Origin of the sequence: Pseudarthrobacter sp. NCCP-2145, from assembly GCF_023708005.1 — a bacterium.
Classification (GTDB): domain Bacteria; phylum Actinomycetota; class Actinomycetes; order Actinomycetales; family Micrococcaceae; genus Arthrobacter; species Arthrobacter oxydans.
On record NZ_BRCG01000001.1, the window covers coordinates 228,487 to 338,602 of the forward strand.

The following is a 110,116-nucleotide window of genomic DNA, read 5'->3' on the forward strand; positions in this document are numbered from 1 at the left end:
ACGTACCCGCGATCCTTCGGATGATCCACGAACTGGCGCACTACGAGAAGGAGCCGGACGCCGTCCGGAACACACCGGAAATGCTCCAGGAAGTGCTGTTCGGCGAGAACCCGCGCGTGTTCGCAGCCATGGCGGAAAACCAGGCAGGGGAAATCCAGGGTTTCGCACTCTGGTTCCTGAACTATTCCACCTGGGAAGGCGTGCACGGCATCTACCTGGAGGACCTCTACGTCAGCCCGGAGGCCCGCGGCGAAGGGCACGGAAAGGCGCTGCTCCAGCACCTTGCAGCCACCGCAGTAGAGAACGGATACGCCAGGGTGGAATGGAGCGTCCTGGACTGGAACGAGCCCTCCATCAACTTCTACCGCAGCCTGGGCGCCAGGCCCATGGACGGCTGGTCCACGTTCCGGCTCACCGGCCAGGCGCTCGAACAGTTCGGCAGTGCCGTCCCGGCCCGCGCCAATGGCTGACGCACGGATGCCGGCTCCGGCCGGCCCGACGGTCCGGGTCCAGCACGAGGTAAGGGCACGGCACGAGTTCCGTGGCATGCGCACCGCTGAACACTTCTTCAGGGTGCCGCTGGACCACTTCGGCGGCTCCCCCGGCGGCGAAACCATCACCGTTTTTGCCCGGGAGTACGTCTCGGCCGCGCACTCCGAGGAACAGGCTGCGGAGCTTCCGTGGCTGCTTTTCCTCCAGGGCGGCCCGGGCGGGCGGGGCAACAGGTTCGGATCCCTGGGCGGCTGGAGCAAGGCGGCCGCCAGGGACTTCCGGATCCTGATGCTGGACCAGCGGGGCACCGGCCTCTCCTCGCCCATTGACCGCACCACGCTTCCGCTGCGCGGACCGGCCGCGACCCAGGCAGCGTACCTGGAACACTTCCGGGCCGATTCCATCGTGGCCGACGCCGAGCTGGTCCGCGAAGCCCTGGGGGCGGACCCGTGGACGGTGTACGGGCAGAGCTACGGCGGCTTTTGTGCCCTGACCTACCTGTCCTTTGCCCCGCAGGGACTTCGGGAAGTACTGGTCACCGGCGGCCTTGCGCCCCTGGCCGGCCCGGCCGACGACGTCTACCGCGCCACGTTCCAGCGCGTGGCCGCCCGGAACGCCGAGTACTTTGCCTGGTACCCGGAGGACCGTGCCGCGGTTGAGCGGATTGCCCGCCACCTGCGGCACACCACGGAATACCTGCCGGACGGCGGTCCGCTCACCGTGGAGCGCTTCCAGATGGTGGGGGCATTCCTCGGCGGCAACACCAGGGTGGACAGCCTGCACCACCTGCTGGAGGATGCGTTCACGGAAACCGCCGCAGGCCCACGGCTTTCCGACGCCTTCCTGGACCAGGTGCAGGGCATCGTGTCCCGCCGCTCCAATCCCCTCTACGCGCTGATGCACGAGTCCATCTACGGCCAGGGCCAGGCCACCGGCTGGGCGGCCTGGCGCGTCCTGGACGAGTATCCGGAGTTCAAGCCTGACGCGGAGCCGCTGCTCCTGACCGGCGAAATGGTCTATCCCTGGTATTTCGAGCAGGACCCGGCCCTTCAGCCCCTCCGGGAGGTGGCGGAACTGCTGGCCGCCAAAGATGACTGGAAACAGCTCTACGATCGCGGGCAGCTGGCAGCCAACACGGTTCCGGTGGCCGCCGCCGTCTACTCGGACGATATCTATGTGGACCGGAAACTGTCCCTGGAAACGGCGTCCGCCGTCCGCGGGCTGCAGGTGTGGGAGTCGGGGGACTTCCACCATGACGGCATCGCCGACGACGGGGAAGGGATCTTCGCCCGGCTCCTGGGCATGGCACGGTCAGGCGGCCGCTGACTGCCGCCGCCCGGCCATGACGGTCATGAACGCGGCGGCCAGGACAGCTGCGCCCACGGCACCTCCCAGGAGGTTGAGCCCCAGGTAGCCCGTCCAGCTGAGGACCAGGCCGGACACTGCCCCGCCCACGGCGCCGGCAGCACCCATCAGCATGTCGGAAACGCCCTGGACCGCAACCCGCGACTCCTGCGCCACGCTTTCGGCCAGCAGCGTGGAGCCGGACACGGTGGCCGCGGACCAGCCCAGGCCCAGCAGGACCAGGCCCACGGCCACGGCCGCCGTGGATGCCTGGCCGAACCCGGCAACAGCAACGGCCGCAATCAGCAGGGTGAAACCGATCATGATGGTCTGGGCCCTGCCTGCCTTGTCCGTCAGCCAGCCCATTACCGGTGACAGGGCGAACATTCCGGCGATGTGCAGCGAGATGGTGAACCCGATGATCACCAGTACATCACCGGACGCCGTGTGGCCTGCGTGGCTGGCGCCCGGCCCCTCCACCAGTTCCTGCAGGTGCAGGGGCGTCATGGACATCACGCCCACCATCACGGCGTGGGCTCCGACGACGGCGGCCACGGCAAGGAGCGCGGTCCGGGAACCCCGGATGGCGCGCAGTCCCCGGGCCAGTGTCCCGCCGTCGTGCGCGCCCTCTCCGGCAGGGCCGGTGCCTGGACGGCCTGCCAGCCGCGGCGCCGGCGCCTGCTCCACAGCCTGCGCGTCCTGCAAGCCCGTACGGGCCTGCTGCGCGGCCAGTTCTCTGGCGAGCAGCAGCGGGTCCGGCCGAAGCCCAACAAAGAGCAGGGCAGCTGCCAGGAGCAGGCCCGCACCGGAAATCACGAAGGGCCCGGCGACCGGCGGAAGACCCAGGGCCTGGCCCACCACGGTGCCGGGCTGGATCAGATTGGGTCCGGTGACGGCGCCGATGGTGACGGCCCAGACCACCGTTGACAGGGCCAGGCCACGGTGTTCGGGGTCGGCAAGGTCCAGTGCCGCGAACCGCGCCTGCAGGCTGGCGGCGCTGCCCACTCCGATGCCGGCGGCCCCCAGCACCAGCAGGACGAAGAGGCCGGACACCACCGCGAGCACCATCAGCACCGCACCCGCCAGGGCCGCGGACAGCCCGGCTACCTGACCGATCCGGCGTCCCCGGCGGTCTGCCAGGGCGGCCAGAGGCAGTGCTGCCAGCGCCGCTCCCAGCGTCATGACCGTGGCCACGGCACCTGCCCAGGCACTGGACCCTGACAGCTCGACGGCGAGGATCGACCCGATGGACACCGTGGCGCCGGTACCAATGCCGCCAAAAACTTGGGCCGTGCCCAGCAGCGCCACGGTGCGCCGCTGCACCTTGCGCACGCCTTGCTCGGTTATCAGGATTGGACCCATGCACCGAGCATAGTCCCCGCCGCGCGGCATGGCGGGGACGGTTTAAAGCAGTCAATCCCGGCCGCACGGCGGCCGGGATTGACTGCTGGTACTGAGAGGAAAGCGCTACTCGGCGTCGCTGTGGCTCTTCCGGATGTCCTCTTCAAGGCGCGGGTCCAGGTGCGCTTCCTTGGCCTTGGAGCTGACCAGGCTGGCGATCACGGCGATCACGATGGTGCCAACGATCACTGCCAGGGACACGAACGTGGGGATTTCGGGAGCCCATTCAATGTGCTGGCCGCCGTTGATGAACGGCAGTTCGTTCACGTGCATTGCATGGAGGACCAGCTTGACCCCGATGAAGGCCAGGATGAAGGACAGCGCGTGCTTCAGGTAGATCAGGCGGTTCATCAGGCCGCCGAGCAGGAAGTACAGCTGGCGCAGGCCCATCAGGGCAAACAGGTTGGCCGTGAACACGATGAACGGGCTCTGGGTGAGGCCGAAGATCGCGGGGATGGAGTCGACAGCGAAGAGCAGGTCCGTGAGGCCGATGGTGATGAACACGATCAGCATCGGGGTGAAGACCTTCTTGCCGTCCACGGTGGTGCGCAGCTTGCCGCCGTCGAACTTCTCCGACATGGGGATGACCTTGCGGATCTTGGCGATGAGCGGGTTTTCCCGGTCTTCTTCGTCTTCGCCCTCGTCCTGGGCCTGCTTCCAGGCAGTCCACAGCAGGAACGCGCCGAAGATGTAGAACACCCAGCTGAACTGCTCAATCACGATGGCGCCGAGCAGGATGAAGATTCCGCGCAGGATCAGGGCGATGATGATGCCCACCATCAGCACTTCCTGCTGGTACTTCCGGGGCACGGAGAAGCGGGCCATGATGATGATGAAGACAAACAGGTTGTCGATGCTGAGGCTGTATTCAGTCACCCAGCCGGCGACGAACTGGCCGCCGTATTCCGGGCCGGTGAAGGCAAACATGGCCCCGGCGAACACCAGGGCGAGGCTGACGTAAAACGCTACCCACAGTCCGGCTTCCTTCATGGAAGGTTCATGGGGACGCCGGACCACCAAAAGAAGGTCGATCAGGAGAATCAGGCCGAGGACGACAAGTGAGCCGACTTCGAACCACACGGGCAATTCGAGCACAGGGTAGCCTTTCGCAGGGTACAGAGATGCGGTGTAAGTCTCTCCGGCCTGCCTGTGCACTTGGTGCTGAATTGGCGGCCCGCTACGCCCGGCCGGGCAACTATGCCCTGCGTGTTGACGATCGTAGCGCTCGGGATACTCCCCTACGTGACCTTAACTGTACCGCAGTCCCCCGGGCTCCCCGTCCCCGTTACCTTTGTGTCAGGCGTGCCCGGCGGCCTGCATCTGCCGCAGCTCCTTCTTCAGCTCGCTCACTTCGTCCCTGATCCTGGCTGCCACCTCGAACTGCAGTTCGGCGGCAGCGCCGTGCATCTGCTCCGTCAGCTGTTCGATCAGCCCCACCAGGTCCTCCGCCGGTGCTGCTGCGAGGCCGTCGGAGCGCACCTGCGCGGCACCCTTGGCCGCGGACTTCCGCTTGCCGCCCTTGGCCAGCCGGCTGTTGTTGAGAAGCTCCTGGGTGTCGGCGTCTTCCTTGGCCAGTTGGTCGGTGATATCGGCAATCTTCTTCCGCAGCGGCTGCGGGTCCACCCCGTGCTCGGTGTTGTAGGCCACCTGGATGGCGCGGCGCCGGTTCGTCTCGTCGATGGCGTGTGCCATGGAGTCCGTGATGCGGTCGGCGTACATGTGCACCTGGCCCGAGACGTTCCGGGCCGCGCGGCCGATGGTCTGGATCAGTGAGGTTGAGGAGCGCAGGAAGCCTTCCTTGTCCGCGTCCAGGATGCTGACCAGGGACACTTCCGGGAGGTCCAGGCCTTCACGCAGCAGGTTGATGCCCACCAGGACGTCGAACTTGCCCATCCGGAGTTCGCGCAGCAGTTCAACGCGCCGGAGGGTGTCCACATCGGAGTGGAGGTACTCCACCTTGATGCCGTGGCCCAGGAGGTAGTCGGTGAGGTCCTCGGCCATCCGTTTGGTCAGGGTGGTCACCAGGATCCGCTCGTCCTTGGCGGTACGGGTTTTGATCTCCCCCAGCAGGTCATCGATCTGGCCCTTGGTGGGCTTGACCACCACCTCGGGATCGATGAGCCCGGTGGGCCGGATGATCTGCTGGACGAACCCGTCGGACTTGCCGAGCTCGTACTTGCCGGGGGTGGCCGACAGGTAGACGGTCTGGCCGACGCGCTGTAGGAATTCATCCCATTTCAGCGGCCTGTTGTCCATGGCTGACGGCAGCCGGAAGCCAAAGTCCACCAGGTTGCGCTTGCGGGACATGTCGCCCTCGTACATCGCTCCGATCTGCGGGATGGTCACGTGGGATTCGTCCACCACCAGCAGGAAGTCGTCCGGGAAGTAGTCGAGGAGGCAGTGCGGCGCCGTGCCGGGGGCGCGGCCGTCAATGTGCGAGGAATAGTTTTCGATGCCGTTGCAGAAGCCCATCTGCTGCATCATTTCGAGGTCGTAGTTGGTCCGCATGCGGAGCCGCTGCGCCTCCACCAGCTTGTTCTGGCCCTCCAGCACCTTCAGCCTGTCCGCCAGCTCGTCCTCAATCCGCTTGATGGCCCTGGACATGCGCTCGGGCCCGGCCACGTAATGGGAGGCGGGGAAGACGTACATTTCCTCTTCGTCCCGGATCACCTCGCCGGTGAGCGGGTGGAGCGTGTGGATGTTCTCGATCTCGTCACCGAAGAACTCGATCCGGATAGCCAGTTCCTCGTACATCGGGATGATCTCCACGGTGTCTCCCCGGACCCGGAACGTGCCCCGGTGGAAGTCCATGTCATTGCGGGCGTACTGCATGGACACGAACTTCCGGAGGAGGTCGTCCCGGTTCATTTCCGCGCCCTTGCGGAGCGTGACCATGCCGGCGATGTATTCCTCCGGCGTGCCCAGGCCGTAAATGCAGGACACCGTGGCCACGACGATCACGTCCCGCCGGGTCAGAAGGGCGTTGGTGGCGGAGTGGCGGAGCCTCTCAACTTCCTCGTTGATGGAGGAGTCCTTCTCGATGAAGGTGTCCGTCTGCGCCACATACGCCTCGGGCTGGTAGTAGTCGTAGTAGGAGACGAAGTATTCCACCGCGTTGTTGGGCAGCAGTTCGCGGAATTCGTTGGCCAGCTGTGCCGCGAGGGTCTTGTTCTGGACCATCACCAGGGTGGGGCGCTGGACCTGTTCGATCAGCCAGGCCGTGGTGGCGCTCTTACCGGTACCTGTGGCGCCGAGAAGCACCACGTCCTTCTCGCCGTTCTTGATGCGCTCCGTCAGTTCGGCAATGGCGGCGGGTTGATCGCCCGCGGGCTTGAATTCGCTGATGACCTCAAAGGGCGCCACAACACGGTTGATATCCTGCGCAAGGCTCATGGATCTAATCTACAACCGGGCACCGACACTAAGAGCGCGCGTCCGTTACGGGCGAACAGCTCCGGTCCGCGGCACGGCTTTCAGGACGCGTACGACGGCGGCGCCCACCCGGTCGCGTCGGCCCAGGCGGTCATCAGGGGCCATGCAACGTCCGTGAACCACGGTTCCTTGGCCTCCGCATATGCCCTTGTACCCGCCTGGCCGGCGAAGCGTGCCGCAAGGTCTGCCTTGTGCCCTGCGTAAAGGGTGCGCGCGGAAGGGTTGGCCCGCAGCCAGTCCCGGAACATCAGGGCATAGCGCCATCCGGGTGAGCCGGCAACGCGGACGTGGATGTTGACCGGACGCGCGGGGTCCGCGTTGGCGTGGAACCGTTTCTGCCACTGCCCGGGATCCGGTGCGCCCGGTTTGGGCGTGTCGGACCCGGCACCGGGCACCCGGGGAAACCCGGCTGCCGCCAGCCGGGGTGCGGCAGTGTCTGCTGCGTCCAATCCCGAAACGGCGACCTGCAGGTCTATGACGTCCTTGGCGGCCAGGCCGGGGACGGACGTGGAGCCAATGTGGTCCACCGCCAGGATGAGCCCGTGGGCAGCGGTCTTCAGCCTTGCCGAGATCCGGGCTGCGTCCCTGGCCCATTCCTCCCGATACGGTTCCAGGACAGGTCCGCAGTTCCTCACAGCGCGCGTGCCTGCGGCGAGGTTGCGGGCGAAGGGCACCAGCCGGTCGTCCCAGAGCCCGTCCACCTGGTCCAGCAGGTGCTGCACGCTGCCGGAATTGTCCAGGACGACGTCGGCCGCAGCCAGCCGTTCGTTCCGGGTTGCCTGCGCGGCCATCCGCTGCAGTGCGGCCTCGCGCGTCATCCCGCGGTGCTCCAGCATCCGCCGGAGCCGCACGTCGTCTGGCGCGTCCACTACCACCACCAGATGGAAGTCGCTCCCCTGCCGGGTTTCCACCAGCAAGGGGATGTCCTGCACCACAACGGCATCTTCTGCCGCAGCCGCCACAATGTCGGCGGCCCGTGCACGGACCAATGGGTGGACAATCCCGTTGAGGGCCGCGAGCCGCTCTGGGCTGCCGAACACCAGCGCACCGAGTTTGGGGCGGTCCAACCGGCCGTCGGGGCCAAGGACATCTCCGCCAAACTCCGCCACAACGCGGTCCAGGCCTTCGGTGCCGGGCTCCACCACTTCACGGGCCAACGCATCAGCATCCACAAGCACCGCGCCACGTTCTTCCAGGCGTGCGGCAACCACTGACTTTCCGGAGGCGATGCCGCCCGTCAACCCGATCTTGAGCATCACACCACCCTAATCCCCCAGGCCCGGGTCCAGGCGCGTGTCCTGAAGCTGCCAGCCACCTGGCGGCTGCCTTGGGAAGGGTTTTCGGGGTGCAACACCAGCACCAACGCCCTGCCCGGGGCGACCAGCTGGCTAATTGCCTGGTATCCCTGAACAGGGCGCGGATTTCTGTTACCGGCCCGGCGCGTCAGCAGCCACTCACATCAGCCCTCCTTTCCGCAGACCTAACGGTCGGCTGCCGAGCGGCTTGGGATCTGCGAATTCATTCTCCTAATACATGTGGCCCAGGGCATATTGATTGGCCGTGATCCGTGAGCTTGCGCCAAGAAAATCGCCACGCTCCTGCAGGCTGCGGATTTCCTCTTCACTGTAAGGCGCGCCTGCCGGGCCCATTTGCAGTTCGTTTCCGCCATTCGCCGTCGACACAGACGCGTGTGCGGGCGCGGCAATCACTGCTCCTGAAAAACCGGCTGCGGCAACGGTTGCGATGGAAAGGAACACCCTTGTCTTTTTGGCTCCGCCAGAATGCTTGCCATTCCCGGACTCAAGCGCGGCCAGGTGGTTTGTCGTAAATGTGAACAATGTACTGCCCCTTTCTTGCGGTGCCACCCATGATGAATGGCAGGGTTTTCCTGACCGTATTCGGTGCAGGCTTGCGCCGGCTGCGGCGAAGAATCCATTCAGATAAACCAGCGTTGGGTTGCTACTACGTTTCTAAGAAGTGCTTCCGGGCTGGAGTTCCCTGCTGGTCCCGTGTCCTGGTTTTCCAAGAATCCTGCAGACGCCTTAATTGACTCTTAATGCCTTGGCCACGCCGGGGACGCGTTGGCAACCCCTGGCTTGCCGGGCCATGGGACCCTGGGCCTAGACTTGGGCGGGTGCAAGGGGAAGAGAGCAGGGCCACCAGCTACACCACACTGGCCGCGGGCTCCGATTTCCGCCATGAGCTGGAGATCAAGCGTTCCCGGTTCATCACGGTGCTGCGCCGGGCAGACAGCGAGGACGCTGCCCGGGACTTGGTGGCAGGCCTCCGCCGCGAGTTCCACGACGCCCGGCACCACTGCTCGGCGTTCATCATCGGACCCGACCGGGACATCCAGCGCTCCAACGACGACGGCGAACCGTCCGGAACAGCAGGCATTCCCATGCTGGAAGCTTTGGCCAAGAGGGAGACGGCGCCGGGGGCGGCCGACCTCAGCGACGTAAGCGCCGTCGTCGTCCGTTACTTCGGCGGTGTCCTTCTCGGGGCGGGCGGACTGGTGCGGGCATACTCCGAGTCCGTGTCCTCGGCCCTGAACCTCGTGCCGCTGGTCCGCCGCAGCCGCCTGCGGATCTGCTCGGTGGAAGTGCCGCACGCCGCAGCCGGGAAGCTCGAAAACGACCTGCGGACCGCAAACCTGGTGATGGCCGGAACCAGCTACGGAGCCCGGTACACCGTCCTGCAGGTGGCGGTGCCGGACAACGCCGGCGCCATAGCGGACGCCGCGGAGCGGGTGCAGTTGCTGACTGCCGGCAGTGCCTTGCTGGAGGCGAAGGGAACGGAGTGGGTGGATGTCCCCTTCCCCTGAGGTGTCCCTGGTGGACGTGGATGAGGATGTGCTGGACAGGCTCCTTGCTTTGGCTAAACGCGATGCCTCCCCCGATGAGGTGGCTCCCCCGCTGGGCGGACCCGGCTGGAATCCCGAGCGGACGGCCTGGTTCTTCGGGCTTCACCGCGCCGCCGCCTACGGTTTGGACGGCCTCGCCGGGGAGAAGACGTGGGGTATTCTCGCCGATGGCAGCCTCGCCGGATCCATCCGGCTGCGCCGCATCCCGTCCGGCACCGCGGAATCCGGACCCGCCGGAGCGGTGGCCGATACGGGTATCTGGCTTGGCCGGAGCTTTCGGTCCCGGGGCGTTGGCGCCGCCGCGTTGCGCCTGGTGCTGGAGGAGGCGCGAAGGGCGGGACTTTCCCGGGTCACTGCCCGCACCCTTGCGGGAAACGTCGGCGCCCAGCGCATTCTGGCCTCAGCCGGGGCCGTCCTGACGCACGACGACGACGGGACGGTCCGCGCCGTCGTCGAACTTTAAGGCGCGCTGGGTGACGCCCCACGCGCGGTGGCCGGCGTTTGCTTAAAACAACAGACCCCCTGCCTTGTGGCAGGGGGTCTGTTGCTGTGGCCCGGAAAAGCCGGGCCGGGGGGCAATTAGTTGCCGGTCAGCTTCTCGCGCAGAGCGGCGAGAGCCTCGTCGGATGCAAGCGTGCCTGCACCGGCGTTGGACTCAGCAGCCGGCTCCGAGGAGTAGCTGGTGGTGCCGGAATCGCTGTCACCGGACGTTGCAGCAGCAGCGTCGTCGGCAGCGTGCTGGGCAACCTGCTTCTTGTGGGCTTCCCAGCGGGTCTGGGCGTCAGCGTACTGCTGCTCCCAGGCGGCGCGCTGGTTCTCGTAGCCTTCAAGCCACTCGTTGGACTCGGGATCGAAGCCCTCGGGGTACTTGTAGTTGCCCTCTTCGTCGTACTCTGCGGCCATGCCGTACAGAGCCGGATCGAATTCGGTGCTGTCGGCGTCGACGCCCTCGTTGGCCTGCTTGAGGGACAGCGAGATGCGGCGGCGTTCCAGGTCGATGTCGATGACCTTGACGAACAGCTCGTCGCCAACGGAGACAACCTGCTCGGCCAGCTCCACGTGGCGGACAGCCAGCTCGGAGATGTGGACCAGGCCTTCGATGCCGTCTTCGACGCGGACGAACGCACCGAACGGAACCAGCTTGGTGACCTTACCCGGAACAACCTGGCCGAGGGCGTGGGTGCGGGCGAAGGTCTGCCACGGATCTTCCTGCGTAGCCTTGAGCGACAGGGAAACGCGCTCGCGGTCCAGGTCGACCTCAAGAACCTCGACGGTGACTTCCTGGCCAACTTCGACGACCTCGGACGGGTGGTCGATGTGCTTCCAGGACAGCTCGGAAACGTGAACCAGGCCGTCTACGCCGCCCAGGTCCACGAAGGCACCGAAGTTAACGATGGAGGAAACGACGCCGGGACGGACCTGGCCCTTTTCCAGCTTGTTGAGGAACGTGGAGCGGACCTCGGACTGGGTCTGCTCGAGCCATGCACGGCGGGACAGAACAACGTTGTTGCGGTTCTTGTCCAGCTCGATGATCTTGGCTTCGATCTGCTGGCCGATGTACGGAGCCAGGTCGCGCACACGGCGCATCTCGACGAGGGATGCGGGCAGGAAGCCGCGCAGGCCGATGTCGAGGATAAGACCACCCTTGACGACCTCGATGACGGTACCGGTGACAACACCGTCTTCTTCCTTGACCTTCTCGATGTCGCCCCAGGCACGCTCGTACTGAGCGCGCTTCTTGGAGAGGATCAGGCGGCCTTCTTTGTCTTCCTTGGTGAGCACCAGGGCTTCGACCTGATCGCCAACGGAGACGACGTCTCCGGGATCAACGTCGTGCTTGATGGACAGCTCGCGGGAGGGGATGACACCTTCGGTCTTGTAACCGATGTCGAGCAGGACTTCATCGCGGTCGACCTTGACGACGGTACCTTCGACGAGGTCTCCGTCGTTGAAGTACTTAATGGTGGCGTCGACTGCTGCGAGGAAGTCCTCAGCGGTACCGATGTCGTTAATGGCGACTACGGGGGTACCGGGCTTCTCGGTGGAGGTGATGGTCATGTAGTAGGGGCTCCGTTGTGGATAGTTAGTCGGTCAGGCAAACCGGCGCGCCCGCGTTATGGAACGCAGGCGCGATTCGCGGTGAATCCGACGGATCCTCCGGGTCATCCTGATTTTTTGTGGATTACTGTGGCATGGACTGCAAAGGCACACGCAGTACACGCCCGTTTATTCTAGTCGCTGCCCGTAACAGGGGTCAAAGCGGCGCCCCTGCGTGAGCCCGTCCCTGCGGCTCAGAAGTGGGTGAGGCAGTGCGTTGCCCGTTCCACCGCGAACATCTGCCGTGCTTTCAGGGTGGCGCCGGGGGTGTTTTCGGTGATCCGCCCTGCCGCGGCCAGCGTGACAGGACACACCCCGCCCAGGTAGATCGAGGACAGGGCGGAGACATCCAGAGCCAGGTCCGCCTGGGCGGTGTCCGGCAGGCGCTCGACGGCGGCCTGGCCGCCGTCGACGTCCAGGGCGTACTTCCCTGCCGTCAGGCCGAGCGGGTCCGCAATGCCGAAAACAAGCCGGCCATCCGCCGGGTAGTGCCGGGCTACCAGCGCCTTGCGGGCGTCGAGGATGCGGAGCCACAGCATGTCCCGGCTGTCCGACGAATCGATGCAGCGAGGATCGTCGAGTGCCCATGCCAGGGGGTCGTCAACCGGCGCCTCGTCCCATGAAACGCGTTCCACGAGGTCGATGGCGCCAAGGAACTGCCACAGTTCCAGGTAGGCGTCATGGCCCGCCGCCACGAGGTCCACGACCTCCACGGTGTAGGGCTCCGTGTCCCAGCCCAGGAACTTGTAGGAGACGTAGCCGTCAATGTCGCCGCCCGGGCCGTAGTGGAGCGCGACTTTGATTGCCGGGTCCTCCTTGCCGTCACGGCCCAGGGACCCTGAGGCCAACTGTCGGTACCAGTCCTGCCTCCCCATGGACCCGGGGGTAAGCCGGTGCACCCGCTCGAAGACCTCCGGGCCAGGCGCAGCAGCGCTTTGGGATCGGCAACCTCGACGCTTCCGGCAGGCAGGTGGCGGAGGTTGAAGCGCGCAGTGGTGTCCACCTTGACGGAGCGCTCAAAGCTGGCCACGCCGTACCCGAAGCGGCCGTAGATGGTGCCTTCCGAGGCGGTAAGGGCGGCCATGGCGATGCCGTCATCCTTGGCGAGGCGCAGGTCCTCGCTCATCATCGCCCGCAGGAGGCCCCGCCGCCGGTGCGACGTGCGCACCGTCACCGATGTGACCATCTGGGATTCGAGCATCCGGCCAAATCCGATATTGAGGGTCTTGCGGAAGGTGGCGAAGGTGGCCACCGGCACCGTTGCCGGCAGGGAGGACGGCGCCACCGCCCCAGTCTGGTAGACGCCGGTGAGCACCCGGCGGTCGGCTTCGTACGTGGCGAGCGATTTTGCCACGTGCTCCGGAGTCCTGGTGGATTCATGGAATCCGAAGGACACAGCACGGGACCAGGCTTCCGCCTCCGCGTACCCGTCCTTGCCCTCGGAGACTGCGCCAAAGCGCCGGATTTCATAGTTGCCACTCAGTTCTGCCACGGATACGAGCCTAGTCATGGCCGGCGGCCTTCACCAGTCACCCACGCGCCACGGCCGCGCGCCGCTGCAGGCACCCGCCATCGGGATCCTGTTCAACTTCGGCCGCAGCATCCTGGGCCAATGTGCAGTGCGCTGCCAGCCCAGTGGGTCTAAGTTGGAGCAGGACGTGACGTGCTTCACATGCGTGGGACACGCGGTCTGGACCCACGTGACATTTCTGCCCGCAGTACCTGACCCTAGCGAGGACACATGCAAGTTTCTCAAGCAGAACAAACACCGGACGCATCCCTGCTGAAAGTCCTGGGCAACTGGGATGCCCTGGCGCTCGGATTCGGAGCCATGATCGGCTTCGGCTGGGTGGTCCTCACCGGCGGCTGGATCGCGTCAGCCGGGACCATGGGGGCCGTCCTGGCCATGATCACCGGTGGCGCCATCATGGGCGTGGTGGGTCTCACCTACGCCGAGCTGACCGCGGCCATGCCGAAGGCGGGTGGTGAACACAACTTCCTGCTCCGCGGAATGGGCCCACGGTGGTCCTTCATCGGCTCCTGGGCCATCACCGGCGGGTACATCACCATCGTTGCCTTTGAGGCCGTGGCGCTGCCCCGGACTGCGCAATACCTCTTCCCGAACCTCAGCCAGATCCCCCTGTGGGAAGTGGCCGGCTATCAGGTGCACCTGACCTGGGCGCTGGTGGGGGCTGTCGCAGCGGTCGTGATCACCGGAATCAACATCCTCGGGGTGAAGCTTGCCGGTGTTGCCCAGACGTTCGTAGTGGTTTTCCTGCTGGTCATTGGCCTGATGCTGGTGTTCGGTTCCTTCGTTGGAGGTTCGGCGAAGAACATGGAGCCCTTCTTCACGGGCGGCCTGAACGGCTACTTCGCCGTCCTGGTGGTGGTTCCGTTCCTGTTCGTGGGCTTCGACGTCATCCCGCAGTCAGCCGAAGAAGTGGACATTCCGGCACGGCAGATAGGCAGGCTCGTCGTCGTCGCCGTCATCCTCGCAACGATCTGGTACGTCATGACGGTCCTGACCACGTCCTCGGCGATGCCCGCGGGCGAGATAGCACAGGCGGACATTGCAACAGCCGATGCCATGGGTGCGCTGTTCGGCAGTGACGTGATGGCCAAGATCCTGATTGCCGGTGGAATCGCGGGAATCCTGACCTCCTGGAACTCGCTGCTCCTGGGTGCCTCGCGCCTGATGTTCTCGATGGCACGGTCCGGGATGCTGCCCGGGTGGTTCGCCAAACTGCATCCGAAGTACCGCACGCCGGTCAACGCGCTCCTGTTCATCGGCGTGCTGTCCTTTGTTGCGCCGTTCTTCGGCGTATCGATGCTCGGCTGGCTTGTGGATTCGGGAGCGCCCAGCATCGTTATCGCCTACATCCTGGTCTCTGTGGTGTTCGTGATCCTGCGCCGGCGCGAGCCCGGGATGGACCGCCCGCTCCGCGTGGGCGGCCAGGGCAACGGCGGCATCATGATCGGCGTTGCCGCGGTGGTTCTCTGCCTGGGACTGCTTAGCCTCTACATGCCGGGCATGCCCGCAGCCCTCACCCCGCCGCCGTGGATCCTGTTCGGCCTCTGGTGGATGCTCGGGGCGGTCCTGCTGTTCCGCATCCCGTCCGGCATCGCTCCCGGCGAGGACGCTGAGCACGACCTGCTGGAGCGGCTGAGGCAGCGGCGGGAGGCAACAAGGAACAGCTGACGGCAGGCCCTGCCCTGCGGCAGGGCCTTGCTGACAACGTGAAAGAGGTGGGACGGTTGTCCGTCCCACCTCTTTTTGCCTTGCGCGTGGGCTTAGTGCCCGGCGTCGTACCAGCTGGGTCCGACGCCGATCTGGACCTCAAGCGGAACGCTCAGGTCCGCCGCGGCAGCCATCTGCTCGGTGACCAGTTTCTCCACGGCGGCGCGTTCGCCGGTGGCGACTTCCAGGACGAGTTCGTCATGGACCTGCAGCAGCATCCGTGACTTCAGCCCCTGGGCCTTCAATTCAGCGTGGACACCGAGCATGGCACGCTTGATGATGTCCGCCGCCGAGCCCTGGATGGGGCTGTTCAGTGCGATGCGTTCGGCGTTTTCGCGCAGCTGCCTGTCCGTGCTGGTCAGGTCCGGCAGGTACCGCCGGCGTCCCTCGATGGTGGCCGTGTAGCCGTCCACGCGGGCCTGGTCGACGACGCCGCGAAGGTAGTCGCGGACGGCGCCGAACCGGTCGAAGTAGTCCTTCATGAGGGTCCGTGCTTCATCGACGGAGATCTCCAGCTGCTTGGACAGGCCGAAGGACGTCAGGCCGTAGGCCAGGCCATAGGACATGGCCTTCACCTTCGAGCGCATGGCGCTGGTGACCTCTTCGGTGGGCACGTGGAAGATGTTCGAGCCGACGAACCGGTGCAGGTCCTCGCCGTCCTTGTAGGCCTGGATGAGGCCCTGGTCGCCGGACAGGTGCGCCATGATGCGCATCTCAATCTGCGAGTAGTCCGCGGACAGCAGGCATTCGTAACCCTCCCCCACCACGAAGATGCCCCGGACGCGCCGGCCTTCCTCGCTGCGGATGGGGATGTTCTGCAGGTTGGGGTTGTTGGAGGAGATCCGGCCCGTTGCTGCCACGTTCTGCGCGTACGTGGTGTGGATGCGGCCGTCCTCTGCCACCGATTTCTTCAGGGATTCAAGCATCTGGCGCAGCTTGGCGGCCTCGCGGTGGGCCATCAGCTGCACCAGGAACTCGTGCCCGGTCTTTTCCAGCAGGTTCTTCAGCGAGGCCGCGTCCGTGGTGTAGCCCGACTTGATCTTCTTGGTCTTGGGCAGCTGGAGTTCCTCGAACAGGACAGTCTGGAGCTGCTTGGGCGAGCCCAGGTTGACCTCGTGGCCGATCGCCGCAAAGGCCTGCTCCTGCGCCTGGTCGATGACCCTGGCAAGGTCGGCGAGCTGGTCGTCCATGCGTGCCATGTCGATGCCGATGCCGGCGAGTTCCATGTCCGCAAGGACCCGGCTGACGGGCAGCTCCAGCGTGGACAGGAGTTCCTCGGCCCGGCGCTCCTTCAGTTCCGATTCGAAGTAGCTGCTGAGGGCAAGGACGACGGCGGCGGCCTGGACCAGCGCGTCGGCGGCGGCATCGTCCTCGCCGTCGAAGGAGAGCTCCAGCTGCCCTGCCTTGGCTGTTGCGCCAGGGATACCCACGTTCAGGTGGTGCTGGGCCAGCTCGGCGAGTTCATAGGTGCGCCGGTCGGGCTGGATGAGGTAGCCGGAGATGGAGGTATCGTCCACGACGCCGTCCAGCTCCAGCCCACGGGAACTCAGGGCTTTGAGAGCGGCCTTGAAGCCGTGCATGACCTTCGGAGCGCCGGGGTCGCGCAGCCAGGCAGCCAGGACGTTCTCCGTCTCGGCATCCTGTCCGGTCAGGTCAATGTAGGCGGCGGCGCCGTTCCGTACGATGGCCAGCGCTGCGGCGTCCTCGCCGATGCGGCCGGGGATGAGGTCTACCGCGAGGGCGGAGCGTTGTCCGGCGCCCGCGGCCAGGAACGCGGACAGTTCCGCGGCGTCACCCGGGGTGACGTACTCGGGAGTGTCGATGCTCTCCCGCTCGGCGGCCGGCTTGTCCTCATCGCCGTACAGCGCGAAGAGCCTGTTGCGGATGGTCTTGAATTCAAGTTTGTCGAAGAGGTCCTCGAGTGCTGCCTGGTCAGGGCGCGGCTGGTACAGGTCATCGAGTGTGACGGGGAGTTCAAGGTCCGTGTGGAGCTGGTTCAGCCGGCGGTTCCGCTTCACGGCGTCGACGTTCTCGCGCAGCGCGTCGCCCACCTTGCCGCCAATGGAATCCAGGTGTTCCAGGACGCCCTCGAGTCCCCCGTAGAGGTTGATCCACTTGGCTGCGGTCTTCGGTCCGACGCCGGGCACGCCCGGGAGGTTGTCCGCGGTTTCGCCCACCAGTGCGGCGAGGTCGGAGTACCTGCCGGGGCTGACGAAGTACTTTGCCTCGATGGCGGCGGCATCCATCCGCGGAATATCGCTGACGCCCTTTTTGGGGTACAGCACAAAGACGTTGTCCGTGATGAGCTGGAATGCGTCCCGGTCCCCCGACACCAGCAGTACCTCGTACCCGGCCTTTTCACCCATGGCGGCGAGGGTGGCCAGGATGTCATCAGCCTCATAACCGGGCATTTTGATGGTCTTGATGCCCCAGGCCTCCATGACCTGCCCAATGAGGTCAATCTGGTTGTTCATCTCCCGGGGGGTTTCGTTCCGGCCACCCTTGTATTCGCTGTACTCGGTCTTGCGGTGGGTGGACTCGTCGGAGACGTCGAAGGCCACGGCGATGTGGGTTGGCTGCTGCTCCTTGATGAGGTTGATCAGCATGGAGGTGAATCCGTGGATGGCGTTAGTGTGCTGCCCGTTGGTGGTTGAGAACTTGTCCGCAGGCAGCGCGAAAAAAGCGCGGAAGGCCATGGAGTGGCCGTCCAGGACGAGCAGCCGCGGCTGGCCGGTCATGGGGACTACGGGGGCGGCGGTCGCTGAAACGGACCCGCCGGCCGGGACCCCAACGTTGTCCTGACCTGCACCTTCCCCGACTGCAGCGTCCTGGAGGGCGATTGAGCCCTGCGGGGCGTTGTCCTCCTGCAGGGTTTGGGACGGGAAAGGGGCCGGTTTGGTTGTTTCACTCACAGGTGCCAGCCTAGTTGCCATGATGGACAATTTCACGCCCGGCCCCTTCGCCGAAGAGCTTTCCGCCGCCGGCATCCCTGAGCACCTGCATGCCTGGCTTGGGCAGTTCGGGATCGGCGCCCTGGTGGTAAAAATGGGGATCCGGTTCCAGGAGATGAGCCCCGGGCGCAGCGTTGCCACCATGCCGGTGGAGGGCAACACGCAGGTCGCGGGAATCCTGCACGGCGGGGCGCACGTGGTGCTCGCCGAAACACTGGGATCCTTCGCCGCCGGGATGCATGCCGGGCCGGGCCGCCATGCGGTGGGCATCGAGGTCAACGCCACCCATCACCGCTCCATCTCCACCGGAACCGTGACGGGAACGTGCACAGCCATCCATCTGGGCCGGACCCTGGCCACCCATGAGATCGTGATGACCGACGAGCAGGGCAGGCGGCTGTCCACGGCACGCATCACCAATATGATCCGGGACAACATCCCCGAGCCCCGTCCAAAAGCGGCGGGTCAGTCCGTTGCAGGGGACGACTAACGACGGCTGACAGTGACGATGCACAAGGCGGCCCCTTAACCCGAACGCATGCGCAGGATCAGCGGAACCTGGATTGCCGGTGTCTCGTTGCTGCTGACCGCGTGTTCCGCTGCACCTGCGTCAGTTGCTGAATCTGAGCACGCGGGCGGGCTCCCAGCTCAAGCAATCACTGCCAAGCCAGACTCCTCCGGCCGGGATCTTGCATACCCTTTTCCGACGGCAGGCTGGCTGGACGACGGCGCCAGGTTCGCCATTGTGCTGGCCGGCAGTTCGAGCTGCCCTGCGTTTCCGTCCTCCATCGACGTTGCCGATCCTCACACCATTAAACTGGGCCTCGACACCCGCGGCGGACCCAACTGCATAGCCGACATGGCGCCGCGCACCTACATCATCAGGACTCCAACCGGGATAGACAGTTCGGGTCAGGTAACACTCCTGTTTGGCGAAACTACCGTGGCGCTGCCGCCGCTATAGAGCCCACCGGCTCCCGACCCCTGGCTCCCGGCTCCCGGCTCAATCAGGGTCCGCCAGGGTCACCTGGGCGCCAGCAGGCGGGGCAGGATTGGCGATTTCCGGTGGCAAAGCCGCTGAGGAAATCTCCGCCGTGGGCTGTCCGCCTCATTGTCGGACCCCCTTGGCAGGATGGGTTTATGGGCAGGGAAGCGGTGGCGAGGGCGTTTGCGGAGATCAGGGCCGCCCTTGCCGTGCTCGATGCGGAGGTGGACGGGCGCGGTTCGGAGCCGTTCTCCGCTGCCGATCCGTTGGCCGGGCTGGCAGACGGGAGCCTGGACATCCTCGCCGGTGCGGCGGCGGTGGAAGCCGGCGTGGCGGGGCTGAAGGCCCGCGCTGCCATGAAATACGCCGACACCGCCCACGCCCTGGCCCCTCCCGGAATGCCGGTGCCGGCACAGGAAATGGCCGTGGCCGCCGAAATCGGGTGCGTGCTGGCCCTCGGGCCACGGGCCGCCAGCACGTTCCTGTCCGCATCCCACGCACTGACCACCACCCTGCCCCTGACCCTCGCGGCCCTCCACACCGGCACGATCTCGTGGCAACACGCCCGGGCCATGGCGGACGAGGCAGCCACCCTCGACCCCGCCGGCGCCACCGCCCTGGAAGCCCACTTCCTGGACCCGGACACACCACGACCAGCCACCGCAGCAACGATCGGGGAGATGCCCGCTCACCGGTTCAAACACAAAGCCCGCACCTGGCGCGAACGCCACCATCCCGAATCGCTGGAGAAGCGCCATACCAAGGCCGCGGCGGACCGGCGGGTCGAATACCGGCCTGACCAGGACGGGATGGCCTGGCTCTCGGCCTGCCTCCCCGCCGACCAGGCCATGGCAGGCTGGAACCGGCTCAACGCCCTCTCCCGCGCCGCACAAGGACCCACCGAACCCCGCACCCTCACCCAACTCCGCGCCGATACCTTCGCCGAAGCCATCCTCACCAGCGGCACCAACAGTGGCAGCAACCACGGGAGAGCCGACAGTCCCGGCATTCCTGCAGATACCAGCGTCGCGGCAGACACCAGCGCCGCGGCAGGCACCAGCGCCGCGGCAGATACCAGCAGCGGGGCAGATGCAGGAACGGATCCCGCCCCGTCGTCGTCGATCCGGGCCCAGGTCCTCGTCACCGTCCCGGTCTTCGCCCTCATGGGCCTGACCGACGAACCAGCAATGCTCGACGGGTACGGACACATCCCAGCCTCCATGGCGAGGGACCTGGTCGCCAACGGCGCCGATTCGTTCCACCGCGTCCTGATTGACCCGCGGGACGGCGCCCCGCTGGAAATCGGGCGCACCAGCTACCGGGTCACCAAAGCCATGCGGAACTGGCTCCGGCTGCGCGACGGCAAATGCCCCTTCCCCGGCTGCAGCAACAGCTCTTTGGATAACGAGGCAGATCACCTCCTCGCCTGGCACGACGGCGACACCACCGGAATCAGCAACCTCGGACAACCCTGCCCAAAACACCACAAACTCCGGCACACCAGCGGCTGGACCCCAACACCAGCCACCAAAAACCAACCTCCCGGCTGGACATCACCCACCGGCCGCCAGTACAAAAGCGAACACCAGGACTGGGAACCACCCCACTGGCCGGAGTCTGCCCTGTCCGCCATGCCCGCGCACCTGAAACCCGGTGAGCAGCGCCGGGAACGTCACAGAGGGCAGGCACACCGCCCCGCGGATCTGCTTCATCGCGGGCTATCCCAGGCAGAAGTCGAGCTGGAGGAGTTCTTCTATGGCAGCGGCTGACCGGGCGGCTGCGCGGTCATTGATCTGCATGCCGACCGTTTTACTCCGTTGACCTATGTGCCGCTGGCCACGCTGCCATCCAAAAGGTACCGCAGCTCAACGATGCCCCTGCCCATGGTGCGGGAGGCAACCAGCTCGAGCGGCGGCGTCGGCCCTTCCAAAGGGAGCAGCCGCTTGCCGCTTCCCAATACGACGGGTATCACGGACAGGATAATTTCGTGGAGCAGGCCGGCGGCGGCGAACTGCGCGGCCAGGTTGCCGCCGCCCACCACCCAGATGTTCCTGCCGCCCGCGTCCCGTTCGAAGTCCGCTGCGAACTCGGTGACATCCCCGCGGACGAACGTGATGTCAGCGCCTGCCGGGACCGGGTACTCATGATGGGTGAACACGTAGGACGGCGTGCCGGGGTAAGGCCAGTTGTCCGGTTCGTGCTCCAAAAGCCAGGAGTAGGTTTCTCCGCCCATGACGATGCAGCCCACATCCGCCATGAACGACTCGTAGCTTTCCTTGCCGCCTTCGAACCCGTCGAACTGCAGGAGCCAGTCCAGGTCATCAGTGGGGGTGGCAATGAAGCCGTCCAGGGAGGCGGCGACGTAGTACTGGATGCGAGGCATGGGCCAAGCCTAGCCAACCACGCCAGAGCCTGCCAGAGACTGGCTGGACCAGAAACGGGTGGGCAGAAACCGGCTCACGCCAGACCGATTACGGCACTGCCGGCGTCGACCTGGGGAAGGAAAGGGGCCTGGTCAGCCGGAGAAGTACGGAATGATCAGGTACAGGCCGAAAAGAACCGCCAGGCTGCACAGGCCGAAGCAAATGTAGGCAAGCGACCGCTTGATACCCGGGGACGTCTGCTGGACGTCAGCGGCGATGGCGGTGAGCCGAACGCCGAGCGAGTAGAGGACCACAACTGTAACCGCGGCGGCCAGGGTGGCGCCGGCAACGGTCAGGAGTTCCAACCACTTCATCGCTGAGTCTCCTTCTGGTTGTTGGCGTCAGCGTCAGCCTTTGCCTGGGCCTTGGCTTTGGCGTGGGCGCGCGCACGCGCCATGGCCTTCTTTTTGGCGAAGCGCACGGCCTGGCCGGCTTCCTCCACCTCGATGGCGTTGTGGTGGCCGACTGCGGACTTGCGAGAGTAAAAGAACATAAAGAGGACAGCTGCCGTGCCGGCAACGGCGGCGATCAGGACGCCGATCACACCGGTCTTGACCAGCAGGGCGGTCAGGGCCCCCACAATGCCTGCGGCAGGAAGAGTGAACAGCCAGCCAAGGGCGATCTTGCCCACCATGCTCCAGCGGACGCTGGTTCCCTTCCGGCCCATGCCGGATCCGATCACGGAACCGGACGCCACCTGGGTAGTGGAGAGCGCAAAGCCGAGGTGCGAGGACGCAAGGATCGCGGACGCGGTGCTGGTCTCGGCCGCGAAACCCTGGGCGGGCTTCACTTCGGTGAGGCCGGCACCCATGGTGCGGATGATGCGCCATCCGCCGGCGTAGGTGCCCACGGCGATGGCGAGGGCGCACGCGGCAATCACCCAGAACTGGGGACCGGATCCGGGTTCCTGGGTGCCGGCGGCGATCAGCACCAGGGTGATGATGCCCATGGTCTTCTGGGCATCGTTGGTGCCGTGGGCCAGGGCTACCAGGCTTGAGGTGAAGATCTGTCCCGTACGGAAACCGCCGCGCTTCTGGGTGAGCTTGCTGCCGGTCTCCGGATCATGCCGGGACGTCAGGGCGTATGCCAGCCGCGTGCAGATGTAGGCGACAATGCCGGCGATCAGCGGAGCGAAGATGGCGGGGAGGATGACCTTTTGCATCAGGCCCTCGAGGTTGATCGAGTTGAAGCCGATGCCGGCGATCGCGGCGCCGATCAGACCGCCGAACAGCGCGTGCGAGGAACTCGACGGCAGGCCCTTGAGCCACGTGATCATGTTCCAGAGGATGGCGCCCATGAGGCCGGCGAAAATGATGTCCGGGGTGATCTGGATCCCGTCCGACCCTTCCCGGATGATTCCGCCGGAGACCGTCTTGGCCACCTCGGTGGACAGGAACGCGCCCACGAGGTTCAGGATGGCCGCCAGGGTCACCGCGGTCTTCGGCTTGATGGCACCGGTCGCAATGGGCGTGGCCATGGCATTCGCGGTGTCATGGAAGCCGTTCGTGAAGTCGAAAAATAGTGCCAGTGCGATGACCAGCGCCACCATGAAGGTGATATCCACCTGTTGCCCAATCTGCAGAGTCGACGTTCAGCAGTTTCATCTCCCCCGGCTGCCTTGCACAGCATAATTCACCAGCTGTTCGCTTGGAATGACCTGTGGCGTTAACACAACCGGCGTGAAACCTTATCGATCGTACGCGTCCCCGGCATCAGGTCAAAACAACGGCCGCACCAGAAATGACTGCACCCGCTGCAGTTCGGCGGGCGAGATTCCGCGCCGCGGGTCCGGGGACAGGGCCAGGATCCGGCGGCCCAGGAGCCTGGCCCAGGACTGCGCTTCTGCCTCGAATGCGAGCTGGTCGTCAATCCACGCCACGGCTTCCGGGCCGGTCTCCTCCACATCGTCCTGAATGGCCGCAAGCTTCCACCAGCCGTCGCCCGTACCCGCTCCATCCGCCGTCAGGTAGGGCCACCGTGCCCCGTCCAGGCCGATGGCCGGGCACAGGTACTGCGGGGCGAGTTCTTCCCAGCTGGTGAGCCAGACGCACCGCACCCCTGGCGTGGCGGCGATCCTGTTGAACGCGTCCACCAGTTCCGGCGCGTAGGCCACGGGCAGGAGCCCCGCGGTGGAATTTTTCCAGCCGGTTCCCCAGCCGCTGGCGCCTTCCGGTCCGAAAGGACAGATAACGCCGTCGACGTCGATATAGAGCGTGCGGGTCACGGCCGGTGGTCCAGGGAACCTAGCGGTGGCGGAAATCGGACGGTTCCCGGCCGGCGTCAAGCCCTGGCGCTGCCTGCCGTTCCAGGGCGGCAAGGGTGGCATCGGGCAGGACGATGAGGCCATCGAGTTCGCGGCGGGCGCGCTTATAGGCTGCCTGCCGCTCGGCTGGCGTTGCGGCATGGTCCCCGGCGATCCTCAGCAACTGCCGGGCAGTGGCAAGGCGTTCGCGTTCCGGGCCGGTGAACTTGCTGTCCCTGATCCGGAGGGCTTCACGTTCGGCCACGTCCAGCGCCACCGCGAAGCTGTTGACCGCCTTCCGGTAGGCTTCCAGCCGCGAGGGCGAGGTCATGTCCTCCGGGGAATCCGGGCGCTGGCCGTCCGCCTCCCTCTTCGCCCGGAGGAAGGCGACAGTGAGCGGTTCGCGGACATCGGTCATGAGCGGAAAATCGATGAGCTTCCCCACGTCCAGCTCATAATCCAGCCAGCGCTTATTGATGGCGTCGTGGGTGGCAACAAGCGCTTCAACGTCCGCTGCCGAGGCCCTTTCGAGTTCGCGGGACTGGTTCCTGAGCTTGTACAGCTCCACTTTTCGCCGGTGCCGCCGTTCGCCGGCCTTGCGCAGCGAGTTGGTCCAATGCCCGGCAAAGGCCATCGCGGGGAAGACCAGCCACCATTTATCGTCAAGGAACTCAAAGAGGGATTCCACGCGTCAATCCTCGCACCGCCCGGCACCCTCCTCAAGAACCCGCCTCCACCCCAGGAAACGGCACACGCCGGACGGCGGATCAGCCCTGGGGAGTTCCCGCGGCGCCCTGGGCGCTGTTGACGTTGACCAGCCAGGCCACGCCAAAGCGGTCCGTGCACATGCCGAAAATGTCACCCCACGGCGACTGCTCCATGGGCACGGTCACCGTTCCGCCGTCGCCGCTGAGCTTCTCGTAGTAGCCGCGGAGTTCTGCTTCATCGTCTCCGCTGAGGGAGATGGAAATGGACGCCCCGGGCGTATACCCCATGCTGTTCGGCGTGTCGGCGCCCATCAGCACCATCCCTTTGCTGGTGGTGAGCATGCCGTGCATGATCTTCTCCGACTCCGCAGGATCGTCGCTGGCCTGGAACTCCCCGAAGGTGCTCAGGGTCAACTCCCCGCCGAAGACGGACTGGTAGAAGTTCATCGCTTCGCGGGCGTTGTCGCGGAAGCTGAGGTAGGGATTGAGGGTGGTCGGCATGATGGATCTCCTTGGCGTGGGGACGGGACATGGTGGAACCAGTCACCATCCTGCCTCAAAGCAGGTGCCGGTGGTAGGGGAAAAGGGACGGGTGGTGCACAAGAGTCCGGCTGGGCCGTAGGCTCTGGGGCATGGCCAGATACTTTGACGTTCACCCCCAGGACCCCCAGCCGCGCGCCATCACCCAGGCGGTCAAGATAGTGCTCGACGGCGGCCTGATCGCCTACCCCACGGATTCCTGCTATGCGCTGGGCGCCCAGGTGGGCAACCGGGACGCCCTCGACCGGATCAGGAGCATCCGCCGGCTGGACGACAAGCACCACTTCACGCTGGTCTGCCGGGACTTTGCCCAGCTGGGACAGTTCGTGAACATCGGGAACGATGTCTTCCGCAGCATCAAGGCAGTCACCCCGGGCGGCTACACCTTCATCCTTCCGGCAACGAAGGAAGTTCCCAAGCGCCTGCTGCATCCCAAGAAGAAGACCGTGGGTGTGAGGATCCCGGACAACCGCGTGGTCCAGGCGCTGCTGGCAGAACTGGGCGAGCCGCTGCTCTCAAGCACCCTGCTGCTGCCCGACGAGGAGGATCCGCTGACCCAGGGGTGGGAAATCAAGGAACGCCTGGACCACCAGGTGGACGCCGTGATCGACGCCGGCGATTGCGGTTCCGAACCCACCACCGTGATCGACTACTCCTCCGGGGTGGCAGAAGTGGTCCGGCGCGGAACCGGCGACCCGTCCCGCTTCGAATAGACGGCCCGGTTCTCCGCCCCGGCCGCAGTTACTGGCGGCGGCCAGCCCCTTCCGGGCGGGCTAGTCCTGCTTCCGCGCCCTGCTGGGCTGCACCCGGGGCGGCTCGCCCGGCATTTTGGGGTAGTCCGGCGGGAAGGGGAGTTCGCCCAGCCCGGACTTGAGGTCGCGGTCCCACCATTCGAGCAGGGTATCGATGGTCCCCGGCTTGCTGTGCATTTTGGCCCAAGGGTCACCGACCGTTTTAAGCCGGTCCGGCACGGTCAGGATGGTGAAGTCCTTCGGGTCCACGTGTCCCAACTCGTCCCAGGTGATGGGGCAGGACACTGGCGCATGGGCCAGCGGCCGCGGGCTGTAGGCGCCTGCGATGGTCCGGTCCCGGTTCGCCTGGTTGAAGTCCACGAACACCCGCTGGCCGCGCTCTTCCTTCCACCAGGCCGTGGTGACCTTGTCCGGCATGCGGCGTTCCAGCTCCCGGGCCGCGGCGATCACGGCATGCCGGACGTCAAGGAATTCCCTGGTGGGTTCGACGGGCGCGTACACGTGCAGGCCCCGGTTTCCGGAGGTCTTGATGAAGCATTCCAGGCCTGCCTCTGCCAGCACCTCCTTCAGCGCCACGGCAGCCGGGACGGCGTCGTCGAAATCCGTTCCAGGCTGGGGGTCAAGATCGATGCGGAGCTGGTCGGGGTTGTCCGTGTTGTCCGCGCGTGACGGCCAGGGGTGGAACACGATGGTGTTCATCTGCACTGCCCACACCGCGGCGGCGGGCTCGTCAAGTATCAGCATGGGATGTGAGCGGGCGCTCGGGAACACCACGGGCGTGGACCGGATGAACTCAGGGGCGCCCTTCGGCGGGTTCTTGGAGAAGAACATTTCCCCCTCGATGGTGCCCGAGAACCTCTGCAGCGCCACTGGCCTGCCGCCATTGGCAGCGATGAACGCGTCCCCGACGTCAGTGATGTACCGGGCCAGGTCGAGTTTGGTGATTCCGGGTTCGGGCCAGATCACCCTGCTGGGGCTCGAGATGCGCATTTCGCGCTCGCCGTGCGGGCCCGGGACTGTCAGGGTGGTCTGTTCACTCGCCATGGGGACAACGTACACCCCTGCATCGGAGGCCCGGCAGATTTGCGCAGCCGGTCCGGCAAGATGGAGGCATGTCCGTTACAGAATCAGACTTTTCCATCGCTGTGGGCGAGGGCACGGTGTCTGCCGCGTACGCCCGCCCCGACAGTCCGTCCGCCACCGTGGTGGTGGCCCATGGTGCCGGCGCAGGCATGGAGCACCCCTTCCTGCGCGGGTTCACCGATGGGTTGAACTCCCTGGGCATTGCCACCCTGCGCTTCAACTTCCCCTACCGGGAGGCGGGGCGGAAATTTCCGGACCGTCCGCCTGCCGCCATCACCGCCTGGCGGGCCGCTATGGCGGCGGCGGCGGAGCGGGCGGCGGACCACGGCGACACCGGCCCGCTCTGGGCGGCCGGTAAATCGTTCGGCGGACGGATGGCCTCCATGGCCGTCGCGGAGGGGATGGAAGCCGCCGGGCTGGTGTACCTGGGTTACCCCCTGCATGCTCCGGGGAAGCCCGACAAGCTCCGGGACGAACACCTGTACGGCATCACTGCGCCCATGCTTTTTCTGCAGGGCAGCCGGGACACGTTCGCTACCCCCGGACTCCTGGAGGATGTGGTGGGCAGGATCGGACCCTCAGCCGTCCTGCAGTGGGTGGACGGCGGTGACCATTCCTTTGCGGTGGCAGGCCTCAAGCGTTCCGCGGCAGAGGTGGGCGCCTCCCTGGCGGAGCCGGTGGCCCGCTTTGTCCGCGCCTCCGGCTGAGGCCGGAGGCGTTCCAGGGGCCGGGCCGGCCGAAGACCGGCTGTCAGGCGGCTTCTTCGTGCCACCATCCTTCCCAGGCTGACGAAGTGAGCTGTCCTTCGGGGAATTCCGTGCTTCCGGTTCCGCCCGTGGGGAACCGGCTGTCATCGCTCCGGCGGCCGTCGAGCAGGAGATTGAGGTTGTTGAGGAGAAACATCTGTAGGTCCTTCCATGTCTGCGTGTGGACCACTCTGTCCAGGTGGAAACGAGCCTACGCGGCGCATGTTTCAGCACGTCGACGCGAAGTAACAAGCGTGTATCGGACATCTCACGCACGGTTCACGGGCCGGGGAGGCCGTCCCGGCGGGACGCTACTTTCGCTGCTTGGTCCGTGCAGTGGCGGGCGCGGACCAGGGATCTTCGGGCCAGGGATGCCTGGGGTAGCGGCCCCGCATTTCGGCCCGGACCTGGGCGTAGGGTCCGGACCAGAAGGACGCCAGGTCCCCGGTGACAGCCAGCGGCCGCCGGGCCGGTGAGAGCAAGTGGAACAGCACCGGCACCCGGCCATTGACCAGGCGGGGCGTCGCGGCCAGGCCAAAACACTCCTGGAGTTTGACGGCCACCACCGGCGGCGCCGTCACATCAGACCACTCGGGGTAGTCAATCCGCACCCTGGAGCCGCTGGGAACTTCCAGTGATTCAGGCGCGAGCTCCTCCATCCTGGCTGCCTCCGGCCACGGAAGCAGCCGCCGCAGGGTCTCGGCAAGGTTAATCATGTTGACGTCCGCGCCGGCCGCAAACGACTCAAGCTCGGGTCCCAGCCAGTCCTGCAGCCTGCGGAGGAGTCCGGCCTCCGACACGTCCGGCCACGGCTCCCCCAGCTCGCGATGCAGGAAGGCGAGCCGCCTGCGCAAGGCGTCCGCCGTCGTCGACCATGCGAGGGCGGCGAGTCCTTCCTTCCGCAGCGCTGCTGCCACCGCGGCGCGGCCCTCGGCAGGCGACGGCCGCACGGGGGTGGACGCGAGGACAATAGCGCCCAGCCGCCGGACTTTGCGCGCGGTGACCCGGCCCTGCGTCAAGGCCGCCTCCACGTTCTCGACCAGGAGGTGGGATGCGGCTGATTCGGCGAGGTCGGCGGAGAGCGGGGCTGCGGCGCGGATCACGGCACCGGTACCGGCCGAGTCCCTGCCTTCGCCTCGGGACACCTCAGCCACTGCCAGCCATTCGTGCCCGGCAAGGCTGCTTCCAGCAGGGAGTCCGGCCCGGGTGCCGGAGGACAGCAGGTACCGCTCGGGACCGTCGCCGGGAACCCTGCGTGCCACGCGGTCCGGGAAGGCGAGGGCGACGACGGCGCCCACCAGTGCGGTCCCGCCGGCGAGAGGCGGGAGGCCGGGAATGTCAGCCAGCAGCCCTCCTTGCTGCGCCAGGACCTGGAGGCGGCGGCTTTCGTCTGCCCAGCGCCGGCCGGCCGGTCCCTTATCGCTTCGGAGGTCGGACAGGAGGCGCGGCAGGTCCGCACCGGGAGCGCGCGCGTCACTAGCCACGGCGGCCACCACCTCGGCTGCCGCCCCGGGACCGGCGGCAGCGGCGCCGTCGAGCAATGCGCGGCCGAGCCGCGGATCAACCGGAAGGCCCGCCAGGGTCCTGCCGGCCGCGGTCGCGTGGCCATCCCCGGACACGGCACCAAGTTCGAGCAGGATTTCCATGGCATCTTCCATGGCCTGCTCCGGCGGGGAGTCCGGCAGTGCGAGGCCCTTCCCGCGCGGTGACCCCCAGCACGCCATCATCAGGGCGACTCCGGCAAGGTCCGCCACGGTGATTTCCGGGGTCACGTGGGCCGGGGCGGCGCCGAACGCCTGCTGGCTGTAGCAGCGGACCACGGTCCCGGGTCCCTGGCGGGCCGCGCGTCCCGCACGCTGGTCGGCAGAAGCGCGGGAGCAGGAAACCGTCACCAGCCCGTTCATTCCCCGGGCGGCGTCGCGCCGCGGTTCACGGGACAGCCCCGAATCGATGACCAGCCGGACCCCCGGCACGGTCAGCGACGACTCGGCCAGGTCCGTGGAAACGATGATCCTCGGGTTCTCCCCCGGCCGGCGGCCGGACACCGCCCGGTCCTGCTCGGCCGGGCCCACCCTGCCGTGGAGTTCCAGCACGTCAGTCCCCGGGCCCACCCGGCTTCGGAGCCCCGCCGCAACCCGGGACACTTCCCAGGCCCCCGGGACGAAGACAAGCGCGTCGGCAGCGCGGTCCATTGCCAGCGCTTGCCGGTGGGCCCCGGCGGCGGTGTCTGCGATGAAATCCAGGAAAGCACGCGTCACTCCCCTGCCGTCCAACCGCGGGCCGGGCGCAGGACACCACTCCGTCTCCAGCGGATGGAGGGCCGAGGGGCAGCCAACAACGGGAGCCGGCCCGCCGCCGTCGTGGTCTCCCAGCAGGGCAGCGAACCTGGGGGCGTCCAGGGTGGCGGACATGGCGACGACGGTGAGGTCGCCGCGCAGCTGGCGGACTTCGGTGAGCATGCCAAACAGTAGATCCGTTTCCAGGCCGCGTTCGTGCACCTCGTCCAGAACCACTGCGCCGGCCGCCGTCAGGTCCGGATCGGCCAGCAGGCGTCGCAGCAGGATGCCGGGCGTGACGAATTCGATAAGGGTCTCGGGTCCAGTCCGGCGCTCTCCCCGCACCGTGTAACCCACACGGCTGCCTAGCGGGCTGCCGTCAAGGTCAGCGAGCCGGCGGGCTGCGGCGCGGGCGGCGACCCGCCGCGGCTGGGTGACAACAATCCTGCGGGGCGCTGCGGGGGCGCCGGCCGGAGGGCGTGCCACGAGGTTGGCGAGAAGTGGTGGAACCAGTGTGGTCTTGCCCGTTCCCGGCGGCGCCTGGACTACCGCCGTTCCTCCCGCCGCGCCATCGCCCAGCGCTTCGGCCAAAGCCGCGAGCGAGCCGGCAAAGGGCAGGCCGGCGCCGATGGCCGGGAGGTCGAAGGCCCGGCCGGGTTGGGGCACCGGCGGGCCGCTGGGGGAAGTCATGCCTCCATTTTGCCCGGCCCGTCAGTCCGTTGCGGACAACGAGCCCCGCCAGGCACGGGGTTCCGGGCGCAGGGTTCCCTGGCACCGGGCCCATCACAGCGGATGTTTCAGGGCTTTCCGGCGCCCTTGCCCTTTTCCCTGGCCTCCTTGGCGGCCTCCGGAAGGTTCTGTTCCTGCGGCGCGGGTTCGGGTGCCGGCCCCGCAGCGGCGGCGGGCGCTTCCGGCTGGAGCGGGACCGGCCGGGGCTGGACAGGCTGGGTTTCCGGTGCCGGCGCCGGCTCAGGCGCGGCGACGTTCACCGTTGGCGTCTCCGCCGCCGCGACAGCTGCTGCGGCATCTGCGGCAGAGGCTGACTGCGCGGTGAGGGTGCGGGTGACATCAGCCCGGACAGCCTCCAGTGCAGCATCGATGCCCCGGTACCGGGCCGCGGAGATTGAACCCTGGCCGGCCGCCAGGTCGAGGTCCCGCTCCAGCGCCTCAAGGGCATCGAGAACCCCGTCCAGCCTGTTCTCCGCAGCGGCCTGGGTAACGTTGAGAACGCGGATCTGGAAACCGCGGAGGGTGGCCCCATCCGACCCCGCACCGGCCATACCCGGAGAAACACTGACGGCGCCTGCAACAAGGGCGACCGCGGCCACTGCGGCGGCCAGCCCGGTCCATGACCTTCGGTGTGGGCGCCTTGGCGGGGAGCCCTGCGCCCCACCCGGCAGCAGATGGTCAGGCGGCATGCCTGCCCCGCAAGGGAACGACGGCGGCAGGCCGGGGGTAGAGGACGGTCACGGCTGCGCTGTCCCCCGCAGCCCTGTCCCCTGCAGGTACGGCAGCGGCTTGCAGTGCCGGAACCCCGGAAAGGGCCGCGGGTGACGTCCGGGCTGCCGTTCCGGCAACCATCCGCCGAATGGCATACCGGACCACGGCCGCCAACAACTGGCCGAGGCCGAGTCCGAGCAGCACATGGCCGGCGAGGTACTGTCCCCCGTGGCCCACGGCGCCGTACGGAGCGCTGGCGGCCAGGCCTGCTCCGGCTGCGGCCACCAGGGACCAGATGGCAACAACAACTGCACTCATTCGACCCGCTCCCGCCACTCCAATTAATCAGCAAGCTTAGTACTAATGGTCAGCAAGCTTACTACCTGAAATGGATGATGCAAGCGTGGCGCGGCGGGAAAACAGCCGCTGCGGCCCCCTGTGCCCGCCGCCGGATGGATCAGCCGGCAGCTTCGAGCAGCCGCTCCGCGGTGGCCAGCCCGGCGTACCGGCCCTTGAAGAAGACCAGCGGTTCTGCGTCCTGGCGGGCGCTCAGGTGCCGGACAGCCGCCACCACGATGGTGTGGTCGCCGCCGTCGTACTCGGCATGGAGTTCGCAGTCGATCCAGGCCAGGGCGTCGTCCAGGATGGGATTCCCCAGAGGGGAGGCAGTGTGGCTGACGCCGGCAAACTTGTCCGCACCGGACCGCGCGAACTGTCCTGCAAGGTGCTGGTGGCCGGCCGGAAGGACGTTGACGGTAAAGGACCCGGCTCTCCGCAGCAGGGGCCAGGTGCTGGAGGTGCGGGCAGGGCTGAACGTGACGAGCGCAGGTTCCAGGGACAACGATGCGAACGACTGGCAGGTGAAACCGGCCGGCCCCTGGTCCGTTGAGCTGGTGATGACGGTCAGCCCGGTAGCAAAGGTCCCCAAGATGTCCCGGAGTCGGCGGGGTGCAAGATCTGATGTGGCTGTCATGAAGTTGGCCTCTCGTGTGGATCGTTACCCCACCAAACCATCGCCTAACCCGGCTCTTCAAGCACGCTGACACGGGCCGACGCGAACCGAAACCAGGGGTCATGCGGCTACATCCGCCGTAACCCGCCGGGCCTATTGCCGCAGGTCAAGCGCCGCCAGGAGCCGCCTGACCGAGCCGCCCAGGTTCCACTCAGTGGCGAGCCGTTCGAGTTCGGCCCGTGGTTGATCCGGCACGGGGTTCAGTTCCGCACCCGCCTGTTCGGGACTCGGCAGGTCCAGGTCCCGCACCAGCCTCACCACGGCGGGGGCCACCGAGAGGTAGTCCGCGGCGGCGGCCAGCTTGGCCTTCACGGGGCCAGCCATGCCGCTGCCGGGATGCCCGGCCGCCTCCAGCAGGCCCTCCAGGGTTCCGTATTTCAGCAGCAGCGAGGCCGCGGTTTTTTCGCCGATTCCTGCAACCCCGGGCAGGCCATCGGAGGCGTCACCACGCAGTGTTGCGTAGTCGGCGTACTGCTGGGGCAGTACCCGGTACTTGGCCACCACCACTTCTTCGGTAATGACCTCGAGGTTCTTCATGCCGCGGGCGGTGTAGATCACGCGGACCTGCCGTTCGTCGTCGCAGACCTGGAAGAGGTCGCGGTCGCCGGTGACCACGTCGACGGGAAGGTCCGCATGGCTCGCATAGGTGCCCACGACATCGTCGGCCTCATGGTCGGGGGCACCCACAATGGCAATGCCGGCGAGCTCAAGAACCCGGCGGATCATGGGAAGCTGCGCCTCCAGCGCGTCCGGAACAACTTCGACGTCCGGGGCACCAGTGACGGCTTCCGCCACCCGGTGGGCCTTGTAGGTGGGCAGGAGATCCACCCGCCACTGCGGCCGCCAGTCGTCGTCCCAGCAGGCAATGAGGTGCGTTGCCCCATAGTCCGTGGTGAGCCGGGCGATCATGTCCAACAGTCCGCGGACGGCGTTGACCGGTGTGCCGTCCGCGCGGCGGATCGTGTCCGGCAGTCCGTAGAAGGCGCGGAAGTACAGCGATGCGGTGTCCAGCAGCATGAGGCGGTCAGGCATGCTTCGATCCTCACATGAATCAGCCCGGGAAGGGGGCAACGGCTCCGGCACTTTGCCGGCTGCCCCGGCTAGGACGCCCAGTCGGAGTCCCCGAAGGCCTGTCCCCGGAAGTGTGCCCGCAGGTACTCCCCCACCACCGCGGCGCCAAGATTCCCTGCCTCGGGAGCGACAACCCGGCCGCCCACCCTGCGCACCATGCGCTGGACGAACCGTTCCAGGCTGGGGTCGGCCCCCAGCCGGAAGAATGTGGCCTGCGTGCCGGCCCTGCCCAGCCGGTCGAGCTCCGCGACCGTGACTCGGATGGTTTCCGGGTCGGAGGGCCAGCAGAACCACGCCTCGCCCTCCGGCAGCAGATGGGCTGTAGGTTCGCCGTCGGTCACCACCAGGAGGACAGGCTGCATGGACGGGTGTCTGCGGAAGAAACGGCCTGCAAGCAGCAATCCGTGATGCAGGTTGGTTCCCTGCTCCCGCAGCGGCGGGAGGGCGGTGAGTCCCTCGATGTCCATTGCCTGGGCATGGCGGCCGAACGTGATCAGTTCCAGCCTGTCGCCGCGGAAACGGGTGGAGACCAGGTGGTGCAGCGCCAGCGCGGTGCGTTTCATCGGAACCCATCTCCCCTCGGCCGCCATCGAAAAGGACACATCCACAAGGAGGACGACGGCGGCCTGCGTCCGCGCTTCAGTTTCGCTCACTTCGATGTCCGCCGGGGTGAGGCGGAGGCCGCTGCCAGGGGTTCCGCCGCCGGCAGCGGTGCGGCTGATCGCGTTGGTCAGCGTGCGGGTGACGTCCCAGGGCTCTGCGTCCCCGAACTCCCACTGACGGCTGGATCCGGTCTGCTCCCCGGCCGCGCCGGCAACCCGGGTATCCCGGCGCCCCTGCCGCCCTGACAGCTGCTTGGCCGTATCCCGCAGCAGGGACTTCCCCAGCCGCCGCATGGCCTGCGGTGAGAGCCGCAGGTCCCCGTCCGCGCCCCGCCTCAGGTACCCGCCGTCCTGCATGGCCCGTTCGATGTCGGCCAGCGTGCGGGCGGTGACGGCGGCGTCCTGCCCGACCTGGCGCGCCAGGGCATCCAGGTCCAGGTCGCCGAGGGTGGAGCCGTTGTAGGACTGGGAGAGCTGTTCGGCCAGCCCGTCCAGTTCGGCGATGTCCTGGAGCACACCGGTGCCGTCGCCGAGGCCCAGCCCTTCCTGGCCCTCGAAGCGTTCCGAGCCTGTCCAGTCTTCGCCGGGGCGGAGGGCGCGCAGGTTGTCGTCGAGTTGGCCGAGCTGGGCCATGAGTTCCGGCGAGCCGAACGCCTGGGCCGAGAGGTTCATCAGCTCCTCCCGCTGCTCCCGGGACATGGACTGCAGGAGCCGCTGGGCAGCAGCGGCCCGCGTGGCAAGGGCGTCAATCAGCTCCTTAACCGACTGGGGGTTTTCAGGGAAGAAGCCGCCGTGGCTGGCCATGAACTCCTGGAAGTCTTCATCCGTATCCTCGCCGCGCCGGTGTTTGTCCAGCAGCGTGTTCAGGTCGCGCAGCATGGCGCTGACAGCTTCCCGGTCCTGCTCCGTGGCACCCTCCAGCGCCTGCTTCATGCCGGCGAACCGCTGGTCCAGGGCCTCGCGGCCCAGCAGGTCCTTGATCCGTTCGTAGGCTTCCCGTGCAGCGCCGGACTGCCAGTCGTAAGAGGCCAGGTCGTTCACCGCCGCGGCTGTGGATGCGGGCAGGTTCTGCAGCTGCAGCTCCCGGAAGGCGCGCTCCGTATTGTCCATCATGGCATCGCGGGCCAGCTGCTTGCGTTCCTCCAGGACGGCAGTGTCCAGGAGTTTCTTGACCTCGTTGAGGGTGCCGTCCAGGTTGTGGCGGGCCAGCAGGTCATTGCGGTGCTGCTGGACGCGCCTGGCGAGGTCATCCAGTCCTTCCCGGTTCCGCCCGCCGCGCCGGAGGAACTCCTGCAGGGCGTGGCGGGGCGAGTACCCCGCCATGACGTCCTCGGCGACGGCGTCCAGCGCCTCGGCGAGGTCAACAGGGGGCGCGAGCGGATCCGGACCGCCCGTGTACCGGCCGTACCTGGCGGAATGGTTATGGATGTTCATGGTGCCGCCCGTCCCTCGCTTCAGCCATCTGCCCTGCCACGCACGGTGGCGCCCTAGCCGTACACCGTTTCTTCGTCGTCGGACTCCTTGGAGATCCGCCGGGCCAGGTAGAGCCCTTCCAGCGCCAGTTCGATGGCGGCGGCCCGCTGGCCCTCGTTCCCGGCGCCGAGGCGGCTGCCGATCTCGTCGTAAAGCCCGGACCCGTTCAAGGACGGCAGGTTCCCGAGGAATTCACGTGCTGTCACGTGCTCCCCGGTGGTCACGGTGGTGTGCCCGTCCAGCGCTGCCACCAGCGGGCCCAGGTCAAGGCCCTGGAAATGCGCCCGCACAGCTTCGGCCGTGGCCGTGCGCAGGAGGTGGTCAAGGACGGCCTGTTCACGCCCTTCCTCACCGGATTCGAATTCGATCTTGCCGCTGAGGACTTCAACGGCGGTGTCCAGGTCCACGATCCGCGCGACGGCCTCGGCTTCGCCGCGCATGCTGGCTCGGCGGAGGGCCGCGGCGGCCACTGTTTCGGCGCCGGCAATGGCGAACCGCGCCGACACCCCGGAGGTCTGGTTGATCGCCGGGGACTGCCTCAGCGCACGGGCGTAGCGGGCCAGGATTTCGAGGATCACCGGCGGGACGTCGGCCACCAGGTGCCCCTCCTGCCGGATCACGGACACCTCGTCGTCGAGCTCTATGGGGTAATGCGTCCTGATCTCCGCGCCGAAGCGGTCCTTCAGCGGCGTGATGATCCTGCCGCGGTTGGTGTAGTCCTCCGGGTTGGCGGACGCGACCACCAGCACGTCCAGCGGAAGCCGGAGCACGTAGCCACGGATCTGGATGTCCCGCTCCTCCATCACGTTGAGCATGGACACCTGGATCCGTTCGGCAAGGTCCGGCAGTTCGTTGATGGCGATGATGCCGCGGTTAGAGCGCGGGACAAGGCCGTAGTGGATGGTTTCCGGGTCCCCGAGGCGCCGCCCCTCGGCCACCCGCATCGGGTCGACGTCGCCAATGAGGTCCGCAACGGAGGTGTCCGGCGTCGCGAGTTTCTCCACGTAGCGTTCCGACCGGTGGCGCCAGGCTACCCGCAGCCGGTCGCCCTCGGTCAGGGCAAGGGCGCGGGAATGCTCGGTAATCGGATCGAACGGGTGTTCATTCAGTTCGGACCCCTCGATGATGGGTGACCATTCATCCAGGAGCCCGGCCAGGGTGCGCAGGAGCCGCGTCTTGCCCTGCCCCCGCTCGCCGAGCAGGACCACGTCATGCCCGGCAAGCAGGGCACGCTCGAGCTGGGGAAGCACCGTCCGGCCGAAGCCGTAGATCCCCGGCCACGGATCCTTGCCGGCCGCGAGCGCGGCGAGCAGGTTTCCGCGGATTTCCTGGCGCAGGTCCTTGAGGACGTGGCCGGAGGCACGCAATTCACCAGCGGTGAAGATATCGGGACGATCAGTCACCCCTCCACCGTAGCCCCGCACTATGGGTGACAAAAGCCCCTGCCGGTGCGCGCTTCCATCCCCCAGCATTGGTGCAGAGGTTGCCGCGTGGAACATGGAGGTGATGGCGTGTCCAGGGAGCCCGCAGGGAACGCGCTAACAGTCTCGGTGGTCATTCCCACCCGCAATGACGCCGCAATGCTCAGGGCGTGCCTGCACCTGCTGTCCCGGCAAACCCGGCCCGCGGACGAGATCATCGTGGTGGACAATGCCAGCAGCGACGATACCGCCGCCGTTTGCAGCGCAGCCGGGGTACGGCGGATTCCCGTCGATGTGGCGGGCATTCCGGCAACCACGGCTGCCGGCTTCGATGCGGCGGCGGGAGACATCATTGCCCGGCTGGACACGGACTCCAGGCCCCCGGCGGACTGGCTGGAACGGGTGGAAACCGTCCTTGGCGCCGCGGGCCCGCTGTCCCTGGTGACTGGACCCGGCGAGTTCTACGGCGGGCGCCGCTGGGTCCGGTGGGCCGGAAGGCATGTCTTCCTGGGCGGTTACTTCTCGGTGGTGGGATTCCTCCTGGGCCATACGCCCGTTTACGGGTCGAACTTCGCGCTGCGGCGGGCGGTGTGGCAGGAGATCGGCGGAAGCGTGGTGAGGGACAACGCCGATGTCCACGACGACCTTGACATCTCGTACCACCTCCGCCCGGAGATGACGGTTATCTATGACCCCACCCTGGCGATGGGCATCTCCTCCCGGCCGCTTACCAGCTGGCCGTCCTTCCGCCGCCATATCCGCATGTCGCTGACCACCTTCCGGGTGGAGTTCGGGGAGGAACCTCCGCTCCGGCGCCGCCGGAAGCGGGTACGGGCACGGCGGGGGCGGGAGGCCCGGCGCAGGCGGGCAGGAACAGGCGACGGCGGATAGCGCTCACGCAGGCCCGCTGTCCTTCGCGTACAGGGCAAGAAGATCGCGGCTGAACTGGTGAGGGGACGTCTCGCACGGACTGTGCCCGCCCCGGTAAACGGCGATCCTGCCACCAATGGCCTGCGCGAACAGCCGGTGCAGCTGCAAGGGCCAGAGATCGTGTTCGCCCACCGCCACGAATTTCGGGAGGTCCGCGGCGGCCAGGAGGCCGCGCAGGTCCGGGACGTTCTTCATCAGCACGTAGATGTCACGGACCGCAGCGCGCCGGGTGAAGCGGAACCGGTAGTTGACGAACTTCTGCCGGCTCCTGGGCACGCGGACGAAGCTCCGTCGGATGCCCCAGATGAGCAGGGCCGCACCGATCCGTCCATTGGCCCAGCTGCTGAACCTGCCAATCCGGCTCACGCTCCGGAAGCTCTGCCCGGGCTCCGGCGGACAGCTCAGGAGCGTGAGCGTCCGGAACAGGTCCGGCCGCTGCGAGTAGGCAATCTGGACAACGATCGCGGCGAATGAATAGCCCACCACGTGGGCCGGTTTCCCGGCACTTTCAAGGACGGCAAGGAAGTCGCCCACGAAGAGTCCGTAGTCGTAGTGCAGCCGTGGCGGCACCAGGTTTTCGGGTCCCGCCGCCGCCGATTCGTACTGGCCGGCCATGTCGTAGCTCAGCACGAAGTAGCCGGCCGCGGCCAGGTCCGGCATCATCAGCGAAAAGTCCTCTTTGGAGCCCGTGGCGCCCGGAACCAGGATGATCCAGGGGTCAAGGGGGCTGCCCATGGCCCGTGCCGCGAGCTGCCCGCTGGGTGCCGGGATCCGCAAGGACCGCGATCCCGGCGGCGGGCTGGCCCAGTCGACGTCGCCCAGCCCTGCATCGAGGAGGGCAGCCTCGTCCACGCGGGCCGAACCGAACTCGTCAGGGCTGACCCCCAACGGCGGCTGGTCCTGGGCTCCCATCGTCCCAAGATAGCCCCGATGCCCGCGTTTCGTCAGAGGCGTGGGCCGCGGGGCGCTGCGTGACCTTACGGACGAAGTCGTGCAGCCGGAGGTACACCTCCTGGGATTCCGGATAACGGTAGTCCTGCTGCCACGTGTGTTCCGTATTGGCGTTGGACCACTGGTAGATCAGGGTGTCCACCGGAACGCCGTGGAATGTGAGCCTGCTGATGAAATTGATGTTGGCCTCGTACAGGAAGTCACGTTCCGAGGTAGTGACGAATACCGGCGGGAACCGCTCGTCGAGCCACTCGATGGGGGACATGAAGCCGGCCTGGGTCTTCAGCCGTTCGATGGATTCCGGCGTGGTGAAGGGGTTTCGGATCCGGCTCCGTGCCGGGCCTGCCGGGGGCAGCAGCATGCGGACAAAGTTCAGGCTCATGATGAAGCCGCTCTTGAAGAACACGGAAAAATCAACCACGCTGCAGTGCTGCACAAGGCCCCTCAGGTGATGCCCGGCCACGGCAGGGCGGAGGGAGTAGTGTGCTGCGAGCTCGGGCCGCACCGTGGCAGCCGTGAGCAAAGCGGCGATCTGTCCCCCGGCGGAGTCGCCACCCAGGACCACGCATTCGGGATCACCCCCGTAACGCCCAATGTTGCTGCGGACCCACGCTACCGCGGCGTTGGCGTCATGGAGCACATGGCCCATGTGGAAGCGGGGCGGCCTGCGGTAGTTGACGTTGACTACCACCATCCCGCCCGACGCCTGGTTGGCGCAGTACTTGGTGACGGCCGATTTGTCCCCGGAGGTCCACCCTCCGCCGTGGAAATACACGTAGACGGGAAGGGCCCTGGCCCCGTGAAGCACGGTGTTCCGGGGCGTGAGCACGTCGAGCCGGTGCCCGGCAGCCCCGTCGTCTGCGTAGGGGATGTCATGGACGTAATCGACGTCGGTGCGGGGATCCGTGTTGAACCTGGCCCGTTCGCGGGAGCTCACGCCCGCCATCAGGAGCCGCCAGCTCCACACCGGTACCCGGCGCAACAAGCCCCGCACTTTCCGTGCCGGCGAAAAGGTGCTGCGTGGATCCCGGACCGCCCTGGTCATCCCTTAATGGTACCGGGCGGGACCCTTCACAAGCGGCCTGGCAGTGGTGCGGGAGGTCAGTCCAGGTCGGTGGGCGCTGCCCGGTCATCCACGGCTGCGGTGAGATGGTCAATGCGCTCGAGGGCTGCGGTCAACTGCTCAACGGCCGACCACAGGCCCGGGTGCTGTTCCCTGATCTGCTCCAGCGTGGCCCCGGCAGACCGGAGGGTGGCAAGGTCGAAGCTGACGTTCGTACGCGCCCCCGCTACCGCCGCCCTCAGGGCGCCGAATCCGACGACGACATCGGCGATGAGCGCCGGGTTGCCGTTGGCGGCAAGCCAGCCAAGGTCGTCAATGGCAGCGACAGCCCGCTCCCCCAGGAAGGCCGATGCCCTGGCTGCATCGACGGAGGCGCGGTGGATCGCCTGATCCCGTTCCGGGCCCTTTTCGAGCCGAAAGGCGGCGCCGAACGCTTCGGAGGCGGCAGCGTCGTCGTCGGCCAATTTAAGGGCGGCCTCCCGAAGAGCATGGGCGCGGGCATGCAGGGAGGCGAGTTCTGCCCGCTGGTCCTCCTGCGGTTCCGTGTAGCCGGCAACCATTGATGCCAGTGATGCGGCAATGGCAAGCATCACCCCGGTCCCGGCACCTCCGCCCGGTGAACCTTTGGACTCCGCCAGGGCACGCGTCCATTCCTCCACTGTTGAGCGCTGGGTGGTTACGGCATCGGTATCAGTCATGCCATCAAGTGTGCCCGGTGCCGGCCCGTCATCGTGGTTCATGTGGCGGGGCATCCGCCGCCGGGGCGCTCCGCGGGTCAGTCGCTGCCCCCGCCAGACTGTCCCGGACCGTCCAGGACCGTGGGGATGTAGTCGAGCAGCTGCAGCCTCCCGTCGAAGGTCCGGCTGTCCACCATCTCGAGCGCAACGTCCGGATAGCCGTCGAAGATCCGTTCCCTGCCGGTGCGGCCCGTGATGACAGGAAAGACCACCAGCCGGAACCTGTCCACCAGGCCGGCGTTCAGCAGCGACCGGCACAGGCTCAGGCTGCCGAGGGTGCTCAGGCGACCGGTGCCGTTCCGTTTCATGTCCTTCACGGCCCCCACGGCGTCCCCGCTGACCAGCGTCGAGTTCGGCCAGGGCAGCGGCCCCTGCAGCGTGGAGGAAAAGACGACCTTGGGCACGGCTGCAAGGCCGGTAAGGCTCGCCCCTTCTTCGTCGGAAAACCCCGTGCCTCCTGCCGCGGCTTCCTCCGACATGCCGGACATCAGCCGGTAGGTGTTCGCACCCAGAAGGTACGTGCACTCCTTGTGGCCCTCCTGCTCGAGCCAGGCCAGGTACTCCGGCCCTTCAAGGCCCCACCAGCCGGGCCATCCCTCCGCCGAGGCACAGCCGTCAAGCGAAATGATGAGGTCAACCATCAGCTCAACCGGGGATGGTTCCCGTTCAGATGCCGCACCCATGGCCGTCTCCTTTGGTGGCAGGTGCCGGCAATCGTAGCCCCGTGCCGGCAGGACCTTCAAGGCACGCGGTTGGTGACACACGTGCGCTACAAGGTGGTCCGCCGGGTGCTACCGTCCACCCTCGATCCTGCGGCTGCGCTGCTCGTCCGCCATCGGGCCGTACGGATAGACCCCTGTCCGGGGCTGGCTGACCCGGGTTAAATGGCCGGCCTCTTCCGTGCTGAGCTGCAGGCCCGCTGCGGCAAGGTTGTCGGCGAGCTGCTCCGTGGTGCGGGCACCCAGGATCACCGAGGTCACAGCAGGCCTGTCCAGGAGCCACGCCAGCGCCACTTGGGAAGGACTCACTCCGCGGGCGGCCGCAATGTCTTCCACGGCACCGATGACCTCCCAGGTGCCGGGATTGCTGTTGCGTGCCTTCCAGGCCTCCATGCCGCGTTCGGGGTTCTCGCCGAGCCGTGTTGCACCCTTGGGGGCCTGGTCCCGCTTGTACTTGCCGGACAACCAGCCGCCTCCCAAAGGTGACCATGGCAGCAGCCCGATACCGGCGTCGAGCGCGGCGGGGACGATTTCGGATTCAATGTCCCGCACCAGCAGGCTGTACTGGGGCTGCAGGGTCACCGCCGGAGTCCAGCCGTGGGCGCGGGCAAGGTGGACGGCCTTGGTCAGCTGCCACCCCAGGAAGTTGGAGAAGCCGTAATAGGCGATCTTTCCGCGGCTGACCGAGTCGTCAAGGAAGCGCAGCGTCTCCTCGAGCGGGGTGATCGGGTCCCAGGCGTGCAGCTGGTACAGGTCGATCTGTTCCACGCCGAGGCGCCGCAGCGAGTCGTCCAGGGCGCGGATCAACCTCCGGCGGGACGTTCCGACGTCGTTCGGTCCCGTCCCCATCGGGAAACGGCCTTTGGTGGCTATCACCGCAGTGTCCTTGAGGTCCGGACGCCTGCCCAGCCAGCGTCCGATGATCTCTTCCGAAACTCCCGTGCTGTAGACGTCAGCCGTGTCGATGAAGTTGCCGCCGGCGTCGAAATAGCTGTCCAAGATGGCGTGTGATGATTCCTCTGTGGCCTCCGCCCCGAACGTCATGGTTCCCAGCGCGAGGGTGGACACGACCGTGCCGCTGTTTCCCAGGGTTCTGTAGTGCATGGTTGGCCTCTTTTGTGTCAGTTGGTGGACCGGGCAGCTGAGTCCCGGGTAGTGGTGCGGATCCGGTAAAGGCTGGTGGTTGCGGTGATGTAGAGGTCCTGGCCGTCCGGGCCTCCGAAGCACACGTTCGATACCTTTTCAGGCACGCGTACCGTGTCCAGGAGTTCGAATGACGGTGAATAGACACGCACTTCCGGCCCGGCTGAGGTCCAGATCCGCCCCTGGACGTCCACGCGCAAGCCGTCGGCAGCATGGTCTTCGTCAAGTTCGACGGCGGGAGCACGGCGTGTGCACGCGCCGCCCCGCACGTCGTAGGAGGCGATCCGCAGCGGCACTCCGTGGTCCGGACCGGCCGTGTCCGTCACGTAAAGGACCGCCTCATCAGGCGAGAACGCCAGCCCGTTCGGATACACGAGGTCCGTCACCACAGCAGTGAGGGACCCGGGGCCAGGCTCGAACCGGAACACGTAGCAGCCCCCGTACTCCTGCTCCCCCTCGTGCCCTTCCCTGGTTCCCGGAAGGATCCCGTAGGGCGGGTCGGTGAACCAGACGCTGGAGTCGCGGGCAACCACGACGTCGTTGGGTGAGTTCAGCCGCCTGCCCTGGAAGGAGTCAACCAGTCCTGTCACTGTCCCCCCGACGTCCCGCTCGACGCGGCGGCTTCCGTGGCTGCACTGCACAACGCTGCCGTCGGCGTCGAGGGTCCGGCCGTTGGTGAACCCGGCTCCGGTGGCGTATTCACGGGTGGTACCCGTGGCCGCCTCGAACTCAAGGATGCGGTTGTTGGGAATATCGCTCCACCGCACGGTCTGCGAGGACGGAACCCACACGGGCCCCTCCGCCCACACCGAGCCCGTGGACAGGCACTTCAGCTTGCCTTCCGTCAGTACGCCCACCAGAGTCCCTTCACGATGCAGGTTGTGGAGCCGTTGCAGTGCCCAATGCCTGGCGCGCCGCCCGGCCCGCGCATTACGGAAAACGATAGCGCGGGGTGGACGATTTTCGGTCCATGCGCTGCACGCAGTAACGCTGATGTAACGCTTCCGGGCGTAAAACTGGCGACGTGTGGGACCACCACGCCGCTGATACGTTCACTGCCGCAGCTGCGCCACTGGCGCAGACCGTTCCGTGTAGAGGCCAAGGAGCCCAGGATGTCCAACCTGTTCAACCAGAAAATCATGATTCTGCGCGCGCCTTCCCTCGGCGCAACCCGTGACCCGTTCGATGGACCGGGGGCGTCGCCGGGGCTCGAAAGCACCGCCCAGAACATCGCCGAACGCGCTGTCAGCATGACGGTGGAAAGTGACGAGAACCCCTCCGGCTCAACTCTCAACGCCCTGCGGAACGACCCCACGGTCCTCGGCTTCGCTCCCGCCATGCCCATGAAACTCATCGAACCCTTCGACGCCGATACTGCACCGTCCGCGGCGGCAACGTGGGGCGTCAAGGCCGTGGGCGCACACACCTCGCCGTTCTCCGGTGCCGGGGTGACGGTCGCGGTCCTGGACACCGGCATCGCCGCCAACCACCCGGCCTTCGCCGGCGTCAACCTGGTCACAAAAGACTTCACCGGCGCCGGCAGCGCCGAAGACGACAACGGCCATGGCACCCACTGCGCCGGCACGATCTTTGGCCGCGACATCTCAGGGCAGAGGATCGGCGTCGCAACGGGCGTCCAGAAAGCGGTGATCGGCAAAGTTCTCGGAGGCCCCAACGGCGGCAGCAGCGACATCTTGGCCTCCGCCATGCTCTGGGCCGCCGACAACGGCGCCCACGTCATCTCCATGTCGCTGGGCATCGACTTCCCGGGCTGGGTGGACGAGCTGGTGAAGGTGCACGGCCTGTCCATTCCCGCCGCCACCTCCATAGCGCTTGAAGGCTACCGTGCCAACGTGCGGCTGTTCGAACAGCTCGCCAACCTTCTCAACGCGCGGGCCTCCGTCGCCCAGACGACGATCGTGGTCGCAGCCGCCGGCAATGAGAGCGAACGCACCGGCAACCCCGCATATGAGATCAATGTGGCCCCACCGGCCGCGGCCTTCGGTATTACGTCCGTGGCCGCCCTGGCCGACGGCGGCGGCGGACTTACCGTGGCCCCCTTCTCGAACACGATGGCCACGGTGGCCGGTCCCGGCGTCGGGGTCTTCAGCGCCTGGCTCAACGGCGGAACCAAGACGATCAGCGGGACGAGCATGGCCACCCCGCACGTGGCCGGCGTGGCGGCCCTGTGGGCTGAACGGCTCCTGGCGCAGGGACCCCTCAGCCCCGTCCTCCTCCAGGCCAAACTCATCGCTTCCGGAACGTTCAAGCCCCTCAAGGCCGGCACGGACCCCGTGGACGTTGGGGCGGGCCTGGTCCAGGCGCCAACAAATGCAAACTAGCGCGGCCAGGCGTTCCATCCGACGCTGTCAGTCGCCGGCCTGAAGTAGTAGTCCAAGGAGCATACCCATGGTCATACCGGACGACGTGCTCACCGCCACCCAGGCGCGCTTCCAGGCACGCAAAGGTCCACGCGCGGGGACGGAGGAAAAGATCGCGGAGGCACACACCCCGCAGGGAAGCATCCTCAACGTGGACGCGCCGGAACGGGTGGAACTGCGCAGCCGTCGCGTCATGCGCCAGCCGGTTGTAAGGGACGCGCTCAAGGCGACGGCGGAAACCTCGCCGGCAGCCCGTGGCCAGGTGCGGGATGAGCTGGTGCTGGAGCGGATTATCGGCGGGAACAACCTGCTGGGCATCGCTTTCCTGGAGTTGGGCACGGCGGTGGCACGCAGTGTGGGGAGGGTCATTGTCCGTGACCGGTTCCAGATCCGCTCCTTCGGCACGGGGTTCATGATCTCGCCGCGCCTGGCCCTGACGAACAACCACGTGTTGGCAGACGCCCAGTCTGCCCGCTTTTCCCGGCTGGAATTCAACTTCCAGAACGGCGTCAGCGGCCTTCCGCTGGCTGCATCGCAGTTTGACCTCGAGCCGGACACCTTCTTCCGGACGGACTCCGGACTGGATGTCACCGTGGTGGCGGTGGCAGCGGCCTCACGTCCGGACGGGGCGGGTGCCTCGGTTCCGCTGGCCGGCTTCGGCTTCAACCGCACATCGAAGGAGCAGGGCAAGATCCTGCTGGGAGAGTCCATCAACATCATCCAGCACCCGGAAGGCCAGGAGAAGCAGCTCGCGCTGCAGCAGAACGAACTCATCGACCGCTTTGACCAGTTCCTGCACTACCACACGGACACCTCTCCAGGCTCCTCCGGTTCACCGCTCTTCAACAACCAGTGGGAAGTCCTGGGCCTGCACCATTCCGGCGTCCCTGCCCGCAATGCGGCAGGCGACATCCTGACGGTGGACGGCACCGTGTGGGACAGCACGCAGGATGAGCTGCGGATCCAGTGGGTGGCCAATGAGGGAATCCGGATCAGCAGCATCCTGGCCTGGCTGGGAGCGAACGCCGACGGCATGACCAACGAAGAACGGGCCCTGCTGGAGGAAGCACTGAACCCGCCTCCCCTGCCGGCCGACCCGCCCCACCCGGCAGAACTTCTGGACCCGGTAGAACTGGACCCGGTGGTGGAACGGCAGGGCCCGGTGGAGGTCCAACTGCCTCAACCGGTGGAGCAGCCAGTCGCCACGGCGGAGGGGGCCGTGTCCCTCACCATCCCCCTGCACATCACGGTCCGGCTCGGTGCAGTGCAGGCGGCACACGAACCGGCCCCCTCGTCCGCAGGCCGGACCGCGGGCCCTGGCAGCGGGGACGCCGTTGGTCCGGGCAGCGGGGACGCCATCGGCACGGGAAGTGCGCTGGCCGAGGAAGCCGTGGCGATAGACCCCGACTACGAGGGAAGAAAGGGCTACGACCCCGACTTCCTGGATGTGCCTGTACCGCTGCCGGTGCTCACGGCGGAACAGCGTGCGGAGGCGGCGCAGAACCGTCGCCCGGCCCAGGGGCAGGACCCGACAGCGCTGAACTACCATCACTTCAGCCTCGTCATGCACCGCAGCAGGCGGCTGGCCCTCTACACAGCCGTGAACGTCGATGGCCGGCTCAGCCAGTCCCCCAAGCGGGACCGCGACAAGTGGTACTTCGACCCCCGGCTGGACCGGTCGGAGCAGATTGGCGGGGACCTCTATGCCGGCAACGACTTTGACCGCGGCCACCTCGTCCGCCGCCTGGATCCGGCCTGGGGTCCCGACGCCGCTGCAAAGGCTGCGAACGACGATACGTTCCACTTCACCAATTGCTCCCCGCAGCACAAGAACTTCAACCAGGGTGCGTCTTTGTGGGCCGGCCTGGAAGACTACGTGCTGGACACGGCGAAGGCTGAAAAGCTGCGGCTCAGTGTGTTTACCGGCCCTGTCTTCACAGCCAATGATCCGGAGTTCCAGGCCGCCCGCATCCCGCTGTCGTTCTGGAAGATGCTCGTGTTCCAGCGTCCGGACGGCAGCCATTCCGCCAGCGCGTACATGATCAGCCAGCATGAACTGGTGGAGGGCATTCTCAGGGAGGCCTTCACACCGGTCACCTTCCAGGTACCCATCCGCAGGATCAGTGAACTCACCGGACTGGACTTCGGCCACCTCTTCGGCTGGGACCCGATGAACGACGAATTCGAACCCCTCCCCCGGGCCCAGGAAGCGCTGGCCACACCAACTCCCGCCCGTGAGCTCCGTACGTTGGAGGACGTGCAGTTGTAGCCGGTTGCCCTAATGCCGGGAAGCCGGGGTGGATCTACCGGCAGCCTTCAAGAATGCTGGCAACCGCGTCGTGTTCGGCTTGTGTGACCCAGAGTTTGTACGTGGCCTTGACGGCCGTTTGGCGTGCCACGTATTCGCATCGGAAGGCCTTGTTCGGAGGCAGCCACGTGGCGGCGTCCCTGTCGCCCTTGGCGCTGTTGGTTGGCCCGTCTGCAGCCATGAGGTTCAGCGGGTCGTTGGCGAGTTCTTTGCGCTGGTTGGCGCTGAGTTGCTGCGCGCCCTTCTGCCAGGCGTCGCTGAGTGGCACGATGTGATCGATCTGCACGTCGGAGCTGGTGTCCTGACCGCGGGTGAAATTGATGGTCGCGCCGGTGTACTTATCGGCCAGGGTACCGGCGGTGACAACGCAGTTGTTGGTGCCGGCCTTGAACGTTTCGCCGGTCAGGTCCCGGGCGAGGATGTCATTGCGGGTGTCGCAGCCGTTGCGGTCGACGTCAGCCCAGGCTGGTCCGAACTCGTCCCGGCTATAGCCCGTCTTAGGGGCGCGGCCCTTCACCGGGATGCCCTGCAGCAGCTCAAGGGCCTGGGCAACATCAACGGCAAGGGACGGGTCGGCAGCGGCCGGGGCCTCGGCTGCGCTGCCTTGAGCGGATTCAAGAACCTCAAGGGCGCTGGCTGCAGCGTCACAACTGGCGAGGGAGCCGGCCAGCAGGAGGGAGGCTGCCAGGGTCAGGGTCTGGGCGGCGGAGCGGATGATGTGAACGGTCCTTCTGTTGCAGCGGGCTGTTCCACGCTAGCTTCGACTGCGGCCGGGAGGCGGGTCCGTGGTGCCAGCCACACGCCGAGTTCTTTGGTCCCCCCAGAAAGCCGCTTCGACGGCGGCACTCAGGTGAGTGCCGCCGTCAAATTTTAATGTACGGCTGGCTTAGGGGAGTTTGATCAGCCGGTACAGAACCACCTGGTCGGGGTGAAGTCTGGGCGACGCGACACCAACCTTTTCCAGCAGACCGCCAGCGAACACGGCCCCCGGGAAGCTTATGTCGTCCGAACGGCTGCCCGCAGCGACGTCCGTTCAATGTGTATTTCGGAGGCCTTCGGCTGGCCCCACCATTCCGGCGGGACCAGTCCGGATGGTGTGGATCCGGTGAAGACCGGCGCCACGTGGTATCGCACCTCGGGGTCGAGTCCTCGCAAGCGGAGGCGCCCGGTCGGGTCCGGGTAAAGGCTGTCCAGTGCCGCTTGCGCGAAGATCGCTTCGGAGCGATCCGGGCTGACGACGCCGTGTACGAGTACTTGGGCATCGGGACCGTCCATGCGGATCACGTCCCCGCTGAGCAGCAGCCCGCGTTCCTGTTTGTAGAAGGAGATCCACCGGCGCAGGCTGTCGAGTTCCTTCTCGGTGGCGGTGGCAAGGTCCCATTCGACACCGAGGTATCCGAAGACGGCGGTACCCGCGCGGAACGACAGGTCGTGTTGGCGGCCGGTGGTGTGGGAACGGCCTGATGCGATGTGTGATCCCAGGTATTCGGGTGGAAGCAGCTGCGTGGTCCAGCGGAGCATTGTTTGCCGGTCGTGGGGGTCGATGTTGTCCGACACCCAAACCCGGTCTGTGTGCTCCAGAACGCCGAGGTCTACGCGGGCTCCGCCTGAAGAGCATGACTCAATCTCCAGTCCGGGATGTTCCGAACGGATCTCCTCAAGCAGCGCGTAGAACGCCAGCGTCTGCCGGTGGACACCGGGACGCCCGCCCTCCAGCTGGTTTCCCGCCTCAATGAGGTCCCGGTTGTGGTCCCATTTGATGTAGTCCAGCTTGTGCTCGGCCAGGAGGGCGAGGATTTGCTTCTTGACGTGCTCGTAGGCCTCGGGGATGCCAAGGTTCAGGACCTGCTGGCTGCGCGATTCAACAGGCCAGTCGGAACGGGCCGCCATGATCCACTCCGGATGGGCGCGAGCCACATCGCTGTCCGGGTTGACCATCTCGGGTTCGAACCATAGCCCGAACTGCATCCCGAGGTCGTGGACGCGGTCCACCAGCGGGTGCAGCCAGGCAGGCCATACATCCGGAGAGACAACCCAGTCCCCCAATCCTGAGGTGTCGTCGCGGCGCGAACGGAACCAGCCGTCGTCGAGCACGTAGCGCTCAACGCCGGCGGCAGCGGCACGTTCTGCCAGGTCCATGAGTTTTTGTTCGTCGTGGTCGAAGTAGACGGCTTCCCACACGTTCAGGGTCACGGGGCGATCTGCGGATACCGGAGAAGTGCGGCTCCGCACATGGGCATGGAAACGGCTGGCAACGGCGTCAAGGCCTGTCCCGTACGAGGCGTAAACCCAAGGGCTCCGATAGGTGTCACCGGGGCCCAGCCGGACTTCGCCGGGAAGAAGCAGTTCGCCGCCGCCGAGCAGCTGGTCGCCGAAGAAGCGTTCGGCGAAATGGTGGTGGTTTCCGCTCCATGCCGTGTGGACGGCCCAGACTTCACCGTTGCCGAAGCCGAATCCAGGAGTTCCGGCGTGCAGTATAAAGGCGCTGTCCGAGCCGGTCCGGCCCTTTCGGTTCTCACGGAGGTGCGTCCCTGTGCGCAGGGTTCCGCGCTGCGGAACCCGTTCAAGGTTGTGGCTTCCCGCGAAATCGAGCAATTCCGTTGCTTCAGCAGGAATCGGGAAGGCCAGGGAGACATCGTCGAGCGCGTACGTCTTTTCGTGCAGGTTGGTCAGCTTCGCCCGGCTGCGCATCAGCGCGCCGGGAAGCAGGTCCAAGGTCAGGTCAAGGCGCAGCCGCTGTGCGTCGTCGGTTGCGCTGACCAGCACCCGACCTGCTCCGGCCGATGCGAACCCGGTCACTGGTACGCCATTGAGGTCCACAGTGTGGACCCGGAATTTCGGCGACCACCCAATGCCGTCGAAGGAGCCACGCAGTCCTGGACGCCCCAACCAGCCTGAGTCCTGTCCGGGCATGAGGCCAGGCCGGGGTGGCACGCCGATGGTGCTGGAACCCGTGACGGGAGTACAGGCTCCCACCATTGTTCTTGCTTCTTCGGCAGTCAGCACGGGCAGTTGCCCTCCCCAGTGCACAATTGCCGGTAATTGCCCGTTCGTGGCGTCGAGTACCACCGACACTCCACCTGCTGTCAGGTGCAGGATCGCACCCGGGTTCTGGCTGGGCATGGAGGTCCTCACAAGTCCTTGGGTGATGGGGCGGCGGTCAGGCTTCCGCGTGCGGGATCCCAGTGGACCGGCACGGGGTCGGACACCACGCCGTCGAAGGTGCCATCGCTGTTGGCGTCATGGCAGGCCATCATGAGCCATTGGCCGGACCTGTCCTGGACGAGTCTTCCGCTATAGAGCGGTGCCGTGGTGACTACCGCAGCGGATGCGACGTCGAAGGGACCACTGAGATGGCGGGTTTCGAGGCTCCAGATGCCGCCGCCGTCGAACCTTGCGGCTTTTCCGGCGGAAAGCGTATCTACGCCGCACGAGAACATCAGGAGGGTCCTGCCGTCCATCTCGACGGTCTGGGGGACCTCAAGGTGCCCGAATCCGGAGCCCGGCCGGCTGAGGGGTGGCCTGACTTCCCAGGACGAGAGGTCCGGTGATACTGCGTGGCCGACGACGCCGCGGTCATCGTCCTCACCCTCATTCGCGCGGGCGGTGATGAGCATGTGCCAGCCATCGCCGTCCGGGTCGGCGAAGACCCAGGGGTCCCGCCATGCTTCTTCCGGCCAGCTGCTGTCACCGTAGCGTTCGTACCAGCGGCGGTCAGGTTTCAGCACGACGGCGGGTTGCTTGGTCCAGGTGTAAAGGTCCGGGGACGTTGCAACACCGATGGCCTCGATGTTGTGGGTGTCATAAAAGCGCGCGCCGGTGTAGAACATCCGCCATATCCCGTCCGGGCCCTGGACCACGCTGCCCGTCCAGGTGGAGGTTGCGTCGAACGCCTCCGGATCATCTGGCTGCAGGACCACGCCGTGGGGTTCCCACGTGATCAGGTCCTGTGAGGTGGCGTGCCCGATCCGGGCATTGCGGTGCCGCAGGGCCGGGTCTCCCAGGCTCTTGGGGGCGTGGAGGTAGTACATGTGGAACGTGTCGCCGTCGTCGGCGATCCAGAAGTCCCACACCCATGAGTCTCTGAGGCTGAAAGCCAAAGTAATGCACCTGTCTTTTCGTTGAGGTGGGCCGGTTGGGTCGAGGCGGAGCGTCAGCCCTTGATGGCGGAGCTGCTGATACTGGCGACGAACCAGCGCTGGAAGACCAGGAAGACCGCCAGGACCGGGACGATGAACATCGTGCCGAAGGCAAGCACCTGTCCCCATTCGGGAGGCTGCTGGTTCTGGAAGATGCTGATCGCCAGCGGCAGCGGGCGGACGGTCGGGTCACCTGCCTGCCTCACACGAGTTAGGTATGCTAGGCCCAACAGCAAGGGGGCCCGGCATGGTCAAACGTAAAGCCACGGCACTGGACGTGGCACGGCGGGCGGGCGTGTCCCGCAGTGCGGTATCACTGGTGCTCAACGGCAGGGCAACCGGCAACGTCACCGCAGAACGACAGGAGCGCGTGCTCCGCGCCGCGGCAGAGCTGGACTACACGCCCAACTCGGTTGCCCTCAGCCTGCGCAACCAGCAAACATCAACGATCGGCATCATTACGGATGACATCGTCACCAGCCCCTTCGCCGGACGGCTGATCAGCGGCGCATCACGCACGGCCTTGGCCCGCGGATACATGGTCCTGGTGGTGGACACGGAACATGACAGGGCCCGCGAAAGCGCCGCGGCACAACAGCTCGTCCACCGGCAGGTAGACGGAATCATGTACGCCACCGGCAGCCTGCGCGAAATCACCGCTCCGCCGGCGATGCTTACCTTGCCGGCCATTCTGGCCAATTGCACGGATGACGCCTCCCAGCTCCAGTCGGTTATACCGGCAGAGGTTGAAGGTGGCCGGGCTGCGGCACAACTGCTGCTTGACCTCGGCCACCGCCGTATCACGCTGTTGACCGGAACCCTTAGCTCCCCTGCCGCCCCACAGCGCGAACAGGGTTACCGCGAGGCCATGGAAGAGGCGGGGATGGGCCGTGAACAGCAGCACGTCCACGCGACCGGATGGGACATCGACGAGGGCTACCGGGCAGCCTCTTCCGTGCTGGGCGGCCGGGACCGGCCGACGGCGATCATTTGCTCGAACGACAGGGTGGCCACCGGGGTACTGCTGTACGCCGCTGCCGCAGGACTGCGCGTACCGCAGGATCTCTCGGTGGTCGGCTATGACGACCAGCAGAACCTCGCCGCGAACCTGGTTCCCGCCCTGACCACCGTGGCACTTCCGCACGCTGAAATCGGAGCACTGGCCATGTCCATGCTGTTGGATGCGGTCGAAGGAAAAACCACGGCGAGGGAGGATCCGGAAGAGGGAACCGTCCATGTGCCCTGCCGGATCATCCCTCGGGCTTCCACCGCTGCCGTCCCGGCCGGCTAACCCGGCGCTTCCACACCCGCTGTGCTGCTGAACCCGGCAGGAACGGCCAATCGCAGCCCAGGCCTGTCCACCCCTTTCCGCAAAGGGCCTGTCCTTGCTGCAGGTTCATCATCGCGCCATAGACTTGGGACCGAAATCACTTGACACGTGTTAGGTCGAATATCTACCCTACTTAACACGTGTTAGGAGGAGCTGACAATGACGTCTGAGAAGACACCGGGGCAACCCGACCCCTCGTTTGCGCCGCGGTCAGGCAACGGGATTTCACAATTCACGCGGCGTTCCATGCTGGGCCTCACGGGACTAGCCGTCGCGGGAGCTACCGTGGGGGCCTGGCCCCGACTTACCGGGACTGACATCCCGGGCCGTGGCAGCAATGCCCTGAACATCGCCATCCTTGGAACCGCTGCGGACGCCGCGGCCCGCCAGGGGCTGGTTCAGGCCTTTACCGCTGCCCACCCGGATATCCCGGTCCAGGTGCAAGCCATCCAGGGCGCGGACTGGAAGGATTTCTTTTCCAAGATCCTCACCATGGTGGCGGCCGGCACGCCGCCGGACGTCGTCTACGTGGCCACGGAGGGTGCCCAACTGTTCGCCGACAAGCTCGCCGAGCCGCTGGATGATTATGTCCGCCGGGACGCAGCCGACATGAGCGACTACTTTGATGACGTTCATCCGAGCCTGCTGGAAGCCTTCATGTACCAGGGAAGCCTGTACCAGCTTCCGCTGGACTGGAACGCGGCGAACATGTACCTGAATACCACCACCTTCGCCCAGGCCGGCCTTGACCGGCCGAAGGACGACTGGACGCAGGATGACTTCAGCGCCACCCTCCGCGCCCTTCGGAAAGCGCGCCCGGCCGACTTCACCCCGTACTACTGGACCAACCGGCTTTTTGGCGGAGTAGTGCCATGGCTATACGCCAACGACACCAGCTTCCTCACCGAGAGCAAGGCCTCCGGCGGGGACTGGCTGTGGGACCGCTTCTATCCCAAGGACCCTGCCCGGGCCACCCGCGGTGGCGGATATCAGTGGCTGGCTCCGAACGCCGAGGACGGGCGGGTCATCGAGACCTTCGACTACCTGCGCGAGCTCGTGTCCGAAGGACTGGGCGTACGGCCTGAGTCCGGGGGCGGCAACGCCCTCGTTGGCTTGTTCGGGAACAACCGCATCGGCACCACGCCGGCGGGCGGCTACTGGGCGCAGGGCCTGCATGACGCCGGAATGACGGCCGATCAGTTCGATGTGCAGTTCTTCCCCCGCTGGCGGACGCAGCGGCACCAGTTCGGCGCTGCCGGCTACGCGATCATGCGCACGGCGAAGGATAAGGACGCAGCCTGGGAATGGGTGAAGTTCTGCTCCAGCCGCGAAGCGATGCAGCTGGCCATTCCCAAGCCGAACACCACTCCCACCCGCCGTTCGATGGTCAACGAGTCGTTTTACGCCGCCACCGGACCCCGGCACTGGAAGGTCTTCTACGACACCCTCGACAGGTTCCCCACCTCCGGTCCGATCCCCGCGCCGCCGCAGCAGGCCGCCGTCGAAACTGCCCTGATGAAAAACGTTTCCACCGCTGTCAGCGGCAGCTCCGCCGGCGTACGGACAGCGATGGGAACCCTGCAGCGGGATCTCGAACTGGCCCTCAGGAGGAACGCATGACCACCACTTCCACTCCGCCACGCCACACCGTAAAACCACAGGCCGCGCGCCGCTCGTTCGTCGAGCGATGGCTCGCGATGATCTTCCTTGCCCCCACGCTGCTGGGGATGGCCCTGTTCACCTTCCTGCCGATCATCGGCTCGCTGGTCCTGGCCTTCTTCCGCTGGGACATCATCTCAGCACCCGAGTTCGTCGGTTTCGCCAACTTCGCCTCCCTGGCCCAGGACCCCACCGTCCGCGTGTCCTTCCTGAACACCATCGTGTTCGTGGTGGTCGCGGTAATCCTTCAACTCGGCATTGCACTCAGCCTGGCTTCCATGCTCCAGGCCAGGATGCCGTCCTGGCTCAGGGTATTCCTCCGTTCCACCTTCTTCTTCCCCCTGGTGCTGTCCGCCGCGTCGGTGTCCATCTTCATGCGGTACATGTTCAACGCTCAATTTGGCGTGGTGAACTGGCTCCTGTCCCTCATCGGCATTCCCGCAGTCCCGTGGCTGACCAGTCCCGTGGCCTCCGCCGCCGTCGTCGTCCTGGTGTACGTCTGGCAGAACTTCGGGTTCTCCTTCCTCCTCTTCCTCGGAGCCCTGAGCAACATTCCGAAAGAACTGCACGAGGCAGCAAACCTGGACGGCGCCACAGGCTGGAAACAGTTCAGCAATGTCACCCTTCCGCTGATCAGCCCCACCGTGCTCGTCGCCTCCGTGATGGCGATCATCAGTGCCCTGCAGGTCTTCGACCAGCCCTACGTACTGACCAACGGCGGTCCAGGGGATTCCACCCGCACCGCCGTCATGGTGATCTTTGAATCCGCCTTCCAGCAACTGGAATTCGGCGAAGCCTCGGCCATCGGCCTGGTACTGACGGTGCTGATCCTGGCCGTCACCGCTCTGCAATTCCGCCTCAGCCGCCGCTTCGTCTTCTACCAGTGAGGTTCCTTATGTCCAGCCAGACCCTGAACACAGGGACCAACGAGCATCCGGGTTCCACCGCCGGCACACCGGCCACCCCACGGCCCTACCGCAACCGCCGCCTGCCCGCCGCAGGAACCGTCGGCAGATACGCCGCGTTAGCGGTGGCTGCGGCGCTGACGCTCGGCCCCGTCCTGTGGACCCTGTCCACCTCGCTGCGAACGCCGTCGGAGTCGTTCAACCTGCCCCCGTCCTTCCTGCCCATCAACCCTGACTTCACCGCCTACCGGGAGGTGTTCAAGCAGATCAATGTCGGCCTCCTGGTCCTGAACAGCGCACTGGTGACCGGGCTGATCGCGCTTGGCCAGATGGCCTCCGCCACTCTGGCCGGCTACGCCTTCGCCCGCCTGGACTTCCGGGGCAAGAACGCCATCTTCTCGCTGGTGCTGGCCACGATGATGGTTCCAGTGCAGGTCACCATCGTCCCCGTCTTCATGCTCATCCGTGGGATGGGTCTGTCCGATACCTTGCTGGCACTGATCCTGCCGGCCATTCCCACCGCCTTCGGCACGTTCCTGATGCGTCAGTATTTCCTTGGCCTGCCAAATGATTTTGCGGAAGCGGCTGCCCTGGATGGTGCCGGGCCGTGGCGGATCTTCCGTTCCGTCTACGTGCCGCTGGCCGTTCCGGGCATGGCCATCGTCGGGATCCTTGCCTTCAACTTCCACTGGAACGAGTTTTTCCGGCCACTGATCCTCACCATCAGCGAACAGAACTTCACCCTCCCCCTCGGCCTGGTCACGCTCCAAGGCAACCTCGGCACCGGGAGTATATCGGTGGTCCTCGCCGGCGTGATCCTGTCCATGCTGCCCGCCCTGGTGGTCTTTATCTTCGGACAACGCACCCTGCGCGAAGGCCTCACAGCCGGCGCGAGCAAATAACTCGTACTTCCAGAAGGAACCCCATGGATACACTCACCCCGGCCAGTCCGGCAGCCACAACAGACAGCTACCGCCCCGCCCTGCACTACACCGCCAAGGACACCTGGCTCAACGATCCCAACGGCCTGATTTTCCACGGCGGCGTCTACCACCTCTACTACCAGAACAACCCGCTGGGAAACGTTTGGGGCAACATGTCCTGGGGCCATGCCACGTCCACCGACTTGCTGACGTGGACCGAGCACCCCGTCGCCATCGCCTGCGACGAGAACGAAGACATCTTCTCCGGCAGCATCGTCCATGACCGTGACAACACCAGCGGCTTCGGCACCCCGTCGGTGGCCCCACTGGTGGCGATCTACACCAGCGCCTTCAAACCGGGCTCATCGCATGAGGGCGTCCAGGCCCAGTCCCTGGCCTACAGCCTCGACGGAGGCTACAGCTGGACAAAACACGGAGGCAACCCCGTCCTAAGCCGCGGGTCCGGCGACTTCCGGGACCCCAAAGTCATTTGGTACGACGGCGGCGCGGACAGTTACTGGGTGATGGTCGCCGTCGAAGCCACAGACTTCCAGGTGGTGCTCTACAAATCCCACGACCTGAAGACCTGGGAACTGCTGAGCACCTTCGGCCCCGCGAACGCCACCGGCGGGGTCTGGGAATGCCCCGACCTGTTTCCCCTGCCCGTGGACGGCGACCCGGACAACCTCAAATGGGTCCTCACCGTCAACCTCAACCCCGGCGGTCCCAACAACGGCTCAGCCGGCCAATACTTCATCGGCGACTTCGACGGAACCACGTTCACCTCCGCCAGCACGGTCACCGAAGGCACCCTGGAACCTGCCCGGCTCGGCGAGTACCAGTGGCTGGACTGGGGCCGGGACTACTACGCCGCCGTCTCCTTCAGCGACGCCCCGGACAACCGCCGCCTGATGATCGGCTGGATGAACAACTGGGAATACGCCAACCACATCCCCACCGCACCCTGGCGCAGCCCCATGAGCCTCGCCCGCGAAGTTTCACTGCAGGCCAACAAAGGAAAACTGCACCTGGTCCAGCAGCCCGCGGGCGATTGGCATGCCCTGGCCGGCACGGAGCCGTTCAGCCTTTCCGGAACCACCATCCAGGACGGCGTGCAGGTCCTGGCGGGCGCGGCAGGCACGGTCCAGCGCATAGACGTCAGCTTCACTCCCGGAAGCGCGGAAGAATTCGGCCTCATCCTGCGCGGAGACGGCGCGAGGGGAACCCGTGTGGGCCTCCGGCCCGGGCAGGACACACTGCTCGTGGACCGTCGCGAATCCGGCAGAACAGACTTCCACGCATCCTTCAGCTCCATCGACACCGCTCCCATCCTGGCAAAGCAGGGTACCTACGACCTCACCATTTACGTGGACCGCTGCTCCGTTGAAGTCTTCGCCCAGGACGGCCAGGTCACCATGACCGAACTGATCTTCCCGGCGGAGACCAGTACCGACCTCGCCGTTTACGCCGTCGGCGGCGCGGCAACCATCAACAGCCTTCAGGTCACGCAGCTCGCGTAAGGCAGCACCCAAAGCAAGGAACAAGACATGCACAACAACGGCAAGCCCCACCCTCCCGGGCAGGTGCCGGACGTCGTCGTTATCGGGGAAGCCCTGATCGACGTCGTCACCACCCCCGACGGCACCACAGAACACCCTGGCGGGTCACCGGCCAACGTGGCGTACGGCCTGGCCCGCCTGGGAGTGGGCACCGGGCTGCTTACTTCAATCGGAGCTGACCGCCGTGGTGAAGCACTTGAGGAGCACCTCACGGGCGCCGGCGTGGCGATCCTGCCCGGCTCCCGGTCGCAGGAGAGAACGTCGACGGCGACCGCCACCATCGCGAGCGATGGCTCGGCGAGCTACGCCTTCGACATCGCCTGGGATGTGGAACCACCGGATCTTGCACATACTCCGCCCAGGATCGTCCACACGGGTTCGATTGCCAGTTTTCTGTCACCGGGCGCCGTCGGAGTCAAAGCTATGCTCGAGGAACTTCGCAGCGAGTGCATCATCACCTACGATCCCAACATCAGGCCAGCCCTGCTCGGAACCCATGCCGAAGCACTGCACACTTTCGAGGAGCTGGTGCAGCTCACCAGCGTCGTCAAACTCAGTGATGAGGACGCCGAATGGCTTTACCCAAGAAAGGCCTTGGAGGAAACCGCAACACACATCCTGGATCTGGGAGCGGAGCTGGCTGTCATCACCAGGGGCTCAGCTGGCTCGTTGCTCGCCTCATCCGCCACCACCCTCAGCATTCCAGCCGTGAAGACCCGCGTGGTTGACACCATCGGCGCCGGCGACTCCTACATGTCCGCCCTGATCCTCGGGCTCCTCACCCGCGGAACCGGCGGCCTGGCCCCTTCGGTCCTCGACCAGCTGGGATGCACGGCGGCCGCCGCGGCCGCAATCACCGTATCCCGGGCCGGCGCCCGGCCCCCGACCGAAGACGAACTCCGCACACAGCTTCAGTATCAGCCCCAGCTGAATTCGCACGCGTAACACGTACCCTTCACGCGGCGCCGCTGCGCACGCGACTTCACACCCGGAAATGTAACCCTTGACACAGTTCTAGTAACGCGCGTAACCTCTCTATATGGGCAAGTAACGCGCGTTACTTATCTGGCAACCATCACCGATTACCACCGGAGCATTCAATGGCGAAGACCACCACCCCGAACCAAGCCGGGGCTGCGCGGCAGCGGGGTGTCACCATGAACGATGTTGCCAAGCACGCGGGCGTTTCCCGGACCGCAGTCTCGTTCGTGCTGAGCAACCGCGAAAATGCCAGCATCTCCGAAGAGACCCGCACCCGGATCAACGAAGCTGTCCAGGCCTTGGGCTACCGCCCGAACGCCGGAGCACGTGCACTGGCATCCCAGCGCAGTGACTGGTACGGGATTGTCACCGAGATCGTCACGGCACCGTTCGCCGTCGACATCATCAAGGGTGCACAAGACCAAGCCTGGCTCGACCGCAAGTTCCTGCTCATCGCACCCTCCGACCAGGCCGATGCCGTAGGACCCAACCAGGGCCTGGAAGACGCCGCAACCGAAAAGCTTCTGGAGCAGCGCGTGGAAGGACTGCTGTACGCAGCCACCTTCCACCGTGGCGTGCACGTGCCCGAAAGCGCCAAGGAAGTGCCCACCGTACTGATCAACTGCTTCGACGCCGACGGGAAGCTGCCATCGATCGTCCCGGACGAACGCGCCGGGGGCCGCATCGCCGTCGAACGTTTGCTCCAGGCCGGCCACCGCAGGATCGGTGTCATCAACCTCGACCCGGCCATTCCGGCAGCAATCGGGCGCTTGGAGGGTGCACGCGAAGCACTCGCCGACGCCGGACTCGAGCTGGACCCCGAACTCGTGGTGCCTGGATATGCAACGGCCGACGGCGGGTATGAGGCCGCGTGCCGCATCCTGGACCGCTACCCACAGGAGGACAGGCCAACCGCGCTGTTCTGCCTCAACGACCGCATGGCGATGGGCGCTTACGACGCCATCAAGGAACGGGGCCTGACCATCCCCGGAGACATCGCCGTGATCGGCTTCGACAACCAGGAACTGATTGCGGCCTACCTCAGGCCCAAACTGACCACGGTTGCGTTGCCGTTTGAAAAAATGGGCGCCCTGGGAGTCCAGACGCTCGCAGCTCTGACAGCAGGACAGCCGATTATTGCCGACCAGCAATTAGTCGGCTGTCCGCTGCTAGAACGCTCTTCGGTCTGACCGCGAAATCACTTTCGAAGAGCAACCCCTCCCCCACCCCTTCACCTTGCTGATGAAGATAGGAAAGAGATAACCATCATGACACAACCCCGATTCCTGAGGGCTGCCCGCACCACGGCGGCCGGGCTGGCGGTAGGCGCACTGCTGCTGACCGGCTGTGCGGCCAACGGCAACAAGGCTGCCGGCACCGACGCCGCTGCCAACGCCAGCGCCTTCCTCACCATTCCGCGTGAGGACATGGGCACGTTCGTGCAGAACTTCAACCCGTTCGCCCCCACCGTCAACCCGATGGTCCAGCAGTCCATCTACGAGTCGCTGCTGATCTTCAACCCGGCCAAGGGTGACACCGTGCCGTGGCTGGCCACTGAATGGAAGGCCGCCGACGACGGCAAGTCCATCATCTTCACCCTGCGCGACGGCGTTAAGTGGTCCGACGGCCAGCCCTTCGTGGCCGAGGACGTCGCCTACACCTTCGAGCTCCAGAAGAAGATCAAGGGTGGCTTCGAGTACCTGGACACCGTGAGCGCCGAAGGCACCAACAAAGTGACCTTCACCTTCAACAAGCCGTGGTCGCCGGCCCTGTACGACGTCGGGCACCTCACCATCCTGCCCAAGCACATCTGGTCCGCCCTCGCCGATCCGGAGAAGGAGGCCAATGCCAAGCCCGTCGGCACAGGCCCTTACACCGAGGTTGACAGTTTCCAGGCCCAGTCGTTCGTGCTGAAGAAAAACCCCAACTACTGGCAGCCGGAAAAGCAAAAGATCGCCGGTATCAAGATGCTTGCCTTTGCAGGAAACGACGGCGCCAACCTCGCCGCCGCGAACGGCGACGTGGACTGGGCTCCGCAGTACATCCCGAACATCGAAAAAACCTTCGTCTCCAAGGACAAGGAACACCGCCACTACTGGTTCCCGGCCACAGGCGCCATGATCAACTGGCAGCTCAACACCACCAAGGCCCCCTTCAACGACGTTGACGTCCGCAAGGCCCTGAGCATGGCCGTTGACCGGGAACAGGTCACCACGATCGGCATGAGCGGCTACGCCAAGCCCGCGGACTGCACAGGGCTCTCCGGCAACTACGAGACCTGGAAGAACAACGACGTCAAGGAGAACTGCACCTGGACCAAGCTGGACGTCCAGAAGGCCAATGAGCTGCTGGACAAGGCGGGCTACCCGAAGGGTGCCGACGGCAAGCGCACGCTCAAGGACGGCAAGCCGTTCGAGTTCAAGATCTCCGTGGGCGCATCCTCTTCCGACTGGCTGTCCGTGGCCAACGTGATCGCACAGAACCTGGCAGAAGTCGGCGTCACGGCAAAGGTGGAGTCCCCGGACTGGGCTGCCGTGGTTGCCGGCTACGAAACGGGCGACTTCGACTCCGGCATCGTCTGGAGCGCCAACGACCCCAGCCCGTACAAGTATTTCAACGCCGCAATGGGCACGTCGACCGTCAAGCCTGTGGGTACCAAGACGTTCGACAACTACCACCGCTTCGGCGACGCCGAGGCTGACGCCCTGCTGGCAGAGTTCGCTGCAGAGTCCGACGAGTCCAAGCAGAAGGACATCGCCAACAAGCTGCAGGAAGAATACGACGACGCCGCACCGCTGGTGCCGCTGTTCTCCGGTCCGGAGTGGGGCGCCTTCAATGACACCCGCTTCACCGGCTGGCCCACCGAGGACAACCCTTACGCAACCCTTTCGGTCCGCTCACCTTCTACGGTGCTTGTGCTGACCACGCTGGAACCGCGCAAGTAGTCCCCGCCGCTTCCCTGGCCTCGCTTCGCTTCGACCAGGGAACCCGGGCGGCGTGGGCCCACCCACCGCCTCCCTGGCCTCGCTCCGCTTCGACCAGGGAACCCGGGCGGCGTGGGCCCATCACGCACCACTGCTGGCCGCCGGATCATCCGGCGGCCAGCCCCCAAACTTTCCGTAATTCCCGAATGGAGGGAAACCGTGCGCTTCATCCTGCGCCGCCTGGGTTTCTACCTGATCGCCTTCTGGGCATCCATCACCCTGAATTTCCTGCTCCCCCGCTTCATGCCCGGGGACCCCGTCTCCCGCATGTTCGCGCGCTCCCAGGACAGAATGCAGCCTGAACAGATCGAGGCCCTGCGCAAGCTGCTGGGTGTTGATGACCGGCCCCTCTGGGAGCAGTACATCGGCTACATGACCAACATCTTCACCGGGCAGATGGGCGTCTCCATTTCCCGGTTCCCCACCCCGGTCACCGAGGTCATCTCGTCCCAGATCGGCTGGACCCTCCTGCTCGGCGGAACCGCACTGGTGATTGCCGCCGTCGTGGGTAACCTGCTGGGCGTCCTCGCCGCCTGGCGGCGCGGCGGCGCGGTCGACTCCGCGCTTCCGCCGCTGCTCGTATTCATCGGCTCGTTCCCGTACTTCTGGCTCGCAATGGGCGCCCTGTACCTTTTCGGCGTAGTACTGAATTGGTTCCCCATCCGCCACGCCTTCACCGCCGGCCTGGAGCCCGGGTTCACCTGGGAGTTCATCGGCGACGTCGGCGCGCACCTGGTGCTTCCGGCACTGACCATCGTGCTGGTCTCCATCGGCGGCTGGATGCTGGGCATGCGGAACACCATGATCGCCACCAACTCCGAGGACTACATCACCATGGCCGAAGCCAAGGGGCTCCGCCCAAGCCGCATCATGCTCCGCTACGCAGCCCGCAACGCCATGCTCCCGTCGGTCACAAGCTTCGGCATGGGACTGGGGTTCGTGGTGGGCGGTGCGCTGCTCACCGAGGTCGTCTTCGCCTACCCCGGCGTCGGATACCAGCTCCTCAACGCCGTCCAGGGCCTCGACTACCCGCTCATGCAGGGCCTGTTCCTGACCATCACCGCCGCCGTGCTGCTGGCCAACTTCCTGGTGGACATCCTCTACGTCCGCCTCGACCCGCGCGTGCGCAGTAACTAGAGGGAGCGATCATGACAACCGCAATCCTGAAGCAAACCGGCACAACGGCCGCCAAAACCCCGGCGGCCCGCAAGCCCAACCGCAGCTTCGTCCACGGCATCCTCACCAACAAGAAGGCCCTGGCAGGCATGGCCGTGATGCTCGTCTTCATCGCACTGGCCCTGCTGGCACCGGTGCTTTTCCCCGGCGACCCGTCACGGATCACCGCCATGGCGTCGCTGGAACCGTCAGCCGAGCACTGGCTGGGAACTACAGCCAAGGGACAGGACGTGCTCGCCCTGACCGTCCACGGCTCCCGGAGTTCCCTCTTCGTGGGGCTCACCGTGGGCTTCGCGTCCACCTTCGTCGGCATCCTGGTGGGACTTGCCTCGGCGTACTTCGGCAAGTTCATCGACGAAGCGCTGTCCCTGGCAACCAACGTCTTCCTGCTCCTTCCCGGCCTGCCGCTGCTGGTCATCCTGGCCGCGTTCCTCCCTCCGGGGCTGGGCACTGTGATTCTTGTCCTCGTGGTCACCGGCTGGGCAGGCTCAGCACGCGTCCTGCGCTCACAGGCCCTGTCCATCCGCTCGAAGGACTTTGTGGCCGCGGCCGTGGTATCCGGCGAACGGGCCGGCCGGATCATGTTCCGCGAAATCCTGCCCAACATGGCCTCGATCGTGATGGGCACCCTGCTGGCCTGCGTCATCTACGGCATCGGTGCCCAAGCAGGCCTGGAGTTCCTGGGCCTGGGCGACGCCGGCACGGTCTCGTGGGGCAACAACCTCTTCTGGGCAGGCAATGAAGGCGCCCTGCTGACCGGCAGCTGGTGGGTGTTCGTTCCCTCGGGCGTCTGCATCGCATTGGTCGCCTTCGCCCTGGCCCTCATCAACTACGCCGTGGACGAGGTCACCAACCCGCGGCTGCGGAAGATCAAAACCCCGAAAGATACCGAAAGGAGCGCCTCCAAATGACCATCTCCCAAGTGTCCTTCGGCTCCCACGAACCCGTCCTGGACGTCAAGGACCTCACCGTCAAGTACATCGGCGACACCCGCTCCACCACCGCCGTCGACCGCGTGTCGTTCAGCATCGGCACCGGTGAGGTGTTCGGTCTCGCAGGGGAATCCGGCTGCGGAAAATCGACCATTGCCAACTCGATCATGCGGCTGCTCAAGGATCCCGCGAAGATCGCAGGCGGCAGCATTTCCTTTGGCGGCAAGGACGTCCTGGCCATGAGCCCGGAGGAGCTGCGGCGCTTCCGCTGGCAGGACGTGGCCATGGTGTTCCAGTCAGCCATGAACTCACTCAACCCCGTGCTGACCATCGGCGAACAGATCGTGGACATCTTCACCACCCACGCCGGCTACTCCCGCAAGGAGTCCCTCCGGCGGGCCGGTGAACTGCTGGAACTGGTGAGGATAGACCCCGCACGCCTCAAGTCCTACCCGCACCAGCTCTCCGGCGGCATGCGGCAGCGGGCCGTGATAGCGATGGCCGTGGCGCTCAAGCCATCCCTCCTGATCCTGGACGAACCCACCACCGCGCTGGACGTGGTGGTGCAGCAGGAGATCATGGCCCAGATCAAAGACCTCCAGCGCGAGCTCGGCTTCTCTGTCCTCTTTATCACCCACGACATGTCACTCATGGTGGAACTCTCGCACCGCATGGCTGTCATGTACGGCGGCCGGATCGTGGAGACCGCCAGGGCCCAAGACGTCTACACCAACCCCCGCCACCCCTATACCCAGGCGCTGATGGGCGCGTTCCCGCCGCTCACCGGCCCGCGGGTTCCGCTGACGGGACTGCCCGACGGCGTGAAGTTCCGGAACATCCCGGACCTCACCGAGGCGGCACCGGGCCACTTCGTGGCTCCGCTGGGTGCCGACGCTGCAGTGATTGATTCCGAAGACCTGGCAGGAGCCGCACGATGAGCCATTCCCTGACATCCACGGTGGCTGCGTCCGCCACACGCACTCCGGCCCTTGAAATTCGTGGCCTGGGCAAGTCGTTCCCCATTGGAGGGCTGTTCTCCCGGGAGTCGGTCCGCGCCCTGCACGGTGTGGACCTGACAATCAACCGCGGCGAAATTGTCGCGCTCGTGGGAGAGTCCGGTTCCGGCAAAAGCACCTTGGCCCGCTGCGTTGCCCGGCTCGAGAAGCCGACCTGCGGCGCGATCCGGATCGACGGCGTCGACATCCTCAAGCGCGATCGGTTCCAGGCGTCGCGTGCGTTCCGGTCCCAGCTGCAGATGGTCTTCCAGGACCCCTTCGGTTCACTGAACCCGGCCCACAGGATCGAGCATTTCCTGCGGCGTTCGCTGGCGATCCACGGAAAGGGCGGCGGTTCTGCGGAGGAGACCGTGCAGCGGCTCGAAGAGCTCATGACCACTGTTGGCCTCCAGGCTGACATGCTGAACTCGTATCCGCACGAGCTCTCGGGCGGTCAGCGCCAGCGCGTTGCTATTGCCCGGGCCCTCGCCGTTGAACCACAGGTTATCCTGGCCGACGAGCCCACCTCCATGCTTGATGTTTCGGTCCGGATCGGTGTGCTGAACCTGATGCGCAAGCTCCGGGACGAGCAGGGCATCTCCATGCTCTACATCACCCACGACCTCGCGTCCGCACGCTACCTGGCGGACCGCACGGCAGTCATGTTCGCCGGTGAACTCGTCGAGGAAGGCGAGTCCCTGGACCTGCTGTCCCGTCCGGCACACCCCTACACGCAACTCCTGGTTTCCGCTGTCCCGGACCCCGCACGGGCAGGCTCGTACGATCCCGTCCGCCGGGCCGAACTGCGGCAGGCCGTCATGGCTTCGACCACGTGCGCTTTCGACGGCGACGCGAACCAGGCCTGTTCGGCCGATGAACCCGTGCGCCACCAGGTGGGAGACCCCGAAAACCGGCACTGGGTGCGCTGCCACCTCTACCGGCCGTGGGCCGGCGCCGCCGGCCACGCCCTGGCGGGCGACCCAACCCAACCCAGCCGCCCGGCGTCGAACGCTCAAGAAGAGGCTTCCGCATGACTGAACTGACCCACCCGCTCGCAACCGTGCCACAGGACGAATTGGTTGCACGGGCCGAAGCCGACGCGCTCCGGCCACGGTTCCATTTCGTCTCACCGGCCGGTTGGCTCAACGATCCCAACGGTGTCAGCCAATGGAACGGCACGTACCACCTCTTCTACCAGTACAACCCGGAGGGCGCCTTCCACCACCGCATCCAGTGGGGCCACGCCACCAGCACGGACCTCGTCACCTGGACGGACCAGCCCGTTGCCTTGGAACCTTCTGCAGGACCGGACGCCGACGGCTGCTGGTCGGGGGTCCTGGTGAACGACGGCGGCACGCCTACCTTGGTGTATTCGGGGCGCTTCGAGGACAGGGAGCTGCCCTGTATCGCCGTAGGATCGCCGGACCTTCTGAACTGGACCAAGGACCCCGCCAATCCCGTGATCGCAGCGCCGCCGGCTGGTGTAGACGTCACGGCGTACCGTGATCACTGCGTCTGGCGTGAAGGAACGAAGTGGCGGCAGTTGGTGGGTTCGGGCATCCGCCAGCGCGGCGGTACGGCGTTCCTTTACGAGTCAGCGGACCTGCGGCGATGGGACTACATCGGGCCGCTGTTCATCGGCGATGCCTCGCAGGGCGACCCTGCGGACACTGACTGGACGGGGACTATGTGGGAATGCGTGGACCTTTTCCGGGCGGGCCACGGTTCGCTGGGGTCTGCACCTTCTAACGCCTCACCGGATGTGCTGGTCTTCTCCGCCTGGAACGACGGCGACACCCACCACCCGCTGTACTGGACCGGCCGATACGCCGGGGACAGCTTCGCGCCCGTGGCCCTGCACCGGCTCGACTACGGAGGCCGCTTCTTCTACGCACCGCAATCATTCGAGGACGAGTCCGGCCGGCGCGTCATGTTCGGCTGGATGCAGGAGGGCCGAAGCGATGCCGCGATGGTGGAGGCCGGCTGGTCAGGGGTAATGAGCCTGCCGCGAACCGTCACGGCGTCGGAGGACGGTACCCTCCGCTTCGCGCCCGTACCGGAAATCAAAAAGCTGCGCCGTGAGCACCTAGCTTTGTCCGGGCTTGTGTTAGGCGGTGCCCTGGTGCCCCAGGAAACCGGCGTGTCAGGCCAGCAACTCGACCTCGAGCTGGACCTCGAGCTGGCACCGGGCGCCCTGCTGCGGCTCGGTGTCCTGGGCTCTAGTGGCGGGAGCACCTCGGACGGACCCGCCGAGGAAACGGTCATCGAGCTGCGAAGGGCGGATGACGGCGGCAACAATGGCACGCTCCGCCTGGACCGCACCCAGAGCAGCCTTGATCCAACCGTTGATGTGGATTACAAGTCAGGGCCCGTCCCCATGCCCGAGGGACGGGTGCACCTGCGCGTCATCCTGGACCGGTCCGCCGTCGAAATTTTTGCGAACGGTATAGCGCTCACCGCCCGCATCTACCCCACCCTCGGCGGGGAAAACGTCAGCCTGGCTGCCGAAGGCACGGCAAAGGTGCTGTCCCTCGACGCATGGACCATGGCCGATATTTTTGACAGTACCCGGAGCCTCTTTCCCTGAACAGGGAGCAGCAGATCAACACCACCGGAGGCGGAACCAATCCCCGATCGGTCCCTCGGCAGGACGGCTCACCCTCCACGTCCTCGTGGACCTCACGAGCGTGGAGATGTTCCTCGGAGACGGACGGGTGCTGCACCCGCACCGGGTATTCCCCCTCACAGGGGACAGCGGAATCCCTCTGCGCCCACGAAACTGGAAGTCATCCTGCGGCGCCAGTGCTGGCGGCGTATGCAGCGGCCTGGTCACGCACTTTCCGGATGTAGGCGTCGGATTGGTTGTAGGCGTAAATGGCGCTGGTCCATCCGGCCGCCGTCGTGAGGTCGCGTCCGCCGGCGCACAGATAGGACGCCGCGCTGAGGGCGGCATCGTCGATGTTGAATGGATCCGCCGTTCCATCGGCGTTCCCGTCCCGCCCGACGAGCTGCCAGGTGGACGGAATGAACTGCATCGGTCCCACCGCACGGTCCCAGCGGGGATCCCCGTCCAGGGCACCTCCGTCCGTGTCGGCGATGGCGGCGAATCCGGCACCGTTGAGAGCCGGGCCCACAACAGGGCGGCTCCCTCGACCTGCCTCGGTGAGTCTTCCGCCGCCGTATGTTCCGTGGGCTGTTTCGACGGAGCCAACGCCCGCCAGGGTGTTCCATCCGATCCCGCAGGCCGGCACGGTGGCATTCACGGTGACAGCCGCCGCAACATACGCCCGCAGCGCACGTTCCGGGATCCCGGTCTGCCCGGCAGCCCAGGCCACCCAGTCGGCGTCCGGGTTTCTGGTGACGTTCACTGCCGCGGTCATACCGGAGGACAGCATGTCGAGCTCGGCCTCCGCTCGCGGCGGCGGAGAAAAGGCACGGCGGGCGTCCGCGGCGGGTTGCCCAAGAACCCAGAACAAGGACGCGGTGGAGACACAAACCGCAAACAGGATAAGGACCACGAGGCGTCTGAGACCGAGCACCGACTAATCAAACCATCCAAAGCCGTCCATCTTTGACACCGGGCTTCGCCGGGACCCGTTCACTCCTCCTCGTGGCTCGCGGCGCCATCGATCCTTTGAAGGGGACAAGTTTCTCTCAGCCCGGAGATGACGCGGCCATAATGGTTCATGAGCCTGGGTACGGCGCTCGCGGACGACCACCCCTTGGAGTGCGGCTGCGTCAGGGCGCTGATCAAGACCGGTGGCTGTCTGCTCAACCACCCGCCGAATGAAGGGCGCCTCCGCGCCCAGAACGGAGCCGACTGCATCGAAAGGATCTGGTACGGTCCATCGGGCCAGCACGCGTCCCCGCGCCCAGCAGGCAGTGGTGGGAGTCGCCGGCACCCACGGGCGGGGTTCCCCTCGACGGGGCTTATCGCGGGTAAGTCCGACCCTCAGGGTTATGGGGATGGTCCCCGGCAGCAAGATGCCCAGACCAGGAAGCTTGGCGTTGGTCGACTTTTCCGCATCTTATACAGTGCCGGTGGAACATCCCGTCGCGCCCAACTTCGGCTGACCAGTGATGTCCCAGGTTCAATCTGCAAAACAGTGTTCTGAACATGATGCGATCCTTTTGCGGACTCGGAGGCTTCACGCGGACCGAAGCCTCCACCCGTGATTTTACGCGCCTGGCAGCCCGGCAACCACAGCTCCCATCCTTTGTACGCTCGGTTTTACGCCTGCCTACAGGCGCCATTCTCATGGCGATCTCGCTGGCCTGATCGGTTACGCGCTGAACCCCACGAAGTGCCAGCTCAAGATCGACACAAGAGATGCCGAGGATTGGTCGAATCGCTTCCCCCGCTTCCTCCTGGCTTCCTAGAGTGTTCCCAAGGCACAACGACTACGTCTGGGGGACGTATGAGCTCGAGCAATATTCCGTCTATGGAGGACGCACGAGCCACGCAGGCTCCCGTGCCAGCTCCGCCCATCAAACCCTTGGTCGCACCGCGCGCAGTGCAGCAGGCTTCCACCTGCAAGGGCCGGGAACACGAGGTGCAACGGCTCATTCGCGACCTTGCCGCCCTCGCCGCCAGTCGTCGCGGGAGCGCAGCATGACCGCCGCCCGTCCATACATCCTTGGACTACCACTCAGACGCTCCACTCGGTACTGACCCGGACAGGTACAGTCCCACCCTGCGCAAGCGTCACCAGACTGCAAAGCAGGCGTCCAGCCTTCCGTTCCTAGTCGTCGATGGCTTTCCGGTCGATGGACTTCAGCGCGGCGAGCCGTGCTTCCACTTCGGTCTGCTCACCGAGGTCTTCCAGGGAGGCGAACTGGGCATCCAGGGATGAGGCGGCGAGTTCCTGCTGGCCGCGGACCGTGGCTTCCTGGCGGCGGATGCGCTCCTCGTACCGGCCAATGGCCGACGTCGGGTCGCCAGCGTCCAGGGACTTGAGCGCATCATGGACCTGGGACTGTGCGGCCGCCGTCCGGGACCGGGCCACCAGTTCATTGCGCTTGGCGGTCAGCTCGTGCAGCTTGCCCTTCATCTGGTCGAGCCCGCCCTTGAGCTTGTCGACAATCTCGTTCTGCGCGGCCAGGCCCGGCTCCTGGCCCTTGGCCGTCGACTCGGCGGTCATCTGCCGCTGAAGAGCGAGCCTGGCAAGGGCATCAAACTTGTCGGCGTCCACACCGTTCCCGGCGGCCCGGAACTCATCAGCTTTGCGGGACGCGGCGATGGCCTTGTTGCCCCAGGTGTTGGCGTCGTTCACGGCCCGCCTGTAGTCCTCTTCGGCCATGCGGACATTGCCGATGGTCTGCGCGACGGCGGCTTCGGCTTCGCGGATGTTGGCCGAGTAGTCCCGGACCATCTGGTCCAGCATCTTCTGCGGGTCTTCCGCGGAGTCCAGGAGGGCGTTGATGTTGGCCTTGGCGAGTTGGGCAACGCGGGCGAAAATACTCTGCTTCACGACGGTCTTTCTATCGGTGGTGGAATTCGAATTTTATGTGTACGGCAGCCTGGCGGGCCAACAGCGGGAGACCCGCACCTGTCACCTCGCCGCGTACGAACCCGTAGCCGTGCAGACCAGCGCCATCGAGGCGAGGACGAGCAGGTTCCACGCGATGGTTCAAGCCCACCGGCGGCTTCCTTCAGGCGTCGCCCTCACTCGCCTGCTTCTTCCGGGACGACCATCACGGTTTGCTCTCCGCAAGTTAGTTGGAGCTCTCCGCCGCCAGCACTCTCCAACCGGCACTCCTGGTCTTTGAGCCGGGGCCAGCCGGAGATTTCGGGGGCGTCGCGGACCCGCTTGTAGTGGTACTCGTCGTGCTGCGTGTACAAGACGACGCCATCGCCGTCGAAGCCGTCCTGGGTCACGAGCACGGAGGTTCCGTCCGCGGCCACGATCTTCATGGTGTCACCGGTCCCGAACGCTCCGAGGCCTGCGAAGAGAAGCATGAGGCCGAAGTACGGCACGGCGGCCGCCGCGGCTACCCCAAGGGTCCACCCGACGGTGCGTCGTGGGACCCTCTTCGGAATGCGGCCTATCAGTGCCGGGAGCAGGAGCAACAGCCCAACAGCGCCGGTCAGGATCGCCATGACCAGAAACCAGGAGGCGATGGAATCCGCAGGACTCCCGATGTAGAGGAGGAGCCTCCCCCGGGCGGCTGCCCGGTATGCGCCATAAATGGCCTGGTACGCCCAAGCACAGAGGGCCGCCGCGATGATGAGGCCGGTCCCCCCGATTTCTCGGCGCTTCATGGATAGAGGACTTCCGCCTCGGACGCGTGCGCATCTTTGCGGATGGACCAACGCCCGATCGCCGCGGCCGCACCGACGGTCGCCCATATCCCCAGCCACCCGGGGTGCCAGCCGAAGCCGACCAGTCCGGCCACGGCCCAGAAGGCCAGGGTCGGCACCACGAAGAACGCCGCAATGTGGATCCACTGCTGCCGGACCGGGCGCAGCAGGTAAGCCAGCACCCACCCCAGGGGCGCCGCGAACACCAGTGCAATCCCGTAGCCATAGAAAGCAAGAGACAGCCCTGCACCCCACAGATACCCGGCATCCGACCCCTGCCGCACCGTTGGTGCACCAAAAACGAAGAGGGCAACGATGAGCATGACGCCCACCCAGAGCGTGGTGGCGATCAGCCAGCCCTTGATGAACGAGGAGGCGTCGAGGATAACCCGCTGCTGTCCGCTCATCCCCCAGCTCACTTCGCGGCGGCGTCTTTGCGGCGGAAGGTCCCCGCGACGGAGAGCTTCCTGCCGTACTCGGTGGGCCGGCGCCGGAAGAGGCGCACGTCCGGGCGCTGGACCAGGAGGGCCCGCAGCGTCGTCGTCGTTCCTGACCTGTTGCCGCACATCAACGCGAAGGAAAAGGACAGGTCTTTGGTGACCGTGGTCTCCCCTGAGTTTGTCCGCAAATTTCGAATGTGCACAAGCGGCTCCCCGGCCGCGTCCCCCAACGTCATGCTGCCAGCCTATATGTCGCCGTGGCCGGCGGCGCCGAAGTGCCCGGGCCAGTCCTTCGCCCGGATGCGGCGGAGTTCCTGAATCGGACCGAGCGTCCCCCACTCATTACGCCCGAGCCGGGACAGGGGTTCCAACAGGTCGATCTGCGGATGGTCACCGTCGAGCACACTTGCAGACACGACCGCGTAGACCACCCTGCCAAACACCAGCGTGCAGTTACCCAACTCCAGGAAGCTGTGCAATTGGCACTCCAGTGCCACCGGCGAATCCTTCACCCGTGGGGGACCTACCACGGTGCTCGATTCCCGGGACAGCCCCACTGCATCAAACTCGCTCACAGCCGCCGGAAAGTCCGTCCCTGTGGCATTGACCTCTTCAAACAGCGAAGCCGGGGTGAGATTCACGACGAACTCACCCCGCGCCTGGATGTTGCGCAACGAATCCTTCTCACCCACTGAGGTGAATTGAACAATGGGCGGATCCACGGACGCTACGGTGTAGAACGAATGCGGCGCAAGATTGTCCACGCCGTCCACCGATGTAGTGGACACCCAAGCGATTGGTCTCGGAACAACCACCGCCGTCAGCAACTGATAAAAATCTTTCGACGACATCTGTGCCGGATCAAAATCCTTCCGCTCCACGTACCCACCTGCTCTCTGCGCCCTACGCTGCCGCGGGGAACACGCCTGCCCCCGCCAGGCCGGAACGAGGCTTCGTACCGACCAGGCCGCAAATCCAGCGGCCCAGTTCCGTTGCCTTCTGCACGTCGATGCCCGTGTGGAACCCGGCACGCCCTAGCATCCAGGCAAGGTCCTCAGTTGAAATGTTTCCCGCTGCTCCGGGGGCGAAAGGGCATCCCCCGAGCCCTCCGACGCTGCTGTCGAACACGTCTACGCCCGATGCCATTGCCGCATAAGTGTTGGCCAGCGCGGTGTGGCGGGTCTCGTGAAGGTGCGCCCTCAACTGCAGGTCGGTTTCCTCGCGCAGCCTCGCGAACGCCGCGCCCACCTGCCACGGCACGGCGCAACCGATCGTATCCGCCAATGCCACCTCCGCAAGGTCCGCGCGGCCCATTGCACTGCGGACCACCTCAAGGGTCTGTTCGATGGGAACGTCACCCTGGTAAGGGCAGCCAAAAGCGACAGCCGCTGTGACACTGAGAGGGATGGATGCCGAGGCAGCGACGTCCGAAACTTCCCCCAGGGCCGTGAGCGCCGCAGCAACAGTGGTGTTCTGGTTGGCTGCCGCGAACGCGTCGGTCACCGGGAGCACATAGTTCATCTCATCCACGCCGGCATCAACGGCGCGGAGGGCACCCCTGGTGTTCAGCACCAGGCCGATATAGCTCACGGCGTCGGTGCGCGGGACGGCCGCCATCACGGCGTCGGCATCGGCCATCTGCGGAACCGCTTTGGGATTCACAAAGCTGACGGCTTCGATCCGCTGCGCACCCAACCGGATCAGCCCTTCGATGAGCCGGACCTTGTCTTCTGTACTTACGGGGGTCTTCTCATTCTGCAGACCGTCGCGCGGGCTGACGTCCACGATTGACACCGGCTTGGTTACCTGGGCAAAAGCCATCAGATTGCTCCTTCGCTGCGCGCGTCCTGCAACTCTTCTTCGGTCAGGTTCAGGACGCCCTGGTACACGTCGGCATTGTGGGAACCGTGCACCAAGGGCCCATTCCAGCCAATCCGGCCGGCCGAGCGCGTGAGCTTGGGGACGATTCCCGGCTGGACCACGGCGCCCAGTTCGTCGTCCGCCACTTCCAAGAGCATGTCCCGGGCCCTGAGCTGCGGGTCCTCGAAGATGTCTTCAACGGTGCTCACGGTGCTGTTCGGAACACCATGGCCATCGAGCAGGCTGACCAGCTCGCCCGCGGAGTAGTGGGCCGCCCAGTCGGCGATGAGGCCTTCAAGCTCTTCCTGGTTGCGGCCACGCTGCGCATGGTCCCGGTATCTCGGGTCCTCGGCGAGGCCGGGCATGCCCATCGCTGTGGCCAGGCGCACGAAGACCGAGTCCTGGTTGGCCGCGATGACCACCCACTTGCCATCGCTGGACTGGAAGATGTTCGACGGCGCTATCCCCTTGAGTCCCGAGCCGCTGGGTCCGGGAACAATGCCCGAGGCGGCGTAGTCCGGCACAGCGCTCTCCAGCAATGAGAAGCAAGCCTCAACAAGCGACACATCGACCACCTGGCCGGTCCCCCCGCGCGCATCCCGCCAGTACAGCGCCAGCAGGATCCCCTGCAGGGCATAGAGGGAGCCGAGGCTGTCCCCCAGGGAGATGCCTGTGCGGGGCGGCGGCTGGTCCGGGTAGCCATTCAGGTGCCGCAGTCCACTCCGCGCCTCGGCGACGGAGGCATACCCCGGCTTTGACGCTTCCGGACCAGTCTGGCCATAGCCGGAGACCCGGGCGATGATGAGGCCCGGATTGATCTTCCACAGTTCTTCAGGGCCGAGGCCAAGCTTTTCCATGGTGCCCGGGCGGAAGTTCTCCAGGATGACGTCGGCCTCCTTGCAGAGCTCAAGAAACAGCTCCCGGCCGCGCGGGACTTTCAGGTCCATGGTGACGCACTTCTTGCCGCGGGACTGCACCGACCACCACAGGGTGTGGTCCTTGACCCGCGCGCGGCCCCATTCGCGCATGGGATCGGGCCTGTTGGGGGATTCGACCTTGATGACTTCGGCACCGAAGTCTGCCATCTGCCGTCCCGCGAAAGGGCCGGCGATAAGGGACCCCAGCTCGAGCACGCGCACTCCGGACAGCGGACCGGCAGCACTAGCCGAAACTTTTATGCTGCTGGCGGTGGCCGTTGGCTCTTCTTCAGCGATCCTGTGGCCGCCCTCGTCCGCGGCGTCCTTGCCGCGCTTCGCTGTGCCGGTTTCGAAAACCTTCATCAAATCTCAACTCCTGATTCCTGATGCGGACCCAGTGGGCGCCGTACGCACGGACGGAGGTCCGTGCATACCCGGCCGTCCAGAAACCAGTATGCACTCATGTCACCATATTGTGAACATCAAATCACAATATGGGTTCCACTTCTGAGGGGAGGCTCCCGCCGATCAGCCGGGTGCCTTCAGCGGCCGCGGCGATGACCGGCTCGATCCAGGAAGCGCACACGTCGTAGGGCATTCTCATGGTGGGCCCCATGACGGTAAGCGCACCGTAGAGCTCAGCCTGCGGGCCGAAAATCGGGACAGACAACCCGCTGGCCCCCGAAACGCGCTCCCCGGTGGTGATGGCAAAACCATCCGCACGGGTCTTCGCGACGGCGGCATCAAGGCTTGCTGCGTCCGTGATGGTCTGGTCGGTGATGGAACGGAGTCCCGACCCGTAGACCCTCTCTGCAAGGTCGGGATTCCAGGCCAGCAGCACACGGCCCGCCGAACCGGCATGGAGCGGCATGATGTCGCCGACGTCGACCGCCCTTCGCAGCACCCGCCGGGTCTCGGCCAGCGCGACGCACACCCGGCTCCCCTGCGATTCCCGGAAGATGCAGACCGTTTCGCCCAGCTCGTCCCGCAACCGCCGAATCACGGGTGTCAGCAGTTCCAGGAAGTCCAGGCCCTGCCGGGCGGGCGCCGCCCAGTGGGTCATGCGCAGCCCGACGCGGAACTGGTCACCCCGCCGGTCAAGCATTCCCTCATGCACCATATTGGCGACCAGGCGCTGCACAGTGGAGTGCGGCAGACCGGTCTCGGCGCGTATGTCGGCGAGGCTCAGTTCAGGCCGCACCAGCGAGAAAGCATCCAGGATGGCCGTGATCTTCTTCAGCACCAGCAGCGGGGCGGCGGCATTTTCGGTTGCGCTCATGGCTTGGTTCCGGATTCCTTCTTCTCGCGGGGCGGGGCAGCGGCCACGTACAGGCCCCCTTGTAGTGTGACAGACGTTACTGTTAGCCTAGTGCCCACTATATGGCCATCAACTCACAATGTGGTTAGCGGGAGAATAGCAATGACGCAGCCCTCACAGCCTGAATCTTCAAACTATGCGGTTGAACTCAACGCGTGCACCAAGGAGTTTGCAACTCCCGGCGGTGGATCGTACTTCGCTGTCCGGGACATCGACCTCAAGGTTGAGCCCGGACGGTTCGTTTCCATTGTTGGCCCGACGGGGTCTGGTAAGTCCACCATCCTCAACATGGCGGCGGGGCTCTTGAATCCGTCGTCCGGCACCGTCCACAGCTTCGGTGAGCCCGTCCACGGGGTGAACCGCCGCGCCTCGTACATGTTCCAGCAGGACGCCCTGCTGCCTTGGAAATCGGTCATCGACAACGTCAGCCTCGGGCTCACCATGGCCGGGGTCTCCAAGGCCGACGCCTATGACGAGTCCCGCCGCTGGCTCGAGAAGGTGGGATTGAAGAACTTCGCTGACCGGTACCCCCACCAGCTTTCCGGCGGGATGCGCAAGCGCACGGCAGTCGCCCAGGCATGGATCGTCAATCCGGACATTCTGCTGATGGACGAGCCCTTCTCCGCGCTCGACGTACAGACCCGCCAGATCATGGAAAACGAACTCCTCCAGCTCTGGCAGGAATCGAACAAGGCCGTTGTGTTCATTACCCACGACCTGGACGAGGCCATTGCCCTGTCCGACGAGGTGGTCATCCTCGGCGCGGGACCGGGCAGCACCGTCGTCGGCAGCTACGAGATCGATATTCCACGTCCCCGGGACCTTCTCGACATTCGCGACGATCCCAAGTTCGTCGACCTCCACAGGGAAATCTGGGGCCGCCTCAAGGTGGAAGTCTCCAAGACCTACGAATCGGCACGGGAAGAAGAGAGCGCAGCATGACCGTGGCACCAGCTTCCAAGAAAACACAACGCTTTCCCCTCCGGAAGGAGCAGAGTCCGGCGGCGGTCCAGCGTTCCAAGCGCAAGCGGCCCGAAACGTCGAACTTCGCCATCCGGATGGGGCAACTGGGCCTCGCCGTCGCCGTCCTCGGCGCCTGGGAATTGCTGGGACGCGTCGGCATCATCGACCCGTTCTTCTTCCCCCTGCCCTCCGACATCCTGATGACCGTGTGGGTCTGGATCTCCACAGGCTTCGTCTTCCCGCATCTGTGGATCACGCTGCAGGAAGCGGTCCTCGCCTTTATGACTGGTGCGGCGGCCGGCCTGGTCCTCGGTTTCCTCCTGGCCCGCGTGCGCATCCTGGAACGGCTCTTCGACCCGTTCCTGCAAATGTTCAACGCGCTCCCGCGCGTTGTCCTCGCCCCGATCTTCCTGCTCTGGTTCGGCCTGGGAATCTGGTCCAAGGTGGCTTTCGGCTTCACCCTGGTGTTCTTCATCGTTTTCTTCAATACCCTCGAAGGCGTCAAGAGCGTCGACCGTGTCCTCGTAGACAACGCCAAGATGCTGGGTGCCAGCGAAAAGCAGCTCCTCCGCCACGTGTTCATTCCCAGCGCCCTGACCTGGATCTTCTCCAGCCTCCACATCAGCGTCGGCTTCGCCATTACCGGTGCGGTGGTCGGTGAATACCTGGGTGCCTCGGCAGGTGTTGGTTACGCCATCGCCCAGGCCCAGGGTGTGTTCGACACCGAGGGCGTGTTCGCCGGCATGTTCATCCTGATGGTCGTGGTGCTCATCATCGACCTCGGGGTCAACCGCGTGGAACGCCATCTCCTGCGCTGGCGCCCGCCACAGCAGTCTTCCTAACCAATCCCAGCCCCTCCGTCCGAAAGGGACCCCATGTTCAGCTCCGCAAACCGGCAAGGACGCCGCGTTTTCCTCGCCAAGCCCCTCGCCGTCGTCGCCGGCCTCGCCCTTGCCCTGTCCGCCTGCGGCGCCCCGCAGTCAGCGCCTCCCGGACAGGAAGGGACCGCCGGCGGCGCGGGTGCCAGCGGTGAGACCGTCACCATCGGGATTGGCGGCCAGACGCTGCTGACGTACTTGCCCACCACCCTTGCCCAGGAACTCGGCTACTACGAGGAAGAGGGCGTCAAGGTCGATCTGCAGGACCTCCAGGGTGGCTCGAAGGCGCTGACGGCGATGATCGGCGGCAGCACCGACGTCACCAGCGGCTACTACGAGCACACAATCCAGATGCAGGCCAAGAAGCAGCCCGTCAAGGCGTTCGTGAACATGAACCTGTCCTCGGGACTTGCGCTGGTGGTGGCGGAGAAGAACAAGGACTCCATCAAATCCGTCGCCGACCTGAAGGGCAAGAACGTGGGCGTCACCTCGCCGGGGTCCTCCACCGACATGTTCGTGAAGTACCTGCTCTCCAAGAACGGCATGAAGCTGGACGACGCTGCGATATCGGCGATCGGTGCAGGGTCCTCCGCCGTTGCCGCCGTCGAGCAGGGCCAGGTGGACGCCGCCGTCATGCTCGAGCCGGACGTCACCGTCCTGGCCAAACGGCTCGGAACCGAGCCGACCATCATCCAGGACGTCCGCACGCCGGAGGGCCTTAAGGAGGTCTTCGGCACCGATGCGTGGCCGTCATCAAGCCTGTACGCCACCTCCGGCTGGCTGGAAAAGAACCCGGAGTCGGCCAAGAAGCTGGCCAGCGCCATCAAGAAGACCCTGCAGTTCATCGCCGACCACTCCGGTGAGGAAATCGCGGCCGAGATGCCCGAGGCGTTCGCCGGCGGCGATCCCGAGCAGTATGCCAAGGTCATCGAAGAGATGAAGGTGGCGCTGAGCAAGGACGGCGCCTTCACCGAGGAGGGCGTACAAGCCGTCCTTGAGACCCAGCGGGTAGCCAACCCGGAGGTCGGCGACGCCGAGATCAAGCTCGAGGAAACCTACACCAACGAATTCGTCAAGTAATCCTGCTCCCCTGCGGCCCGCCGATCCCCCCGGCGGGCCGCAGTTGTCTGTACGCACAGCGCTAAGGAATCCCAGTGGCCCAGAACCTGACCCAGAAGCTCCTCGCCAGCCACCTCGCGTCCGGCGAGCTGACTCCCGGCAGCGACATCACCATCGCCGTCGACCAGATCCTCATTGAGGACGCGACCGGGACCATGACGGCCATGCAGTTCGAAATGCTCGGCGTGGATTCCATCGCGGTGCCGCTGGCGGTCATGTACGTCGATCACAACGTCCTGCAGATCGACGACAAAAACATGCAGGACCACCACTACCTGCGCACCCTCTCCGCCCGCTACGGGCTGCGCTACTCTCCCGCAGGACACGGCATCTCCCACTACATCCACCTGGAGCACTTCTCCCGTCCCGGTGGTGTCCTGGTGGGCGCGGACTCCCACACCTCCACGGCGGGCGCCCTGGGCATGTTCGCCCTTGGCGCCGGCGGGCTGGAGGTGGCCGTGGCGATGGCAGGCTACGGGTTCGACTTCGTGTGCCCCGCCGTCGTGGGCGTGGAACTGACGGGCACGCTCGGTGCGGACGCCGAAGCGAAGGACGTGGTGCTGGAGCTCCTGCGGCGCCACGGCGTGCGCGGCGGCCGCGGGAAAGTCTTCGAGTTCCATGGCGACGGGGTGGCGTCCCTGTCCGTTTCGGCGCGCGCCACCATCTGCAACATGATCATCGAAACAGGGGCTGCCACCGCCGTCTTCCCCTCCGATGAGCAGACCCTCGCCTGGCTGCGGGCACAGCGCCGCGAGGACCAGTTCGTTCCCCTGGCAGCGGACGCGGGCGCCGCGTACGACGACGACGAGCGGCTTGATCTTTCGGGTCTCGTTCCGCTCGTGGCGCTGCCGCACTCGCCGGGGAACGTCCGTCCCGTGTCCGAGCTGCCGCGCACCGAGGTGGTCCAGGTCTGCGTCGGTTCCTCTGTGAACAGTTCCTACGAGGACCTGGCCACTGTGGCGGCCATCCTCAAGGGCCACACCGTCCATCCGTCCGTCCAGCTCACGGTGACGCCGGGATCACGGCAGATCCTGCAGACGATCATCGCCTCCGGTGTCTATGAGGACCTCATGGAGGCAGGGGCGCGGATGCTCGAGCCGGTATGCGGCCCCTGCGTCGGCATCGGGCAGGCACCCACGGAGGGTGCACCGTCGCTGCGCACGTTCAACCGCAACTTCCCGGGCCGAAGCGGTACAGCCGAGGACTCCGTATACCTGTGTTCGCCGTCGACCGCTGCTGCGAGCGCGCTGGAAGGCGCCATCGTCGACGCCTCCACCGTCAGCCGCGGCGGGCTCCGCCCCGCTGCGCCGCCGCGCCCGGAGGTCCACGACCTGCATATCGCCGGAGTCCTGCCGCTGGAGGCCCGTCGCAGCATCGAGATCGAGCGGGGCAGCAACCTGGTCCCGCCCCCACAGCCAACCCCCCTGCCGGCTGACGTGGACGCCCGGGTGCTGATCGTCGTCGGTGATGACATCTCCACCGGTGACATGGCTCCCGACGGCGCCATCGCCATGTCGGTGTGGTCCAACATCGCCGTGTGCGCGCGCTTCATGTTCCGCCGCCTGGACCCTGGTTTCCACGACCGGGCCCTGGAGTGGGGCGGCGGGATCATTGTGGGCGGGGAAAACTACGGGCAGGGTTCGTCGCGGGAACATGCCGCCCTGATCCCGCTGTACCTCGGGGTCCGGGTGGTCGCCGCCCGGAGCTACGCCCGGATCCACCGCCGGAACCTGATCGCTGCCGGGATTGTGCCGCTGATCCTTCCCTCCGACGCGCACAGCTCAACGGGGCAGCGCTGGGTGATCGACGGACTGGCCGATGCCCTGGCGAGTGGGGCCCGCTCCGTTACCGCCCGGGTGGACGGTGACGTGGATCTGGAGCTCGGGCTCGATTTCTCGCCGGCCGAGCGTGCTGTCCTCCTTGCCGGCGGCTTGCTCGCCCAGGTGCGGGCCGGCGGGCGCTCTGTCTTGGCCGGCGACGCCGTCGTCCAGGATGACGTTGCGGTCGTTTCGCAGAGCCGATCCGCACAGAGCCGATCCTCACGGTGAGGCCTGCAGCCGCCGAACCGGTGCGAAAACCAGCGCGTCGTCCGGGACAGCGTGCCACCGCCATCGCTGCGCTGACAACGGTGGTGGCGGTGCTGCCGGTCTTCCTTGTCGGCGGGCTGGCTGTCCAGCTCGAGCAGGACCTGGGCATGACGGCGTCCGTGCTCGGTGTCGCGGTGGCCACGTTCTGGGCTGTGTCAGCGTTGCTGTCTGCCCCCGCGGGGTATGTGGCAAGCGGGCTGGGGCTCCGCCGCGGGGTTCCGCTCGCCGTCGGACTGGGCTTTGTGGCGCTGGCCGGGATCGCTTTTATCACTCCGCACTGGGCGTGGCTGATCGTCTGGCTCAGTTTCGCCGGGGCCGCGAACGCGCTGATCCATCCGCTCTCCAATGGCATGATCGTGGATCAGGTGGCGGTACGTAACCGCGCCTTCTCGTTCGGACTCAAACAGGCAGCCATTCCGGCGGCGACACTTACGGCGGGCCTGTCCGTTCCGGTGTTCGCCCTCACCGTCGGGTGGAACTGGACCTTCGCCCTGGCAGCACTGCTGGCGGCGTCCCTGGTCCCGGTGCTTCTCCGCAGTCTCCCCCGCAGTGCCCCCGTCCGACGGCGCTCAGGTAAAGCTGCCAGGGAGCCGCTTCCCCGGAGACTGAAACCGTTCCTTTTTGCTACCGCCGCTGCCAGTGCCCTTGGGGCCGGGCAGGCCAACGTGGTGGGCGCATTCACTGTCGCCATGGCTGTGGAGGCGGGGTTCAGCGCGGCAGGCGCAGGTCTGTTGTTGGGCGGCGCCAGCGTGGCCGGGATTCTGGCACGCCCGCTGGTAGGTATTGCCGCGGACCGGGGGATTGGCGGCTCGATGGCCACCGTGGCGCTGATGATGGGGGCGGGGAGCTTGGGACTGCTCGGCATGGCGTCCGGCTTTCCGGTCGCCTATGCAGCCGGAGCCGTCGTCGCGTTCGGTCTTGGCTGGGGCTGGAACGGCCTGGCCCACTACGTGGTCTCACGCACGGCCCATCCGTTTACCATCCAGGCAACGGGGATCACTCAAAGCGGAACCTACATTGGCGGAACACTGGGGCCGCTGCTGTTCGGGATCGTGTTCTCCCGGTTCAGCCCGGCCATAGGGTGGACGCTTGCAGCGGTGGTGGCAGCAGCCGGGGCGGGAGCCTCGCTGGTTGCGTTCCGTTTGGAAAAGCGTTTGCGCGGCGGGCCGGTCGTTTAGGACAGGCGTGACAGCACTGCGGCAGCGAACTCTGCTGTGGTGGCGGTGCCCTTCAGGTCCGGCGTCGCGGTGCCGTCCGCGAGCGTGCCCTCGAAGGCCGAGGTCAGGGACCGGGCGGCCTCCGCCTCGCCGAGGTGGTCGAGCATCATTGCCGCGGCCCACAGGGCGCCGACCGGGTTGGCGATACCCTTGCCCGCAATATCCGGAGCAGAGCCGTGCACAGGTTCGAACATCGACGGGTGCCGCCGCTCGGGGTTGAGGTTGGCGCTGGGCGCGATGCCGATGGACCCGGCAACACCAGCTACGAGGTCCGAAAGGATGTCCCCGAACAGGTTCGACGCGACGATGGTCCGGATGCTTGTCGGTTTCATCACCAACCGTGCCGCCAGCGCGTCAATGAGCACCTTTTCGACGACGACTCCGGGGAATTCCTTGACTGTCTCCGCCACCACTTCATCCCAGAACGGCATGGTGTGGATGATGCCGTTCGACTTTGTGGCGGAGACGAGCCGGCCGCCGCGTTCGGTGGCAGCATTGGCGGCATAGCGCGCCGCCCGGGCGATACCGCGCCTGGTGAAGACGCTCTCCTGGACCGCGAACTCGCCGTCGGTTCCGGCTCCGAACCTTCCTCCAATCTGGGAGTACTCGCCTTCGACGTTCTCCCGCACCACCACGATGTCCAGGTCCTCGATGCCGGGCATGGCACCAACAACGCCGGGCAGCAACCGCATGGGCCGGAGGTTGATGTACTGGTCGAACTCGCGGCGGATCGGGATAAGGAGCCCCCAGAGCGTGACGTCGTCGGGCACATCCGGCGTCCCGACGGCCCCGAGGTAGATGCCGTCACCGCTGCTGAGCTGCTCGATGCCGTCGACGGGCATCATGCGGCCCGCCTTGCGGTAGAGGTCGCTGTTCCAGTCGCGGACCCGCCACTGGACGCCGAAGCCGTAGATTCCGGCGACGGCGTCAACGCACTGCATCGCGACGTCGGTGACATCCACGCCGATGCCGTCGCCGGGGATCGCATCGATGACATAGCTGCGGCTCATGAGCATCCAATCGTTCGTGGCATACGAAGAGCATATGCGGAGGAACCGTAGTGTCAGACCGGATGCCAGCTGTCGTTTACTTCGCCTTCGATGGGGTGGGTGATGGCCGCGGTCAGTGCGACGATCCGTTGGGCGGGTATCCAGAGGCCGATCTCTGTTCCCTGTGGGCCCCTCGACCGCACGGCCATGATCTCTGCGCCCCGTGGTGGCACCGGGGACCGCCGTGTGGGGATGTCCGGGAGCTTCCAGGAGCCGCGCAAGGGACGGCGCCTGATGGGGTCCGGCGGAAAGGTGCCAGGCAGTGTAGCGACGACGGTGAGGACATGGGGCGGTTCGGTCGCTGGATCAGCGCTGGTCAGCAGGCTCGCCACGTAGCCGCGCCCGGCAATCCGTACCACGTCGATGATCTTCAGGGTCAGATCGGGCCGCGGCTCGACCCAGCCGGGCATGAGCAGGGTCTGCTCCGCGACCCGGCCGAGCGGGTCCGCCACGCGCACGGTCACCTGGACCGGCACGGACGGGTCGTCGCGGCGGCCCCAGACCAGCAGCGGCGTGCGCCCGGCCGTGCGCGGCAGCCGCTGAACCACCGGGCCGGCGGTGGTGTCGGGCGGGGTGGACTCATCCGCCACCCGTGCGGTCGCCTCGAGCGGCAGGACGGGACCGGTGACCGCGCCCAGCGTCACCTGGACCGCATGCGACCCCGCGGGCACCACCCGGTCAGCGGCGGTGGTCGCCGTCCGGACCAGGAGCCCCGTGTTGTCGGCCCCGACCACCTCCGCGACGAGCGCGTCGAGTTGCGGCGCCGCAGAGGGCAGGACGACGGCGGTGACCACGTCCGAGGCCGGTGACACCACGCCGCGCTCGGCGGAGACGGGCACCGTGTGCTCCGGCACGGCGACGGCCCGCAGGTGCCACGGCTCCCACGAGGGCGGCAGGGCGCCGGACCAGTCTGCGGTCCAGACCCGCTGGCGGGTGATCGGGTCCAGCCGCGGATCCGCCGTCGCAGGGTCGAACGCGGCGCCCGCCGGAACCTGGGCCAGGGGCGGCCCCATCGTCAGGTGGTCGCGGGCCGCGAGCCCGGACCGCGTCGCGAACACCTCGAAGGCGGTGACTGGGATCGGCGAGGCCGCCTCGAAAGCCACGGTGAGGCTGCCGTCGGGCTGGATGGCGGGCCGGACGAGCGGCGTGGCGGGCCGCCGCAGCCGGGGCGCGGCCACCGCCTGGAGGTGGGTGTGTGCGGGCAGGCCGCCGCCCCCGGCCGGCCAGGGCGACTCGACCCCTGTGGTGGTGACGGCCGTGACGAGGAACAGGTGGATGTCCTCGCTCCCCCGGGCCAGGGTCAGATCGGCGGCGGCAGGGACGGCCGGCACCTCGGCGGCCCGGCGGAAGCCGAGGGGGCGCTGGGCGGCGGGCGCGGCGTCGTATAGGTCCCACAGCTGCTGGAGCCGGACGCCGAGCGGGAGCGTCCGGTCCGGCGGGCTGCCTGGCGCCAGCCGCTGGCGCAGCGTGGTCTCCGAGGCCTCCCAGACGACGACCCGGTCCACGTGCGGTCCGGCCAGGCCCGACCAGCCGACCTTCGCGTGGGACACACCCTGCGCGTCCGGGGTGCTGCCCAGCGGTACTCCCGGGGGCAGCGGTGGCGGCGTCGGCACGGCGGGGACGGGGCTGGCCGCGACCGCCGTTGCAGGTTGTGCGGGTACGGGCACCCAGACGCTGGGGGCGGCGATGCCGGGCGCGGCCTGCCTGGCCCAGACCTGGACTCCCCAGCGCGAGACTGCCCCGAAGTCCAGGCCGGGCCCGGGCACCGTGAGCCGGTAGGAGCGCGCCTCGCCGGCCTGCTCCGGGGTGCCCCAGCCCGGCGCGACCGAGCCGTCCTCGCGCAGCGGCACCACGGTCCCCGCAGACGCCGTGGCCGCGTCGCCGGTGAACGTGAGGGTGCTGGCCAGGCCGAGGTTGGGTGCCGGCGGGGGCGGCGTCGGCGGCGTCCCGAACGGCGGCGGTGTCGAGCCGGTGGGCATCGGGTAGAACACCGCGCGCAGGTCGATCGCGGCGGGCGTTCGCTGCGACCACTCTGTGGCCAGGTCGACGGTCAGCAGCGACGGACAAACCGGGGAGCCCGCATACGTGGCCAGGAGCGTGAGATGCGTGAGCCGCGGCGGCGCAACACCCGGCGAGGAGGTGGTGAGCTCCACGTCCTCCCAACGCGACCAGACGCCGAAGATGTCGCACTGAGCGACCGCGTACCCCCGGCCGACCGACCCGTCGACGGGCAGCTCCTGGTCGCCCTGGACGACCATCGGCCGGTCCGCGCCGGCCAGGGTGGTGTCGTCGGTGTCTGGGCGGGGGATGGCCCGCGGCTGGGAACCGCCGAGCAGCCGCTCCGGCATCAGGTCCTCGGCAGACCCCGCGCCGTGGCGCCAGCCGGCGAAGGCGTGCGCGACCGGCCCGGTCATCGTCGCCAAGCGCGGGCCCGGCCGCCAGCTGACCTCGATCGCCTCGCGGAACGGCCCATCGGGGAACGCGGGCGGCAGCAGCGCCGCCCGGTCGGCCCGCAGGTCCACGACCGGCGGCACCACGGTGTGCCGCTGCACCGGCGGGATGTACGCGGCCACCTCGACGCCGTCGCCGAGGACCGAGCGCCGGTAGTGCCCGGTGACAAGGTACTCGAGCTCGCCCCGGAGGTCAGGCATAAGCTGCGCCAGGTCGGCCGCCCGGTAGGCGGTGCCGAAGCCCGTCGCGAGGTTCGCCGCCGGGTCGGTGCCCGCGGCCAGCAGCAGGAGGGCGAGCGGCTTGAGCCGGGCGCTCGCGGGCTGGTCCGCGGCGGTGCCGTCCGCACGGGAGGGAGGGTCGACGGCGCGCCGGTCCTCAAGTGAGTGCTGGTCCATCTCGGCGGTCCCGGACGCGTAGAGCGGACGCAGCTCGGGCAGGAGGAACGTGCGGGTCTCCTCCACGAGCCCGTCGGCGTCGGAGGGCTTCCACGGCGGGGCGGCCCGGCCGGTCTCCGTCACGGGGTACCAGCCGAGCGGTACCCCGGCCCGGCCGATGCGCTGGGCGGCGGCCTTCGGCGGGGCGGCCGGTGCGACGACGAGGCCTTGATCGTCGGGAACGTACTCACCGAGCTCGTGGCCGTCGACCGGCAGTCCGACGCGCTCGAGCGGCTGCCAGTCGTCGGCGTCGACCACCTCCTGCACGGTCTGGATCCGCACCGCGAGCGCGTGCCCGTTGACCAGGACGGCGTGGGTGGCCGCACCCGCGCTGGCGGTAAGCGTCACGGTGGGGCTGCCGGCAGGTGCCACGGCGGCGGTGCCGACGGCGCCGGCGGGGTCCAGCCCGGTCCGCAGCAGGAACAGCGCGGCTGGCCGGGCCGGGTCCTGCACCTGGCACCGGACCTGCACGTGCGCGGCCTCCTCACCGCCCCACCAGACCAGCTCCCCCTCGTCGACGGGGACGCCGATTAGCTCGGCGTTCCGCAGCCGGCGGTCCCGCACCGGCCGCCCCCACACCATGAACGCATCGCGCGGCACGCCCAGGTCTGCGGAGCAACCCCAGGCCAGCCGGGTGTCCGGGCCGCGCTCCTTGAGCCGCTCGAGCAGCGCATCGTCGATCCCCTCACCGTGCCCGGCCCGCAGCATGCGGCGGGCGATGTCCAGCCAGTCGAGCCGTGCGCCCACAGCCCGGAACTTCCTCACGTCGTGCGTGCGCATCAGAACTCCACCTCCCACGGGGCCCCTGTCAGGGTCACGTCGACGATCGTGACGGCCCGGCCCGGATCGGCCGCGAGCGGATCGGGGGCCTGCACCAGTTCGAGGGTCAGGCGCCGGCCGCGCTGCCCCGCGGCCAGCAGCACCATCGCCCGGGTGCCGCCCGGCCCGCGGACCACCCGCCCGACGCTTGCGGCGGCTGCCGGATCCGGGGGCGTCCCGGCGGGCCGGACGTCCAGCCAGGTTGCCGGGCGGGCGGCCCACCACGCGTGCGAAGGGTCGACGCCGTCGGGCGGCGAGCTCAGCTGGACCGGCATGACGCGCTCCCGCACGAGCTGCTCGGAGCACTCGACGACGACGGCGACCGGCTGCGGCAAGGAGTCGGCCGACCACCAGACCTCCACCGCGGGTGCGGACGGGGTCTGCGGAACGGGCAGCCCGGCCAGCTGCACGGCGTCGTCCCACTCCCGCCCGGTCGGCCTGTCCGGCAGGCCGGCCAGCGGAGCGGCGTCGCGGACCACGCGGTGGTCGATCGGCGCCGGCGCGATCCACGAGGCCAGATGATCGGGGTCGTCGAAGCGGGAGGTCGTGAAGTTCGCCCGGTGCACCCGCTTCCGCGGCCCGCTGCCGGTCGGCACCGCATGGATGTCGAGGAGGTAGTCGGTGAGCGGCTCGAGCTCATACGCCAGCACGATCTCCTCCACGTCCCGGGTGACGTGCCCGGCCCCGATGCACTCAAGGGCGTCCACGAGCTCCCCGACCGCCCGGTCCCACGGCGTGAGCACGACGGCGTTGGCCTTGGGCTGCAGCACCGAACCGGCAGCGAGCACCGCCTCGACCGGCAGCACGAGCGCCTGGCCGGGGGCTCCCCCGCCGGGCGGGGCGGGGTGGTGGCCGGAGGCGGCGAGCACGGTCACCTCAAGCCGGTGGTCGTAGGCATCGAACAGCCGGAGCACGTTCTGGGTGGCGAGCGTGACCCGCAACGGCTCCCGGCAGAACACGCCGGCATCGCCCATCCCCGGGTTGGTGTCGAGCAGCCACGGCCCCAGGTCGGCGGGGACCTCGGACGCCGGGGCGGTCGCGAACCGGAAGGTCTGCGTGTGCTCGTCGGCGAAGGACGGTGTCCGCGTCGGCACCGGGTCGCCGGTCTCGACGTCGTATGTCCAGCTCACGGTGACGTCGTAGGTCTGCCCCGGCTCGAGCAGGGCGTGGTCGGAGGGGTCCTGGGTCAGGCCGGTCTCGAGGGCATCCCGGTCGCGGGAGACGATCGTTTCGTCGTACTCGTGCCGGCGCACCTCGGCCCGGGTGAGGCCGGCGGCCGCGACCACCCAATAGCGCTGGGCGCGGATCCGCTGGCCGTGTTCTTCGCCCCAGCCGACGACGACGGCGGCCGCGCCTTCCGGCAGCTCCTCCCAGCGGAGCAGGGCGGGCATCGGCCGGTCCCGGTCGGCCCCGGCAATCTTCGCAGCCATGCGCCCGGCCAGCTCGACCGGCTCGGCCCAGGGCCCGTCGTGGGCGACCCAGCGCTTTGGCAGGGGGTTTGCGGGGCCGACCATCGCCGCCCAGTCCACCTCGCGGCGGTCGAGGGCCTCCCCCGCCGCCGAGCGGACCTCGACGAGCAGGGTCCGGTGCTTCTCCCGGGGAACGAGCAGCAGCAGGTCGAACGCGGCGAGGTCCTCCCCGAGCGAGAACGCGACGGCGTCGGCCAGCGGGTCGGGCCGCCAGCCGGCCTCCTGCCGGGCCCGCTCAACGAGTTCCCGGTCGGCCTGGCTGCCGGTCAGCGGCTCGCCGTCGGTGCGCACGGGCGAGGCGAGGATGCGTCCCTCGCAGCCCTTGAGCCGGCCGGCCTCGGGGTCGGGGCTGCGCTCGAGCCAATGCCCGGCCACGTCGTTGACGGTGGCGCCGGCGGCGAGCAGCCCGGCCAGTTCGGCGTAGGTGGCGGCCCCGGCACCCGCCCAGGTGGTCGGGTCAAGGGGGCCGTTGTCCTGGACCCAGCGGCTGAACGGGTCCTCGGCCGGAGTGCGGCCGACCGGGCAGGCGACGGCGTCGCCGGCCACCTCGGCAGGGGTTCCGCCGGCCAGCAGGTCGGCCGCCTCGTCGCCCGTGCGCCACGGTTCGGTGACCCGCAGCCGGCGCCCCGCCGGGGAGGTCCGCAGGAGCCCGTCGGGGTCCGGCCAGAGCACCGGGTCGAGCCGCCAGCCGGTGGCGCTGGGCCCGAGCGGTTCGCCCAGGAAGGTCCACAGTTGCGGCTGCGGCGGCGCGGCAGGGCGGCAGACGGTCCCCCAGCGGTGCTCGACCTGCTCGCGCAGCACCTCGCCGTAGGTGACGGTGCTCGTGAACGGCGTCGGCAGCCAGTGCAGCAATGCCAGCGCCGGCGGTTCGGCGGTGGACGAGCCGGGCGACGACGCACTCCACCAGACGGACGGCGTCGTGCCCGCGGTGAGGGTGCCGCTGAGGGTGACTCCTGTGACCTTGTAGGCCCACCAGCGCTCCCCGATCCGGCGCCAGGCGCCGGCGCCCGCCGCCCCGGTCGAGCCGAGCGGTGCCTGGCCCAGCACGCTCAGCCCCTCGGCGTCGGGCGCGACCTGGAAGCGGAGCACGGGGACGGCGTCGAGCGGCACGGTCGGCACCTCGCCGTGGACGATGGCACCGTCCACCCCGGCGGCGTGGCCGACGGTCGAGTCGGCGGGCCGGCCGGCGGTGCCCTCGAGCAGCGCCGGCGTCCGTCCGGCGAGGGACAGGCCGGCGACGAGGTCGCGCACGGGCGGGTCCGGATCCGGTTCGTGCCCGATGGTGATCCCGACGCAGCCCTTGACGCTGAAGAAGAAGAAGTCGACCCTGCCGCAGACCTCCCCATGCAGGTACGGGTCGTCGCGAGGCACGCCGTCCTGGATCCGCGTGCCGACCATGAGCGTGAGCTCGGCGCTCACGCCGATGGAGACGATGAACAGCCGCAGCTCGCCCCGGACGTAGACCTTGCCGGCCAGGAAGAACGGGTCGAAGCCAAGCACGGCGTCGAACCCCGCCGCCGCCTCGACGTACAGCCGGGCGGCCTTGGAGCCCATCAGCACGGCCTGGATGTGGAAGCCGGTGGCCACGGACAAGCCGGTCGTGGCCGGCAGGGGCGGGATGGCGATGCCGTCGCCGTGCACCATGAGGTAGCCCGTGCCGGTGAACACGTCGAGGACCTTCACGGTCACCCGGTCGTCGTAGGAGCCGAGGTCAACGAGCCACTTCTCCGGGTTCCGCGCGTCGAAGAATGCAGTGACCGGGACATGGATGCGGAGGATCCGCTCGATGGAGTAGTCCGCAACGACGCCGACGGTGATCGTGCCGGCACCGAAGTCTATGTCCAGCACTGCCAGGAAGGTGGCCTCCTGGGTGGAGCCCAGGGCGGGCGGGAGGCTCAGGACGTCCGCCTTCATCACGAGCAGGAGCCGGGGCCCGGGGACCTCGATCAGGAGGATGCCCTTGAGGTGCAGGATGAACCCGCCCTCGGTGGTCCCGAGCAGCAATCCGGCCGCGACGGCGAAGGAGCCGGCTCTGTGGGTCCAGCCGTCCGGATGCATCACGCTCTTGCGGGGCGGGGCGAGTTGCGCCATGAGCCAGTCGAGCGCCGGGACCCGCGCCGCGGTGTTCTCCAGCCGGCCGTAGTTGACGCCGACCCCGCCGAGCAGCCCGTACAGGGCCAGGCCCGAGTTGCCCAGCGGGAGGGGCGCGGGGAACTCGACCTCAACGCCGATCAGGAGGCCGGTGACGCCGGCCTTGGTCTCGATCGCGAGGGTCGCGGCGGCGCGGATTCCCAGCGGCACGATGGTCAGGTCGAACGCCGCCTTGAATCCGGCGCCGGTGAGCTCAATCGAGCCCGCGCCGTGGACCGTGCCGGGGATGTCGAGCGTAGCGCCGAGCTTGGTCAGCTGCGGGAGCTCGACGGCGTCGAGCCTCGCCCGGACGCGGATGGTGTCCACTGTCACGGGACCCAGCGGCACGTCGATGCCGGCCTCGACCTCGAGGTAGGTCGGGTTGTCGCGGCTGACGCGGACGCCGAACACGCGCAGGATCTCGTCCAGCGGAGGCGTGGCGACCAGGGAGCCGGGCTGGATGTCGAGTTCGTAGCCCCGGGAGGGGTCGAACACCGGGATCGGCACGTACTCGGCCTCGGTGCCGGTGCCCCACTCCGAACGGACGCCGACCGCCTTGTAGCGGGTCCGGATCGGCCGGTCCTCCGGCACGCGGATCACTGCCAGGTCGAACCAGAACTGCACCTCCACGTCCAGCAGGACGCTGACCTGCGTGCCCCGGTCGGTGGTGGTCGATCCGTCCGGCGCAATGATTCCGTCGCTCACCATGACCTCGGCGCCGCGCAGGGTCAGGATGCGGGTCCGCACGAGGCTGCTGGCGCCAAGCGCGACCGAGCCGAGCTGGACGAGGGTCCCGGCTGCCGGGGAGAGGTCGGCGGCGCCGGCGGCGAGGGGGCCCATCACGGCCAGCGCTCCAAGCACGTTGAGGCTGCCCGCGTCGATGCCGGCGTCGGTGTGGCGGCCCTCCCAGAGCCCGTCGAGGTCCGCTTCGAGGGCACGGAACTCCCCGAAGACCTGCCAGGATTCCCGGTCGGTGGCCAGCCGGAGCCGGACCCGGAACGCGCACAAGCCGTCGCCCGGGTTGGGACCGCGCCCGCCCAGCGGCGGCTGGCCGCCCTCGTCGAGCGAGGCCTCGATGGCCGTCTGGACGTCGAACTCGCCCCAGATCTCGAGCCTGACGAACGTCGTCCGGATCAGCTCCACCTCCACGCCGAGGCGGCGGAAGCAGTCCGGCCGGCCGGACGCCGGGGGCTGGGGGTCACGCTGCCCCGGCGGTTGGCTGGCCGGAGGGCGGGACAGCTCGGCGCGGGCGGCCTCCGGAGCGGGGGCCGCGGCGGCCCGGGCCCGGGCGAGCCACCACTCCCCCGACGTCTCGGCCGGCGCCGGCGTGGGCGGGTCAAGTGGGGTGTGGTCGCGGGCGTCAGCGTGGCCGCGCGGGGTGCCTGCGGTTGCGGCGTAGCCCAGATCGCGCAGGATTTGGACCGCCGCGTCGAGGCGGCGCTGGCTGAGCTCCAGGTTGTTGGTCCGCTTCGTGGGGGTGTCGTTGCCCTCGTAGGAGGCGTAGCCGTCCACGACGAGCGGGGTGGCGCCGATGTCGGCCTGCCGTGACCGCGCAAGGTCGGAGAAGGCATCCCCGGCGGGGGCGGTGGTCCGCCCGGACGCCGGTGCCGAGCCGGTGTTGGCCGGGTTGCGCCACCAGGCGTCGGTGGTTTCGCTCGGGAAGGGGTGGTTGAACCGGAACTAGCAGTCCAGCGTGGTCGGGCGGGCGTCCGCGGGCTGGGTCGGGGTGCCGGAAACCGCCGCGGTACTGCCGGCCATCACAGGGACGGTGGCCCGGGCGCCCGTCGAGGTGCCGCCGGGCCACGCCCACTCGGCAGGCACCTCGGGGTCGAGCCGCACGGTCACGTCGGTGGCGGTCTGGGAGACGATAACCATCAGCCCGCGCTCGGGCGTCAGCAGCCGCAGAGCGGCGGGGTTCGCCAGCGCCGGAGCGGCCCCCTCCCCAGCCGCAGGCCGCAGCGCCAGGAAGGAGACCGGGCCGTGGGAATGCCCGCCGGCGTCGGTGACCGTGACCCGCAGCTCGACAGTGCCGGCCGCGGGCACCGTCACGGGCAGGCGGTCCCCCGCGACCGTCGGCCCGCCGGCGACCTCGATCCTGATGGTGTGCGGGGCCAGCCCGCCCGAGGCGTCGACGAGGAACACGCTCTGGTCCGGTGCCTCGACCGCCCCGCCGGCGACCGCCGCGATGTGCCGCCCGGCCGGGCTGATGAACCGGGCCAGCACTGTCGGGGAGCCGCCGCGGTTGACGACCTCGGCACTAAAGGCGCCCGTCACGCCGTCGTGCACTCCGATCCCGATCCACAGGTCCCGGACGCCCGCCGACACGGCCAGGCCCTCGAGCCCGTCCGGTGCCACGAACAGCCGGACCTCCGGCAGGTGCAGTCCCTGCCACTCGCCGGGGACGGCTCGCGCCCCGGGTGGCAGGCCGGGCGGGTCGGCGAGTGAGGACAGGTCGAGCTCGGCGGTGCGGAACGCGAAGCCGACCGTGGTGCCCGGGCCGATGAGAGCGTGGCCCGGGGTCATGCGGATGAGGGAGTAGATGTCGTCAACGGGGCTGCCCGAGGTCGACGCCGAGCGCAGCCGGGTGCCGACAGTGGCCCCGGCCAGCTGCATGGTCCGGATGACGATGCGCGGCAGGATGAACCGGACCTGCGGGTTGGCGGGGTCGAAGACCAGTTGGCCGCGGGTGTCCAGCATCGCGCCCCGCAGGTAGGGCACGAGCAGCCGGATCCCGGGCACGTCCAGGTCCAGGTGCCAGCCGCCGTCCTCGGTGCCGCCCGGGCCGGTCAGGTGGCGGCCGTACGCGATGGTGGCCTGGGTGCCGGTGAGCTCGATGGGCGTGGACGGCCCGGCGCCGCCCCAGCGCCCGGTCGCGGGGTCGACGCTGACCCCGGCGAGCTGCGGGACGTCCACCGCGACGGATCGGACGCTCCAGGTGCCATCCACGTCGGTGACCTCGCGCGGCGTCAGGCCGGCGGTGTCAATCGCCTTGAGGGCATTCTCCAGCGGATCCAGCGCTCCAGTGTTACGGAGGTCGGACGGGAGATCGTCCCAGAGGCTCATGACAGAACCGTTCGACGGGAACGGCCATCAGTGGCTGAAGGATCGAGTCCACTGGCCAGCAGGTGCTCCTGTGTCTCTTTCCAAGATGTGCGATTGGCCATATCAGCTCCCCGGGCCTCAGTGAACGCAACGTAAAGATAGCCGGACCCTAATGACGTGAGCGTTACTGCCGCGTTACGGCCAGACCGAGGCCAAAAGACCTGCCACGGGGCTTGCTTTAGCCACCACTGGACGCTGGGGTCCCCGCCTTCCTTCAGGCCCCATTCACTTCCCACCAGGGTTCCGGACGGAACGCCTGGCCCGGCCCCTGGGTTGGGGCAGGTGTCCCCATGGCCGGCAAGACGTCGATGCCAGAGAATGATGACGGCGCCGCTGCTGGGTGACCCGGACGATATTGGTTCGTCCGCCTACAAAAAATGACTGGGGAACTTGATGAAACTCGCAACGCGTAAAGCGGCTACTGCTGCGGCTGTACTGGCCCTGGGTGCCAGCGCATTCCTGGCGGGCGCGCCTGCTGCCAATGCCTCGGGCACAGGAACCGCGTGCCCGACATCACGGGTGTGCTTCTACTTCAACTCCGACTTCCAGGGCGCACGCGCCGATTACGCCAACAGCGACGCGACCATGGGCAATGAGCTCTTCACCGACGGCCCTGTCGGAAGGAACGGATGGGGCGTCCAGGTCAACAACAACGCAGCATCCATGGTCAACAACACGTACGCGTACGTCACGATCTACGACAGCCCCGGCTGCGAAGGCTACGCCTGGTACATCCAACCAGGGGACCGTCTCAACCTGGGCACGATGAAAAACAGGGTCAGCTCAATCTATGTGGCTTACAACGGCGGGGCATGCCTCGACCGGGACCAGTCCTGGGCCTAGTCCTTGACTGGCGGCAGGCTGTAGCGCCGGGCCTTCTCCGCAGCGCCAGGGACACTGGCGCTGCGGAGGGGCTTCATAAGAAGCGAGTCCGCAGGACAGAGGAAGGCCTGCACCCGTTGCTGGGTGTCGGCCACGTCCGAAACGAATGGTGCAGGCCTGGCAAACCAGTTGGCTGTGTGGCGCTGAAACCTTGACGTTCGTCCGCACGACTCTGCCGCACCTCTGCCACGTTAGAGCTGCAGACCTTGTCCCGTCGTCTCCCCCTCAGTCCGGCAACGATGAGGATGAGGCCAAGCGTTGTGAAGACGGCCGTCAGGATCAGGCCGACGCCGCCGAGGAACTCGCTGTTGCGTCGCTCACGCCGTCGGCCGCCACGTACTCAGACGCGCCTCCGCTCGTCCCCGAGATGGAGGACGCTATCCAAGAGACAGCCACGAGCATGTGCTGGCTGGAACACCTGTCGCGGTGTGGGCCGCGGGCTTGCACACCTATTGCTAAGCATACTTATGATAGATCCAATCGGATGGGGATCCGGTGGCGTGAAGGGGAATCGAGAAGGGTGCGCTCAGCTAAAGGGGCGCACCTTTTTCGTGCTCCCATCCTGCGGAGTTGCGTCCGGGAATCGAAGCGGCACGGTCCTAGACTTTCGGCATGCACCCCTTAGTGGCGATCGTCTTGGTGTTCCTCGCCGCGATCGCCTGGACGGTCACCGTCCTGACGATGCTGATTGTGGTGGTCAGAGCCCGGCGCCGGCCGCCATCCCAGGCCACACGCACGGCCCAGAGGGCGGAGATGCCGGGCTCCGATGAAAGGGCCGCTTAGTCGCGCCTGAGTGCCTTGCTGATGACGCGCCTGATGAGTGCAGCCGCATCCTGGACCGCAGGGTCACCAAACAGAACGACAACGTCAACTACAACCCGGCCGCCAAGGCTGAGCTGTCCAACGTGGCCGGCTACAGACCTTCCGGCAAGTGGTTTACGCCGGAAGCTTCGAAGGCTCCACCAGCATCGGCCTGGGCGTCCGCGCCCGACTTCCCTTCCGGGTCTTCACACTCGACGGGCCAGGGTTCGGCTCCCGGCTGATAGTGCACGTCGCCCACTTCTGGTGACTACGTCCAGAAAAGGGGTGCCGTATCCCAGATCGGTGGTGCGGCACCTTTTCTGTGGGTACGGCTGGTACCCAAGAAGACAGCTACTGGGCAAAGGGTTCCCCAAGACGAAGCCCAGTCATAAGATTGAGGGGCTGGGGCGACGGTGCCGCCGCAGGTCTGGCCGGATCCGGTGCCGCGGACGGCCCCGAACCTGTAACGACGTCCCGAGTGGATGCGGCAATGAGCACGAAAAACCGCGTGTGGCGGCAGGCGGCCCTCGCAGTCGTCCTCCTTGTATCTGGCTGTATCTCGTCCACCGATAAGCCCGCACCGTCAGCAAGCTCACCGAAACCCTTCGCTTCCTTGGAGCATCAGGTCCAGCTGTTTCTGGACGAGGGCGCGGTGGCCGCTGTCGTCCAGATTCGCTGGCCCAAGGGCGAGTGGTCCAGGGCCTACGGTGTGCGTGACCTTGAGACCAGGACCCCGGCGCAGCCAACGGACCGTGCTGCTGTCGCCAGCGTCACCAAGACGGTGACGGCTGTGGCCGTGCTGAAGCTCGTGGACGACAACCTCATCGGCCTCGACGATCCCGTCAACGACGTCATTCCCGGATTCACGACTTCACTCACGCCACCAGCCCCGATTACTGTGAGGCAGCTGCTCAGCCATACCTCCGGAATGCCCGAAGTCACCGATGCCCTGCCGAAGGATGTTGACTTCCGCCCTGTGCTCGCACAAACGTTGACGATGGAGCGGGGCCTGCAACTGGCAGGGACCCTTCCCTGGAGATCTGATGATGTCGGGGCATTCAAGTACTCGAACACCAACTATCTCGCACTCGGCCTCCTCATCCAGACGCTGCGGGACAAGCCCATCGTCCACGTTCTGCAGGAAGAGGTCTTAGGCCCTCTCGGTTTGAAGAACACCAGCCTGGACCGTATTGACCCGCACGAAACCGGTATTCTGCACGGCTACGTAACCCTGCGCGGTGAACTAGTAGACACCACTGACAACACCTTCCTGGCCGGCAACCCGGCCGGGGGCGCTATATCGACGATGGCGGACCTGAACCTCCTCATGGCTGGAATCTTCCAGGGGCGGGCGGTTTCAGCGTCGTCCCTGCGGGAAATGAAGACCAGCCCAGGCTTTCACCCGTATGGGCTGGGCGTGTGGGAGCATGCGGACGGTTGCTCGGAAGACTCGCGGCACGAGGGCCGTGGCGGGTTCTGGGACTACCAGACCGTGGCGGTCAGCAGCGCGGACGGGCGGTATCAGGCCGCGATGACAGTCACAACACCACCAATGCCCACGGAACTCGAGGACCCCTCCACCCAAGACAAGCGTGACTACCTGAACGACCGGATCGAGTCCACACTCAACGAAACATTGGACCGCATCTGCAAGCCGGCCAACTAAAGGTGGTCAACGGCCCGCTGACGCAGCCTCTGACTTGAACAGCGCTGCCGCGTTTCACCCGCCTGCCCAAGCACCAAAGTTGCCTCCACCACTGGTGTGTCCGGTTCAAATCACGATGCTATGTACCGCCCATGGTGGTCACCTACCACCACCGCTTTAGCGCCCAGTCGTTGGCGGCCCCGTCCCCGTCGGCGCTGTCCTTGCCGCAATGCAGGCAGCGTTTGTATAGGCCACCGTCATCGTTGTGATCGACGTGCCAATGATGATGGAGATTGAGCTTGCACAGCATTTGCGTGAGCATGACAATCCAGCTCCTAGTAGTAGTCGCGGGTGTGGGGTCTTCGGGGTGATCACCGCTGGCGAGCCTCCCCGACCATCGGGCACTGTGGGGATCTTCCTTCCCACAGTGGATGCAGTGGCGACGAAGCTATCCGTCGTTCATTTGGGCAAGCCAGTGATGGCCGATGCCCCATCTGCAAAGCAGTTTTTAGGATCATGGCGACGTCTCTTCTGGGGCTTACTCAGCTGTCTCTTGGCAGACCGTGCAATGTGCCCGTAAGGCTAAACATGGCCCTCGGGAACCACCCGGAGAAGAGGCAGTCAGTATGGCTAGAGCAGCCTGCGCCTACACCGGAACCCGAAAGACGCTCTTCAGGTCGTCGGCGCCCAGGAGGTCGTGGTTGAAGGCGATGGCGTCCACGGGCCGGGTGTCCACGAACAGGACCGCAACCGTCCGGGAGTGGACCACCGTGTACCGGGCGAGGTCCTCCACCCAGGAATGGATCCCGGTGTATTCATCGATGAACGACCCGTCCCCGAGCAGCCCCGTTGCTCGAGCAGGTCATGGACAACATTCCAGGCGAGATCATCAGTTCATGGATCGCCGCCTCAACAGTTGTAGCCGTCATAGGACCAGGGTGCTTCCGGGCACGGATAGTCTCGTGGAGCTCGCGGGCGTGTCCTCAAGCTGGTGGCCAGCCGGAGTTAGACTGAGCCGGGTAAGGACGGATTGGGGGATCCACGGCGGCTCGTACCGCTGTTCCGCTGGTCGGTCGCCGCCAGCAAATCAAGGATGACCGTGACATTCTTCCAGGACTATCCGATCCCTACACCGCCTTCCCGTCCAAGGACGCCGCAGTTCACTCCGCCTCCTTGGGTTGCTGCCCCGCGATACGAGCTGCCCGCCGTCGTTCCCGTGGGCCAGTTCATCCACAAATCCCCCACCTTTGTGGTGGCCATTGAAGCCGCCAAGGTGTACTCGACCGGCTGCGTCTTTGAAATGTCCTGGATGCTGCGCCGCACTGACCAGGATGACCGGAGATGGTCCGAGATGAACGGTGTCTTCCACCGGCCTGCGCCGCACTTGCGTGATGCGGCCATTTCAGTTGATTCCGTCCTCCTGTTCGGAATGCAGTTCCCGGACGGCTCCAAGGCCAGCACATCATCCCTCGCGATGTATGAGCAATCTGTGCCCCGGGACCAGGAACCTGGCGGGCCGGTGTTCGAGTTCCGCCCCAGAGGGGGCAACGGCGGGGAGGATGACATGTCGGCAATGGGAACCCTCTGGCTGTGGCCGCTGCCGCCAGCCGGGGATCTCCGCCTGCTTGCCCAATGGACAAGCATGGGCATGCCCGAATCCTTCATCGTCCTGGACGGCAACCGGCTCCGAGCGGCCGCAGCAGCGGTTCAGCAGTACTGGCCGGAGGAGGTCGGGCCGGAATGACCGCACTCGAAAACCCGGTCCTGGCAGTCGTCTTTGCGGCGATCTTCTTTTACGTCCTCTACGGCGTCATCCGCGCAGCCGTCCGTGACGGCATCATCCAAGCCGATGAGCGGCGGCAGAAGGCGCGGGATGGGATCAACAGCAGCAGCGAGGGAGTGTGACTGCCCGCGGCTGGCTCGTAGCCGTCGTCGGGACGGTCTTCCTTGTCTTTGCGCTCCCGTACGTTCTGGCGGTGTTCAACCTGGCCCCCAACGGCATAGAAACCCTGCTTCTCGTCGTCCTACTGTGGGCCGGCAGCTGGGTCTTTGCCCGCCGGCGAGCCCCGAAAAGTACCGATCAGTGAAGCACAAACTCTGGTTGACCTTCGCCGTGATCCTGGTTCTTGCTGCCACGGCCCATTTCATGGTCCGCTCCGCCGAGGACAAGGTGACCGACCGAATGCTGTCACAGGCAGACCGTTTCGCCATCCCGGCCGACTGGAATCTGATCGACGAGATTGTCCGGCCCGAGCGGTTCATGTGCATCAGCACGAACCCGTGCCCGAGTATGTCGCGTCGGTGGGAGACCGGAAAAGAGCTCACCGATAACGACGTCGCGGCAGTAGTCTCGGGGGTCGGTGTCGAGATGACTGCCGACGGACCGTGCAAGCGACAGCCCAACGTCATCGGGAACAGCACCATCTGCCTCTTTACGGGAAAGGACGGCGAATTCAACTACTGGCTCTCTGTCGCCAGCCCCGGCCCGGGGGAACCTCAGAAAGTCGGCCTAAACATCAGGGCCCGCACCCTATAGTGCGCCTACCGGCACCTGTCTTCGTCGCGCCAACACAGAACTGGTTCTGCCTGTCCCGCTTCCATGCCTTGTTGATCCGAGCGGTGGGTGGCTTGGAGAGCAGGTCCACATCAGCCACGGTCAGAGCCCTTGCTTCTCCGAAGCGGTGCCTGTCATCATCAGGAAGTTCGTGAAGGCCTTGAACCGCTCCCCCATACCCTCCACGATGAGACTGAACTCCGCATGGGTAAGCAAGATGGCCTCGTCCTCCGCCTTTTCGATACGAGGCAGCTGCACGCCGCGGCAAGGGTTCCACGGAATGTACCCCAACATCTTCGCGGTATTCATGGTTGGACTTCACCCAGTGCGCCATCAGTCGGTAATCCAGCTTGTCCACGGTAAATAGCCGATGACGTTTCCGATATGCAGGTCCAGCATGGTCCGGTACGTCTTCGTGGTTCCGCTGGATGGACGGATCAGCAGGTCGATGTGTTCCTGAATGACCTCAGCCACAGTTGGCGTGCGCTTCTCGTTGGACAGGATGGCATGCTGCGCGATCTCGAACGACTGACCATTCGCGCACAGAAACCTCTTCAGAGTTTCAGCTTCGACGAAACGTGGCGGCTGTCAGGCCTCGCGGCTCTTCGGGTCTCGCCGCAACACCATGTAGGACGACGACCCGTCCGTTTTGATGCGCTTTCGAATGCGTCTGACCTGGGAAACACGGTGCCCGAGGTGGGACTCGAACTGCATTCCAGCCCGTGCAAACACTGGGAACCGGCGTAAACATGCGGAATTCTAAGTAGTCCGAAGGCTGTTTGGCCCAGTACGAGACGAAAAGTGTGGACAATGTCCATACCCCCTTTCGGGGGCGTTGGAGGACTACCGGGGCACCAGATGCCTGGAAATCTCGGCGGCAGCGTTCGGCAGGTCGATAGCGCCCGCGGCTACTCCGACGACGAGGTCGAAGCCTTCATCCGTGTTGAAGTCATGCCGGTAACCGTTGATCCACAGCAGCAGCACCATGAGCGTCCACGCCGTCCGTTTGTTGCCATCAACGAGTGGACGGAACCGGACGACCGACTCCAACAAGGCTGCCGCCTTCACCACGAGCTCCGGATAGGCTTCCGCGCCCAGGACAGTCGTAGCCGGCCTGACCAATGCTGAGGCCAACAACCCGACATCACGGATATGGAAGCCGTACCGATCAACTACCTGAAGGGCATCCTCAATGTCCAGGTACGCTGTCACGCGTCTTCAAGGCGCTTCAGCAGATCAGCGTCATGACCCATAACAAAATCAAGACCTGCGCTGATTTCACGCCGGTGCGCGTGGCGCTGCAGAACCAACTCTGCCCCCTGCAACAGAAGCGCGGACTTGGACGTATGTTCCTCAGCAGCCAACTTCTCCAGCCGCCGATCGAGGTCTTCAGGGACACGGAGATTCATAGCCATGCCTACATGGTACCAAACCGGTACCCGCCCTTCACTGGGCTGCACGCCTCGCTAATTGGACCAGACTCACCCGAGCAGGATCGCGGTGTCTTGGAAAGCTCTGTTCTTTTCAAGCTGTCCGTCCAGCATCACACGCCCGCTGTCGAGGGTTTCAAGGCCGGCGACGGCCGTAAGGAATCAATAGGAGTGTCAAGGACAATCATCGTTTCCAGCAGTGCTGCGCGGCACCCAAGGTGCCCCTAAAGCTATCCGTGGCTGGGGTCAATTCGGATTATCCATGGCTGATTCTTTTGGGAGCCGTTTGGAGAGCTCCCTCGGCAGCGGTAGCGGTGGATAACTCATGAGGATTTGTCCCCGGCTGTGAGTAGCGGAGGCATTCCGAAGAGCATTGGCAATACAGGATGAATCCGGCAGCGCTAGGGGTGTAAGTCTGATCTCGATGGGGTGTTTCCATAGATCTCTTCGCCGGGTCGCTGCGGTTGAAAATGCGCTCACTCTCATCGTTCAGAGCGCATGGTCGCGGTGCCTTCCGTGTTCTGTTGTAGTGGGCTTACCAGGGTGCCACGATATCTTCTATCAGCCGCCACACGAGCAGAGGGTCTTCGGAGATGAACGATTCAATGGGTGCGTTCGCGGGAATTGGGAACACGCCCCTCGTGGAGCTGCGGAGGGTGGCGCCGGCCAACGGTGCCCGGATTTTCGTCAAGTTGGAGTGGGCCAACCCGACAGGGAGTATGAAAGACCGGATGGCACGCACGGCGGTCGAAGGCGCCGTGCGCGACGGTCGCCTTATCCCGGGAGGAACTGTCGTCGAATACACCGCTGGCACGACCGGCATTTCGCTTGCGTTTGCTTGCGCTGTGCTTGGTTTCGGCCTCCACGTCGTCTTCTCCGACGCGTTCAGTGACGAAAAACGCCGGACGATGCTTGCCTTTGGCGCCACCGTCGAGGATGTTCCAAGTGACAATGGCGCAATCACCGAAACGCTGATCAAGCGGATGATCGCCCGGGCCGCTGAAGTATCGAAACAACCGGGCATGTGGTGGTGTGACCAGTTGAATAACCATGACGCGGTCACCGGGTATCTGCCCCTGGGGGAGGAAATCTGGACACAGACAAAAGGCCGGATCGACGCGTTCGTGCACACGGTCGGAACCGCTCACTCCATTCACGGGGTCACGCGCTCGCTCCGCGCGCACAATCCAGACATCAGCGTCTTTGCAGTCGAACCGGCCGAATCCGCTGTCCTGTCCGGTCAACCGACCGGCCCCAACCGGATCGAAGGCATCGGTATCGGTTTTGTTCCCCCGCTGTGGGAACCGGATGCCGTCGACGGCATCCTCACCGTATCCGCCGACGAGGCAATGGATATGGCGCGGCGCCTGGCCCGGCAAGAGGGGCTCTTTGCCGGCACTTCCTCAGGGGCGAATGTTGTCGCCGCTCTTCGGACCGCGGAACGAATGGGCCCCGGATCAACAATCGTCACCATCCTCTGCGACTCCGGACTCCGTTACCTCTCCACCGAGCTCTACCGATCTGGAACAATCTAGCCCCCAAACCAGCCGGGCGCCCGCAATTCCAACGGCCAGGAAGCCTGGCGGAGGGATCGTTGCCTGCTCGGCAGGCGCAGGCCTATACTCCGGTCAGGCCGGCAGCTTACCGGTTCGGACGATGACTAAGGAGATCACGGTGGCGCCTAGATTCGGAGTGCTTGCATGGGATCGAAGCCATAGAACGAACGGAACAACACCCACCGGTCGTTCTCCCAGCCCTGCCGGCCCTGCCCGAACACCACGGCGGTGACCGCGCTGGTGAGATTGTCGTAGCGGATGTGTTTGGTACGTCCCAGTCAGTCTTTTAGTGTTTGCGCAGTTGAACAAACGCAGTCATAACTCGGCCGATACATCTCATCAGAGCGTGATAACTGCCACCGTAGTTTTGTGAGGCCTGCGGGGGAAGGTTCAGCGAAGCCGCAAACTGATCAACTTTGGTGACCAGAGAATCGCGCCAACATCAGTTTGCGGCTCAACGGCCTCCACAGGTGGCGGCCAGTACGGCACCGCGGCCTTACAAGCCCTGCGTGATGTCCCCGGGCTGGATCGTCACCACCTGGAACAGGCCGGTTTCCTAGCTGACGTCCGCCCCGGCCATGCCAACGACGGCGACGGCGACGGGCATGTGCGATACCACCAACCCGCCCGGCTGCAACAAACACGTCCAATCACCGAAGGGGTAGACCGCCCGCTCAACTGCAGTCAGCCGAGTAGCGCTACGCCGAATTCAGCGACGACGGCCCGCAATTCACTGAGGTAGCGCTGCGCTTGGTCGGTGAGCGGAATCGCGGCGTGGCCGATCCAGCCGATTTCGATGCGTTCGTCAACGTCGAGCGGGATGGCGACGATCTCCGGGTCGAGCTGCCCACTGATGATTCCCGTCGAAATCGTGTAGCCGTGGAGCCCGATCATGAGGTTGAAGATCGTCGCACGGTCAGAGACCCGGATCTCCTGCTTACTGGACAAGGTGGAGAGAATCTCCTCGGCGAAGTAAAAAGAGTTGTTCGCACCTTGATCGAAGGTCAGCCGCGGCAAGCCGGCAAGATCTTCTAGAGTCGCTCGCTCTTTTGAGGCGAGCGGGTTGTTCCGTGAAATGAAGATGTGCGGATCGGCGAGGAAAAGCGGAGTGAACGCGAGCCCGGATTCGCGGAGCAGCTTGTCGATGATCTTCCGGTTGAAATCGTTCCGGTAGAGGATGCCTATCTCGCTGCGGAGCGTCCGGACATCCTCGATGATGTCCCAGGTACGGGACTCACGGAGCGAGAACTCGTATTCGGCCACCTCAGTGGCCTTGACCATCCGGACGAAGGCGTCCACCGCGAACGAGTAGTGCTGCGTTGACACCCCAAGCAGACGTCGCCGCGGTGGCCTACCAAGGTAACGCTGCTCGAGGAGAGCGAACTGCTCGACGACCTGCCTCGCATAGCCGAGGAACTCTACCCCGTCGGCGGTGAGGGTGACCCCGCGGGCGGAGCGAACCAGGAGCGCGCGGCCCACCCGGGCCTCAAGGTCCTTCATCGCGGCGGACATCGTCGGCTGCGCTACGTAGAGAAGATCGGCAGCCGCGGAGATCGACCCCTCAGCTGCAACTTCTATGAAGTAGCGCAGCTGCTGCAGGGTCAATCCGCTCGAAATCTGAGGCATAGGAAAATACTATATGAATGCATAATAACCACTAGTTACTTGATACCTGTCAGAAGGTTGCAGCATGGATACATCCCCTTCTGAAAGGCCGTCTCCGGCCATCATCAACGGATTGGCAGCCCATGGCAGACGACTTCACCTTCAGCATCACCACCACCCGCTTCGACGAGGACTACTCCCCGTCGGAAGGCTCCCGGATCACGACGAACTTCGCCAACCTGGCACGGGGCGAGCACCGCCAGGAGAACCTCCGCAACGCCCTGACCATGATTCGGCGCCGTTTCAACGATCTCGCAGACTGGGACAACCCGGACCGGGATCGCTACGCGCTCGAGCTTGAGATCGTTTCAGTGCAGACTCAGTTCACTGCGGACGGCACGGATCAGCAGTTCCCGCTGTTCGAGGTTCTCGATATCCAGATCGTCGACCTGCTGAACGGGGTCCGCCACCAAGGGATCGTCGGCAACAACTTCTCCTCCTACGTCCGTGACTTCGACTTCAGCGTCGTACTGCCGGCGGCAGCAGGGGACTCAGGCAAGCCCACGGTGCCCGAGGACTTCGGCGATCTTCACGGCAAGCTGTTCCAGCACTTCCTCGATTCCCCGGTATGCCGGGAACGCTTCCCGCAGCCGCCAGTAGTCTGCATCAGCGTCTCCACAAGCAAGACGTATCGGCGAACCGGGAACCGTCACCCGGTCCTGGGCGTCGAGTACCAGCAGGACGAGTTCTCGCTGACGGACGCGTACTTCGCAAAGATGGGACTGCGGGTGCGCTACTTCATGCCACGCGGCAGCGTTGCGCCGCTCGCCTTCTATTTCCGGGGCGACCTGCTCAATGACTACTCCAACCTGCAGCTCATCGGCACCATCAGCACCATGGAGACGTTCCAGAAGATCTACCGCCCGGAGATCTACAACGCGAACTCCGCCGCCGCCGCCGTCTACCAGCCGAGCCTGGGCGAGCAGGACTACTCGCGGACCCAGATCGCTTACGACCGCGTCGAGCGCGGTCAGCTCGCGATCACGCAGGCGAAGTACACGGAGGAGCACTTCATCACGGCCCACAAGGATCTGTTGGACCAGTGGACGGCCAACTACCCTGCCCTCGTCAACTGACCCACGGAGAATCGTTAATCATGAACACACTTTTGCCCACCACCGTCGTCGGTAGCCTGCCGAAACCATCGTGGCTCGCACAGCCGGAGACTCTTTGGTCCCCGTGGAAGCTGGAGGGAGATGCGCTGCTCGAGGGCAAACAGGATGCGCTGCGCATCGCCATCCACGAGCAGAGCCTGCGCGGCATCGACATCGTCAGCGACGGCGAGCAAACCCGCCAGCACTTCGTCACGACCTTCATCGAGAATCTCAGCGGGGTCGACTTTGAACAACGCAAGACCGTGCGCATCCGCGACCGCTACGACGCGAGCGTACCGACCGTCGTCGGACCGGTGCGCCGTGAGCGGCCGGTATTCGTCGACGACGCAAAGTTCCTCCGCGCAACCACTGACCGGCCGATCAAATGGACTCTTCCCGGTCCAATGACGATGGTGGATACGCTCTACGATGACCACTACAAGAGCCGCGAGAAGCTGGCCTGGGAGTTCGCCACGATCCTGAACCAGGAGGCGAAAGAACTCGAGGCGGCCGGCGTTGACATCATCCAGTTCGACGAGCCCGCGTTCAATGTCTTCCTCGATGAGGTCAAGGATTGGGGAGTGGCTGCGCTTGAGAGAGCCGCAGAAGGACTGCGCGCTGAGACCGCCGTGCATATCTGCTACGGCTATGGGATCAAGGCGAACAATGACTGGAAGGCGACGCTCGGCCCACAGTGGCGGCAGTACGAGGAAACGTTCCCGCTGCTGCAAAGCTCCAGCATCGACATCATCTCGCTGGAATCCCAGAACTCCCAAGTGCCCATGGACCTCATCGAGCTCCTCCGCGGCAAGAAAGTCATGCTCGGGGCAATCGACGTCGCAAGTGAGACCATCGAGACCCCGGAGGAGGTCGCCAACACCCTCCGCATGGCCCTCCAGTTCGTCGATGCGGACAAGCTCATCCCCAGCTCCAACTGTGGCATGGCACCGTTCCCCCGGGACGTCGCACTGGCCAAGCTGAGTGCTCTCAGCGCAGGGACGAACATCATTCGCGAGGAACTGGCCCGCTCCGCCCCCAGCGTGTCCTAGCGATGTTTCACGCCTACCCCGCAGAGACTTGGCTCGACGCTCCCGAGCAAAGCTTCCCGTCCTCCCTCTCGGCTGATGAATTCAAGGCACTGTTCCGTGGGCACCCGGGAGGTGTCGCCGTCATCACGGCCGATGCCGGCGAAGGACCGGTGGCACTGACGGTATCGTCGGTCGTGTCAGTGAGTGCGGAACCTCCATTGCTGATTTTCTCGGTCTCGGCACTGTCCTCTGCGTCCGAAGTGCTTTCGCGCGCCGATACCGTCGTCGTGCACCTGCTGGACGCGCACGACGTCGACTTGGCGAAGTTTGGAGCGACCCCTGGAGCCGACCGGTTTGACCAGACGCACCGCTGGTCGCCCCTTGCAACCGGCGAAGCGGTGTATGAGGATGTCCGCGCCTGGGTGCGCTGCGCCGTCATCAATCGCATGGAGGTGGGGACCTCCACAATCATCGCCGTTCACGCCTTGGAGTCCCGCGTGATGCGTGACGTCCAGGCGGGCGAACCCGGCGACGCACTGATCTACCACAACCGTTCATGGCACCGCCTGGGCGAGCATTCCAAGCTTGAAGGCTGAGCGCCCTAGCCGCCGGCGCAGATCCCCGGAGCGACGGCATCGCCGTAGTTGCCAGCCGGTCCGCCTAAAACCACCCATAAGCATGTCGGGGGGTCATAGAGACCATCCCTCACGATGAAAGATCCCTTAAACCATGACATCAGCCGTAGCCAGCCCAGGTACCAAAACCGCCTCTACCCTGCAAGAAAATGCGTCTCCGGAAAAGTTCCGACTGATGCTCATGATGGCCCTCACGCTCGTTACAGGTGTCGTTGACGCGGTCGGCTACCTTGCCCTTGACCGCGTCTTCACCGGAAATATGACCGGCAACGTGGTGATTCTTGCGATGGCGTTGGCCGGGGCGGCGTACCTGCCAGCTTTGGGCCCACTTGTAGCACTTGGTGCCTTTCTCCTCGGCGCGGCGGTTGCCGGATTTACGCTCCAGTCAAGCCCGCAAGGCTGGAACCGCCGGGTGACGCTCCTCCTCACAGCGGGTTGTATCGCGTTGACGGGAACCGCCGCCGTCTCCCTCATCGTGGAAGACGTCGGCCGGCAGTCCATTGGTGTCATTGTTGCCGCCGTTATCGCCATGCACATGGGCTCCCAGGCCCTGATTGCGCGGCATTTGGGCGTACGAGACATGACCACCGTGGTCATTACTTCCACCATGACTTCCCTCGCCGGGGAGTCACTTGTGGGCAAGCAACGGCCCCGGTTATTCAACCGACGGCTGGGCGCTGTCCTCGCTATGTTCGCCGGGGCCGCCATCGGAGCGATCCTGCTCCAGACACATTTCAGCGTCCCGATCGGCCTCGGCATCGCCATCACCGCCGCGGTGACCGTCCTGGGAAGTCGCCGCTGGCATTGATGCGGTACATCCCGCCAGCTACACCGCACCAGATCGCGGACGATCGGGGAATCGATCACAGCTTCCCCGCCATGTATCCAGGCGGCCTGGCGCCGAACGCTCGTTGTCAAAAGCGCTGTTCCTCGGTCAGGTCCCCTTCTGATACGACGCATCCAAAGCGGCCTCGTGGACCGGAGCAAAACCGGACTCAACACCGAAGCCGGGCGGTCTTGGGTGCTGGCGAATCTACATCAATTCCGGTGAACTCATGCCTTAGTCCCTGCTGCCGCCGGAACGTGAGCTGTGCCTGGAATTCGGCATTGGCCGCTAACACCCGGGAACCGAAAAGTGGGCTGCTGCGCTTTGAATTCGTTCGACTCTGTCAAGCTACCCACGTCACCGGTAGCACGATTACGGGCTACCTCGCCGTCGATGAATTGACAGGGGAAACCTCGCTTCTTCAACAGGCCGTCGACCGCTTTCCAGTGGTGAACCTGCTGGACCTTGGCATGGCGACAGCCATGGCCTGCTGGATCATTGAAAGCCTCCGAGAGGAACCTAACCGTCTCTTCGAGGTTCAACGTATTGCAGACGAGGCCAATATCCCCTCGACACTTGCCGAGGACTATGAGACTGCCAGGAAAACGAAGCCTAAACCAAAACCATAACTGCCGAATTGGGGCGAGGACGGCACGGCAGAACTGTCATGCAAAACGCGACCGGTTGGACACCCGCTTATACGACTCATGCAGAGTCACGTCAAGGTTTGTCAACACTCGAAAGCTAAAAAGCCCCTGACCTGCGAAAACATTGTGCCCGAGGTGGGACTCGAACTGTATTCCAGCCCCTGCAAACGCTGGGAAACCCGCGAGAACATGCGGAATCCGAAGTAGTCCGAGGGCAGTAGGACCCGATCTGAGACCAAAAGTGTGGACATTGTCCACACCCCGATTTCCGCCCGTCGAAACCTTCAACATACGGCCGCATCCCGAAAGGAAGGGATGCGGTTTTTCTTTGTCCTTAAAGATTTGGCACGCCTCTCAGTAGGTCATGCCGCCGGGCCCTTTGGCGTCGATGGACAGGCAGGACAACGAACTGCTTGTCATTCTGATATGCCCCATGATCGCTGGGCGGGACCTCCGCGCAACCAAGGCGCTACCGCGCCGACCCCGGAACCGAAAACTTCATCATTGAAAGACCGAAGCATTGCCTCCGGTCGAAGTTTTCATCCCCGGCGCCGGTCCCCCAAGTTGCACTCCGGCCCCTCATCCCAGCGGATGGTCCCCTACCAGAACGACGCCCACAACCAACAACCGCAGAAAAGCACAAGGGTGAAGGGAAACACGGGATCATGGAAAAGCTCACGATCACAACACCATCAGATGTCCTCAGCTTCATCGGGCACACCCTGGGCTTCTGGCCGCAGGAAAGCCTGGTCTGCATCACTCTGAATGACAACAGCATCGGCGCTACCCTGCGCATCGACCTCCCCCGCCAACCCGGCCAGGAACTCCCCTATGCACGCACCGTCGCGCACTACCTCACTAGCGACACCACCGCCACGTCGATCCTCTTCGCCGTCTACACCAGGGAAACCGCCCAGCACGGACAGGCTCGGCCGTATGCGGGCACTATCGCGGCGCTCACCGGGGTCCTGGCCGAACAGGGCATCACTATCCGGGACGGACTTTTCGTCGGCGACGAAACCTTCTCCCCCTACGACGGCGAACCCGGCACCAGTCTCGCCCTGCCAGTCAGCTCCACCCAGACCAGCGCGATCAACGCCGAATTCATCTACCGGGGCAGCTTCATCGAACCCATCGACCGCATCACCCTCCCAACCAACAGCCGGGAAGCAGCGAAAGTGGCCGCCGTCGAACACCACATGGAAACCATCGCCTCTCAACCAACTGACACCGCACTTCAGCAAGGCCGGAAACTCTGGGCAGACATGCTCGATTCCAAAACCTTCCCGAGCGATGACGACTGCCACGCCCTGGTCGCGAACCTGCAGTTCCCGGCAATCCGCGACCGGCTAATCGCAGACATCCCAGGAGTCGACGAGCCAATGCAGCAGATCCTGTTCGCCCAAACCGACCAGGCGCCGAAATGGTCACGCATCGAGTGGGCACAACAACTGCTCTTGCACGCCTACTCCCGCACCAGCGCAGAGCACGCAGCCCCGGTCCTCACTACCATCGGCTACATCAACTGGTGGGAAGGCAGAGGCAGTAAAGCCCACCAATTCCTCCAACTAGCCCTCGACACCGACCCCGCATACCGCCTCGCCCGCCTCAGCGACCAAATGATCGGCTCCGGCCTCGTCGCCGGCTGGAACATGAACAAAGAAACCGCCCACAAATCACTCCCCTTCGACCTGCCGTGAAGCACTTATGTCGGGACTGTCCGATAAACGGTGTGTCGAGTCCGGCCGGTTTTCATTGTTGAGTGGTTCTTTCGAACCGGCCAGCGAAGGTAATAGCGAACGCGTTTAGCGCAGGCTTCCACCTCATCACCCAGCGTGCACGGCCACCGCCGGTTGGATCAAGAGATCTGGTGACCAGGTATAGGCATTTCAGGGCAGCGGTCTCGTTCGGAAAGTGCCCGCGGGCCCTCACCGCCCTTCGGTAGCGTGCGTTGATCGACTCGATCGCGTTCGTCGTGCAGATGACCCGTCGGATCTCCACGTCGTACTCCAGGAAGGGCACGAATTCGGCCCAGGAGGATTCCCAGAGCCGTACGATGGCCGGATACCGCTGGCCCCACTCGGCAGTGAATTCGGCGAACCGGTCCTTCGCCGCCTGCTCGGACGGGGCCGTGTAGACCGGCTTGAGCGCCTTGACGATGCCGTCGCGGTGCTGGCGTCCGGCGTAGCGGAAGCTGTTGCGGATCAGGTGCACGATGCACTGCTGCACCACCGTCCGCTCCCACGTGGTCGTGATCGCCTCCGGCAGGCCTTTGAGCCCGTCGCAGACGGCGATCAGCACATCTTCCACGCCCCGGTTCTTCAGCTCCGAGAAGACCTGCAGCCAGAACCGGGCACCCTCGCCACCGTCGCCGGCCCAGATGCCCAGGATCT

At 66.1% G+C, this 110,116-nt stretch carries 96 protein-coding genes and 2 pseudogenes (1 of these 98 cut by a window edge); 45 read left to right on the forward strand and 53 right to left on the reverse strand.

The features are described 5' to 3' along the window. Nucleotides 1-470 carry the 3' portion of a GNAT family N-acetyltransferase gene (locus NFU08_RS01055; RefSeq protein ID WP_251420158.1) on the forward strand. It extends 31 nt beyond the left edge of the window, so only the last 470 of its 501 coding nucleotides appear in the window; its start codon lies off the left edge, out of view; it ends in the stop codon at nt 468-470. Next, a complete protein-coding gene (locus NFU08_RS01060) occupies nt 463-1,818 on the forward strand; it encodes an alpha/beta fold hydrolase (RefSeq protein WP_251420159.1) in 1,356 nt (451 codons plus the stop codon). The genes NFU08_RS01055 and NFU08_RS01060 overlap by 8 nt, the downstream gene beginning before the upstream one ends. Here NFU08_RS01060 and NFU08_RS01065 read toward each other — a convergent pair. The 5 genes from NFU08_RS01065 to NFU08_RS01085 form a co-directional block, all read right to left on the reverse strand. After that, nucleotides 1,804-3,198, reverse strand: a complete 1,395-nt coding sequence (locus NFU08_RS01065; protein ID WP_251420160.1) for an MFS transporter — start codon at nt 3,196-3,198, stop codon at nt 1,804-1,806. The genes NFU08_RS01060 and NFU08_RS01065 overlap by 15 nt on opposite strands. Before the next feature lie 105 nt (nt 3,199-3,303). Further along, nucleotides 3,304-4,332 carry a TerC family protein gene (locus NFU08_RS01070; RefSeq protein WP_174174606.1) on the reverse strand — a complete coding sequence of 343 codons (1,029 nt, stop codon included), beginning with the start codon at nt 4,330-4,332 and terminating at the stop codon, nt 3,304-3,306. A 201-nt stretch (nt 4,333-4,533) separates the two neighbouring features. Beyond that, the gene (gene uvrB, locus NFU08_RS01075) at nt 4,534-6,630 is read right to left on the reverse strand and encodes an excinuclease ABC subunit UvrB (protein WP_251420161.1); all 2,097 of its coding nucleotides are present in this window, start codon (nt 6,628-6,630) and stop codon (nt 4,534-4,536) included. Between the two features lie 80 nt (nt 6,631-6,710). Then, nucleotides 6,711-7,925, reverse strand: a complete 1,215-nt coding sequence (gene coaE, locus NFU08_RS01080) for a dephospho-CoA kinase (RefSeq protein WP_251420162.1) — start codon at nt 7,923-7,925, stop codon at nt 6,711-6,713. A gap of 270 nt (nt 7,926-8,195) precedes the next feature. Beyond that, nucleotides 8,196-8,507 (reverse strand): hypothetical protein, encoded by a 312-nt coding sequence (locus NFU08_RS01085; protein WP_251420163.1) that lies wholly within the window; start codon nt 8,505-8,507, stop codon nt 8,196-8,198. Between the two features lie 296 nt (nt 8,508-8,803). Between NFU08_RS01085 and NFU08_RS01090 the strand changes: the two genes are divergently transcribed. Then, on the forward strand, nt 8,804-9,493 hold the full coding sequence (locus NFU08_RS01090; RefSeq protein ID WP_251420164.1) for a YigZ family protein: 690 nt from the start codon (nt 8,804-8,806) through the stop codon (nt 9,491-9,493). Then, a complete protein-coding gene (locus tag NFU08_RS01095; RefSeq protein WP_174174614.1) occupies nt 9,477-9,995 on the forward strand; it encodes a GNAT family N-acetyltransferase in 519 nt (172 codons plus the stop codon). Before NFU08_RS01090 ends, NFU08_RS01095 begins: the two co-directional genes overlap by 17 nt. A gap of 116 nt (nt 9,996-10,111) precedes the next feature. On the opposite strand, the gene rpsA is transcribed toward NFU08_RS01095, so the two are convergent. Together rpsA and NFU08_RS01105 are read right to left on the reverse strand one after the other, a co-directional pair. Beyond that, a complete protein-coding gene (rpsA, locus tag NFU08_RS01100) occupies nt 10,112-11,590 on the reverse strand; it encodes a 30S ribosomal protein S1 (RefSeq protein ID WP_013600871.1) in 1,479 nt (492 codons plus the stop codon). 233 nt (nt 11,591-11,823) lie between these two features. Next, a pseudogene (locus NFU08_RS01105) lies at nt 11,824-13,139 on the reverse strand (GNAT family N-acetyltransferase). A gap of 231 nt (nt 13,140-13,370) precedes the next feature. Between NFU08_RS01105 and NFU08_RS01110 the strand changes: the two are divergent. Continuing rightward, the gene (locus NFU08_RS01110) at nt 13,371-14,828 is read left to right on the forward strand and encodes an APC family permease (protein WP_251420165.1); all 1,458 of its coding nucleotides are present in this window, start codon (nt 13,371-13,373) and stop codon (nt 14,826-14,828) included. A gap of 92 nt (nt 14,829-14,920) precedes the next feature. Here the strand turns inward: NFU08_RS01110 and polA are convergent, their stop codons facing one another. Further along, nucleotides 14,921-17,605: a DNA polymerase I gene (gene polA / locus NFU08_RS01115; protein WP_377087904.1), complete on the reverse strand. Its 2,685-nt coding sequence runs from the start codon at nt 17,603-17,605 to the stop codon at nt 14,921-14,923. Nucleotides 17,606-17,798: 193 nt separating this feature from the next. Between polA and NFU08_RS01120 the strand changes: the two genes are divergently transcribed. The 3 genes from NFU08_RS01120 to NFU08_RS01130 all read left to right on the forward strand — a co-directional run bounded on the left by NFU08_RS01120 (nt 17,799) and on the right by NFU08_RS01130 (nt 20,572). Then, on the forward strand, nt 17,799-18,308 hold the full coding sequence (locus NFU08_RS01120) for a hotdog fold thioesterase (RefSeq protein ID WP_174174620.1): 510 nt from the start codon (nt 17,799-17,801) through the stop codon (nt 18,306-18,308). Nucleotides 18,309-18,356: 48 nt separating this feature from the next. After that, entirely contained in the window at nt 18,357-18,782 is a 426-nt protein-coding gene (locus NFU08_RS01125) for a hypothetical protein (RefSeq protein ID WP_251420166.1), read from the forward strand. Between the two features lie 176 nt (nt 18,783-18,958). Further along, nucleotides 18,959-20,572 (forward strand): HNH endonuclease signature motif containing protein, encoded by a 1,614-nt coding sequence (locus NFU08_RS01130; protein ID WP_251420167.1) that lies wholly within the window; start codon nt 18,959-18,961, stop codon nt 20,570-20,572. A 53-nt stretch (nt 20,573-20,625) separates the two neighbouring features. On the opposite strand, the gene NFU08_RS01135 is transcribed toward NFU08_RS01130, so the two are convergent. The 6 genes from NFU08_RS01135 to NFU08_RS01160 all read right to left on the reverse strand — a co-directional run bounded on the left by NFU08_RS01135 (nt 20,626) and on the right by NFU08_RS01160 (nt 24,676). Then, nucleotides 20,626-21,186, reverse strand: a complete 561-nt coding sequence (locus NFU08_RS01135; protein ID WP_251420168.1) for a dihydrofolate reductase family protein — start codon at nt 21,184-21,186, stop codon at nt 20,626-20,628. Nucleotides 21,187-21,318: 132 nt separating this feature from the next. Beyond that, on the reverse strand, nt 21,319-21,540 hold the full coding sequence (locus NFU08_RS01140; RefSeq protein WP_066275545.1) for a hypothetical protein: 222 nt from the start codon (nt 21,538-21,540) through the stop codon (nt 21,319-21,321). Continuing rightward, the gene (locus tag NFU08_RS01145; protein WP_285835558.1) at nt 21,537-22,790 is read right to left on the reverse strand and encodes an inorganic phosphate transporter; all 1,254 of its coding nucleotides are present in this window, start codon (nt 22,788-22,790) and stop codon (nt 21,537-21,539) included. The genes NFU08_RS01140 and NFU08_RS01145 overlap by 4 nt, the downstream gene beginning before the upstream one ends. Nucleotides 22,791-22,943: 153 nt before the next feature. Continuing rightward, nucleotides 22,944-23,450: an HAD domain-containing protein gene (locus NFU08_RS01150; protein WP_251420169.1), complete on the reverse strand. Its 507-nt coding sequence runs from the start codon at nt 23,448-23,450 to the stop codon at nt 22,944-22,946. A gap of 19 nt (nt 23,451-23,469) precedes the next feature. Then, nucleotides 23,470-24,156: a hypothetical protein gene (locus tag NFU08_RS01155; RefSeq protein WP_251420170.1), complete on the reverse strand. Its 687-nt coding sequence runs from the start codon at nt 24,154-24,156 to the stop codon at nt 23,470-23,472. A 79-nt stretch (nt 24,157-24,235) separates the two neighbouring features. Next, nucleotides 24,236-24,676 (reverse strand): VOC family protein, encoded by a 441-nt coding sequence (locus NFU08_RS01160; RefSeq protein ID WP_251420171.1) that lies wholly within the window; start codon nt 24,674-24,676, stop codon nt 24,236-24,238. Nucleotides 24,677-24,807: 131 nt separating this feature from the next. On the opposite strand from NFU08_RS01160, the gene NFU08_RS01165 reads away from it, so the two are divergent. Continuing rightward, the gene (locus NFU08_RS01165) at nt 24,808-25,428 is read left to right on the forward strand and encodes an L-threonylcarbamoyladenylate synthase (protein ID WP_174174631.1); all 621 of its coding nucleotides are present in this window, start codon (nt 24,808-24,810) and stop codon (nt 25,426-25,428) included. Nucleotides 25,429-25,488: 60 nt separating this feature from the next. Here NFU08_RS01165 and ligD read toward each other — a convergent pair whose 3' ends face one another. Then, complete coding sequence (gene ligD, locus NFU08_RS01170; RefSeq protein WP_174174633.1) at nt 25,489-26,511, reverse strand: non-homologous end-joining DNA ligase; 1,023 nt, start codon at nt 26,509-26,511, stop codon at nt 25,489-25,491. Between the two features lie 68 nt (nt 26,512-26,579). Here ligD and NFU08_RS01175 point away from each other — a divergent pair, with 68 nt between their 5' ends. Continuing rightward, nucleotides 26,580-27,257 carry an alpha/beta family hydrolase gene (locus NFU08_RS01175; protein WP_251420172.1) on the forward strand — a complete coding sequence of 226 codons (678 nt, stop codon included), beginning with the start codon at nt 26,580-26,582 and terminating at the stop codon, nt 27,255-27,257. Nucleotides 27,258-27,300: 43 nt separating this feature from the next. On the opposite strand, the gene NFU08_RS01180 is transcribed toward NFU08_RS01175, so the two are convergent. The 8 genes from NFU08_RS01180 to NFU08_RS01215 all read right to left on the reverse strand — a co-directional run bounded on the left by NFU08_RS01180 (nt 27,301) and on the right by NFU08_RS01215 (nt 36,573). After that, the gene (locus NFU08_RS01180) at nt 27,301-27,453 is read right to left on the reverse strand and encodes a hypothetical protein (protein WP_174174637.1); all 153 of its coding nucleotides are present in this window, start codon (nt 27,451-27,453) and stop codon (nt 27,301-27,303) included. A 154-nt stretch (nt 27,454-27,607) separates the two neighbouring features. Next, a complete protein-coding gene (gene hrpB, locus NFU08_RS01185) occupies nt 27,608-30,262 on the reverse strand; it encodes an ATP-dependent helicase HrpB (protein ID WP_251420173.1) in 2,655 nt (884 codons plus the stop codon). Between the two features lie 107 nt (nt 30,263-30,369). Beyond that, nucleotides 30,370-30,990 carry a hypothetical protein gene (locus NFU08_RS01190; protein WP_251420174.1) on the reverse strand — a complete coding sequence of 207 codons (621 nt, stop codon included), beginning with the start codon at nt 30,988-30,990 and terminating at the stop codon, nt 30,370-30,372. Further along, nucleotides 30,980-31,330, reverse strand: coding sequence for a hypothetical protein (locus NFU08_RS01195; RefSeq protein WP_174174643.1), 351 nt, complete (start codon nt 31,328-31,330; stop codon nt 30,980-30,982). Before NFU08_RS01195 ends, NFU08_RS01190 begins: the two co-directional genes overlap by 11 nt. A gap of 139 nt (nt 31,331-31,469) precedes the next feature. Next, nucleotides 31,470-31,985: a flavin reductase family protein gene (locus tag NFU08_RS01200; RefSeq protein WP_174174645.1), complete on the reverse strand. Its 516-nt coding sequence runs from the start codon at nt 31,983-31,985 to the stop codon at nt 31,470-31,472. 132 nt (nt 31,986-32,117) lie between these two features. Beyond that, nucleotides 32,118-33,056 carry a 5'-3' exonuclease gene (locus NFU08_RS01205; protein WP_251420175.1) on the reverse strand — a complete coding sequence of 313 codons (939 nt, stop codon included), beginning with the start codon at nt 33,054-33,056 and terminating at the stop codon, nt 32,118-32,120. A 68-nt stretch (nt 33,057-33,124) separates the two neighbouring features. After that, complete coding sequence (locus NFU08_RS01210) at nt 33,125-35,131, reverse strand: VWA domain-containing protein (protein WP_251420176.1); 2,007 nt, start codon at nt 35,129-35,131, stop codon at nt 33,125-33,127. Between the two features lie 53 nt (nt 35,132-35,184). After that, nucleotides 35,185-36,573 carry a sigma 54-interacting transcriptional regulator gene (locus tag NFU08_RS01215; protein WP_251420177.1) on the reverse strand — a complete coding sequence of 463 codons (1,389 nt, stop codon included), beginning with the start codon at nt 36,571-36,573 and terminating at the stop codon, nt 35,185-35,187. Between the two features lie 108 nt (nt 36,574-36,681). On the opposite strand from NFU08_RS01215, the gene NFU08_RS01220 reads away from it, so the two are divergent. Beyond that, nucleotides 36,682-37,482, forward strand: a complete 801-nt coding sequence (locus tag NFU08_RS01220) for a glycosyltransferase family A protein (RefSeq protein WP_251420178.1) — start codon at nt 36,682-36,684, stop codon at nt 37,480-37,482. Between the two features lie 3 nt (nt 37,483-37,485). On the opposite strand, the gene NFU08_RS01225 is transcribed toward NFU08_RS01220, so the two are convergent. The 6 genes from NFU08_RS01225 to NFU08_RS01250 form a co-directional block, all read right to left on the reverse strand. Beyond that, nucleotides 37,486-38,433, reverse strand: coding sequence for an alpha/beta fold hydrolase (locus NFU08_RS01225; RefSeq protein WP_251420179.1), 948 nt, complete (start codon nt 38,431-38,433; stop codon nt 37,486-37,488). Then, nucleotides 38,393-39,517, reverse strand: coding sequence for an alpha/beta hydrolase (locus tag NFU08_RS01230; RefSeq protein WP_251420180.1), 1,125 nt, complete (start codon nt 39,515-39,517; stop codon nt 38,393-38,395). Before NFU08_RS01230 ends, NFU08_RS01225 begins: the two co-directional genes overlap by 41 nt. A 56-nt stretch (nt 39,518-39,573) precedes the next feature. After that, nucleotides 39,574-40,233 carry a cyclodeaminase/cyclohydrolase family protein gene (locus NFU08_RS01235; protein ID WP_251420181.1) on the reverse strand — a complete coding sequence of 220 codons (660 nt, stop codon included), beginning with the start codon at nt 40,231-40,233 and terminating at the stop codon, nt 39,574-39,576. Nucleotides 40,234-40,310: 77 nt separating this feature from the next. Next, the gene (locus NFU08_RS01240) at nt 40,311-40,955 is read right to left on the reverse strand and encodes a dihydrofolate reductase family protein (RefSeq protein ID WP_251420182.1); all 645 of its coding nucleotides are present in this window, start codon (nt 40,953-40,955) and stop codon (nt 40,311-40,313) included. 108 nt (nt 40,956-41,063) lie between these two features. Further along, nucleotides 41,064-42,095 carry an aldo/keto reductase gene (locus NFU08_RS01245; RefSeq protein WP_251420183.1) on the reverse strand — a complete coding sequence of 344 codons (1,032 nt, stop codon included), beginning with the start codon at nt 42,093-42,095 and terminating at the stop codon, nt 41,064-41,066. 17 nt (nt 42,096-42,112) lie between these two features. Continuing rightward, a complete protein-coding gene (locus NFU08_RS01250; protein WP_374724840.1) occupies nt 42,113-42,991 on the reverse strand; it encodes an SMP-30/gluconolactonase/LRE family protein in 879 nt (292 codons plus the stop codon). A 255-nt stretch (nt 42,992-43,246) separates the two neighbouring features. Between NFU08_RS01250 and NFU08_RS01255 the strand changes: the two genes are divergently transcribed. Beyond that, nucleotides 43,247-44,476, forward strand: coding sequence for a S8 family serine peptidase (locus NFU08_RS01255; protein ID WP_251420184.1), 1,230 nt, complete (start codon nt 43,247-43,249; stop codon nt 44,474-44,476). 67 nt (nt 44,477-44,543) lie between these two features. After that, nucleotides 44,544-46,784 (forward strand): DNA/RNA non-specific endonuclease, encoded by a 2,241-nt coding sequence (locus NFU08_RS01260; protein ID WP_251420185.1) that lies wholly within the window; start codon nt 44,544-44,546, stop codon nt 46,782-46,784. 34 nt (nt 46,785-46,818) lie between these two features. Here the strand turns inward: NFU08_RS01260 and NFU08_RS01265 are convergent, their stop codons facing one another. The 4 genes from NFU08_RS01265 to NFU08_RS01280 all read right to left on the reverse strand — a co-directional run bounded on the left by NFU08_RS01265 (nt 46,819) and on the right by NFU08_RS01280 (nt 51,168). Next, a complete protein-coding gene (locus NFU08_RS01265; RefSeq protein ID WP_374724844.1) occupies nt 46,819-47,496 on the reverse strand; it encodes an HNH endonuclease family protein in 678 nt (225 codons plus the stop codon). A gap of 323 nt (nt 47,497-47,819) precedes the next feature. Further along, complete coding sequence (locus NFU08_RS01270) at nt 47,820-49,946, reverse strand: alpha-galactosidase (protein ID WP_251420186.1); 2,127 nt, start codon at nt 49,944-49,946, stop codon at nt 47,820-47,822. 8 nt (nt 49,947-49,954) lie between these two features. Continuing rightward, nucleotides 49,955-50,923: a family 43 glycosylhydrolase gene (locus NFU08_RS01275; RefSeq protein WP_251420187.1), complete on the reverse strand. Its 969-nt coding sequence runs from the start codon at nt 50,921-50,923 to the stop codon at nt 49,955-49,957. 53 nt (nt 50,924-50,976) lie between these two features. Then, complete coding sequence (locus NFU08_RS01280) at nt 50,977-51,168, reverse strand: hypothetical protein (protein WP_251420188.1); 192 nt, start codon at nt 51,166-51,168, stop codon at nt 50,977-50,979. Nucleotides 51,169-51,209: 41 nt separating this feature from the next. Between NFU08_RS01280 and NFU08_RS01285 the strand changes: the two genes are divergently transcribed. The 13 genes from NFU08_RS01285 to NFU08_RS01345 all read left to right on the forward strand — a co-directional run bounded on the left by NFU08_RS01285 (nt 51,210) and on the right by NFU08_RS01345 (nt 66,993). Further along, nucleotides 51,210-52,253: a LacI family DNA-binding transcriptional regulator gene (locus tag NFU08_RS01285; RefSeq protein ID WP_251420189.1), complete on the forward strand. Its 1,044-nt coding sequence runs from the start codon at nt 51,210-51,212 to the stop codon at nt 52,251-52,253. 198 nt (nt 52,254-52,451) lie between these two features. After that, nucleotides 52,452-53,912 carry an extracellular solute-binding protein gene (locus NFU08_RS01290; protein ID WP_174174673.1) on the forward strand — a complete coding sequence of 487 codons (1,461 nt, stop codon included), beginning with the start codon at nt 52,452-52,454 and terminating at the stop codon, nt 53,910-53,912. Then, a complete protein-coding gene (locus tag NFU08_RS01295) occupies nt 53,909-54,838 on the forward strand; it encodes a carbohydrate ABC transporter permease (RefSeq protein WP_251420190.1) in 930 nt (309 codons plus the stop codon). The genes NFU08_RS01290 and NFU08_RS01295 overlap by 4 nt, the downstream gene beginning before the upstream one ends. 8 nt (nt 54,839-54,846) lie before the next feature. Further along, entirely contained in the window at nt 54,847-55,758 is a 912-nt protein-coding gene (locus tag NFU08_RS01300; RefSeq protein WP_251420191.1) for a carbohydrate ABC transporter permease, read from the forward strand. Nucleotides 55,759-55,781: 23 nt separating this feature from the next. After that, nucleotides 55,782-57,299: a glycoside hydrolase family 32 protein gene (locus NFU08_RS01305; protein WP_251420192.1), complete on the forward strand. Its 1,518-nt coding sequence runs from the start codon at nt 55,782-55,784 to the stop codon at nt 57,297-57,299. Between the two features lie 27 nt (nt 57,300-57,326). Further along, on the forward strand, nt 57,327-58,283 hold the full coding sequence (locus tag NFU08_RS01310; RefSeq protein ID WP_251420193.1) for a carbohydrate kinase: 957 nt from the start codon (nt 57,327-57,329) through the stop codon (nt 58,281-58,283). 155 nt (nt 58,284-58,438) lie between these two features. Beyond that, nucleotides 58,439-59,509 (forward strand): LacI family DNA-binding transcriptional regulator, encoded by a 1,071-nt coding sequence (locus NFU08_RS01315; RefSeq protein WP_251420194.1) that lies wholly within the window; start codon nt 58,439-58,441, stop codon nt 59,507-59,509. A 78-nt stretch (nt 59,510-59,587) separates the two neighbouring features. Continuing rightward, a complete protein-coding gene (locus tag NFU08_RS01320) occupies nt 59,588-61,264 on the forward strand; it encodes an ABC transporter substrate-binding protein (RefSeq protein ID WP_251420195.1) in 1,677 nt (558 codons plus the stop codon). 198 nt (nt 61,265-61,462) lie between these two features. After that, nucleotides 61,463-62,440, forward strand: coding sequence for an ABC transporter permease (locus NFU08_RS01325; protein ID WP_251420196.1), 978 nt, complete (start codon nt 61,463-61,465; stop codon nt 62,438-62,440). An 11-nt stretch (nt 62,441-62,451) separates the two neighbouring features. After that, nucleotides 62,452-63,390, forward strand: a complete 939-nt coding sequence (locus NFU08_RS01330) for an ABC transporter permease (RefSeq protein WP_251420197.1) — start codon at nt 62,452-62,454, stop codon at nt 63,388-63,390. Next, nucleotides 63,387-64,349: an ABC transporter ATP-binding protein gene (locus tag NFU08_RS01335; RefSeq protein WP_251420198.1), complete on the forward strand. Its 963-nt coding sequence runs from the start codon at nt 63,387-63,389 to the stop codon at nt 64,347-64,349. The genes NFU08_RS01330 and NFU08_RS01335 overlap by 4 nt, the downstream gene beginning before the upstream one ends. Beyond that, nucleotides 64,346-65,440 (forward strand): ABC transporter ATP-binding protein, encoded by a 1,095-nt coding sequence (locus NFU08_RS01340; RefSeq protein WP_251420199.1) that lies wholly within the window; start codon nt 64,346-64,348, stop codon nt 65,438-65,440. The genes NFU08_RS01335 and NFU08_RS01340 overlap by 4 nt, the downstream gene beginning before the upstream one ends. Then, entirely contained in the window at nt 65,437-66,993 is a 1,557-nt protein-coding gene (locus NFU08_RS01345) for a glycoside hydrolase family 32 protein (protein WP_251420200.1), read from the forward strand. The genes NFU08_RS01340 and NFU08_RS01345 overlap by 4 nt, the downstream gene beginning before the upstream one ends. 199 nt (nt 66,994-67,192) lie before the next feature. On the opposite strand, the gene NFU08_RS01350 is transcribed toward NFU08_RS01345, so the two are convergent. The 9 genes from NFU08_RS01350 to NFU08_RS01390 all read right to left on the reverse strand — a co-directional run bounded on the left by NFU08_RS01350 (nt 67,193) and on the right by NFU08_RS01390 (nt 75,203). Continuing rightward, the gene (locus NFU08_RS01350) at nt 67,193-67,774 is read right to left on the reverse strand and encodes a lytic transglycosylase domain-containing protein (protein ID WP_309296819.1); all 582 of its coding nucleotides are present in this window, start codon (nt 67,772-67,774) and stop codon (nt 67,193-67,195) included. 1,374 nt (nt 67,775-69,148) lie between these two features. Beyond that, nucleotides 69,149-69,877, reverse strand: coding sequence for a PspA/IM30 family protein (locus tag NFU08_RS01355; protein WP_251420202.1), 729 nt, complete (start codon nt 69,875-69,877; stop codon nt 69,149-69,151). A 194-nt stretch (nt 69,878-70,071) separates the two neighbouring features. Then, complete coding sequence (locus tag NFU08_RS01360; RefSeq protein ID WP_251420203.1) at nt 70,072-70,668, reverse strand: hypothetical protein; 597 nt, start codon at nt 70,666-70,668, stop codon at nt 70,072-70,074. After that, entirely contained in the window at nt 70,665-71,114 is a 450-nt protein-coding gene (locus NFU08_RS01365) for a hypothetical protein (protein ID WP_251420204.1), read from the reverse strand. The genes NFU08_RS01360 and NFU08_RS01365 overlap by 4 nt, the downstream gene beginning before the upstream one ends. A gap of 8 nt (nt 71,115-71,122) precedes the next feature. Continuing rightward, on the reverse strand, nt 71,123-71,335 hold the full coding sequence (locus tag NFU08_RS01370) for a hypothetical protein (RefSeq protein ID WP_251420205.1): 213 nt from the start codon (nt 71,333-71,335) through the stop codon (nt 71,123-71,125). A 57-nt stretch (nt 71,336-71,392) separates the two neighbouring features. After that, a complete protein-coding gene (locus NFU08_RS01375) occupies nt 71,393-72,028 on the reverse strand; it encodes a flavin reductase family protein (protein ID WP_251420206.1) in 636 nt (211 codons plus the stop codon). 22 nt (nt 72,029-72,050) lie between these two features. After that, nucleotides 72,051-72,968, reverse strand: coding sequence for a hydroxymethylglutaryl-CoA lyase (locus tag NFU08_RS01380; protein ID WP_251420207.1), 918 nt, complete (start codon nt 72,966-72,968; stop codon nt 72,051-72,053). Beyond that, a complete protein-coding gene (locus tag NFU08_RS01385; RefSeq protein WP_251420208.1) occupies nt 72,968-74,287 on the reverse strand; it encodes a CaiB/BaiF CoA-transferase family protein in 1,320 nt (439 codons plus the stop codon). Before NFU08_RS01385 ends, NFU08_RS01380 begins: the two co-directional genes overlap by 1 nt. Nucleotides 74,288-74,411: 124 nt before the next feature. Then, nucleotides 74,412-75,203, reverse strand: a complete 792-nt coding sequence (locus NFU08_RS01390) for an IclR family transcriptional regulator (RefSeq protein WP_174174710.1) — start codon at nt 75,201-75,203, stop codon at nt 74,412-74,414. A gap of 141 nt (nt 75,204-75,344) precedes the next feature. On the opposite strand from NFU08_RS01390, the gene NFU08_RS01395 reads away from it, so the two are divergent. The 5 genes from NFU08_RS01395 (at nt 75,345) to NFU08_RS01415 (ending at nt 81,467) form a co-directional block, all read left to right on the forward strand. Further along, nucleotides 75,345-76,184 (forward strand): ABC transporter ATP-binding protein, encoded by an 840-nt coding sequence (locus tag NFU08_RS01395; protein WP_174174712.1) that lies wholly within the window; start codon nt 75,345-75,347, stop codon nt 76,182-76,184. Continuing rightward, nucleotides 76,181-77,047, forward strand: coding sequence for an ABC transporter permease (locus NFU08_RS01400; protein ID WP_217432077.1), 867 nt, complete (start codon nt 76,181-76,183; stop codon nt 77,045-77,047). The genes NFU08_RS01395 and NFU08_RS01400 overlap by 4 nt, the downstream gene beginning before the upstream one ends. 33 nt (nt 77,048-77,080) lie before the next feature. Further along, nucleotides 77,081-78,163 (forward strand): ABC transporter substrate-binding protein, encoded by a 1,083-nt coding sequence (locus NFU08_RS01405; protein WP_174174714.1) that lies wholly within the window; start codon nt 77,081-77,083, stop codon nt 78,161-78,163. Between the two features lie 74 nt (nt 78,164-78,237). Beyond that, nucleotides 78,238-80,250: an aconitate hydratase gene (locus NFU08_RS01410; RefSeq protein ID WP_174174717.1), complete on the forward strand. Its 2,013-nt coding sequence runs from the start codon at nt 78,238-78,240 to the stop codon at nt 80,248-80,250. 20 nt (nt 80,251-80,270) lie between these two features. Beyond that, nucleotides 80,271-81,467: an MFS transporter gene (locus NFU08_RS01415; RefSeq protein WP_251420209.1), complete on the forward strand. Its 1,197-nt coding sequence runs from the start codon at nt 80,271-80,273 to the stop codon at nt 81,465-81,467. Here the strand turns inward: NFU08_RS01415 and NFU08_RS01420 are convergent. From NFU08_RS01420 to NFU08_RS01435, 4 genes are all read right to left on the reverse strand, one after another. Continuing rightward, nucleotides 81,464-82,516, reverse strand: a complete 1,053-nt coding sequence (locus NFU08_RS01420; RefSeq protein WP_251420210.1) for a tartrate dehydrogenase — start codon at nt 82,514-82,516, stop codon at nt 81,464-81,466. The two genes, NFU08_RS01415 and NFU08_RS01420, sit on opposite strands and share 4 nt — an antisense overlap. 53 nt (nt 82,517-82,569) lie before the next feature. Further along, a complete protein-coding gene (locus tag NFU08_RS01425) occupies nt 82,570-86,220 on the reverse strand; it encodes a hypothetical protein (protein ID WP_251420211.1) in 3,651 nt (1,216 codons plus the stop codon). Beyond that, nucleotides 86,220-91,370, reverse strand: coding sequence for a DUF6603 domain-containing protein (locus NFU08_RS01430; protein WP_251420212.1), 5,151 nt, complete (start codon nt 91,368-91,370; stop codon nt 86,220-86,222). The genes NFU08_RS01425 and NFU08_RS01430 overlap by 1 nt, the downstream gene beginning before the upstream one ends. 168 nt (nt 91,371-91,538) lie before the next feature. Next, on the reverse strand, nt 91,539-92,921 hold the full coding sequence (locus NFU08_RS01435; RefSeq protein ID WP_251420213.1) for a hypothetical protein: 1,383 nt from the start codon (nt 92,919-92,921) through the stop codon (nt 91,539-91,541). A gap of 432 nt (nt 92,922-93,353) precedes the next feature. Here NFU08_RS01435 and NFU08_RS01440 point away from each other — a divergent pair, with 432 nt between their 5' ends. From NFU08_RS01440 to NFU08_RS01455, 4 genes and pseudogenes are all read left to right on the forward strand, one after another. After that, entirely contained in the window at nt 93,354-93,803 is a 450-nt protein-coding gene (locus NFU08_RS01440) for a peptidase inhibitor family I36 protein (RefSeq protein ID WP_251420214.1), read from the forward strand. Between the two features lie 651 nt (nt 93,804-94,454). Further along, a complete protein-coding gene (locus tag NFU08_RS01445; protein WP_174174732.1) occupies nt 94,455-94,625 on the forward strand; it encodes a hypothetical protein in 171 nt (56 codons plus the stop codon). A gap of 89 nt (nt 94,626-94,714) precedes the next feature. Then, nucleotides 94,715-94,911: pseudogene (locus tag NFU08_RS01450) on the forward strand (hypothetical protein); the annotation flags it as partial. A 345-nt stretch (nt 94,912-95,256) separates the two neighbouring features. Beyond that, nucleotides 95,257-96,309: a serine hydrolase gene (locus NFU08_RS01455; protein ID WP_251420215.1), complete on the forward strand. Its 1,053-nt coding sequence runs from the start codon at nt 95,257-95,259 to the stop codon at nt 96,307-96,309. Between the two features lie 625 nt (nt 96,310-96,934). Here NFU08_RS01455 and NFU08_RS01460 read toward each other — a convergent pair. Then, the gene (locus tag NFU08_RS01460) at nt 96,935-97,081 is read right to left on the reverse strand and encodes a hypothetical protein (protein WP_246255878.1); all 147 of its coding nucleotides are present in this window, start codon (nt 97,079-97,081) and stop codon (nt 96,935-96,937) included. Between the two features lie 306 nt (nt 97,082-97,387). On the opposite strand from NFU08_RS01460, the gene NFU08_RS01465 reads away from it, so the two are divergent. The 3 genes from NFU08_RS01465 to NFU08_RS01475 all read left to right on the forward strand — a co-directional run bounded on the left by NFU08_RS01465 (nt 97,388) and on the right by NFU08_RS01475 (nt 98,824). Beyond that, a complete protein-coding gene (locus tag NFU08_RS01465) occupies nt 97,388-98,032 on the forward strand; it encodes a hypothetical protein (RefSeq protein ID WP_366286229.1) in 645 nt (214 codons plus the stop codon). Beyond that, entirely contained in the window at nt 98,029-98,193 is a 165-nt protein-coding gene (locus NFU08_RS01470) for a hypothetical protein (protein ID WP_174174739.1), read from the forward strand. Before NFU08_RS01465 ends, NFU08_RS01470 begins: the two co-directional genes overlap by 4 nt. Before the next feature lie 178 nt (nt 98,194-98,371). Continuing rightward, nucleotides 98,372-98,824 carry a hypothetical protein gene (locus tag NFU08_RS01475; protein ID WP_174174742.1) on the forward strand — a complete coding sequence of 151 codons (453 nt, stop codon included), beginning with the start codon at nt 98,372-98,374 and terminating at the stop codon, nt 98,822-98,824. Nucleotides 98,825-98,944: 120 nt separating this feature from the next. Here NFU08_RS01475 and NFU08_RS01480 read toward each other — a convergent pair whose 3' ends face one another. The 4 genes from NFU08_RS01480 to NFU08_RS01495 all read right to left on the reverse strand — a co-directional run bounded on the left by NFU08_RS01480 (nt 98,945) and on the right by NFU08_RS01495 (nt 100,257). After that, nucleotides 98,945-99,151: a hypothetical protein gene (locus NFU08_RS01480; RefSeq protein WP_174174745.1), complete on the reverse strand. Its 207-nt coding sequence runs from the start codon at nt 99,149-99,151 to the stop codon at nt 98,945-98,947. Between the two features lie 24 nt (nt 99,152-99,175). Further along, entirely contained in the window at nt 99,176-99,316 is a 141-nt protein-coding gene (locus NFU08_RS01485) for a hypothetical protein (RefSeq protein WP_174174747.1), read from the reverse strand. Nucleotides 99,317-99,685: 369 nt separating this feature from the next. Then, entirely contained in the window at nt 99,686-100,054 is a 369-nt protein-coding gene (locus NFU08_RS01490; protein WP_251420217.1) for a type II toxin-antitoxin system death-on-curing family toxin, read from the reverse strand. After that, nucleotides 100,051-100,257: a ribbon-helix-helix protein, CopG family gene (locus NFU08_RS01495; RefSeq protein ID WP_246084586.1), complete on the reverse strand. Its 207-nt coding sequence runs from the start codon at nt 100,255-100,257 to the stop codon at nt 100,051-100,053. Before NFU08_RS01495 ends, NFU08_RS01490 begins: the two co-directional genes overlap by 4 nt. Nucleotides 100,258-100,865: 608 nt before the next feature. Between NFU08_RS01495 and NFU08_RS01500 the strand changes: the two genes are divergently transcribed. Further along, nucleotides 100,866-101,807, forward strand: a complete 942-nt coding sequence (locus tag NFU08_RS01500) for a PLP-dependent cysteine synthase family protein (protein ID WP_217432079.1) — start codon at nt 100,866-100,868, stop codon at nt 101,805-101,807. A gap of 705 nt (nt 101,808-102,512) precedes the next feature. Here the strand turns inward: NFU08_RS01500 and NFU08_RS01505 are convergent. Beyond that, entirely contained in the window at nt 102,513-103,454 is a 942-nt protein-coding gene (locus tag NFU08_RS01505) for a LysR family transcriptional regulator (protein ID WP_251420218.1), read from the reverse strand. A 122-nt stretch (nt 103,455-103,576) separates the two neighbouring features. Here NFU08_RS01505 and NFU08_RS01510 point away from each other — a divergent pair, with 122 nt between their 5' ends. From NFU08_RS01510 to NFU08_RS01535, 6 genes are all read left to right on the forward strand, one after another. Next, the gene (locus NFU08_RS01510) at nt 103,577-104,569 is read left to right on the forward strand and encodes a DUF1852 domain-containing protein (protein WP_251420219.1); all 993 of its coding nucleotides are present in this window, start codon (nt 103,577-103,579) and stop codon (nt 104,567-104,569) included. A 20-nt stretch (nt 104,570-104,589) separates the two neighbouring features. Then, nucleotides 104,590-105,636, forward strand: a complete 1,047-nt coding sequence (locus tag NFU08_RS01515; protein ID WP_251420220.1) for a methionine synthase — start codon at nt 104,590-104,592, stop codon at nt 105,634-105,636. Between the two features lie 2 nt (nt 105,637-105,638). Further along, nucleotides 105,639-106,211: a flavin reductase family protein gene (locus NFU08_RS01520; protein ID WP_141000443.1), complete on the forward strand. Its 573-nt coding sequence runs from the start codon at nt 105,639-105,641 to the stop codon at nt 106,209-106,211. Nucleotides 106,212-106,425: 214 nt separating this feature from the next. Continuing rightward, the gene (locus NFU08_RS01525; RefSeq protein WP_251420221.1) at nt 106,426-107,058 is read left to right on the forward strand and encodes a YoaK family protein; all 633 of its coding nucleotides are present in this window, start codon (nt 106,426-106,428) and stop codon (nt 107,056-107,058) included. A gap of 299 nt (nt 107,059-107,357) precedes the next feature. Further along, nucleotides 107,358-107,705: a hypothetical protein gene (locus tag NFU08_RS01530; protein ID WP_251420222.1), complete on the forward strand. Its 348-nt coding sequence runs from the start codon at nt 107,358-107,360 to the stop codon at nt 107,703-107,705. A gap of 683 nt (nt 107,706-108,388) precedes the next feature. Continuing rightward, the gene (locus NFU08_RS01535) at nt 108,389-109,423 is read left to right on the forward strand and encodes a DUF4192 domain-containing protein (RefSeq protein WP_251420223.1); all 1,035 of its coding nucleotides are present in this window, start codon (nt 108,389-108,391) and stop codon (nt 109,421-109,423) included. Nucleotides 109,424-109,475: 52 nt separating this feature from the next. On the opposite strand, the gene NFU08_RS01540 is transcribed toward NFU08_RS01535, so the two are convergent. Continuing rightward, on the reverse strand, nt 109,476-110,116 hold a 641-nt coding region (locus NFU08_RS01540), incomplete at its 5' end, for an IS256 family transposase (RefSeq protein ID WP_251420224.1).

Bases quoted from the DNA above. Each gene is read 5' to 3' on its own strand.
- NFU08_RS01235 (WP_251420181.1), bottom strand. From the start codon at position 40,233: ATGACTGATACCGATGCCGTAACCACCCAGCGCTCAACAGTGGAGGAA.
- NFU08_RS01435 (WP_251420213.1), bottom strand. From the start codon at position 92,921: ATGAGCCTCTGGGACGATCTCCCGTCCGACCTCCGTAACACTGGAGCG.
- NFU08_RS01305 (WP_251420192.1), top strand. From the start codon at position 55,782: ATGGATACACTCACCCCGGCCAGTCCGGCAGCCACAACAGACAGCTAC.
- NFU08_RS01400 (WP_217432077.1), top strand. From the start codon at position 76,181: ATGACCGTGGCACCAGCTTCCAAGAAAACACAACGCTTTCCCCTCCGG.
- NFU08_RS01135 (WP_251420168.1), bottom strand. From the start codon at position 21,186: ATGCCTCGCATCCAGTACTACGTCGCCGCCTCCCTGGACGGCTTCATT.
- NFU08_RS01175 (WP_251420172.1), top strand. From the start codon at position 26,580: ATGTCCGTTACAGAATCAGACTTTTCCATCGCTGTGGGCGAGGGCACG.
- NFU08_RS01160 (WP_251420171.1), bottom strand. From the start codon at position 24,676: ATGCCGACCACCCTCAATCCCTACCTCAGCTTCCGCGACAACGCCCGC.
- NFU08_RS01200 (WP_174174645.1), bottom strand. From the start codon at position 31,985: ATGACAGCCACATCAGATCTTGCACCCCGCCGACTCCGGGACATCTTG.
- NFU08_RS01140 (WP_066275545.1), bottom strand. From the start codon at position 21,540: ATGAAGTGGTTGGAACTCCTGACCGTTGCCGGCGCCACCCTGGCCGCC.
- NFU08_RS01205 (WP_251420175.1), bottom strand. From the start codon at position 33,056: ATGCCTGACCGCCTCATGCTGCTGGACACCGCATCGCTGTACTTCCGC.
- NFU08_RS01060 (WP_251420159.1), top strand. From the start codon at position 463: ATGGCTGACGCACGGATGCCGGCTCCGGCCGGCCCGACGGTCCGGGTC.
- NFU08_RS01095 (WP_174174614.1), top strand. From the start codon at position 9,477: ATGTCCCCTTCCCCTGAGGTGTCCCTGGTGGACGTGGATGAGGATGTG.
- rpsA (WP_013600871.1), bottom strand. From the start codon at position 11,590: ATGACCATCACCTCCACCGAGAAGCCCGGTACCCCCGTAGTCGCCATT.
- NFU08_RS01495 (WP_246084586.1), bottom strand. From the start codon at position 100,257: ATGGCTATGAATCTCCGTGTCCCTGAAGACCTCGATCGGCGGCTGGAG.
- NFU08_RS01445 (WP_174174732.1), top strand. From the start codon at position 94,455: ATGCACCCCTTAGTGGCGATCGTCTTGGTGTTCCTCGCCGCGATCGCC.
- NFU08_RS01385 (WP_251420208.1), bottom strand. From the start codon at position 74,287: ATGAAGGTTTTCGAAACCGGCACAGCGAAGCGCGGCAAGGACGCCGCG.
- NFU08_RS01395 (WP_174174712.1), top strand. From the start codon at position 75,345: ATGACGCAGCCCTCACAGCCTGAATCTTCAAACTATGCGGTTGAACTC.
- NFU08_RS01405 (WP_174174714.1), top strand. From the start codon at position 77,081: ATGTTCAGCTCCGCAAACCGGCAAGGACGCCGCGTTTTCCTCGCCAAG.
- NFU08_RS01365 (WP_251420204.1), bottom strand. From the start codon at position 71,114: ATGAGCGGACAGCAGCGGGTTATCCTCGACGCCTCCTCGTTCATCAAG.
- NFU08_RS01285 (WP_251420189.1), top strand. From the start codon at position 51,210: ATGGTCAAACGTAAAGCCACGGCACTGGACGTGGCACGGCGGGCGGGC.
- NFU08_RS01510 (WP_251420219.1), top strand. From the start codon at position 103,577: ATGGCAGACGACTTCACCTTCAGCATCACCACCACCCGCTTCGACGAG.
- NFU08_RS01240 (WP_251420182.1), bottom strand. From the start codon at position 40,955: ATGGGTGCGGCATCTGAACGGGAACCATCCCCGGTTGAGCTGATGGTT.
- NFU08_RS01130 (WP_251420167.1), top strand. From the start codon at position 18,959: ATGGGCAGGGAAGCGGTGGCGAGGGCGTTTGCGGAGATCAGGGCCGCC.
- NFU08_RS01245 (WP_251420183.1), bottom strand. From the start codon at position 42,095: ATGCACTACAGAACCCTGGGAAACAGCGGCACGGTCGTGTCCACCCTC.
- NFU08_RS01290 (WP_174174673.1), top strand. From the start codon at position 52,452: ATGACGTCTGAGAAGACACCGGGGCAACCCGACCCCTCGTTTGCGCCG.
- NFU08_RS01065 (WP_251420160.1), bottom strand. From the start codon at position 3,198: ATGGGTCCAATCCTGATAACCGAGCAAGGCGTGCGCAAGGTGCAGCGG.
- NFU08_RS01225 (WP_251420179.1), bottom strand. From the start codon at position 38,433: ATGGGAGCCCAGGACCAGCCGCCGTTGGGGGTCAGCCCTGACGAGTTC.
- NFU08_RS01110 (WP_251420165.1), top strand. From the start codon at position 13,371: ATGCAAGTTTCTCAAGCAGAACAAACACCGGACGCATCCCTGCTGAAA.
- NFU08_RS01480 (WP_174174745.1), bottom strand. From the start codon at position 99,151: ATGAATACCGCGAAGATGTTGGGGTACATTCCGTGGAACCCTTGCCGC.
- uvrB (WP_251420161.1), bottom strand. From the start codon at position 6,630: ATGAGCCTTGCGCAGGATATCAACCGTGTTGTGGCGCCCTTTGAGGTC.
- NFU08_RS01180 (WP_174174637.1), bottom strand. From the start codon at position 27,453: ATGTTTCTCCTCAACAACCTCAATCTCCTGCTCGACGGCCGCCGGAGC.
- NFU08_RS01520 (WP_141000443.1), top strand. From the start codon at position 105,639: ATGTTTCACGCCTACCCCGCAGAGACTTGGCTCGACGCTCCCGAGCAA.
- NFU08_RS01515 (WP_251420220.1), top strand. From the start codon at position 104,590: ATGAACACACTTTTGCCCACCACCGTCGTCGGTAGCCTGCCGAAACCA.
- polA (WP_377087904.1), bottom strand. From the start codon at position 17,605: ATGACCGGCCAGCCGCGGCTGCTCGTCCTGGACGGCCACTCCATGGCC.
- NFU08_RS01340 (WP_251420199.1), top strand. From the start codon at position 64,346: ATGAGCCATTCCCTGACATCCACGGTGGCTGCGTCCGCCACACGCACT.
- NFU08_RS01470 (WP_174174739.1), top strand. From the start codon at position 98,029: ATGACCGCACTCGAAAACCCGGTCCTGGCAGTCGTCTTTGCGGCGATC.
- NFU08_RS01120 (WP_174174620.1), top strand. From the start codon at position 17,799: ATGATGGACAATTTCACGCCCGGCCCCTTCGCCGAAGAGCTTTCCGCC.
- NFU08_RS01425 (WP_251420211.1), bottom strand. From the start codon at position 86,220: ATGCGCACGCACGACGTGAGGAAGTTCCGGGCTGTGGGCGCACGGCTC.
- NFU08_RS01210 (WP_251420176.1), bottom strand. From the start codon at position 35,131: ATGAACATCCATAACCATTCCGCCAGGTACGGCCGGTACACGGGCGGT.
- hrpB (WP_251420173.1), bottom strand. From the start codon at position 30,262: ATGACTTCCCCCAGCGGCCCGCCGGTGCCCCAACCCGGCCGGGCCTTC.
- NFU08_RS01315 (WP_251420194.1), top strand. From the start codon at position 58,439: ATGGCGAAGACCACCACCCCGAACCAAGCCGGGGCTGCGCGGCAGCGG.
- NFU08_RS01270 (WP_251420186.1), bottom strand. From the start codon at position 49,946: ATGCCCAGCCAGAACCCGGGTGCGATCCTGCACCTGACAGCAGGTGGA.
- NFU08_RS01525 (WP_251420221.1), top strand. From the start codon at position 106,426: ATGCTCATGATGGCCCTCACGCTCGTTACAGGTGTCGTTGACGCGGTC.
- NFU08_RS01535 (WP_251420223.1), top strand. From the start codon at position 108,389: ATGGAAAAGCTCACGATCACAACACCATCAGATGTCCTCAGCTTCATC.
- NFU08_RS01230 (WP_251420180.1), bottom strand. From the start codon at position 39,517: ATGACCAGGGCGGTCCGGGATCCACGCAGCACCTTTTCGCCGGCACGG.
- NFU08_RS01320 (WP_251420195.1), top strand. From the start codon at position 59,588: ATGACACAACCCCGATTCCTGAGGGCTGCCCGCACCACGGCGGCCGGG.
- NFU08_RS01500 (WP_217432079.1), top strand. From the start codon at position 100,866: ATGAACGATTCAATGGGTGCGTTCGCGGGAATTGGGAACACGCCCCTC.
- NFU08_RS01125 (WP_251420166.1), top strand. From the start codon at position 18,357: ATGCGCAGGATCAGCGGAACCTGGATTGCCGGTGTCTCGTTGCTGCTG.
- NFU08_RS01505 (WP_251420218.1), bottom strand. From the start codon at position 103,454: ATGCCTCAGATTTCGAGCGGATTGACCCTGCAGCAGCTGCGCTACTTC.
- NFU08_RS01310 (WP_251420193.1), top strand. From the start codon at position 57,327: ATGCACAACAACGGCAAGCCCCACCCTCCCGGGCAGGTGCCGGACGTC.
- NFU08_RS01255 (WP_251420184.1), top strand. From the start codon at position 43,247: ATGTCCAACCTGTTCAACCAGAAAATCATGATTCTGCGCGCGCCTTCC.
- NFU08_RS01345 (WP_251420200.1), top strand. From the start codon at position 65,437: ATGACTGAACTGACCCACCCGCTCGCAACCGTGCCACAGGACGAATTG.
- NFU08_RS01300 (WP_251420191.1), top strand. From the start codon at position 54,847: ATGTCCAGCCAGACCCTGAACACAGGGACCAACGAGCATCCGGGTTCC.
- NFU08_RS01360 (WP_251420203.1), bottom strand. From the start codon at position 70,668: ATGAAGCGCCGAGAAATCGGGGGGACCGGCCTCATCATCGCGGCGGCC.
- NFU08_RS01335 (WP_251420198.1), top strand. From the start codon at position 63,387: ATGACCATCTCCCAAGTGTCCTTCGGCTCCCACGAACCCGTCCTGGAC.
- NFU08_RS01380 (WP_251420207.1), bottom strand. From the start codon at position 72,968: ATGGCTTTTGCCCAGGTAACCAAGCCGGTGTCAATCGTGGACGTCAGC.
- NFU08_RS01390 (WP_174174710.1), bottom strand. From the start codon at position 75,203: ATGAGCGCAACCGAAAATGCCGCCGCCCCGCTGCTGGTGCTGAAGAAG.
- NFU08_RS01165 (WP_174174631.1), top strand. From the start codon at position 24,808: ATGGCCAGATACTTTGACGTTCACCCCCAGGACCCCCAGCCGCGCGCC.
- NFU08_RS01440 (WP_251420214.1), top strand. From the start codon at position 93,354: ATGAAACTCGCAACGCGTAAAGCGGCTACTGCTGCGGCTGTACTGGCC.
- coaE (WP_251420162.1), bottom strand. From the start codon at position 7,925: ATGCTCAAGATCGGGTTGACGGGCGGCATCGCCTCCGGAAAGTCAGTG.
- NFU08_RS01260 (WP_251420185.1), top strand. From the start codon at position 44,544: ATGGTCATACCGGACGACGTGCTCACCGCCACCCAGGCGCGCTTCCAG.
- ligD (WP_174174633.1), bottom strand. From the start codon at position 26,511: ATGGCGAGTGAACAGACCACCCTGACAGTCCCGGGCCCGCACGGCGAG.
- NFU08_RS01420 (WP_251420210.1), bottom strand. From the start codon at position 82,516: ATGAGCCGCAGCTATGTCATCGATGCGATCCCCGGCGACGGCATCGGC.
- NFU08_RS01190 (WP_251420174.1), bottom strand. From the start codon at position 30,990: ATGCCGCCTGACCATCTGCTGCCGGGTGGGGCGCAGGGCTCCCCGCCA.
- NFU08_RS01195 (WP_174174643.1), bottom strand. From the start codon at position 31,330: ATGAGTGCAGTTGTTGTTGCCATCTGGTCCCTGGTGGCCGCAGCCGGA.
- NFU08_RS01295 (WP_251420190.1), top strand. From the start codon at position 53,909: ATGACCACCACTTCCACTCCGCCACGCCACACCGTAAAACCACAGGCC.
- NFU08_RS01330 (WP_251420197.1), top strand. From the start codon at position 62,452: ATGACAACCGCAATCCTGAAGCAAACCGGCACAACGGCCGCCAAAACC.